The organism is Pseudomonas sp. p106, from assembly GCF_003936645.1.
Taxonomy (GTDB): domain Bacteria; phylum Pseudomonadota; class Gammaproteobacteria; order Pseudomonadales; family Pseudomonadaceae; genus Aquipseudomonas; species Aquipseudomonas putida_E.
Window position 1 is genome coordinate 115,344 of sequence record NZ_RHQR01000006.1, and the last position, 115,343, is coordinate 230,686.

The 115,343-nt window shown below is 61.8% G+C and carries 99 protein-coding genes and 1 pseudogene (1 of these 100 only partly in view); 58 read left to right on the forward strand and 42 right to left on the reverse strand.

Annotation, left to right across the window (positions count from 1 at the left end):
* A protein-coding gene (locus EGJ09_RS09860; RefSeq protein WP_046785973.1) for an ATP-binding protein crosses the window boundary here: on the reverse strand, window positions 1–636 show its start. Its footprint begins 663 nt before the window's first position; the window shows 636 of its 1,299 coding nt (coding positions 1–636); the start codon lies at window positions 634–636; its stop codon lies off the left edge, out of view.
* Window positions 637–642: 6 nt separating this feature from the next.
* Window positions 643–1,344, reverse strand: a complete 702-nt coding sequence (locus tag EGJ09_RS09865; protein WP_039601547.1) for a response regulator transcription factor — start codon at window positions 1,342–1,344, stop codon at window positions 643–645.
* 173 nt (window positions 1,345–1,517) lie between these two features.
* Between EGJ09_RS09865 and EGJ09_RS09870 the strand changes: the two genes are divergently transcribed.
* Both EGJ09_RS09870 and EGJ09_RS09875 read left to right on the forward strand, forming a co-directional pair.
* The gene (locus EGJ09_RS09870; RefSeq protein ID WP_046785972.1) at window positions 1,518–2,693 is read left to right on the forward strand and encodes an efflux RND transporter periplasmic adaptor subunit; all 1,176 of its coding nucleotides are present in this window, start codon (window positions 1,518–1,520) and stop codon (window positions 2,691–2,693) included.
* Window positions 2,694–2,704: 11 nt separating this feature from the next.
* Window positions 2,705–5,833, forward strand: a complete 3,129-nt coding sequence (locus EGJ09_RS09875) for an efflux RND transporter permease subunit (RefSeq protein WP_125923716.1) — start codon at window positions 2,705–2,707, stop codon at window positions 5,831–5,833.
* Between the two features lie 59 nt (window positions 5,834–5,892).
* On the opposite strand, the gene EGJ09_RS09880 is transcribed toward EGJ09_RS09875, so the two are convergent.
* Window positions 5,893–6,243, reverse strand: coding sequence for an HU family DNA-binding protein (locus tag EGJ09_RS09880; protein ID WP_115274596.1), 351 nt, complete (start codon window positions 6,241–6,243; stop codon window positions 5,893–5,895).
* A gap of 122 nt (window positions 6,244–6,365) precedes the next feature.
* On the opposite strand from EGJ09_RS09880, the gene mobA reads away from it, so the two are divergent.
* Window positions 6,366–6,941 (forward strand): molybdenum cofactor guanylyltransferase MobA, encoded by a 576-nt coding sequence (mobA, locus tag EGJ09_RS09885; RefSeq protein WP_125923717.1) that lies wholly within the window; start codon window positions 6,366–6,368, stop codon window positions 6,939–6,941.
* 63 nt (window positions 6,942–7,004) lie between these two features.
* Here the strand turns inward: mobA and EGJ09_RS09890 are convergent, their stop codons facing one another.
* On the reverse strand, window positions 7,005–9,953 hold the full coding sequence (locus tag EGJ09_RS09890; protein WP_125923718.1) for a M66 family metalloprotease: 2,949 nt from the start codon (window positions 9,951–9,953) through the stop codon (window positions 7,005–7,007).
* Window positions 9,954–10,267: 314 nt separating this feature from the next.
* On the opposite strand from EGJ09_RS09890, the gene EGJ09_RS09895 reads away from it, so the two are divergent.
* The 6 genes from EGJ09_RS09895 (at window position 10,268) to EGJ09_RS09920 (ending at window position 19,886) form a co-directional block, all read left to right on the forward strand.
* Window positions 10,268–11,596, forward strand: coding sequence for a hypothetical protein (locus tag EGJ09_RS09895; RefSeq protein ID WP_115274593.1), 1,329 nt, complete (start codon window positions 10,268–10,270; stop codon window positions 11,594–11,596).
* A 32-nt stretch (window positions 11,597–11,628) separates the two neighbouring features.
* Window positions 11,629–13,860, forward strand: a complete 2,232-nt coding sequence (locus tag EGJ09_RS09900; RefSeq protein WP_125923719.1) for an Ig-like domain-containing protein — start codon at window positions 11,629–11,631, stop codon at window positions 13,858–13,860.
* 15 nt (window positions 13,861–13,875) lie between these two features.
* Window positions 13,876–14,346: a curlin gene (locus EGJ09_RS09905; protein ID WP_046785966.1), complete on the forward strand. Its 471-nt coding sequence runs from the start codon at window positions 13,876–13,878 to the stop codon at window positions 14,344–14,346.
* Window positions 14,347–14,362: 16 nt separating this feature from the next.
* Entirely contained in the window at window positions 14,363–15,808 is a 1,446-nt protein-coding gene (locus tag EGJ09_RS09910) for a curlin (RefSeq protein WP_125923720.1), read from the forward strand.
* A 280-nt stretch (window positions 15,809–16,088) separates the two neighbouring features.
* A complete protein-coding gene (locus EGJ09_RS09915; protein WP_125923721.1) occupies window positions 16,089–18,506 on the forward strand; it encodes a glucose/quinate/shikimate family membrane-bound PQQ-dependent dehydrogenase in 2,418 nt (805 codons plus the stop codon).
* A gap of 111 nt (window positions 18,507–18,617) precedes the next feature.
* Entirely contained in the window at window positions 18,618–19,886 is a 1,269-nt protein-coding gene (locus tag EGJ09_RS09920; protein WP_125923722.1) for a carbohydrate porin, read from the forward strand.
* A 28-nt stretch (window positions 19,887–19,914) separates the two neighbouring features.
* Here EGJ09_RS09920 and argE read toward each other — a convergent pair whose 3' ends face one another.
* Window positions 19,915–21,075 (reverse strand): acetylornithine deacetylase, encoded by a 1,161-nt coding sequence (gene argE, locus EGJ09_RS09925; RefSeq protein WP_115274589.1) that lies wholly within the window; start codon window positions 21,073–21,075, stop codon window positions 19,915–19,917.
* Window positions 21,068–21,745, reverse strand: coding sequence for a DUF1028 domain-containing protein (locus EGJ09_RS09930; RefSeq protein ID WP_125923723.1), 678 nt, complete (start codon window positions 21,743–21,745; stop codon window positions 21,068–21,070). The genes argE and EGJ09_RS09930 overlap by 8 nt, the downstream gene beginning before the upstream one ends.
* A 54-nt stretch (window positions 21,746–21,799) precedes the next feature.
* Here EGJ09_RS09930 and EGJ09_RS09935 point away from each other — a divergent pair, with 54 nt between their 5' ends.
* Genes EGJ09_RS09935 through EGJ09_RS09945 form a run of 3 tightly spaced genes read left to right on the forward strand, consistent with a single transcriptional unit; the run spans window position 21,800 to window position 23,783 of the window.
* Window positions 21,800–22,033: a hypothetical protein gene (locus EGJ09_RS09935; protein WP_125923724.1), complete on the forward strand. Its 234-nt coding sequence runs from the start codon at window positions 21,800–21,802 to the stop codon at window positions 22,031–22,033.
* 14 nt (window positions 22,034–22,047) lie between these two features.
* Window positions 22,048–23,367 carry an NAD(P)/FAD-dependent oxidoreductase gene (locus EGJ09_RS09940; protein ID WP_125923725.1) on the forward strand — a complete coding sequence of 440 codons (1,320 nt, stop codon included), beginning with the start codon at window positions 22,048–22,050 and terminating at the stop codon, window positions 23,365–23,367.
* Complete coding sequence (locus tag EGJ09_RS09945; protein WP_012314810.1) at window positions 23,367–23,783, forward strand: RidA family protein; 417 nt, start codon at window positions 23,367–23,369, stop codon at window positions 23,781–23,783. The genes EGJ09_RS09940 and EGJ09_RS09945 overlap by 1 nt, the downstream gene beginning before the upstream one ends.
* A 37-nt stretch (window positions 23,784–23,820) precedes the next feature.
* Here the strand turns inward: EGJ09_RS09945 and EGJ09_RS09950 are convergent, their stop codons facing one another.
* Window positions 23,821–24,726 carry a LysR family transcriptional regulator gene (locus EGJ09_RS09950; RefSeq protein ID WP_039602016.1) on the reverse strand — a complete coding sequence of 302 codons (906 nt, stop codon included), beginning with the start codon at window positions 24,724–24,726 and terminating at the stop codon, window positions 23,821–23,823.
* 187 nt (window positions 24,727–24,913) lie between these two features.
* On the opposite strand from EGJ09_RS09950, the gene EGJ09_RS09955 reads away from it, so the two are divergent.
* Both EGJ09_RS09955 and EGJ09_RS09960 read left to right on the forward strand, forming a co-directional pair.
* Window positions 24,914–25,300: a VOC family protein gene (locus EGJ09_RS09955; RefSeq protein WP_046785960.1), complete on the forward strand. Its 387-nt coding sequence runs from the start codon at window positions 24,914–24,916 to the stop codon at window positions 25,298–25,300.
* A 76-nt stretch (window positions 25,301–25,376) separates the two neighbouring features.
* Window positions 25,377–25,946: a hypothetical protein gene (locus EGJ09_RS09960; RefSeq protein ID WP_115274587.1), complete on the forward strand. Its 570-nt coding sequence runs from the start codon at window positions 25,377–25,379 to the stop codon at window positions 25,944–25,946.
* A gap of 125 nt (window positions 25,947–26,071) precedes the next feature.
* On the opposite strand, the gene EGJ09_RS09965 is transcribed toward EGJ09_RS09960, so the two are convergent.
* Window positions 26,072–26,497 (reverse strand): VOC family protein, encoded by a 426-nt coding sequence (locus EGJ09_RS09965; RefSeq protein WP_046785958.1) that lies wholly within the window; start codon window positions 26,495–26,497, stop codon window positions 26,072–26,074.
* Window positions 26,498–26,563: 66 nt separating this feature from the next.
* Window positions 26,564–27,490, reverse strand: coding sequence for an alpha/beta fold hydrolase (locus EGJ09_RS09970; RefSeq protein ID WP_125923726.1), 927 nt, complete (start codon window positions 27,488–27,490; stop codon window positions 26,564–26,566).
* A 184-nt stretch (window positions 27,491–27,674) separates the two neighbouring features.
* On the opposite strand from EGJ09_RS09970, the gene EGJ09_RS09975 reads away from it, so the two are divergent.
* Window positions 27,675–32,552 (forward strand): NEL-type E3 ubiquitin ligase domain-containing protein, encoded by a 4,878-nt coding sequence (locus tag EGJ09_RS09975; protein WP_125923727.1) that lies wholly within the window; start codon window positions 27,675–27,677, stop codon window positions 32,550–32,552.
* Between the two features lie 7 nt (window positions 32,553–32,559).
* On the opposite strand, the gene EGJ09_RS09980 is transcribed toward EGJ09_RS09975, so the two are convergent.
* A complete protein-coding gene (locus EGJ09_RS09980; protein WP_125923728.1) occupies window positions 32,560–35,064 on the reverse strand; it encodes a UvrD-helicase domain-containing protein in 2,505 nt (834 codons plus the stop codon).
* 186 nt (window positions 35,065–35,250) lie between these two features.
* Here EGJ09_RS09980 and EGJ09_RS09985 point away from each other — a divergent pair, with 186 nt between their 5' ends.
* A complete protein-coding gene (locus EGJ09_RS09985; protein WP_125923729.1) occupies window positions 35,251–35,949 on the forward strand; it encodes a pirin family protein in 699 nt (232 codons plus the stop codon).
* 39 nt (window positions 35,950–35,988) lie between these two features.
* Here the strand turns inward: EGJ09_RS09985 and pgm are convergent, their stop codons facing one another.
* The 7 genes from pgm to EGJ09_RS10020 form a co-directional block, all read right to left on the reverse strand.
* Window positions 35,989–37,626: a phosphoglucomutase (alpha-D-glucose-1,6-bisphosphate-dependent) gene (gene pgm, locus EGJ09_RS09990; protein ID WP_125923730.1), complete on the reverse strand. Its 1,638-nt coding sequence runs from the start codon at window positions 37,624–37,626 to the stop codon at window positions 35,989–35,991.
* 86 nt (window positions 37,627–37,712) lie between these two features.
* Window positions 37,713–39,974 carry an ATP-dependent DNA helicase gene (locus EGJ09_RS09995; RefSeq protein ID WP_125923731.1) on the reverse strand — a complete coding sequence of 754 codons (2,262 nt, stop codon included), beginning with the start codon at window positions 39,972–39,974 and terminating at the stop codon, window positions 37,713–37,715.
* A complete protein-coding gene (locus EGJ09_RS10000; RefSeq protein WP_125923732.1) occupies window positions 39,971–41,620 on the reverse strand; it encodes a VRR-NUC domain-containing protein in 1,650 nt (549 codons plus the stop codon). The genes EGJ09_RS09995 and EGJ09_RS10000 overlap by 4 nt, the downstream gene beginning before the upstream one ends.
* Before the next feature lie 112 nt (window positions 41,621–41,732).
* Complete coding sequence (locus tag EGJ09_RS10005) at window positions 41,733–42,224, reverse strand: GNAT family N-acetyltransferase (RefSeq protein ID WP_115274579.1); 492 nt, start codon at window positions 42,222–42,224, stop codon at window positions 41,733–41,735.
* A 62-nt stretch (window positions 42,225–42,286) separates the two neighbouring features.
* On the reverse strand, window positions 42,287–43,633 hold the full coding sequence (locus EGJ09_RS10010) for an aminotransferase class I/II-fold pyridoxal phosphate-dependent enzyme (RefSeq protein ID WP_125923733.1): 1,347 nt from the start codon (window positions 43,631–43,633) through the stop codon (window positions 42,287–42,289).
* Window positions 43,623–45,008, reverse strand: coding sequence for a hypothetical protein (locus EGJ09_RS10015; RefSeq protein ID WP_125923734.1), 1,386 nt, complete (start codon window positions 45,006–45,008; stop codon window positions 43,623–43,625). The genes EGJ09_RS10010 and EGJ09_RS10015 overlap by 11 nt, the downstream gene beginning before the upstream one ends.
* A 537-nt stretch (window positions 45,009–45,545) precedes the next feature.
* Entirely contained in the window at window positions 45,546–46,568 is a 1,023-nt protein-coding gene (locus tag EGJ09_RS10020; RefSeq protein WP_119687177.1) for a zinc-dependent alcohol dehydrogenase family protein, read from the reverse strand.
* A gap of 205 nt (window positions 46,569–46,773) precedes the next feature.
* Here EGJ09_RS10020 and EGJ09_RS10025 point away from each other — a divergent pair, with 205 nt between their 5' ends.
* The 5 genes from EGJ09_RS10025 to EGJ09_RS10045 all read left to right on the forward strand — a co-directional run bounded on the left by EGJ09_RS10025 (window position 46,774) and on the right by EGJ09_RS10045 (window position 53,862).
* Window positions 46,774–47,688, forward strand: a complete 915-nt coding sequence (locus EGJ09_RS10025) for a LysR family transcriptional regulator (protein ID WP_012314827.1) — start codon at window positions 46,774–46,776, stop codon at window positions 47,686–47,688.
* A 674-nt stretch (window positions 47,689–48,362) separates the two neighbouring features.
* Entirely contained in the window at window positions 48,363–50,957 is a 2,595-nt protein-coding gene (leuS, locus tag EGJ09_RS10030; RefSeq protein WP_125923735.1) for a leucine--tRNA ligase, read from the forward strand.
* 161 nt (window positions 50,958–51,118) lie between these two features.
* Window positions 51,119–52,906: a thiamine pyrophosphate-requiring protein gene (locus tag EGJ09_RS10035; RefSeq protein ID WP_125923736.1), complete on the forward strand. Its 1,788-nt coding sequence runs from the start codon at window positions 51,119–51,121 to the stop codon at window positions 52,904–52,906.
* Window positions 52,907–53,077: 171 nt separating this feature from the next.
* Window positions 53,078–53,395, forward strand: coding sequence for a type II toxin-antitoxin system PrlF family antitoxin (locus EGJ09_RS10040; RefSeq protein WP_125923737.1), 318 nt, complete (start codon window positions 53,078–53,080; stop codon window positions 53,393–53,395).
* A complete protein-coding gene (locus tag EGJ09_RS10045; RefSeq protein ID WP_125923738.1) occupies window positions 53,395–53,862 on the forward strand; it encodes a type II toxin-antitoxin system YhaV family toxin in 468 nt (155 codons plus the stop codon). Before EGJ09_RS10040 ends, EGJ09_RS10045 begins: the two co-directional genes overlap by 1 nt.
* Here the strand turns inward: EGJ09_RS10045 and EGJ09_RS10050 are convergent, their stop codons facing one another.
* Window positions 53,863–54,405 carry a DUF3237 domain-containing protein gene (locus EGJ09_RS10050; RefSeq protein ID WP_125923739.1) on the reverse strand — a complete coding sequence of 181 codons (543 nt, stop codon included), beginning with the start codon at window positions 54,403–54,405 and terminating at the stop codon, window positions 53,863–53,865.
* A gap of 350 nt (window positions 54,406–54,755) precedes the next feature.
* Here EGJ09_RS10050 and EGJ09_RS10055 point away from each other — a divergent pair, with 350 nt between their 5' ends.
* Window positions 54,756–56,168 carry a DUF2252 domain-containing protein gene (locus tag EGJ09_RS10055; protein WP_218567551.1) on the forward strand — a complete coding sequence of 471 codons (1,413 nt, stop codon included), beginning with the start codon at window positions 54,756–54,758 and terminating at the stop codon, window positions 56,166–56,168.
* Here the strand turns inward: EGJ09_RS10055 and EGJ09_RS10060 are convergent.
* Both EGJ09_RS10060 and potE read right to left on the reverse strand, forming a co-directional pair.
* Window positions 56,165–57,103, reverse strand: coding sequence for a transporter substrate-binding domain-containing protein (locus EGJ09_RS10060; protein ID WP_256658424.1), 939 nt, complete (start codon window positions 57,101–57,103; stop codon window positions 56,165–56,167). The two genes, EGJ09_RS10055 and EGJ09_RS10060, sit on opposite strands and share 4 nt — an antisense overlap.
* A complete protein-coding gene (gene potE, locus EGJ09_RS10065; protein WP_125923741.1) occupies window positions 57,103–58,434 on the reverse strand; it encodes a putrescine-ornithine antiporter in 1,332 nt (443 codons plus the stop codon). Before potE ends, EGJ09_RS10060 begins: the two co-directional genes overlap by 1 nt.
* A 685-nt stretch (window positions 58,435–59,119) precedes the next feature.
* Here potE and EGJ09_RS10070 point away from each other — a divergent pair.
* From EGJ09_RS10070 to EGJ09_RS10090, 5 genes are all read left to right on the forward strand, one after another.
* A complete protein-coding gene (locus EGJ09_RS10070) occupies window positions 59,120–60,661 on the forward strand; it encodes an ABC transporter ATP-binding protein (protein ID WP_125923742.1) in 1,542 nt (513 codons plus the stop codon).
* A 12-nt stretch (window positions 60,662–60,673) separates the two neighbouring features.
* The gene (locus EGJ09_RS10075) at window positions 60,674–61,774 is read left to right on the forward strand and encodes an ABC transporter permease (RefSeq protein WP_115274559.1); all 1,101 of its coding nucleotides are present in this window, start codon (window positions 60,674–60,676) and stop codon (window positions 61,772–61,774) included.
* A 58-nt stretch (window positions 61,775–61,832) separates the two neighbouring features.
* The gene (locus tag EGJ09_RS10080; RefSeq protein ID WP_125923743.1) at window positions 61,833–62,759 is read left to right on the forward strand and encodes an ABC transporter permease; all 927 of its coding nucleotides are present in this window, start codon (window positions 61,833–61,835) and stop codon (window positions 62,757–62,759) included.
* Window positions 62,760–62,847: 88 nt separating this feature from the next.
* Window positions 62,848–63,957: a BMP family ABC transporter substrate-binding protein gene (locus tag EGJ09_RS10085; protein ID WP_046785854.1), complete on the forward strand. Its 1,110-nt coding sequence runs from the start codon at window positions 62,848–62,850 to the stop codon at window positions 63,955–63,957.
* A 57-nt stretch (window positions 63,958–64,014) separates the two neighbouring features.
* The gene (locus EGJ09_RS10090) at window positions 64,015–64,980 is read left to right on the forward strand and encodes a 2-oxoglutarate and iron-dependent oxygenase domain-containing protein (protein WP_125923744.1); all 966 of its coding nucleotides are present in this window, start codon (window positions 64,015–64,017) and stop codon (window positions 64,978–64,980) included.
* Between the two features lie 39 nt (window positions 64,981–65,019).
* Here EGJ09_RS10090 and EGJ09_RS10095 read toward each other — a convergent pair whose 3' ends face one another.
* Complete coding sequence (locus EGJ09_RS10095; protein ID WP_125923817.1) at window positions 65,020–66,546, reverse strand: cryptochrome/photolyase family protein; 1,527 nt, start codon at window positions 66,544–66,546, stop codon at window positions 65,020–65,022.
* 8 nt (window positions 66,547–66,554) lie between these two features.
* Window positions 66,555–66,860: a DUF6482 family protein gene (locus tag EGJ09_RS10100; RefSeq protein ID WP_046785849.1), complete on the reverse strand. Its 306-nt coding sequence runs from the start codon at window positions 66,858–66,860 to the stop codon at window positions 66,555–66,557.
* A gap of 296 nt (window positions 66,861–67,156) precedes the next feature.
* Here EGJ09_RS10100 and EGJ09_RS10105 point away from each other — a divergent pair, with 296 nt between their 5' ends.
* The 3 genes from EGJ09_RS10105 to EGJ09_RS10115 all read left to right on the forward strand — a co-directional run bounded on the left by EGJ09_RS10105 (window position 67,157) and on the right by EGJ09_RS10115 (window position 70,334).
* Window positions 67,157–67,507, forward strand: coding sequence for a DUF2946 family protein (locus EGJ09_RS10105; protein ID WP_115275523.1), 351 nt, complete (start codon window positions 67,157–67,159; stop codon window positions 67,505–67,507).
* A gap of 62 nt (window positions 67,508–67,569) precedes the next feature.
* The gene (locus tag EGJ09_RS10110) at window positions 67,570–69,723 is read left to right on the forward strand and encodes a TonB-dependent siderophore receptor (protein WP_125923745.1); all 2,154 of its coding nucleotides are present in this window, start codon (window positions 67,570–67,572) and stop codon (window positions 69,721–69,723) included.
* A gap of 119 nt (window positions 69,724–69,842) precedes the next feature.
* Window positions 69,843–70,334 (forward strand): DUF1543 domain-containing protein, encoded by a 492-nt coding sequence (locus EGJ09_RS10115; RefSeq protein WP_115274552.1) that lies wholly within the window; start codon window positions 69,843–69,845, stop codon window positions 70,332–70,334.
* Between the two features lie 45 nt (window positions 70,335–70,379).
* Here EGJ09_RS10115 and nikR read toward each other — a convergent pair whose 3' ends face one another.
* On the reverse strand, window positions 70,380–70,796 hold the full coding sequence (gene nikR / locus EGJ09_RS10120) for a nickel-responsive transcriptional regulator NikR (RefSeq protein WP_115274551.1): 417 nt from the start codon (window positions 70,794–70,796) through the stop codon (window positions 70,380–70,382).
* An 87-nt stretch (window positions 70,797–70,883) separates the two neighbouring features.
* Between nikR and nikA the strand changes: the two genes are divergently transcribed.
* From nikA to EGJ09_RS10170, 10 genes are all read left to right on the forward strand, one after another.
* Entirely contained in the window at window positions 70,884–72,458 is a 1,575-nt protein-coding gene (nikA, locus tag EGJ09_RS10125; RefSeq protein WP_125923746.1) for a nickel ABC transporter substrate-binding protein, read from the forward strand.
* Between the two features lies 1 nt (window position 72,459).
* Window positions 72,460–73,401, forward strand: a complete 942-nt coding sequence (nikB, locus tag EGJ09_RS10130) for a nickel ABC transporter permease subunit NikB (RefSeq protein ID WP_046785844.1) — start codon at window positions 72,460–72,462, stop codon at window positions 73,399–73,401.
* Window positions 73,398–74,243, forward strand: a complete 846-nt coding sequence (gene nikC / locus EGJ09_RS10135; RefSeq protein WP_046785843.1) for a nickel ABC transporter permease subunit NikC — start codon at window positions 73,398–73,400, stop codon at window positions 74,241–74,243. Before nikB ends, nikC begins: the two co-directional genes overlap by 4 nt.
* Complete coding sequence (gene nikD, locus EGJ09_RS10140) at window positions 74,244–75,014, forward strand: nickel import ATP-binding protein NikD (protein WP_125923747.1); 771 nt, start codon at window positions 74,244–74,246, stop codon at window positions 75,012–75,014. It begins immediately after the preceding gene.
* Window positions 75,011–75,832, forward strand: a complete 822-nt coding sequence (nikE, locus tag EGJ09_RS10145; RefSeq protein ID WP_125923748.1) for a nickel import ATP-binding protein NikE — start codon at window positions 75,011–75,013, stop codon at window positions 75,830–75,832. The genes nikD and nikE overlap by 4 nt, the downstream gene beginning before the upstream one ends.
* 188 nt (window positions 75,833–76,020) lie before the next feature.
* Window positions 76,021–77,067: a diguanylate cyclase gene (locus EGJ09_RS10150; protein ID WP_125923818.1), complete on the forward strand. Its 1,047-nt coding sequence runs from the start codon at window positions 76,021–76,023 to the stop codon at window positions 77,065–77,067.
* Between the two features lie 315 nt (window positions 77,068–77,382).
* A complete protein-coding gene (locus EGJ09_RS10155) occupies window positions 77,383–78,792 on the forward strand; it encodes a circularly permuted type 2 ATP-grasp protein (protein ID WP_012314860.1) in 1,410 nt (469 codons plus the stop codon).
* 3 nt (window positions 78,793–78,795) lie between these two features.
* Window positions 78,796–79,746: an alpha-E domain-containing protein gene (locus EGJ09_RS10160; RefSeq protein WP_046785840.1), complete on the forward strand. Its 951-nt coding sequence runs from the start codon at window positions 78,796–78,798 to the stop codon at window positions 79,744–79,746.
* Window positions 79,743–80,522, forward strand: a complete 780-nt coding sequence (locus EGJ09_RS10165) for a transglutaminase family protein (protein WP_115274545.1) — start codon at window positions 79,743–79,745, stop codon at window positions 80,520–80,522. The genes EGJ09_RS10160 and EGJ09_RS10165 overlap by 4 nt, the downstream gene beginning before the upstream one ends.
* 78 nt (window positions 80,523–80,600) lie before the next feature.
* Window positions 80,601–81,335: a peptidase gene (locus EGJ09_RS10170; protein WP_046785838.1), complete on the forward strand. Its 735-nt coding sequence runs from the start codon at window positions 80,601–80,603 to the stop codon at window positions 81,333–81,335.
* Between the two features lie 18 nt (window positions 81,336–81,353).
* Here the strand turns inward: EGJ09_RS10170 and EGJ09_RS10175 are convergent, their stop codons facing one another.
* Window positions 81,354–81,914 (reverse strand): hypothetical protein, encoded by a 561-nt coding sequence (locus EGJ09_RS10175; RefSeq protein ID WP_125923749.1) that lies wholly within the window; start codon window positions 81,912–81,914, stop codon window positions 81,354–81,356.
* Window positions 81,915–82,028: 114 nt separating this feature from the next.
* On the opposite strand from EGJ09_RS10175, the gene EGJ09_RS10180 reads away from it, so the two are divergent.
* Together EGJ09_RS10180 and chrA are read left to right on the forward strand one after the other, a co-directional pair.
* Entirely contained in the window at window positions 82,029–82,337 is a 309-nt protein-coding gene (locus EGJ09_RS10180) for a hypothetical protein (RefSeq protein ID WP_115274543.1), read from the forward strand.
* 48 nt (window positions 82,338–82,385) lie between these two features.
* Window positions 82,386–83,612 (forward strand): chromate efflux transporter, encoded by a 1,227-nt coding sequence (gene chrA / locus EGJ09_RS10185; protein WP_125923750.1) that lies wholly within the window; start codon window positions 82,386–82,388, stop codon window positions 83,610–83,612.
* On the opposite strand, the gene EGJ09_RS10190 is transcribed toward chrA, so the two are convergent.
* Genes EGJ09_RS10190 through EGJ09_RS10220 form a run of 7 tightly spaced genes read right to left on the reverse strand, consistent with a single transcriptional unit; the run spans window position 83,587 to window position 89,863 of the window.
* Window positions 83,587–84,951: a sensor histidine kinase gene (locus EGJ09_RS10190; protein WP_125923751.1), complete on the reverse strand. Its 1,365-nt coding sequence runs from the start codon at window positions 84,949–84,951 to the stop codon at window positions 83,587–83,589. The two genes, chrA and EGJ09_RS10190, sit on opposite strands and share 26 nt — an antisense overlap.
* On the reverse strand, window positions 84,948–85,610 hold the full coding sequence (locus tag EGJ09_RS10195) for a response regulator (protein ID WP_115274541.1): 663 nt from the start codon (window positions 85,608–85,610) through the stop codon (window positions 84,948–84,950). Before EGJ09_RS10195 ends, EGJ09_RS10190 begins: the two co-directional genes overlap by 4 nt.
* 2 nt (window positions 85,611–85,612) lie before the next feature.
* Window positions 85,613–86,254, reverse strand: coding sequence for a hypothetical protein (locus EGJ09_RS10200; protein ID WP_125923752.1), 642 nt, complete (start codon window positions 86,252–86,254; stop codon window positions 85,613–85,615).
* Window positions 86,251–87,057 carry an SDR family oxidoreductase gene (locus EGJ09_RS10205; RefSeq protein ID WP_125923753.1) on the reverse strand — a complete coding sequence of 269 codons (807 nt, stop codon included), beginning with the start codon at window positions 87,055–87,057 and terminating at the stop codon, window positions 86,251–86,253. The genes EGJ09_RS10200 and EGJ09_RS10205 overlap by 4 nt, the downstream gene beginning before the upstream one ends.
* Window positions 87,044–87,724, reverse strand: a complete 681-nt coding sequence (locus EGJ09_RS10210; RefSeq protein ID WP_125923754.1) for a TenA family transcriptional regulator — start codon at window positions 87,722–87,724, stop codon at window positions 87,044–87,046. Before EGJ09_RS10210 ends, EGJ09_RS10205 begins: the two co-directional genes overlap by 14 nt.
* Before the next feature lie 8 nt (window positions 87,725–87,732).
* Window positions 87,733–89,196 carry an AMP-binding protein gene (locus EGJ09_RS10215; RefSeq protein WP_125923755.1) on the reverse strand — a complete coding sequence of 488 codons (1,464 nt, stop codon included), beginning with the start codon at window positions 89,194–89,196 and terminating at the stop codon, window positions 87,733–87,735.
* A complete protein-coding gene (locus tag EGJ09_RS10220; protein ID WP_125923756.1) occupies window positions 89,186–89,863 on the reverse strand; it encodes a thermostable hemolysin in 678 nt (225 codons plus the stop codon). Before EGJ09_RS10220 ends, EGJ09_RS10215 begins: the two co-directional genes overlap by 11 nt.
* 234 nt (window positions 89,864–90,097) lie before the next feature.
* Between EGJ09_RS10220 and EGJ09_RS10225 the strand changes: the two genes are divergently transcribed.
* On the forward strand, window positions 90,098–90,523 hold the full coding sequence (locus EGJ09_RS10225) for a potassium channel family protein (protein WP_012314874.1): 426 nt from the start codon (window positions 90,098–90,100) through the stop codon (window positions 90,521–90,523).
* A gap of 108 nt (window positions 90,524–90,631) precedes the next feature.
* Entirely contained in the window at window positions 90,632–91,201 is a 570-nt protein-coding gene (locus EGJ09_RS10230) for a GNAT family N-acetyltransferase (protein WP_125923757.1), read from the forward strand.
* On the opposite strand, the gene EGJ09_RS10235 is transcribed toward EGJ09_RS10230, so the two are convergent.
* The 3 genes and pseudogenes from EGJ09_RS10235 to EGJ09_RS10245 all read right to left on the reverse strand — a co-directional run bounded on the left by EGJ09_RS10235 (window position 91,180) and on the right by EGJ09_RS10245 (window position 94,144).
* Window positions 91,180–91,842: a hypothetical protein gene (locus EGJ09_RS10235; RefSeq protein ID WP_125923758.1), complete on the reverse strand. Its 663-nt coding sequence runs from the start codon at window positions 91,840–91,842 to the stop codon at window positions 91,180–91,182. The two genes, EGJ09_RS10230 and EGJ09_RS10235, sit on opposite strands and share 22 nt — an antisense overlap.
* Window positions 91,843–91,861: 19 nt before the next feature.
* Window positions 91,862–93,227 (reverse strand): annotated as a pseudogene (locus EGJ09_RS10240) (MBL fold metallo-hydrolase RNA specificity domain-containing protein).
* Complete coding sequence (locus tag EGJ09_RS10245) at window positions 93,218–94,144, reverse strand: universal stress protein (RefSeq protein WP_125923759.1); 927 nt, start codon at window positions 94,142–94,144, stop codon at window positions 93,218–93,220. Before EGJ09_RS10245 ends, EGJ09_RS10240 begins: the two are co-directional and overlap by 10 nt.
* Before the next feature lie 184 nt (window positions 94,145–94,328).
* Here EGJ09_RS10245 and EGJ09_RS10250 point away from each other — a divergent pair, with 184 nt between their 5' ends.
* Entirely contained in the window at window positions 94,329–94,877 is a 549-nt protein-coding gene (locus EGJ09_RS10250) for a GNAT family N-acetyltransferase (protein ID WP_125923760.1), read from the forward strand.
* 27 nt (window positions 94,878–94,904) lie between these two features.
* On the opposite strand, the gene EGJ09_RS10255 is transcribed toward EGJ09_RS10250, so the two are convergent.
* Window positions 94,905–95,831, reverse strand: coding sequence for a universal stress protein (locus EGJ09_RS10255; protein ID WP_125923761.1), 927 nt, complete (start codon window positions 95,829–95,831; stop codon window positions 94,905–94,907).
* A 243-nt stretch (window positions 95,832–96,074) separates the two neighbouring features.
* On the opposite strand from EGJ09_RS10255, the gene EGJ09_RS10260 reads away from it, so the two are divergent.
* From EGJ09_RS10260 to EGJ09_RS10270, 3 genes are read left to right on the forward strand one after another with little or no spacing between them, the layout of a single operon-like run.
* A complete protein-coding gene (locus EGJ09_RS10260; RefSeq protein WP_046785822.1) occupies window positions 96,075–96,263 on the forward strand; it encodes a hypothetical protein in 189 nt (62 codons plus the stop codon).
* Between the two features lies 1 nt (window position 96,264).
* Complete coding sequence (locus EGJ09_RS10265; RefSeq protein ID WP_125923762.1) at window positions 96,265–97,083, forward strand: helix-turn-helix domain-containing protein; 819 nt, start codon at window positions 96,265–96,267, stop codon at window positions 97,081–97,083.
* Between the two features lie 48 nt (window positions 97,084–97,131).
* Window positions 97,132–97,968 (forward strand): universal stress protein, encoded by an 837-nt coding sequence (locus EGJ09_RS10270; RefSeq protein ID WP_046785820.1) that lies wholly within the window; start codon window positions 97,132–97,134, stop codon window positions 97,966–97,968.
* Between the two features lie 82 nt (window positions 97,969–98,050).
* Here the strand turns inward: EGJ09_RS10270 and EGJ09_RS10275 are convergent, their stop codons facing one another.
* Together EGJ09_RS10275 and EGJ09_RS10280 are read right to left on the reverse strand one after the other, a co-directional pair.
* Window positions 98,051–98,944, reverse strand: coding sequence for a PA4780 family RIO1-like protein kinase (locus tag EGJ09_RS10275; RefSeq protein WP_115274530.1), 894 nt, complete (start codon window positions 98,942–98,944; stop codon window positions 98,051–98,053).
* An 88-nt stretch (window positions 98,945–99,032) separates the two neighbouring features.
* Window positions 99,033–99,464, reverse strand: coding sequence for a multidrug/biocide efflux PACE transporter (locus EGJ09_RS10280; RefSeq protein ID WP_125923763.1), 432 nt, complete (start codon window positions 99,462–99,464; stop codon window positions 99,033–99,035).
* A 93-nt stretch (window positions 99,465–99,557) separates the two neighbouring features.
* Between EGJ09_RS10280 and EGJ09_RS10285 the strand changes: the two genes are divergently transcribed.
* Window positions 99,558–100,427 (forward strand): LysR family transcriptional regulator, encoded by an 870-nt coding sequence (locus EGJ09_RS10285; RefSeq protein WP_125923764.1) that lies wholly within the window; start codon window positions 99,558–99,560, stop codon window positions 100,425–100,427.
* 53 nt (window positions 100,428–100,480) lie between these two features.
* Here EGJ09_RS10285 and EGJ09_RS10290 read toward each other — a convergent pair whose 3' ends face one another.
* Window positions 100,481–100,909, reverse strand: a complete 429-nt coding sequence (locus EGJ09_RS10290; RefSeq protein ID WP_125923765.1) for a cupin domain-containing protein — start codon at window positions 100,907–100,909, stop codon at window positions 100,481–100,483.
* Window positions 100,910–101,040: 131 nt separating this feature from the next.
* Between EGJ09_RS10290 and EGJ09_RS10295 the strand changes: the two genes are divergently transcribed.
* A complete protein-coding gene (locus tag EGJ09_RS10295; RefSeq protein WP_125923766.1) occupies window positions 101,041–101,931 on the forward strand; it encodes a LysR family transcriptional regulator in 891 nt (296 codons plus the stop codon).
* 75 nt (window positions 101,932–102,006) lie between these two features.
* On the opposite strand, the gene EGJ09_RS10300 is transcribed toward EGJ09_RS10295, so the two are convergent.
* Complete coding sequence (locus EGJ09_RS10300) at window positions 102,007–102,375, reverse strand: histone-like nucleoid-structuring protein, MvaT/MvaU family (protein WP_125923767.1); 369 nt, start codon at window positions 102,373–102,375, stop codon at window positions 102,007–102,009.
* A gap of 415 nt (window positions 102,376–102,790) precedes the next feature.
* On the opposite strand from EGJ09_RS10300, the gene paoA reads away from it, so the two are divergent.
* From paoA to paoC, 3 genes are read left to right on the forward strand one after another with little or no spacing between them, the layout of a single operon-like run.
* Window positions 102,791–103,432 carry an aldehyde dehydrogenase iron-sulfur subunit PaoA gene (paoA, locus tag EGJ09_RS10305; RefSeq protein ID WP_125923768.1) on the forward strand — a complete coding sequence of 214 codons (642 nt, stop codon included), beginning with the start codon at window positions 102,791–102,793 and terminating at the stop codon, window positions 103,430–103,432.
* Window positions 103,429–104,385: a xanthine dehydrogenase family protein subunit M gene (locus tag EGJ09_RS10310; protein ID WP_125923769.1), complete on the forward strand. Its 957-nt coding sequence runs from the start codon at window positions 103,429–103,431 to the stop codon at window positions 104,383–104,385. Before paoA ends, EGJ09_RS10310 begins: the two co-directional genes overlap by 4 nt.
* Window positions 104,382–106,580, forward strand: a complete 2,199-nt coding sequence (gene paoC / locus EGJ09_RS10315; protein ID WP_125923770.1) for an aldehyde oxidoreductase molybdenum-binding subunit PaoC — start codon at window positions 104,382–104,384, stop codon at window positions 106,578–106,580. The genes EGJ09_RS10310 and paoC overlap by 4 nt, the downstream gene beginning before the upstream one ends.
* Before the next feature lie 51 nt (window positions 106,581–106,631).
* Here the strand turns inward: paoC and EGJ09_RS10320 are convergent, their stop codons facing one another.
* From EGJ09_RS10320 to EGJ09_RS10330, 3 genes are all read right to left on the reverse strand, one after another.
* Window positions 106,632–108,035 (reverse strand): MFS transporter, encoded by a 1,404-nt coding sequence (locus EGJ09_RS10320; protein WP_125923771.1) that lies wholly within the window; start codon window positions 108,033–108,035, stop codon window positions 106,632–106,634.
* 165 nt (window positions 108,036–108,200) lie between these two features.
* Window positions 108,201–109,535, reverse strand: a complete 1,335-nt coding sequence (locus EGJ09_RS10325) for an NTP/NDP exchange transporter (RefSeq protein ID WP_125923819.1) — start codon at window positions 109,533–109,535, stop codon at window positions 108,201–108,203.
* A gap of 211 nt (window positions 109,536–109,746) precedes the next feature.
* Window positions 109,747–110,616: an SDR family oxidoreductase gene (locus EGJ09_RS10330; RefSeq protein ID WP_256658426.1), complete on the reverse strand. Its 870-nt coding sequence runs from the start codon at window positions 110,614–110,616 to the stop codon at window positions 109,747–109,749.
* 398 nt (window positions 110,617–111,014) lie between these two features.
* Between EGJ09_RS10330 and EGJ09_RS10335 the strand changes: the two genes are divergently transcribed.
* The 5 genes from EGJ09_RS10335 (at window position 111,015) to EGJ09_RS10355 (ending at window position 115,201) form a co-directional block, all read left to right on the forward strand.
* Complete coding sequence (locus EGJ09_RS10335) at window positions 111,015–111,758, forward strand: YkgJ family cysteine cluster protein (RefSeq protein WP_125923772.1); 744 nt, start codon at window positions 111,015–111,017, stop codon at window positions 111,756–111,758.
* A 240-nt stretch (window positions 111,759–111,998) separates the two neighbouring features.
* A complete protein-coding gene (locus EGJ09_RS10340) occupies window positions 111,999–112,985 on the forward strand; it encodes an aldo/keto reductase (RefSeq protein WP_125923773.1) in 987 nt (328 codons plus the stop codon).
* 12 nt (window positions 112,986–112,997) lie between these two features.
* On the forward strand, window positions 112,998–113,588 hold the full coding sequence (locus EGJ09_RS10345) for a flavodoxin (protein ID WP_125923774.1): 591 nt from the start codon (window positions 112,998–113,000) through the stop codon (window positions 113,586–113,588).
* Between the two features lie 59 nt (window positions 113,589–113,647).
* The gene (locus tag EGJ09_RS10350) at window positions 113,648–114,640 is read left to right on the forward strand and encodes an aldo/keto reductase (protein WP_125923775.1); all 993 of its coding nucleotides are present in this window, start codon (window positions 113,648–113,650) and stop codon (window positions 114,638–114,640) included.
* A 66-nt stretch (window positions 114,641–114,706) separates the two neighbouring features.
* On the forward strand, window positions 114,707–115,201 hold the full coding sequence (locus EGJ09_RS10355) for a cupin domain-containing protein (RefSeq protein ID WP_125923776.1): 495 nt from the start codon (window positions 114,707–114,709) through the stop codon (window positions 115,199–115,201).
* Window positions 115,202–115,343 lie beyond the last annotated feature (142 nt).

Genomic DNA, 115,343 nt, shown 5'->3' on the forward strand with positions numbered 1-115,343 from the left:
CTGATTGACGTGGCGCTCCAGGTCGCCGGCCATGGTGTCGAATACACCGGCCAGTTCACCGATGTTCGAATGCGGGGAAATGTGCGTACGCTCGGCCATCTGCCCCTGGCCCAGACGCCTGGCCGTTTCCTTGAGCCGCTCAAGGTCGCGCCAGTGCGGCCACACCCACAACAGCAGGCAGCCAAGCATGGCGGCGCCGATCAGCACAGTCACGCCCCAAGACAGCACGTTGATGTCCAGCGGGTCCGGTGGCGAGTGCAGGCTCACCAGCCAGCCCTCTTCCAGCGGCGCCAGCACCGTTTCGTAATAGCCCCACTCGCCGATGCGCACTGCGTACAGGCCATGCGCCAGACGCGCCTGCTCCGGCGCGCTCAAGCTGGCCTGATCGGTACGCAACAGGGTCACCTGCAGCGGCGCGAACGCCTCGGCCAGCTCCTGTTCCACCGCAGGCCATTGCTCGCGCGGGGCCTGGCGGAACTGGCGCACGATCAGTGACTGCACGCCTTTGGCCTGGTCCAGGTTGTAGGCCACGAAGCGGTCATGGAACAGGCCGACGATGGCGTCAGGAATCAACAGCAGCGCACCGGCGTAGGCGACGATGATCACCAGGTAAAGGCGCACCAGAATCTTCAGCATATCGCTTCAGCACTCCCATTCGACGCGGCTGAACAGGTAACCCTTGCCCCACACGGTCTTGATCTTGCGCGCTTCGCCGGCACTGTCATCGAATTTGCGCCGCAGCTTGGAAATGGCCACATCCACCGAGCGGTCGGTGCCGTTGAACTCGATACCGCGCAGTTGCTGAAGGATGCGGTCACGGCTCAGCACTTCCCCGGCGTTGCGCGCCAGCACCACCAGCAGGTTGTATTCACCGCTGGACAGTTCCACCTCTTCGCCGCGCCAACAGACCAGGCGCTCGGCCAGGTCGATGCGCAAGCCACCGATCAGGATCTGCTCACTGTCCAGCCGCGGCTCATGGACGCTGCTGCGGCGCAGCAAGGTTCGCACCCGCGCCAGCAGCACCCGCGGCTCACACGGCTTGGTGACGTAGTCGTCGGCGCCCATCTCCAGTCCCAGTACCTGGTCGTGGCTGTCGTCGCGGGCCGTCAGCATCAGGATCGGCAGGCTTTGGGATTCCTGGCGCAGCAGGCGGCACACCTGCAGGCCGTCGATACCCGGTAGCATCAGGTCAAGGATGACCAGGTCGGGTTTGTCTTGCCGGAACGCGTCCAGCACATGGTCGCCCCGGGCGATCACCCGCACATGGAAGTCGTTGCGTTGCAGATAGCTGGCAATCAATTCAGACAGGGCGCTGTCGTCTTCTACCAGAAGAATGTTTGGCATAGGGCTTGGTACGAGCTGAGGGAGGCCAATACAGGCATGTAGCGGCAAGAATATAGAATCCCCACCTGTGCAGGATTTTTCTTCACACTTTTTCACACACGTCCTACAGGTATTAACAGGCACCCGTGCCCTGCCTGCCTTAGCATACGGCCGGTCATCATCGGAAGATCCGTATGCCTATCATCCTTATCCATCGCCTGCGCCCCGTGGCGCTCGTGGCGCTTCTGGCCCTGTCCGTTGCCGGGTGCAACGACACCGAAGAGCAGGACGCCAAGCCCCCCGTACCCCAGGTCCGGGTAGAAACCCTGCAGCTCCAGCCCCTGGCCATCAGCACGGAACTCAGCGGGCGCCTTCTCGCCCCGCGTACCGCAGAGGTGCGCGCGCGGGTGGCGGGCGTGGTGCTCAAGCGGGTCTACCGCGAAGGCAGCGACGTCAAGCAAGGCGACGTGCTGTTCCTGATCGACCCGGCACCGTTCAAGGCCGACCACGATAGCGCCCGCGCCACACTGGCCAAGGCCCAGGCCAACCTGTACCAGGCCCGCTTGCAGGAGCAACGCTACCGCGAACTGGTCGACGACAAGGCCGTCAGCCGCCAGGAGTACGACAATGCCCGCGCGGCGTTCCTTCAGGCCGACGCCGAAGTGGCCGCTGCCAAGGCAGCGCTTGAACGGGCGCGCCTGAACCTGGGCTACGCCACGGTTACCGCACCGATCTCCGGGCGCATCGGCCGCGCCCTGGTCACCGAAGGCGCGCTGGTGGGGCAGAACGAGACCACGCCACTGGCGACCATCCAGCAACTGGACCCGATCCACGCCGACGTCACCCAGTCGACCCGCGAGCTCAACACCCTGCGCCGTGCGCTGCGTGCTGGCGAGTTGCAGCAGGCAGGCAATGGGGAGGCAAGCGCCACGTTGATCCAGGATGACGGCAGTGCCTACCCGTTGCCCGGCAAACTGCTGTTCTCGGACATCAGCGTGGACCCAAGCACCAACCAGATCACCCTGCGCAGCGAGTTCCCCAACCCTGACCTGGACCTGCTGCCCGGCAGCTACGTGCGCGTGCGCCTGGAGCAGGCCGTACAGCCCAAAGGCATCAGCGTACCGCAGCGCGCCATCCTGCGTGACAGCGCCGGGGTGCCGAAGGTGCTGGTGGTCGACGCGCAGGCACGCATCAGCGAGCGCCAGGTGGTACTGGGCAACGCCCAAAGCGACCGCTGGATCGTCAGTGAAGGCCTGGCCGCCGGCGAGCGTGTGGTCATCGAGGGCCTGCAACACGTCAAGGCCGGTGACCAGGTCCAGGTCGACACTGCCCAGGGCAGCCAACCCATCGCCCAGCACAACGGCCAGTGAGGGCCTGACCCATGCCGCAATTCTTCATCGACCGCCCGGTATTCGCCTGGGTGGTCGCGCTGTTCATCCTGCTGGCCGGCGCCCTGGCCATCCCGCAACTGCCGGTGGCCCAGTACCCCAACGTAGCCCCGCCGCAGGTGGAAATCTATGCCGTGTACCCGGGGGCGTCCGCAGCCACCATGGACGAGAGCGTGGTCAGCCTGATCGAGCAGGAGCTCAACGGCGCCGACAACCTGCTGTACTTCGAGTCGCAGAGCAGCCTGGGCAGCGCCACCATTACCGCCACCTTCGAGCCGGGGACCCACCCGGACCTGGCCCAGGTCGACGTGCAGAACCGCCTCAAGGTGGTCGAGTCGCGCTTGCCGCGCCCGGTGACCCAACAGGGCCTGCAGGTGGAAAAAGTGTCCACCGGTTTTCTGCTGCTCGGCACCCTGACCTCTGAAGACGGCAGCCTCGATGAAACCGCCCTGTCGGACATCCTTGCCCGCAACGTGATGAACGAAATCCGCCGCCTCAAGGGCGTCGGCAAAGCCCAGCTGTACGGTTCCGAGCGTGCCATGCGGATCTGGATCGACCCGGGCAAGCTGATCGGTTTCAGCCTCACACCCAACGATGTGGCCAACGCCATCGCCGCACAGAACGCCCAGGTGGCGCCCGGCAGCATCGGCGACCTGCCTGCCCGCAGCACCCAGGAAATCACCGCCAATGTGGTGGTCAAGGGCCAGCTGAGCACCCCGGAAGAATTTGCCGCCATTGTGCTGCGGGCCAACCCCGACGGCTCGACGGTGACCATCGGCGATGTGGCGCGGGTCGAGATCGGCGCCCAGGAATACCAGTACGGCACACGCCTGAACGGCAAGCCGGCCAGCGCCTTCAGCGTGCAGCTGGCGCCGGGCGCCAACGCCATGGAAACCGCCACCCTGGTACGGGCGAAGATGCAAGAGCTGTCGGTTTATTTCCCGGAGGGAGTCAAGTACGACATCCCCTATGACACATCACCGTTCGTCAAGGTCTCCATCCAGCAGGTCATCAGCACCCTGTTCGAAGCCATGCTGCTGGTGTTCGCCGTGATGTTCCTGTTCCTGCAGAACCTGCGCTATACGCTGATCCCGACCCTGGTGGTGCCGGTGGCGCTGATGGGTACCTTCGCCGTGATGCTGGCGCTGGGCTTCTCGGTCAACGTGCTGACACTGTTCGGCATGGTCCTGGCCATCGGCATCCTGGTCGACGATGCCATCGTGGTGGTGGAGAACGTCGAGCGGATCATGGCCGAGGAAGGCTTGCCGCCGAAGGAAGCAACGCGCAAGGCGATGGGCCAGATCAGCGGCGCCATCATCGGTATCACCCTGGTGCTGGTGGCGGTGTTCCTGCCCATGGCCTTCATGAAAGGCTCTGTCGGGGTGATCTACCAGCAGTTCTCGCTGTCTATGGCGGTTTCGATCCTGTTCTCGGCGTTTCTGGCCCTGAGCCTGACCCCTGCCCTGTGCGCCACCCTGCTCAAGCCGCTGGCCAAGGGCGAACACCACGAACGCAAGGGTTTCTTCGGCTGGTTCAACCGCAGTTTCGAACGCATGAGCAACGGCTATGAGCGCTGGGTGGTGCAGGCTCTCAAGCGCAGCGGCCGCTACCTGCTGGTGTATGGCGTGCTGCTGGCGGTGCTCGGCTACGGCTTCAGCCAGTTGCCCACGGCGTTCCTGCCCACTGAAGACCAGGGCTACACCATCACCGACATCCAGCTGCCACCAGGTGCCAGCCGCATGCGTACCGAGCAGGTAGCCGCACAGATCGAGGCGCACAATGCCCAGGAGCCCGGGGTGGGCAACACCACGGTGATCCTCGGTTTCAGCTTCTCCGGGAGCGGGCAGAATGCGGCGCTGACCTTCACCACCCTGAAGGACTGGTCCGAGCGTGGCGCCGACGACAGCGCCCAGTCGATTGCCGACCGCGCCAGCGCCGCATTTTCCCGGATCCGCGATGCGGTAGCGTTCTCTGTGCTGCCGCCTCCCATCGACGGGCTGGGGGAGTCCACCGGTTTCGAGTTCCGCCTGCAGGACCGCGGTGGCATGGGCCATGCCGCGCTGATGGCGGCGCGTGACGAACTGCTGGCCGGCGCCGGGAAAAGCAAGGTCTTGGTGAACGTGCGCGAAGCTTCGCTGGCCGAAAGCCCGCAGGTACAGCTGGAAATCGACCGCCGCCAAGCCAATGCATTGGGCATATCGTTCGCCGACATTGGCGCGGTGCTGGACACCGCCGTGGGCTCCAACTACGTCAACGACTTCCCCAACCAGGGCCGCATGCAGCGGGTGGTGGTGCAGGCCGAAGGCGACCAGCGCAGCCAGGTCGAGGACCTGCTGAAGATCCACGTGCGCAACAGCAGCGGCAAGATGGTGCCATTAGGCGCCTTCGTACAGGCCAAATGGGTCAGTGGCCCGGTGCAACTGACCCGCTACAACGGCTACCCGGCCGTGTCGATTTCCGGTGAGCCGGCGGCCGGCTACAGCTCGGGCGAGGCCATGGCCGAAGTCGAGCGTCTGGTCGCGCAATTGCCGGCCGGGGCCGGCCTGGAATGGACCGGCCTGTCGCTGCAGGAGCGCCTGTCCGGCAGCCAGGCACCGCTGTTGATGGCGCTGTCTCTGCTGGTGGTGTTCCTCTGCCTGGCGGCGCTGTACGAAAGCTGGTCGATCCCCACTGCAGTGCTGCTGGTGGTACCGCTCGGCGTGCTTGGCGCAGTGCTGGCGGTGACCCTGCGCGGCATGCCCAACGATGTGTTCTTCAAGGTCGGCCTGATCACCCTGATAGGCTTGTCGGCGAAGAACGCCATCCTCATCATCGAATTCGCCAAAAGCCTGGTGGACCAGGGCGTGGATGCCGTCGACGCCGCCGTGCAGGCCGCCCGCCTGCGCCTGCGGCCGATCGTGATGACCTCGCTGGCATTCATCCTCGGCGTGGTGCCACTGGCCATCGCCACCGGCGCCAGTTCGGCGAGCCAGCAGGCGATTGGCACCGGGGTGATCGGCGGGATGCTCAGCGCCACATTGGCGGTGGTGTTCGTGCCGGTGTTTTTTGTGGTGGTGATGCGTTTAGGCCGAACTCGCCAAGAACCGGCCGAGGGCAAGTTGACAAACGTCGAGAATCTGTGAGGCCAGTGGGGCTGCATTGCCAGCCCCCTTTGCCCCCCTCCACTGGGCGGTGCAGGCGGCTATTGACTGTCCTGATCCTGTCCCATCACGGCGTCTTTCAACCCTTTACCAGGCTTGAATTTGACAACGGTGGCCTGCTTGATCTGGATCTCTTTACCCGTTCTTGGATCACGCCCCTTGCGCACTTGCCGTACATCGGTTGTGAAAGACCCAAATCCAACCAGCCTGACCTCCCTTTTCTTGACCAATGACTCGGTAATGGCTTCGATCAGCGCTTCGACAACATTGCCAGCCTCGACCTTGGTAAGGTCAGCCTTGAGTGCTACGTCCGCTATCAATTCACTTTTGTTCAAGTCTTTGCTCCTTGGCGTACCTGAATGGGCCTGTGCGTTGCCTGCCACTGATACCATTGAATGAAGATCGACCAATCAGCACAACTGGCAAAAATGCCAGGTCGCCGCTTACCGCCCAGCCTGGACAATTGCACTGCACCGTGGGAGGGTTCGCTGCCCTACGTTCAGGAACCGGCCCAATGACCAAACCCCTACCGCCCTTCACCACGTTGATCCTCGCCGGTGGCCGTGGCCAGCGCATGGGTGGCCGTGACAAGGGGCTGGTTCTCTGGCGCGGCGAGCCGCTGGTGGCGCATGTGCAGCGCGTGGTGCGGCCCCTCTGCGACGATGTGGTGATCTCCTGCAATCGCAACCACAACGTTTATCGTCCGTTCTCCGATCAGCTGGTCTGCGATGCAGAAGCGGACTTCCCAGGCCCGTTGGCTGGGGTGATTGCCGGCCTGACAGCGGCGAGGCATGCGTGGGTGGTGGTGCTGGCATGCGATGCACCGCTGATCGACCCCCACTTGATCGAAGATTTGCTGCAGTTGGCAGTGGCCAATGACAGTGCGGTCATGGCGCGTCAGGGTGGGTATTGGCAGCCGATGTTCAGCGTGCTGCCGCGCAGGCTGCTGCCGTTGCTCAGGCAGGCCTGGGCGGATGGAGAGAGGAGCCTGCAAAAGGCCCTGCTGCACGCGCCGATCGAGGGGTTGGAATACCCCGTGGGTGACCCACGCTTGAGCAACTTCAATAGCCCAGATCTGCTGCAGGACTAGGCCAGGTCGCTTGAGCCGGCGATGCGCAAGCGACCTGGTTGCTATCTACACTGCGCACACGCCTCATTCACCATTGATCGTGTAAACCAGTTCCTCCTGGGGGGGCTCCAGAGTACGCGTGAACAGCGTTTCACCCCGATACACAAGCTGCACTTTCTCGGGCCGATCAGAAGTATCGAGATTGACATGGAATTTGTTCATCACATTCGCCTGCAGACGGATGCCGGGCAGATTGTAGCGCCGCACCCCAGCTACCGTGACTACCCAAAGCTGCCAGCCAGGGTTTGCGGATGCACCACTGTCATCCTCGTAGACGAAGCCGTAGGCACCATGCAAAGCGGGATAAATATAGTGTGGTAACTCACGCTGCGGGTCGTAGTAACCCACCAGCGTAGTGATGGGTACACCGAACTTTTGCGGCACGCGCTCAACACTCACATCCTCTGCATGGGTGTACTCACGCCAGGCTCCCCCCTCAGACATATACAGTCTCAGGGAGCCTTGGGAGAGCGGCAAAATCAGGCCATTGATATGAAGCTGCGTCTGGTACGCGGCCCCCTGATCAATGCTGATAACCCGGCGCTCGTTCAACTCAGAGGCAGGAGGCACGTGGATGGCAGGCCCCCAGTCCCCATCGCGCATCACGACATTGAGCACGGCGAAACCGGCCAACAGGCTCTGGAGGTTAGCCTGACTCAAGTCATTGTTTGGCACAGTGATTCGCGCCATGCTCGTGTCTAACAGGATCGTCTCTGTCCAGGTTGCCCCGTTCGAGCGATAGCTCTTGAAAAACCCTCGCCCGATGTTCAACGTCTGACCATTGATGGACAGTTGGCTATTGTAACCGGCGTCATGATTGAAGGTGATCACGCAGTTGGCATTGGAGGATGCAGCACGCGGAACTTCAATACGCGGCGCCCAGTTTCCATCCTCCATTTCGACCCTCACCACGGTATTGAGGTCGAACAAGGCCGACAGGGCAGCGTCGCTCAAGTCGTTGTTGGGAGCTGTTAGTTGGGGGCGTAAGTCAACTCTGTGAGCGTAAGGTTCCATGCCTTGAGCAAGGGCACTCCAGCGGCGGAAGCCTGTCGCTGAATCAGACGCAAAAACTGCCTTTCCCTCAAAGAATTCCTGAGTGATTGCCGCGGTATGAGGCGTGTGCAACGTGAAACGGTTCAAATGGGACATCGGTGCGCCGCCCGCCATCGGGTCGAGACCGAAGGCATGGCCATGAAAAGGCGCCTGGCACTGATCCTCGACGCAGGTGGGTTCTTGCGTAATGTTCGCCCGGAAGTTGGGTATGAACTGACCAAGGCGCATGTCCCAGCCCCACGTCGCGTTCAAAGCCTGCGCGGGGCGATGTACGGAGCCGCCGAACCCGCCAGGGTAATGGCCCAGTCCGTAATTATGCCCAACCTCGTGACTGAACTCATTGCCCAGTGAGTCATCCAGCGTGACGATGCCTCCCCCTCCCGACCCGCCGTGCACCTGAATACCATTCACGTATCTCCCTTGGCTATTGTGTGCGGTGAGCTGTGCTGCAACATAGGGGCTCTGCTCGCCCTCCCCGGGCGTACTGTGGAGCCCATAGTTAGCGTTATTGATGCCTAGAGATATCAGCTCCTTACCGATCCTTTGTCGCATTGTGCCGCTATGCCAACCACCCTCGCTTGGGTCAAAGTCAGTCAATAATTGCCCATCTGGCAACATGACTTCCGGCAAGTGCAGAGATTGATAGTTGCTTACGATCATCCGGGCCACGGGAATGGTTTGGAAATATTCAGTGTGGGCATCCGGTTCGTTTGCAAACGCGTACTCGTCACGTGGCGGCGTGAGCATGCCAATATCGATGGTATGAATCAGCAACTCAGTACGCCCGCCCACCGCTACGCTGCCCAGTGTCCCAAGCAGATCTCCAGCGCTGAAACGCATTGATGTACCGGGGTTCAACCATGCGCCTGGAATTTCGATACTCCAGGTATTTTCCGAATAGACCAGCATTCGATTTGCCCATTCGTGATCACTGATCCATTGCCCAGCAGCGAAGATGAATTGGCATTCTTCCCCTTTGGAGACAACGACTGAGCGACCGCTATAGAACACAGTCGAACTGTAGCCAGCCGCTGAGTTGAAGCTCACCCGCTGCCCGCAAACCACTTCTTGTGTGGGTAAATAAATATCACTCACCCAACTCCCATCGCCCGTCTGAATCACCACCCAATCGTGCGACCTCAACGTTGCCTTCAAATAAGTAGCTGCGGGATCATCAAGGCGATCCAACTCGCTGCTGCTATTGATGACATAGGGGTCCTCTGGCGGGAGGGAAAAGTCAAGATCACCCGCATCGCTTGCGACACTGTACACCGTCTCAGGTAAATCATAGGGGCTGTTCATTTGCAGCACCCCTGATAAACGGCCGTCTCTATCGACAACGCTGACCTCAAGGCTTTCAATCCGGTCTTTCAATGCTCCTAACGGTTTTACCAAGAGCAATGCTGTGCGCCCTGCCACCAGATGGGGCTGCTCGTCCCCGACACTGGGCGTCACAGGAACAATCTGACTCTGAGCAAACTTTACATGGGCTGCCAATGAGCCCTGCAAATGATTGGTGTTGCCGCAGGTATCAAAAACCACGCTGGCTTTATAAATCACCACCCCGCCATCAGGCCTGCTCTCCAGATAAAACCTCTGGGCTCTGTCCTTCTGCGCATGGGCTTTGGCTGCTGCCCCTGCATCCGTCATTTCGAGTACGGCGGGATAGTTCATTGAATGCAGCGTGTACGTACCATCGTCGTATGCTTGCAACTCAAAGCTTTGCCATGCATTCCCACCATAGGGCGACACCCAGACGTCGTCCTCCGACATCGTGAGTGCTGCGTCATACCGCAGAGCACGGATACCTATTGATCCATCGTTCTGCGGCACCACCCGGAAATGTTGAGAAATATCTCCTGTGTAAGGTTCTACATAAAGGCAGTCATCCCGCATTGTCAGAGCCAGTACTGTTTCCATGTAACCCCCTTCAGCGTGTCATTTATTCAACTATGGGCGCCCTTTGCTGTTGGCCGATACTGGCAAAATTGCCAGGCTGTGCTGCGCAATACAGGCCCTCTGCGCAGCTGACTTTCGCCCCACACCCTCTAGCCCCACGTCCCCCAACCCTGGGGAACAGCACCCAAACAACACGTTTCAAACAACGACGCGCGAAGTACCGCACCCCTTGCGCTATAAACCCTGCAGCACCATTTCGCGCACTTGGCACGGCTGTTGCCGATGTCCTCCCAGACGCCCCAAGTCCATGGGCCCGTTTGCAGGAGGAATGACTCATGCACCGACCGATACCCACACCGCTGGCCGTGGCGATTTTCGCCAGCATGCTCCAGCTCCCGGCACAGGCAGCGCTGTATGCCGTCGACACCGGTCCCTATAACCCCGCCAATGGCAACTTCGCCGCCTGGTACCAGGACACGCACGGGCGAACCCTTGACCTGTGCCTGACCAAAACCGTCAGCTCACGTGTTGCTGGCGCCCCGGGGGCACCGGCGTACATGTGTACGCTGCTGCCCACGCCTGGCGTATTCGACGACACACAACCCATCGTTTTCCCCAGCAACTTCCCTGACGAAGCCTTCTGGTTCACCGCCGACGCCGCCATCGTCGATGCCGCCCGCGGCATCGACCTGAGTTACGGCACGGCCATCGAAGCGGCGTTCGCCGCTGAGGAGCCCGTCGAAGGCGATCAGGTCAGCTTCGCCCGGGTTCGTATCCGCGTCGATGTGCCGACCGCCGGCACCTACATCGTCACGCACCCCTACGGCGTCGACGTGTTCGACGTGCCCGCCGCCGGTGATCGGGCGATCAACATGACCCGCGATATCGGCATCGCCGGCGCCGGTGACTTCAGCGGCGCGCTCAAAGGTGACGTGGGGCCGTTCCTGCGCAGCGTCAACGGCCCCTACACCGAGGGCAGCGAGCGCTTCATCGGCGACCCGAACCTGGAAGAGCCTGTCACCGGCAGCCCGTACAACACCAACTACGTGCGTATCGAGGGCCCCGGTGGCATCGACCTGCGCACCGAGCTGTTCTCGATCTCCGGCAAGCTCTCCGACGTTGCCCGGCCAACCCCGTTGATGCCACTGCGCAGTACCTATTCGCGGCACACCGAGGACGGCGACCTGCGTGCCCAGCAGGACGTCTTCGTGATGGCCCCGCCGCCTCCGGCCACCGTCACCCTGACCAGCCAGACGCCAAACCTGAGCCTGACCGAAGCCAACAGTACCGGCGCCTGGTATGCCCAGTCAGTCCTCAACCCGCTGTTGCCGGCCTCGTTGACATTGACCGCTGACAACAGTGTGGCGATCCCCACCAGCAGCCTGGCCACCGTCAACCTGCCGTTGACCGACCTGGTGACCATCACCCGTGCCGAATTCAGCCTGGCCAGCGGCCAGTTGACCCTGGTGGCAAGCACCAGTGACGAGACCAGCCCACCGGTCCTCACCGCCCACACCGGCAACGGTGCGCTGATCGGCGACCTGGCTGGCAGCGGTGCGGTGAAAACGTTGAGCACCTCCCTGTCGCCCATCCCGCCGGCCAAGGTGCAGGTCACCAGTGCCAATGGCGGTAGCGACAGCGAAGACGTGGTGCTGGTGCCATGAACAGACAAAGGCTCCGCCTTCAAGGAGGCAGCATGAACACTTGGCAACGCCGTGCGCTGTTGGCCGCCGGTTTCTCCCTCACTGTGACCAGCGCGGCCTGGGCCGCACTGTCGGAGGTCGATCCGGGCCCCTACACCTTTGCCACCGGTGGATACCCGATGTGGTACAAGGACACCGACAACCTGTCCCTGGAGCTGTGCCAGTCGCGCGCTACCAGCACCCGGTTCCCTGGTGCGCCGGGCGCACCGGCTTACATGTGCACCCTGCTGCCTGAGCCGGGCGTTTACGACGACGCACTGCCACTGGTATTCCCCGACAACTGGCCCCCAGAGATGTTCTGGTTCCTGGCTGAAACCTCGATCCCGCAGGTGGGCAACAGTGGTTATGAACTGGAAGTCTACGTAGCAGGCATAGAAGCCGCTTTCGCCGCAGAAAACCCGGTAGACGGTGACCAGCAAAGCTTTGCCCGCATCCGTATCCGCGCCTCGGTACCGACGACCGGCACCTATGTCATCACCCACCCTTACGGTGTAGAAACGGTCAACGTGACCGCAGCCGGTCGGCGGGCGATCAACGTCACCCGCGACATCGGCATCGGCGCCCCGGGCGACTTCAGCGGAGCGCTCAACGGCAACATCGGGCCGTGGCTGCGCGGGGTCGGTGGCCCCTATACCGAAGTCAACCCGGACACGGGAGCCAGCGAAACCTTCATCGGCGATCCGAACCTCACCGAAGCGGTGACCGGTAGCCCGTTCAATACCAACTTCGTGCGCATCGAAGGGCCAGCCGGGGCCATCCAGACCAATGTGTTCACGGTGTCGGGCAAGGTGCTTGACCAGCGTGCGCAAACGCCGGTAACCCTGGAGCGCGCCACCTACTCGCGCAACGGCGCCGGCACCCGGGTCGAAGTCTTCGCCAAGGCGCCGAACGATGCTGATGTATGCATGCGCAATGGCCTGGCCCTGGTCGGGACTCCACCCTCGCCCTGCCAGTTCAGCCTGCTTGCGGATAACAACGGGCTGTTCTTCACCCAGCAGTTGAGCCAGACCGCGCCGCCGCCGGTAGTGGTGGTCACCGGCAGCACGGCTACCGGCGGCACCCGCCCTACTTCACTGTCGAGCAAGCTGACAGATGTGGTGAAAGTGGACACTGCCCGCTACGACTGGACCAACAAGCGCCTGGTGATCGAAGCACGCTCCAGCGACGAGGTGGTAGTCCCCGACCTGGTTGCCCAAGGCTACGGCCGCCTGTCCAAATCCGGCACCCTGCAGAGCCTGACCGTCAACGACCTCAGCCAGCCGCCAGCCACTGTCACCATCAAGTCCGCCCATGGCGGCAGCGATGAGGAGCCGGTGATCGTGGTCGGCAACGCACCGATCGAAGCTGAAAACCAGGCGCCGCTGGCCCAGGCCGATTCCGGCAGTACCAGCGTCGGTGTGCCGCTGACCCTCAACCTGTTGCAGAACGACAGCGATCCGGACGGTGACGTACCGCTGACCATCAGCGACCTGACCCAACCGGGTACCGGCCTTGGCGGTGTTGTGCTCAACGGCACCACGTCGGTCACCTACACCCCGCCCGCCGGCGCCACACAACCCCTGGTCGCCACCTTCAGCTATCAGGCGGTGGACGCCAAGGGCCTGAAGTCCACACCGGCCACCGTGACCGTGAACGTTGCACCGAACCAGCCGCCAACCGTGGCAGCCCAGACCGTCGCGACACTGGGCGTACCCCTGAGCATCAACGTACTGGCAGGCGCCGCCGACCCGGAAGGCAACGCACCACTGGTGGTCGACAACGTCACGCAACCCGCTGCCGGCCGCGGTACGGTCAGCACCGACGGCAGCACGGTGACCTACACGCCACCGGCGACGGTCACCACAGCGTTCACCACCACCTTCACCTTCCAGGTGCGTGACTCGCTCGGTTCGCTTTCCAACCCCGGCACCATCACCGTCAACGTGTCGCCACGCCCGGCCGCAGAAACCTTTGCGGTCACCGCGGCAACGGTCACGGCGCGCTCCAATAACCGTTTCAACTGGGACATCAGCGGCACCTCGTCGGTCACCACCGGCAACACCGTCACCGTGCGCGTGACCACCACCACGGGTGAGCAGACCCTCGGCACCGTCACGGTACCGATAACCGGACGCTGGCGCCTGGCAGTGGGCAACAGCACCACGATGATCCCGACTGCCGCGCCTACGGCAACCGTAACCAGCAGCCAAGGCACCACACGCACCATCAACGTCGTTGTGCGCTAAGGCCAGGAGAACGTCATGAAACGCCTTCACCCACTGCTGCTGAGCCTGGCCCTGGCGGGTCAGGCTCAGGCCGACGACCTGATGGACAACGCCGACCTTGCCGCCGGCAGCGACCTCGGTGACCCGGTGATCATCCGCCTGTTACCGGCAGGTGCCGGCCAGGTGGCGGTGATCGAGCAACTGGGTTCGGGCAACCGCGCCGCCCTCGACCAGAACGGCCAGGCCCTGCTGGGCCGCATCGTCCAGGCCGGGGGCGCACAGGAAGCGTACATCCTGCAAGAAGGTAGTGACCTGATGGCCAGCATCAGCCAACAGGGAAATGGCAACAGCGCGTCGATCCGCCAGAGCGGCACCAGCAACAACGCCAGCATCGAGCAGATCGGCAACGACAACAGCGCCAGCATTGTGCAAGCCGGCTCGGGCCTGAACAGTTCCGTGACCCAGGCCGGCAATGGCCAGCATGTTCAGATCACTCAATACCGATAGACCTGGAGGCACCACCATGTTCAAGCTCGCTCCCCTAAGTGCCGCTATCCTCCTGGCCGTGGCCGGCCAGGTCATGGCGGACGACAGCACCTCGACCCAGTCGCAGACCGGCAACCAGAACATCGCCGAAGTCAGCCAGACCGTCGCGCCCTTCGCCGCCGCCACCCAGAACCAGACCGGCAAGGGCCACAACCACCTGGCGGTGCAGGACACCAGCACCAGCTACATCGACCAGACCGCCAGTGGCTCGTACAACGCCGGCTACGCCGAGCAGTTGTTCGAAAATGGCAGCCAGATCACCCAGCAAGCCGAAGGCACCTACAACGACGCCTTCGCCAGCCAGTCGTTGGGTGAAAACAACCAGGCGCTGCAGATGCAACAAGGCGCCGAGAACCGCTCGACCGTGTGGCAGGATACCCAGCTGGGCAGCCAGGCCACTACCCAGCAGAGCGGCCAGCGCAACGAAGCCTTCGTCGAACAGCTGTTCGGGGGCAGCAACAACAAGAGCCTGGTGAACCAGGACGGCCAGGACAACTATGCCGCTGCCGAACACCTGACGCACAACGACGGCAATATCGAGATCTACCAGCAAGGCAAGCAGAACTGGGCCTATGGCGACCAGCGCGACGGCACCGGCGGCCTCATAGGCATCGATCAGAACGGCACGGGCAACTCGGTGGAAGTCTGGCAGGACACTCAAGTCGGCAGCCAGGCCACCGTCAACCAGAATGGCCAGCTCAACGAAGGCTACATCGACCAGAGCCTGGGCCAGGACAACACTGCCAGCCTGTATCAACAAGGCAAGTCCAACGCCAGCTGGTCCGATCAGTTCGAGACCACCAACTCGACCACCAGCATCTCCCAGACCGGCACCAGCAACCTGCACTTCACCTACCAGACCGGCGACAATCAGAGCCTGACCGTGACCACTCAAGGTACCGGTAACAAGGTCATGGCCAGCAACTGGAAAGGCGAGAAACTTGGCGGGCAGTTCGGCAGCGACCAAACCGCCGTGATCAACCAGAGAGGCACGGAAAACAGCGTCAACCTGACCCAGAACGGTACCTTGCAACTGGCCACCCTGGGCCAGAAAGGCACCAACAACTCGATGGAAACCAAGCAGGCCGACAGCAACAACGAGCTGTACTTCGAGCAGAACGGCACCGACAACATCCTGATCGCTGACCAGCGCGGCATCGACAACTATGCCACCGGCGACACCACCGGCACCGGCAACACCATCACCCTGGACCAGTCCGGCTACGCCAACCAGAGCTTCACCACCCAGCTGTACGGCAGTGGCAACAGCGCCACCATCAAGCAGGCCGATACCGCCAACGTCGCCTACGTGACCCAGGGCGGCGCCGGCAACATGGCGTTCGTCGACCAGAGCGGCGCCAACCAGGCCGCCACCATCACCCAGATGGGCAACGGCAACACGGCCACCGCCACCCAGCGCTAAGCAGCTCCCCCTTGAACCGCAGCGCTTCTCTCCCTGGCGTTGCGGTTCCTTTTTTTGTGCTTCGCACGTTATCGGGGCGCCAGGTTATCGGGACGCTGATGTTTTTGACTGCCGGCTGCAACAACCTTTTATGCACTTTTCGCTGCCTGATCTAGACTTTTCGCGACAACCCAGCAAGTTCAAGCCTGCGACAATCAGACTCAGAACATTATGTACCAACTTGTTAATTAGCTTGCTAAGGGCTTAAACTGCGCACATTCCACCTGCTGAGATCCCTGGCATGAACGAAACACCGCGCGCCTCTGGCGCCACAAACATCATCCTGGTCGGCTTGGGCGTGATCATCGCCCTGCTCGGCCTCCTCCTGGCTGCCGGCGGCGTCAAGCTCGCGGGCCTTGGCGGCTCCTGGTACTTCCTGATCGGCGGCCTGGCCATGGCCATCGCCGGCGTACTCATTGCCCGACGCAAGAAAGCCGGTGCCTGGCTGTACGCTGCATTCCTGATCGGCACCGCACTGTGGGCACTGATCGATGCTGGCCTGGTGTTCTGGCCGCTGTTCTCGCGCCTGTTCATGTTCGGTGCTATCGGCATGGTGGTGGCGCTCGTCTACCCGCAGCTGGTAAGTGCCAATGGCGGTAGCACTGGCCGTGGTGCCTACGGCATCGCCGGCGTGCTGGCCGTGGTGCTGGTGATCGCTGCGGGCAACATGTTCGTTGCCCATCCAAGCGTCGCGCCTACCGGCAAAGGCCCGGGCATGACCCCGGTCGAAGCCGGCAAGGAGCAGAAGGACTGGGCCCACTATGGCAATACCGAAGGTGGCAGCCGCTTCGCTGCACTGGACCAGATCAACCGCGACAACGTCGACAAGCTCAAGGTCGCCTGGACCTACCGCACCGGTGACGTCGCCGTCAGCGATGGCAACGGTGCCGAAGACCAGCTGACCCCGTTGCAGGTTGGCAACAAGGTGTTCATCTGCACCCCGCACAACAACCTGATCGCCCTCGATGCCGACACCGGCAAAGAGCTGTGGAAAAACGAGATCAACGCCCAGTCCAAAGTGTGGCAGCGTTGCCGTGGCATGGCCTACTTCGACGCTACCGCGCCAGTGGCCCAGCCAACTCAGCCAAACAGCTCGCCGGTAACCGTCGGTAGCGTACCGGCTGGCGCCAACTGCCAGCGTCGCCTGCTGACCAACACCATCGACGGCCGGCTGATCGCAGTCGACGCCGACACTGGTGAGTTCTGCCAAGGCTTCGGCAACAATGGCCAGGTCAACCTGATGGCCGGCCTGGGTGACGTACCGAACTCCTACTACCAGCTGTCGTCCGCACCGCTGATGGCCGGTACCACCGTGGTGGTAGGCGGCCGTGTCGCCGACAATGTCCAGACCGACATGCCAGGCGGCGTGATCCGTGGCTTCGACGTGTTCACCGGTGCCATGCGCTGGGCGTTCGACCCGGGCAACCCGCAAGACCGCAACGCTCCGGCCGACGGCAGCACCTATGTGCGCAGCACCCCGAACAGCTGGGCGCCGATGTCCTACGACCCGGCGATGAACACCGTGTTCCTGCCGATGGGCTCCTCGTCCACCGACATCTACGGTGTCGAGCGCAGCAAGCTGGACCACACCTACGGCGCTTCGGTGCTGGCCCTGGACGCCACCACCGGCAACGAAAAGTGGGTGTTCCAGACCGTGCACAACGACCTGTGGGACTTCGACCTGCCGATGCAGCCAAGCCTGATCGATTTCACCAAGGACGACGGCAAGTCGGTACCTGCGGTGGTGATCGGCACCAAGGCCGGGCAGATCTACGTGCTCGACCGCGCCACCGGCAAGCCGCTTACCCAGGTTGACGAAGTTCCGGTCAAGCCAAGCAACATCCCGAACGAGCCGTATTCCCCGACCCAGCCTAAATCGGTGGGCATGCCGCAGATCGGCGCGCAGACCCTGACCGAGTCGGACATGTGGGGCGCCACGCCATATGACCAGCTGCTGTGCCGTATCGACTTCAAGAAGATGCGCTACGACGGCCTGTACACCGCACCGGGCACCGACCTGTCGCTGAGCTTCCCCGGTTCGCTGGGTGGCATGAACTGGGGCAGCATTTCCACCGACCCGGTCCATGGTTTCATCTTCGTCAACGATATGCGCCTGGGCCTGTGGATCCAGATGATCCCGTCGCAGAACAAAGGCCAGGCCGCTGGCGGTGGTGAAGCGCTGAACACCGGCATGGGCGCCGTACCGCTCAAAGGCACCCCTTATGCGGTGAACAAGAACCGCTTCCTGTCGGTCGCCGGCATCCCTTGCCAGGCACCACCGTTCGGCACCCTGACCGCCATCGACATGAAGACCCGCCAGGTGGCCTGGCAGGTACCGGTCGGCACCGTCGAAGATACCGGCCCGCTGGGTATCCGCATGCACCTGCCGATCAAGATCGGCCTGCCAACCCTGGGCGGCACGCTGTCGACCCAAGGCGGCCTGGTGTTCATCGCCGGCACCCAGGACTTCTACCTGCGCGCTTATGACAGCAGCAACGGTAACGAGATCTGGAAAGCCCGCCTGCCAGTCGGCAGCCAGGGTGGCCCGATGACCTATGTCTCGCCCAAGACTGGCAAGCAGTACGTGGTAGTCACTGCCGGCGGCGCCCGCCAGTCGACTGACCGTGGCGACTACGTGATTTCTTACGCACTGCCGTAAACCGCGTCGCTTTCATCGCCGGCAAGCCGGCCCCCACAGGTTCGTTGAAAGACCTTGTGGGGGCCGGCTTGCTGGCGATGAGGCCCTGAAAGATCAATTCGAGACCCCGCAATGCCATCCGCTATTCGCATCACCTCCCCCCTTCTGCTGGCCCTGGCCAGCACCACCGCCCTGGCCGACGGCGACCTCATGACGCGCAGCACCATGACCGGTGACTGGGGCGGCCTGCGCCACCAGCTTGAAGAAGACGGCATCAAGGTCACTGGCGACTACAGCGGCGAGACCGCGTACAACGCCCACGGTGGCCTGCACCGCTCGGCGCGCTATTCGCAGAACCTCAAGTTCGGCGTGCAGTTCGACCTGTCGAAACTGTATGGCCTGGAAAACGGCGGCAAGGTCCAGCTGACCATCAACGACCGTCGCGGCAACAGCGCCTCGGAAGACCTGGTGGGCAACCGCCTGCCGATCCAGGAAAACTACGGCGGCCTGTACACCCGCCTGACCGAACTGAGCTACGAGCGCACCCTGTTCACCCCGGCGCTCAACGTCAAGCTCGGCTACATGGCCATGGGCAACGACCTCGGCGGCCTGGACAGCGGCATCCTGTGCAACTTCATGAACGCCGGCTTCTGCGGTCACCCGCTGAACATGTCGGGTGGCAGCGGTTGGGCCAACTACCCCAACGCCCACCTGGGGGTGCGCGTGAAGTACGACCTGTCGCCATCTTGGCAGTTGCGCGTGGCGGCGTTCAACGTCGACCCCGAAAGCAACGGCAACTCCAGCCGCGCCTGGCACCTGGGGCCCAAGCACACCACAGGCACCGTGGTGCCGGTCGAGCTGATCTACAAGCTGCAGGGTGAATTGCCGGGTGAATACAAGCTGGGCTACTACTACGACAGCTCCGACGTCAAACGCATTGGCAGTGACGACGAAGTGTCCGGCCGTGGCGGCCATTACCTGCTGATCGACCAGGCGGTGTGGAACGATGCCGGTTTGCCGGGCCGCAGCCTGCATGCTTTCGGCCAGTACTCGGCGTCGAGCAAGGCAGCCTCGCCATTTACCAAGTGGTATGGCGCCGGTGTGGTGCTGTACAAGCCGTTCGAAGGCCGCCCGCGTGACACCGTGGCGCTGGGTTATGGCCGCGCCGTGCCGAACCCGCGCAGCCGTGACGTGCTGGAAGATGCCGCGTTCGATGCCGGGCAGCAGTTCCCGGACATCGACAGCGCCGAGCAATTGATCGAACTGAGCTACGGCTACCAGGCAACGCCATGGCTGAACCTGCGCCCAGATGTGCAGTACATCATCGAGCCTGGTGCCTTCTCCGGCCAGGACATCGACAATGCGCTGGTGGTGGGGCTACAGGTCAAAGCGACCTTCTGATCCCCCGGGGCCGCTGTGCGGCCCCTTTTCAATCCTGCCTGAGGTAATCCACCAGCCTCGACAGCATCGCATCACACCCCTGCAACTGCTCGACACTGACAAACTCATCCGGCTTGTGCCCTTGCTCCATGCTCCCCGGGCCACACACCACGGTGGGGATGCCTGCCTGATCGAACAACCCGCCTTCGGTGCCGAACGCCACAGTACCGAATTCATCCGACCCGCTGAGTAATGCCACCAACCGCGCCGCCTCGCTGTCGGCAGGTGTGGCCAACCCAGGATATGCACTCAAAGGTGCCAGATGAATGGCACTGGCCGCGTTCACGCTGCGCATGCGCGGCAACAATTCGGCCTCGGCATAGGCCTGCAACTGATCGGCCACCGTCTGCGCTTCAAAGCCTGGCAAGGCGCGCACCTCAAAGTCGAATGCACATTCTTCGGGCACGATATTCAGCGCCCTGCCGCCCTTGATGGTGCCTGTCTGCACCGTCGAGAACGGCGGATCAAAACGCTCGTCGTGCTGTTCGGGCAGCGCCAGCGCGTCACCAATCTCGCCCAGTTTGCCGATCAGCCTGGCGGCATATTCGATGGCATTCACACCATACGGCGCATAGGCCGAATGGCACGCCGCGCCGTGCACCTGGCAACGCATGGCCAGCTTGCCTTTGTGGCCGAGCACCGGTTTTAGCTCGGTAGGCTCGCCAATCAGGCAAAGCCGCGGCTTGTCAGGCCGCTGTTCGAGCGCGGCGAGCATCGAGCGCACCCCCAGGCAACCCACTTCCTCGTCATAGGAAAACGCCAAATGCACCGGCATGCGCAGCGGCTGCGCAAGAAATGCGGGTACTGCCGCCAACACCGAGGCAATGAAACCTTTCATGTCCGCCGTACCACGGCCATACAGGCGCCCATCGCGTTCACTCAAGGCAAACGGCTCGACCGTCCAGGCCTGGCCATCCACCGGCACCACATCGGTATGCCCGGACAGCACCACGCCGCCAACATCAGCGGGGCCGATGGTAGCGAACAGGTTGGCCTTGGTGCCTTCAGGGTTATGGAACAGTTCGCTGTCCACGCCCTGTTCGGCCAGATAGTCGCGGATGAAGCCGATCAGCTGCAGGTTGGAGTCGCGGCTGACCGTGGCATAGCCGATCAGCCGGGCCAACAGGGCGCGGCTGGTGAACTCACTCATCACCCGGCACCCCATAGCTCGGTGCAGTCGTCGGGTTAAGCGCGCGGGTAACGTAGTCCTGCATCTGCGGGCGGTACGTCTGCCACAGACCATCGAGCACGCCGATCGGGTTTTCATCGGCCCAGTCCACGCGCAGGTCCACCAGCGGCCAGGTCAGCTCGCCCGCGATCTTCAGCGCCGCCGAGTGCACCGGGCCTGCCTCGCCACCTGCAGCCATTGCCGCATGCATGGCCGCCAGCAGGCGATCAGCCAGGTGCCCGCCAGCCTGTTCGAAGGCTTGCACCATGGCTTCGATGACCTGTACCGAAGACAACAGGTTGCCGGCCGCCGCGCATTGCTCACCGGCCACGGCGTTGTGCACACCCAACGCCTGCTTGCCGGTGAACAGCGCCACCTGGCCGTTACTGTCGATCACCGTGACCTGGCGGTACTCGCTCCAGCCATTGGCGCTGAGCACCCGGTCCAGCGCTGCCGCAGGCGGCAGCTGGCCCTGCTCCAAGGCATCGAGGATCTGTGGGCCAAGCGCCGGCAAGGTGATGTTCTGGGTGGCAACGGCGCCGACGCCTGCACGTACCCAAGGGCAACGCGCCCCTACGGCGATGCTCGACGAACTGATGGCGATACCGACCTGGCCGGTTTCCTGGCAGCGTCCGATGATGGAGAAGGTCATGAAAAGGCTCCTGTTGTTCTGGGCGATTGCAGGCATTCTGGGCAGAACCTTTTATTGAGCGAAACCACCTTTTTCCTGTGCCTTGAGCAGGAAAAAACTAAGGCCGCGCACAGCTACGCAAAACAGCCCGAAACCCCTGCCACCCTTCCTGTAGCCCTTGTGCAGCAAGGCCTTCGCCGTTTTATCGGCAAGTACTCGTTAAATACTAATTTCGCGATTTTCCGTGCATCCCTAGTCTGGCCCCAGGTAACGGCGGTCCTCCAAACCGACCTGACAAAAACCGCCTGAACAAGGGCTCGGACATGACACTGAACACAATCGAAATCGACACCCTCGTCGTCGGCGCCGGCCAGGCCGGCGTGGCCATGAGCGAACATTTGAGCAAGCTCGGCGTGCCGCACCTGGTGCTGGAGCGCAAGCGTATCGCCGAGGCCTGGCGCACTGGCCGCTGGGATTCGCTGGTCGCCAATGGCCCGGCCTGGCATGACCGCTTCCCCGGCCTTGAATTCAACCTCGACGCCGACGCCTTCGCCGGCAAGGACCAGGTTGCTGACTACTTCGAGCAATACGTGCGCAAGTACAACCTGCCGGTGCGCACCGGCATCGAGGTGAGGAAGGTGGTGCGCAATGCCGACCGCCCAGGCTTCACCATCGAGACCAATGAGGGGGTGATTCGGGCCAACCGCGTGGTGGCCGCCACCGGCCCGTTCCAGCGCCCGGTCATCCCGGCCATCGCGCCCAAGGACGAGCACCTGCACCAGATCCACTCCGCCGCCTATTTCAACCCCGGGCAACTGCCTGAGGGCGCAGTGCTGGTGGTAGGTGCCGGCTCCTCCGGCGTGCAGATCGCCGAAGAGCTGATGCGCGCCGGGCGCCAGGTGTACCTGTCGGTCGGCGCCCACGATCGTCCGCCACGGGCTTATCGCAACCGCGACTTCTGCTGGTGGCTGGGCGTGCTGGGCGAATGGGATGCCGAGATCGCCAAACCTGGCCGGGAGCACGTGACCATCGCCGTCAGCGGTGCCCGTGGCGGCCACACCGTAGACTTCCGCGCCCTCGCCCATCAGGGCATGACGCTGGTCGGCCTGACCCAATCGTTCGACAACGGTGTTGCACGCTTCCAGGACAACCTGGCCGACAACATCCGCCGCGGCGACGAAAACTACCTGGCCTTGCTGGACGCTGCCGATGCCTATGTCGAACGCAACGGCCTGGACCTGCCGCAAGAGCCCGAAGCACGCAAGCGCCTGCCGGACCCGGCCTGCGTCAGCAACCCGCTACTGGAATTGGACCTGGCCGAAGCCAATGTCACCAGCATCATCTGGGCCACCGGCTACGGCGTGGACTTCAGTTGGCTGCAGGTCGACACCTTCGATGCCAATGGCAAGCCCCAGCACCAGCGCGGCGTGTCCCGCGAGCCGGGTGTGTACTTCCTCGGCCTGCCCTGGCTGTCGCGCCGCGGCTCCTCGTTCATCTGGGGCGTTTGGCACGACGCCAAGCACGTCGCCGGCCACATCGCCACCCAGCGCACCTACCTGGCCTACCGCGACCGCGAACAGCGTGAAGCGGATGAGCAGCAAACTACCTCGATCAGCAACGTCAGCACCCTCGGAGCCCACTGATGCCTACCCATACCCGCATCCGCATGTTCAACACCAAGGTCACCTACCCTAACCAGACCCTGGACAACGACCTGTGCCAAGCCGTGCGCGCCGGCAACACCATCTATGTGCGCGGCCAGGTCGGCACCGATTTCGAGGGCCGCCTGGTGGGCCTGGGCGACCCTCGGGCGCAGGCTGAGCAAGCGATGAAGAACGTCAAGCAACTGCTTGAAGAAGCAGGCTCCGACCTGTCGCATATCGTCAAGACCACCACCTACATCACCGACCCGCGCTTCCGTGAGCCGGTGTACAAAGAAGTGGGCAAGTGGCTCAAGGGCGTGTTCCCGATTTCCACCGGGCTGGTAGTGGCGGGCCTGGCCCAGCCTGAATGGCTGATGGAAATCGATGTGATTGCGGTGGTGCCGGATCACGCTTGATTGAGTGAGGTGCTGGGGCGCGCTGCGCCCCGGTCATCTACATCCTGCCCAGTTCTTCCCGGCAAAACTCCACGAAAAGCTGCGCCGGCTTGGTCAACTGCACCCGCTTCAAACGCGCCGCAGCCAACCCCGACAACGCCACGGGCTCGGCAATGTCCACCGTCACCAGCTTCTGCCCGTCATACGTGCATTCTGAATGCGGCCGGGTCACCAGCAGTGAAAAGCCGAACCCCTGCCCCACCATCCCGCGCACCATCTCGATCGACGGCGAACTGAAGACAATGTTCGGCGTAAGACCCATCTCGTTGAACAGGCTGACAAAGTAGGTACGGCTCGGCGCCACATCCAGAAGGATCATCGGCTCCGGGCACAAGTCACGCAGTGACACCTGCGACTGGCCGGCAAAGCGGTGCTTTTCAGGAAGCAATACGTAGGGCTTTTGAGGAGGCATCAGCGGCTCAGCCTCGATGGTGCCATCCAGGTCATGATCGTAGAGAAACGCCAGGTCGAACGTACCCGCCGTCAGGCCCTGGATCAGCTCCTGCTGCTCGCCGTCGCGCAAGCGGATGTCTACGCCCGGGTAGCGTTCGCGAAAACCGGCAATCAGGCGTGGCAGGTACAACGGGGCCACGGTTTCGAAGCAGCCAATATCGATCTGGCCGGCCACGGTATCGTTGTCGGCCAGCGCGTTCTGCTCGAACTCGTGGGCCATCTGCAGCAACGATTTGGTCTTGGCGTAGAAGCGTTTGCCGCTGGGGGTGAGCGAAACACCTTGGGCATGGTGGCGGATGAACAACTGCACGCCAAAGCTCTCTTCCAGGCTCTTGATCGCTGTGGAAATGGACGGCTGCGCGATGTACAACTGGCGCGATGCCTCAGCGACGCTGCCGGCCTCGACGGTGGTGACGAAGTATTTGAGTTGTCGCAAGGTATAGGAAGCCACAGGCACCTCTCTGGCGCCGGTTGGGGCGCCCTTTTGAATTATCCTGCCACTTTACCGTGCCGTTGCAGTGGCGGGCGGCGCGGTGATGAAGGATTTGCCTATGGCTTGAACATATTCTTGCTTTGCCACGCCCGGCTGCAAAACGTCTTTACTGGAAGGTAAACAGCCGCAGGAACGGTGTGAGCCTATGAAAATCGTTGTCACCAGCATCCTCGTCGACGACCAGGCCAAGGCCTTGGCTTTCTACCACTACGTACTGGGTTTCGAGCCCAAGGACGACATCCCCATGGGCCAGTACCGCTGGCTGACCCTCACGTCTCCCAACGAGCCCAACGGTGTTCAGCTGGTACTGGAGCCCGATGCCCACCCAGCGGCCAAGACCTACAAGGCAGCGCTTCGCCAGGACGGTATCCCGGCGACGTCGTTCGGCGTGCGCGACATTCAGGCCGAGTACACGCGCTTGTGCAAGGCCGGGGTCAGGTTCACCAAACAACCCACCGACCTGGGCCCGGTCACCGTTGCGGTGTTCGACGATACCTGCGGCAACCTGATACAGATCGCTCAGAAACATTGACCCTGGCCCATGGCAGGCCAGGCTGCCATTGGCTAAAGTTGCCGCTATTCCCGGTGCGCTAAAACAAGGAAAAACAATGCGCCACGAATTCAGCGAAGTGCTCAACGACCTGATCGATTACTTTCTGGTCGGGGACATTCAGTTGCTCGACCGCTTCAAGCACGACAATGACTTGCCCGATGACCTGGCCAGCGAATTCACCCACACCGACAGCGGCGACAGGGCCGTGCGCGAAGGCATCGTCATACCCTTGGCCGGCATCGACAACCTGCCCTACCACATCATTTTCACCCTCGAAGGTGACACTCCCGCCTTGCTCGAGCCCGGCAGCCGCCTGAAACACCGGCGCGACGGTTATGTGCTACGGGTCGAGAACCGTGCGGTGATGGTGTACACCTGGCGCATCCTCCAGCATTTCACCAACAAGACCCTCGGCGACCTGCTCGCCCGCTACCAAGTGCCGGGGCGGCCGATCATCGAGCTGGATAACGGCTGGTATGACGTCGAAGTACTGGGCGGCGCGGTCGTGCGTGAGGGGCTGTACGAGCCAGCGTTCGAATTCGTGTTGACCAAGCGCTCAAGCCGCTGTGAGGCCAAGGACGTGGATATCGGGTATGCCTTTACCCTGCGTGGTTACTTCGACTGATTGCTCTCAAGCTTGCGGCGTAGGTAAGCAAGGCGAAAGTGGCAGCAAAATATTCCAGGCAGAATGGGCGGGTACGGGACAGCCAGGTTGTCAGCATCGGCGGATATCATTTCCTCACAGCCCGGTCATGCGCCCTGCTGCATTGGCACTGGCCCTTTGAGCTCGACCTGGTTGCCATCGGGATCGTAGCAGTATAGCGACAGCCCCTCGCCCTCGGCGCCATAGCGCACTTGGGCAGGCTCCACCGCTACGCCGGCCGCTTGCAGGTAGGCGGTCAGCGCTTGTTCATCGAACGGTTCTATACGCAGACAGAAGTGGTGAAGGTTACGCCCTTGAGCCCCGGGTGCAGCACCACCGGGGCGCCCAAGCGGGCCATCGAGGGTAACCAGGTCGATCATGGCCGTACCGGTTGCCAAATGGACCATCCCCAGGTCCTCGCGTTCCCTGCTGACCGTGCAGCCCAGCAGGTCACGGTAGAAGGCCACACTGCGCTGCAGGTCGCTGACGCGCAGCACCAGGTGGTCGATGTGCTTGATGGCGAAGGGTCTCATGCCGGCGCTCCTTGAGGCGATTGCACAGAGGTCCCGGCCACCATAGCCCAGCAGCGCATCCCCCCGCTACTCGTTCACCAGGCGCTGCAGCAGGCCGGCATCGTGGCGGGCCAGGGTGCGCAGTATCTGCTCGACCACTGTTCGGTCCGGCGCTTCCAAGTGGAAGTGATGCCCACCTGGGTGCCAGGATACCCGGGCATGGCTGGGCAGTGCAGCCTCGCGCTGCGCGAAGGCACCGCCAACAAACGCCCCCTGCCTGCCCAGCATGAGGTAAAGCGGGCAGCGGATTTCCCTGAGAAGGTCACACGCCTCGCGCTCGGTCAGTGGCATCGGCTCGGGCAACACCAGCCGTGGGTCATGGCGCCAACAGTAGCCGTGCGCCAACTGCAGCAGGTCACGCATGGCCAGCAACCGTGCGGCGTCGTCGGCAAGTTCGCCATCGAGACGCTTGCGTCGCTGCTCCAGGGCAGTTTCCAGATCGTCGAAGCGGCTCCCGGCAACGTCGGCAAAGCCGTGCAACTGGCTGCGTTGCACCATACGCTTGAGCCGATAGGCACGGGCCAGGTGCTGCACGCGATCATCCTCGGCAACCGTGAACGGCGCTCCCATGCCGTCGAGGAAGGTCATACTGGCGATGCCGCTGGTCATGGCAGCCAGCAGCGAGGCAATGCCAGTGCCCATGCCATGGGCTAGCACATGAAACCGCGTCAGCCCAAGGCTTTCGACCACCGCCAGCATGTCCTCGGCATGCTCCCACAGGTAGTAGCCGCTGTCGTGGCGCCGGTGATCGGAGCGGCCGTGACCGACCAGGTCAGGGGCGACCACGAAGCAACCATCGAGCAACGGGCCCAGCCGCTCGAACGAGGCGGCATTGTCCAGCCAGCCGTGCAACGCCAGCACCGGTATACCGTCTTCGGCTCCCCACGTGCGTACCGCTATTTCAATACCGTCGAGGTCAAGCAGGTGATCCTTTGGACTGCATAGCGAACGCATCGAACTCTCCTTCGCTGAACACTGGCGCCATGCCTTCACCCCACCATCTCGCAGCGAGGCCTGCCTTGCTGGCCTCTTACCGACCCATGCATGCACGAGACCGACCCTTGCGGGCAACTATCTACCGCACGCCCGCTTCGCCAGCAGTGTCGACTACCGCCTCCACTCATACGAGGCTCATCCCATGCAAAATGCGATTGCCCTGCACCAAGACCTGATCACTCAAGCCCTGCCCGAATGGGCCCGCACCCTGCATCCCACGCATGCCAGAGGCATCGTGCAACGCGCACGCGCGCCCTACGTGGATGAAGATGGCGCGCCTTACAGCTGGTATGCGACCGCGCAGCCAGAGCATCGTGAGCAGTTGCGCATGCTCATCGGGCGACGTGACAGCTGCGTTACCCAACTGAGCAACGCCCTTGTCGGTTTCAAGGACATCACCACGTTCTGCAGCCCTTTGCTGAGCAGCCGGCTGGGTCTGAAAGTGGCCGTGGACAAGGCCCAGTACAACTTCCAGCCTTTCGAGACGGTCATCAACTACGGGCCGGGCACCGGCAGCCTGGAAGTACCGCTGGGTGCGCACCTGCAGGAAGAGACCTTTGTGACCCGCCCCGTAGGCCCTCGTCAGTCGCGCAGCTTGCTTGAAGCCGCCCTGCACAACTTCGAAGGCATCGAACAAGTCGGGCCTTACAGCGGGCTGACCTGCGCGCCCGGCGACGACACGCCCTTGGCCGGCTTGTCCCTGGCGCAATTCGTGCGGCATTGCCGCACACTGGACCTTGGCCAGCAATATCAGGATCACCTGCAGGCCATCTATGAAGGCCCGCACAAGGCGCAAATCAGTCAGCTGTCGATGCGGGCCAGCCAAGAGGAACTGCGCGTTCAGGCGTACATCGCCTCGCTCAAGGGCCTGCTGAGCGCAAAAGGCCTCGCCGCGATCAACGACCTGTGCAATGACGTACCTCAGCCCGCCTACGACGGCCATCGCCTGCATAGCTGGCGTTTGAGCCTGTTCGACATCCCGTTGCACGAGATGCTGTTCATCGGCGCCGATATACCGGATGCAATCACCCCCTGCATCGTCCACCTCCCGGGCGACGAAGAACACCCTGTGCGCGAATACCCCTCCCGTCAGGCTGCTGCCAAGCATTTCCGACAGCGGCTGCTGCACAGCACGTTCCGCGAAACCGTTATCGGGCTTGCCTATAAACGCGACCAGCCCATGCTGGCGGGCAAGCTACGGGACGCACTGTTCGAGATCGATGAGCAAGGCAGGCAACGGCCATGCAAGTCGCCGAGCTTTCACGTCTTGCCATCGCAAACAAGAACCGAGTTGTGGCCAACCCTTTACCGCGCCCACCTTGCCCGCCTCAAGGCCGACGCCAGGGTCCTGGCTGTCCCCACAGCCGATGTCGACGCCGAGGTTCATCAGAGGCACCTGCGGTACTGGCTAGATATGGGCATGAACGTGCTGAACATCGCCGCCTTCTTCGTGCCCGGCCTGAACGCGGTAATGACCGGCGTTTTCGCTTATCAACTGATGGATTCGGTGTTTACCGGCTTTGAGGCCTGGGAAGAAGGTGACACTGCACAAGCACTGGCCCAGGTTGAATCGTTGGTAATCAGCGCTGCCGCGATCGCCGGTTTTGCCGGCGCAGCCAAGGTCATCAAAGCGTCAGGTTTCGTCGATGCCATGCAAGCGGTATGGCATGAAGACCGCCTGCAACTGTGGCATCCGGACATGGGCCCCTATGCCAGTCCGGTCACCCTGCCAACAGAAGGCCAGCCCGATGCACTTGGGCATTACGAGCTCGAGGGCAAACGCTACCTCATGCTGGAAGGCACGCCCTATGAAACGTTCCAGGATCCTGACCAGCAATGGCGCATCCGCCATCCCAGCGCCCCAGCAGCCTACGCGCCCCTGTTACACCATCAGGGTGACGGGCGCTGGCAACTGGCCCATGAGCAGCCTTTGCAGTGGGACGATACGCAGTTGCTGCAGCGGCTTGGCCACTCAAGCCTGGGGCTGGACAGCAGCGAGCTGATCACGGCGATGCGCAGTACGGGTACAGACGCCAGTGTGCTGCGCCGCATGCATGCCAAAGGGCTGCGCCCGCCGGCTCTGCTGGAGGACATGCTGCTGCGCATACGCCTGGACAACGAGGTGCAGAACCTGATCCACCGTGTGCGGCACGGCCTCTCAATGGCTGCCTACAAGAACTATGCGCTGCCGGAACTGGTGCGCCTGCCAGGTTGGCCGCAGGATCACGTGCTCAAGGTATTCATCGGCCCCGAACCGTGGGGCGATGCGGTGCGGTATGGGGCGCTCGACACCCCAGGCGAGATTGAAATCAGCATGACCCGCTCGGATCTGGAGAATGGTCAACTGGGCCATGCAGTCGTAACGCAGCTGGACGAGCGACACGTGCGAGCCATGCTCGGCGACCTGCCTTCCGACCTGTGGGCCTCGGCCCTGAACACCAGGCTGGGTGAACAGCTGCAGAGCCAGCGCGAGGCGATATACCACAGTATGCTGCGCAACCATGCCCAGCCTGCAAGTGACGCGACACAGCCATTGCGCAGGCAGTTCCCCGGTGTACCACCTGGTGCCTTGGAAGAGGTCATCCAGGCGGCCAGCCATACCGAACGCGCACGCCTGGCAACTGGACGTGTGCCGTTACGGATTGCCGAAGAAGCGCGCCAGTTGCAAGCCCGCACGCGGCTGGACCGCGCGATCATTGGTCTTTACCGTCCGCATCTGGCCAATAGCGACAGCCAGCAATTGACCGAAGGCCTGCTGGGCCAGCATCCGCAGGCAAGCGCCGCGCAACTGTTTGAGGTTGCGCTCGCCGACCGCGAAAACTGCGCCGCGCTGATTGGCCAGCAGCCCATCAAACCTGGCTACCGTTCACCTTTGCGCCTTGCCGCCGGCCGTATCGGCTACCCGCTCAGTGGCCGCGGTACCGAGCGCGCGACGCAGCGCCTGCGCGCGCTCTACCCAGAGCTCGACCACAGAGAACTCGGCACGTTGCAATCCGAACTGGCCCAGGCGGGCAACCTGGGTATTCAGATCAGCCGACTGGAAGCCGAGCAACGCACCTTGCGCCAGGACCTGCACAGGTGGGTTGGCGGCGCGAATGAGCTGGACGAGCGGTTCGATCGCTCACACTTTGCCGAGCGGATGCTGGCCGCCTGGAGCCGCGAAGGTGGCGCTGCCCGCGAGACGCTGACGCTGGACCGCATGCAGTTACGCACGCTGCCAACGCTCACGGCGCGCTTGCCGCATATTCGCACCCTTACACTGGAAGGGCTCAGGCTCGAGCGCCTGGAAGGGGATTTTCTGTCATGCTTTCCTGGCCTGCGCACACTCGAGGTGGCCGGCAACCCGGACATGGACGCCGAGGCCTTGTTCCAGGCACTGAAATCGGCACCTGGACTACAAACGCTCAAGCTGAACGGCAATGCTTTGCCGGCCCTCTCGCCCCTGGCTCATGAGGCCCTGGCGGCCATGCCCGGCCTGCGCAACCTCAACCTGCGTAGAAACCGGCTGCAGCTGGACGCTGCCAGCCTCGCCTTGCTGGCTGGCCTACGTCTGGATGTACTGAACCTGGGCAGCAATGCCATTACCCTCGACCAAACCCTGGCCTCGGCCTTCCAGGCCATGATCCATCCCCAGGAACTGCTGCTGGATTTCAACACACTGGGCCATGCTCCCGACGTCAGCTACATGGGCCGCCTGCGCACCCTGAACCTGAACAACTGCGACCTGCGGCAATGGCCAGAAGGGTTGACGCGGCTGATGAGCCAACATCAGTACCAACTGCGTCACCTGGACTTGTCATTCAACCGCATTCGCACCCTGCCCAATCTCGCGGACATCCTGCGCACCCCGTTCGCCCGGGACGTCGCTGCGCGAGCACCCGAGCGGCGCTGGCACCTCAATTACAACACGCTTGAAGCGCAAACCCGTGCGCAACTGCGCGCCAGCGGCGTCCAGGTCTTTGAACACGCACCCGATATGCCTGAATGGCAGACACTGTGGCGCAGTACCGCCTCCACCCACCAGGACCAGCTTTGGACCGATCTGTTCGACCAGGGGGAAAACGGTGAATTGCTGGGGATTCTCGAACGCCTGGTACAGTCAGCCGAGGCGCGGCATGAGCCAGACAGCCTGAGCCGCCGAGTCTGGGCCCTGCTGGAGAAAGCCGGCCGGGACACGGCACTGCGCGAAAGGCTTGCCGACGTGGCGCATGCGTATCCGCCAACCTGCGGTGACGCAGGTGCCGACGCCTTCAGCGCACTGGAGATCGAAGTGCTGGCGCACGAAGCCGCAGGCCATACCGGCGAGCAGGCCAAGACCCTGCTCGCGCTATACCGCAAGCTCTATCGCCGGGACATCGTCAACGAACTGGCCGACCGCATCAGCCTGAGAAGGACATTGCGCAAGCAGGCGCTGCAAGAGGGTATGTTCGATGCGGATCTGCCACAGTACGACTCACTGGATGATCCGGCCGCGTTTCCTGACGTCGAACTGGAAACCGGGCTGGTCGACGATATCGAAGTCCGCCTTGCCTTGCGTCAGTCCCTTGCAACCCGGCTGGACTTCCCTGAACCCAGCCGCGGCATGCTCTACCGGGACACGGCCAGGATCAACAGCACCATCATCGAGAAGGTACACAGCGCAGTGCTTGCCCAGGATGCCAGAACCGATACTCGGCAGGCTTGGATACTTGGGCAGGCCGGCTGGGTGCACTACCTCAAGCGTCACAATGCCGAAGCATTCAGCCTGCTCACCGATTTCTGGCGAGTGGGCCATGACTACCTGTTCCATTGCCTGGACGGCAGCCATGAACCGGTAGCCCGCCTGGACAGCTCGGTACTTGAAGCCCTGTTGCCTGTGCTGCCGCAGAACCCGCTGGACGAAAACGGACTGCTGCGGCGTGTGCCGCTCAATGACGGCCAGTTCGACCACGCCATGCGCGCCTTGAACGAGGAGCAGCAAAAGGTCGAGCACGGCCTGCTGCTCAGCCTCACCCGGCAGGCCGAAACCCTCGCTGGCTAAGCCGCGATCATTGGCCGCGCAAGTCTTCGAAGAAGGCCTGCCGGCCGTCCACCTGGCTCGAAGCCCGTGGCGCAGCGGCCGCTTCGCCGCTGGCTGCCTCGACATGCCAATAGCAGTGTCTGGCGGCGCGCGTGACCGCCACGTAGGCCAGGCGCTGTACCTCTTCCTTCTGCGCTGTATCGAACGGCTGGGCATCACCGGCCCGGCCAAGGCCGGCCTGGCGATACACCTGGTTCTTGTATGGCGAGCTGGTCAGGTACTGGCAGTCGCCGAGCATGAACACTGCATCGGCCTGCAGCCCCTTGGCGCTGTGGTACGTCAGCTGACGCAGACGCCTTTGTTCGGGCGGCAATGCCGCTTCGCCTTGCAGCACGCCGGCCAGATGCTCGCTCATCAAGGCTTTATCGGCGCCCTTGCGGTACAGCATCATCACCGATTCGCCACGCTGGTAATGCTCGATCAGCGTCTGGCCAAGCACCGCTTCGTCACGTTCGCACACCTTGACTGCCGACACCGGCAACTCGGCAGCAGGGCCCGCGGCCCGGGCCTTCTTGCCAGTGATCGATGGCGCTCCCTTGACCAGATGCTCGGCAGCATCGATGACCAGTTGCTGACAACGGTAATTGTCGACCAGCATCACCCGGGTATTGGCCGGCGAAGGGAAGGTCTTGGTGAACTCCATGAAGTACTTGGGCGAACTGCCACGCCAGCCATAGATCGACTGCCAATCGTCACCCACACACAGCAGCGAAGAGTACTGGGCGTTACGGCCGGTGTGCATGGCCGCTCCGCGGCGGCGGATCTCCGCGAGGCTGGCGCGCAGCCAGCTGACGATCTGCGGCGATACATCCTGGAATTCGTCGATCATCAGATGCGCCAACGGCCTGAGCATCGGGTCTGGCAGCAATTGCAGGTTCTCCGGGTTGTTCTCACCGAACAGGGCGAACATGCGGTTGTAGCTCATCACCGGCGGCGACTGGTTGAGCAGGTGCGCCTCGAGGGCTTTCCAGTACAGTGCCAGGGCCTCGAAGAACAAGGCATCGCTGTCGCCGGACGGGAAACTCATCGCCGCCACGGCGCTGTTGACCTCAAGGCCCAGGTTTTCGATGAAGTTGGCGGCACCGACGAAAGCATCGAGCAACGGTGCCGGGGCCAACTCGCCCTTGACCTTGTACTCGAATCCAGGGCCCGCGACCGCGTCGCCTGCCAGCGAGGCGGCCAGGCGCCGGGCCATGGCATAGTTGTCCAGCCAGATCAGCGGCCTGTCGCAGAACGCCTGCAGCAACGTGCGCTTGACCGCCCATTCGGCGCGCACCGTAAGCTTGGCCCCCGGGCGCTGGTACTGTGCGCTTTCCGACGGGTCGAAACCGAGCACAACCCAGGCATCCAGGCCTTCCAGACGGCCATGCACATGGAAGCGGCTGCCCCGGATGTCGACCGTTTCACGGCACGGCTCAATGCCCTTGATCGGCCACACGCCCGCCGCGAACCACAGGTCCTCGATCACGTCGCACAGCTCTTCGTCGCGCTGGGCAGCCAGTTGCGTCACCTGCACGCGCTTCTGCACATCGGGGTGGTCCGGGTCCAGCGGCTTGAGCTGCAAGGCTTCACGTCGCAGAGTCGCGATGATTTCGGCAAAGCGCGGATTTTCGGCTAGCAGGTCGCGATAGCAAAGATTGAGCTGCTGGCGCTGGGCGTCGTTCAGGCGCAGGTCAAACGGGTTGCTCTCGGCCTCCGCCTCACGCCCCTCTGGCATGTCGTTGCCCAGGGTCTCGAATGCTCGCACCTGGCCGAAACCCGGCAGGCTGCGGACCAGCGGCAGAATGCGCGAGTGAAAGGTACGTACCAGCTCGCGCGCACGCGCCGGTGGCAGGTCGAGCTGCCAGAGCGAGAACACCTGCACCAGGCGCTTGATGAAGTCCTTGCGCGATTCACGGGTGAAGGTGACCACCGTCATCGCGTCCAGCTCATAGCCAAGGTAATGGCGCAACAGCAGGATGCGCAGCACCAGCGAAGTGGACTTGCCAGCCCCGGCCCCGGCCACCACGCAAGTGGACGGCGTGTCACTGAATATCAGCTTCCACTGGGCGGCACTGGGCTGCGCCTCGGCGGGCAGGCGCTGGGCTACATCGGCCTTGAAGCGCTTCTTGAGCTCAGTGGTCAGTGGTAGGCGCCAGTCGTCGAACAACCGGTCATCCTGACCGGGTACGGCGGCGGCATCAGGGCGTGAATCGCGAATCACCAGTACCTGGCGCCCCGCCTCGTAGCCTTCCACCCGTCCACGCTCGAAACCTTCGCGCATGCCATCAGCGTGGCCGCTGCGCTGGCCGGTGGCATGGCCCAGGAACCAGGAGTCGCGGTGTTGCGCCTGCAAGCGGCTCAGCCCACGGCCCAAAAGCCGTGCAGCCAGGCGGCGAAGCCAGGGCAATTGTGCGGGCGGGGTCAGTTCGGCAGGGGCCTGGGGTTGCTCGTGGGCCACGGTCACTCCGTTGAAAATCGAATCAGCGTGCATGTTCGCCGCATCGGCAAAAAATCGCCAGCGAATGCTTGCAGATCAGTGGATTAGGCGATGAATCGCACAATTCACATTGCCCAGAACAATTTAATTAAACGATGATAATTAGCCGATATTTACGCTTATTTTCGATCTTTCTTTGAAGCATCATGAGCCCATTCCACCCATTCAAGGAGCACGATCATGCTGCAACTGCGACCTTTCGAAGGCCTTGGCCACGCCAACCACGGCTGGCTCGACGCCCATCACCATTTCTCGTTTGCCGAATACCATGACCCGGCGCGTATGCACTGGGGCAACCTGCGCGTATGGAACGATGACCTGATCGCCGCCGGCAGCGGGTTCCCACCGCATCCACACCGCGACATGGAAATCATCACCTATGTGCGTGAAGGCGCCATCACTCACCAGGACAGCCTGGGCAACAAAGGCCGCACCGAGGCCGGCGATGTACAGGTCATGAGTGCCGGTACCGGCATCGTGCACAGCGAGTACAACCTGGAAGACATCGATACCCGTATTTTCCAGATCTGGATCGTGCCGGAACGCGTTGGCGATGCGCCGTCATGGGGGACCAGGCCGTTCCCCAAAGGCGAGCGTGGTGAAGGCTTCGTGACCCTGGCCAGCGGCCGGGCGGGCGATGAAGAAAGCTTGCAGATCCGCACCGATGCGCGCCTGGTAGCGGCAACCCTGCGGGCAGGCGAAACGGCCGAGTACCGCTTCGATGCAGGGCGTCGAGGGTATCTGGTGCCGGCCAAGGGCCTGGTCGAGGTCAATGGGCTGCGGGCCAAAGGCCGCGATGGCGTGGCGATCGAGCAGGAAGACGTGCTGCGGGTGACCGCAATCGAGGACAGTGAGATCGTGCTGGTCGATGTGGCTTGAACAAGCAGGGCCGCGCTGCGGCCCTGCTTCACAGGTCAATCAGGCAATCGCGGCATCCACCAGTACCTGCGCCTCTGCCACCAGGCGTTGCAGGTGCGCCTCGTCGATAAAGCTCTCGGCGTAGATCTTGTAGATGTCCTCGGTGCCCGAAGGCCGCGCGGCAAACCAGCCGTTGGCGGTCATCACCTTCAGGCCCCCGATGGCCTGGCCATTGCCGGGCGCGTGGCTGAGGATCTGCTCGATGGGCTCTCCAGCCAGCTCGGTCGACTTGACCTGCTCCGGCGCCAACTTGCTCAGCAATGCCTTCTGCCGCGCATCGGCCTTCGCTTCCACACGGGTAGCGAACGGCTTGCCCAGCGCCGCCGTGAGGTCGGCATAGGCCTGGCTTGGATTACGGCCGGTGCGTGCAGTCATCTCGGCGGCCAGCAGCGCCGGAATCAAGCCATCCTTGTCGGTAGCCCAGACCGTACCGTCCTTGCGCAGGAACGAGGCGCCGGCGCTTTCTTCGCCGCCAAAGCCCAACGAGCCGTCGAACAGCCCCTGGGCAAAGTACTTGAAGCCCACCGGCACTTCATACAACTCACGGCCCAGGCGCGCGGTAACACGGTCGATCAGGCCGCTGGACACCACCGTCTTGCCCACGGCAGCGTCACTGCGCCACTGCGGACGGTGGCGGTACAGGTAGTCGATGGCCACGGCCAAGTAGTTGTTTGGCTGCAACAGGCCATCGGCGGTGACGATCCCATGGCGGTCGTGGTCCGGGTCGCAGGCAAACGCCACATCGAAGCGCTCGCGCAGGCCGATCAGGCCTTGCATGGCATATGGCGACGAAGGGTCCATGCGGATCTGGCCGTCCCAGTCGACGGTCATGAAGCGGAAGGTCGGGTCGACCTCGGTGTTGACCACTTCCAGGTTCAGCTTGTAGTGCTCGGCGATCGCCGACCAGTAACGCACCCCTGCCCCACCCAGCGGGTCAACGCCCAGGCGCAGGTTGGCGCTGCGGATGACGTCGAAGTCGATGACGTTTTCCAGGTCGGCAACGTAATGGCTGACATAGTCGTGGCGCTGGGTGGTCGGGGCCTGGAGGGCCTGCGCATGGTCCATGCGCTTGACGCCGGCAAGGCCTGCGGCCAGCAGTTCGTTGGCCTTGGCCTCGACCCACTTGGTCACATCGCTGTCAGCCGGGCCACCGTTGGGCGGGTTGTATTTGAAACCACCGCTCTGCGGCGGGTTGTGCGAGGGGGTGATGACGATGCCATCGGCCAGCCCGCCATCGCGGCCACGGTTGTAGCACAGGATGGCGTGGGACACCGCAGGCGTCGGGGTGTATTCATCGTCCTTGGACAGCATTACCTGCACGCCATTGGCGGCCAGCACTTCCAGGGCACTGGCGGCTGCCGGCGCGGACAGCGCGTGGGTATCGGCACCGATGAACAACGGGCCGTCGATGCCCTTTTCCTGGCGGTACAGGCAGATGGCCTGGGTGATCGCCAGCACGTGGTCTTCGTTGAAACTCAGGTCGAACGAACTGCCCCGGTGGCCCGAGGTGCCGAAGGCCACGCGCTGGGCCGCTACGGCAGCGTCGGGGCGGCCGGTGTAGTAAGCGGTGAGCAGGCGGGGAATATCGACCAGCACGCTGGCCGGAGCCGGCTTGCCTGCCAAAGGACTGAGCGTCATGCAGAAACCTCGAGTTCAACGGATGTTGGAGTTGGAACACGCAGTGTACTGGGAGTTGCAACGAGGTGCGAAGGCCTTGCCGACGATTATTCGCGGGCTATCTGCCACCAGCTGGGGAACATCTGCTGCACATGCGGCTCGGCGAAGCGCTGATCGATCAACACCAGCACGCCGCGGTCCTGATCGCCGCGAATCACCCGGCCTGCAGCCTGGATCACCTTGCGTACGCCGGGGTACAGGTAGACGTAGTCGAAACCAGCGCCGAACTGGCGGCCCAGCCGCTGTTTGAACTGTTCGTTGACCGGGTTGACCTGGGGTAACCCGAGGGTGGCGACGAATGCACCGATCAGCCGGTTGCCCGGCAGGTCGACACCTTCGCCAAAGGCACCGCCCAGCACGGCAAACCCGACGCCCTGGCCGTCTGCGGCAAAGCGCGCAAGAAAATCCTGGCGTGCTGTTTCGTCCATGCCTGGTGCCTGAGCCCAGGCCGAGATCGCCGGGTGCTGCTCGGCCAGCAGCGCATACACCTGCTGCAAGTATTCGAAACTGCTGAAGAACGCCAGGTAGTTGCCGGGTTGGCGCTGGTACTGCTCGGCGATCAGCGCAACGATCGGTGCCAGCGAGGCCCGACGTTCGTGATAACGGGTAGAGACCTGGCTGGCGATGCGCACTTCGAGCTGTTCGGCGCGAAACGGCGCCGCCACCTCAAGCCACGCTGTATCCGGTGGCATGCCGAGCAGGTCGGTGTAGAAATGCCGGGGGCTGAGCGTGGCCGAGAACAACGTCACGCTGCGCGCTGCCTGTATGCGCGGGCCGAGCAGTTTGGCGGGCGTTACGTTGCGCAGGCACAAGGTGGCTAGGCGCCGCTGGCGCGGGCCTTCGCGCAGGCTCACATCGAACAGGAAATGCTCATCGAACAGCTCGGCGACCCGGTTGAACTGCAGCGCCTGAAAATAGAACTGCAGGATGTGTGTATCCACTTCGACGGGCGACTCGTTCAAGCGTTCCTGGATCAGCCCGATGCATTGCTGCAGCGCACGTAGAAAGGCGTCCGGCAACTGCCCGGTGGCCAGATAAGGCGCTCGCTGCGCCTTGTACAGGGCATTCCATTGGCGGTTCAGCCGGTCCAGCGCGCTGGCCAGCCCTGGCGGTTTGCGCTGGCGCAGCGCCAGCAATTGCCCCTGGTCGAGGCTGGCGCTGTACATGCCGCGGCCACGCTCCACCAGGTTATGAGCCTCGTCGACCAGCACCGCAACGCGCCATTGGTTGGCCTGTGTCAGGCCGAACAGCAGGGCATGAGCGTCAAAGTAATAGTTGTAGTCGGCCACCAGTACATCGACCCAGCGCGCCATTTCCTGCCCCAGGTAGTACGGGCAGACCTGGTGTTGCAGGGCCACCTCGCGCAGGTTCGCGCGGTCCAGCAACGGCAACCGGGCAGCAGCCTCACGCGCCGCCGGCAGGCGGTCGTAGAAGCCTTGGGCCAATGGGCAGGCGTCGCCATGGCAGGCTTTGTCGGGGTGCTCGCAGGCCTTGTCGCGGGCAATCAGCTCCAGAGTGCGCAGCGCGGGCTGCGGCGTGGCCCGGGTAATCTGTTGCAGGGCATCCAGCGCCAGTGCTCGGCCTGGGGTCTTGGCGGTCAGGAAAAACACTTTGTCGAGTTGTTGCGGCACCATGGCCTTGAGCAACGGGAACAGCGTGCCGAGGGTCTTGCCGATACCGGTGCTGGCCTGGGCCATCAGGCAGCGCCCGGTGCTGACCGCCTTGTACAGGGTTTCGGCCAGTTGCCGCTGGCCTTGGCGAAACTGCGGGTAAGGAAAGCCCAGGCTCTGCAGCCCGCGGTCACGCTCGGCCAGGCGCTGCGTTTGCCCTTGGGCCCAGGCCAGAAAACACAGGCATTGGGTTTCGAAAAAAGCTTGCAGCTCGACGGCGCTGTAATGCTCGCTGATCAAGGTCTGGCCGTCGTTGTCCACGTTCAGGTAAACCAGCGCCACCTCGATGGCGGGCAACTGCCGCGCCTGGCACAGCAGCCAGGCATAGACCTTGGCCTGCGCCCAGTGCAGTTGGCGATGATTGGCCGGTTGACGGGCCAGGTCACCACGGTAGGTCTTGATCTCTTCAAGACGGTTTGCGGCGGGGTCATAACCGTCGGCGCGGCCGCGCACCTGCAAGCCCTGATAAGCGCCTTCGAGTGCGACCTCCGCCTCGTACCCGGCGGCCCGCCTGGCCACCACCCGGCGATGGCCCTCGATGCCCTCCTGGGCAGTGGGCGACGGCGTGAAGCGCAGGTCGAGGTCACCGGCCTTGGCAGTGAACTCACACAAAGCGCGCACCGCCACGCGGTAGCTCACTCGCCCTCGCTCCAGCGCACATGACAGACAGCCACCGGCAAGCCGTGCTCGGCGCAGAATGCCAGCCACCGCAACTGGTTGTCCTGCAGGCGGTCGCCCGGGCCTTTGACCTCGACCATGCGGTAACGCCCCTGCTCCGGCCAGAACTGAATCAGGTCAGGCATGCCGGTGCGGTTGTTACGTATGTCCTGCAACAGGCGCAGGAAACACTGCTTGAGGTGCGCCGCGGGCAGGCAGGCCAATGCCTGCACGAGCAAGGCATGGTTGAGCATCTGCCAGAACACGAACGGCGATTGCAGCCCTTGCTTGGCGGCATAGCAGTCGAGGATGGCCTGCTGATGCGAGCCGTCGTCGAGCCGGCCCAGACAAGCATCGAACTGTACGGCGCGCCGCTGCTGGAAGTCGCAGTCGTGCAGGTCTTGCGGTGCAGCCTGGAAGGGGTTGAAGAACGCGCCGGGAATCGGGGCGAAGATCGCGTCCCAGCACAACAGCCCGAACAGGCTGGTGAGCAGCGTGTTCTCGACGTAGTGAACCTGCCCGCCTGCTTGCGCCAGGTGCTGCCGAACAGCCTCCTCGACACCCAACGCGGCCTGCTCGCGAGGCAGCTCGAGCTCGATCACCTGCGCGGGTGTGGCACGCCGCCGGCGCTGCGCCGGCCCGCCCAGCTTGCGCACCAGGCGCGGCAACATGCGCTCAAGCGCCTGCACTTCCAGGGCATTGGCAGGCGCTTGGGCCAGGTGCAGGGCCAGGGCATGCGCCTCTTGCCAGCGCTCGCTGCGCTCCAGCACCCGCACCTGGCGGATGCGCGCTTGCGCATGGCTGCTCTGGGCATACACCGTCAATGCCAGGTCCCAGTCGCCAAGGCGCTCGCACTGCTGGCCCAGAGCAAACAGCAAGCGCGCGTGACGGCGGGCCAGCCAGGGGTTGTCGCTGCGCCAGCCCGCCAACGCCTGAAGGATCGACGCAGGCGCCTCAGCCAACTCCAGACGCTCGGCGCACTGGTGCAAAGCCATGGCCAGGTCGACGTCGCTGCGCTGCTGCAAGGCACGCGAGGCGGGGCTGAATGGCACTTGCTCGAAACGCAGCACGCCCAGGTCGGCAAGGACAAAATCGGACCAGTCCTGGTACAGGTTGCCAAAGAACAGCAGACGCATGCGATCGCACAGCGGCTGCAGGCACCACTGCACGATGCCCACCGGGGCACTGGCGAACCAATCGGACAGTGACCTGGGCGCCAGCTCCAAGGCTTGAAGTTGCGCGAGCAGATCGCTTTTGGCCGCACGCGGTCGGCTCAGAAGGCCTGCAAAACCGCTGGCCAGCTCCTCCTTGCGCAGCAGGGCGAACAACTGTTCCAGGCTCAACTGCTCGGGTTCACGCACCCAGCCCAACGCCTGCAGTGGCTGCAAGGCCGCACGCGTATCGCCGATCTCGGCATAAACCAGCCGGTCACTGCGAAACAGCTCGCCCTTGCGCATCACCATGCGCACCAGCAGCGCCTGGGCTGGCTCTTCGAGCCTGGCAAAAGCATGGATGAAAGCCAGCTCCTGGGTATCGAGCAGGTCGGCATAGCGGTGTTCGACCCACAGCAGTACCTTGCGGAAGTTATGCAGGTAGTAGAGCGGGTCGTCGACGGAATGGGCGATCACAGGGCGGGGTCGGGCAGCAGGAACGGACACTGTTTATACATACAGATAACGCCTGCTGGCAAGCCCCGTGGGTCAGGCTGGCAAACAACCGACCAATGGCGCTTGAGCCACGTCAGAGCGCCATGACCATCTCATGCCAGGCCATGCCGCCGTGGTCCGAGGGCGATGGCTTCACGTACTGGTAGCCCATCTTGCGGTACAACTCGACATGCTGCTGCTTGCACATCAGGTGGATGGTGCGCTTCTCGAGCGCAGCCATCCGCTGCACGAACGTATTCATCAGCAGTTTCGCGTAACCCTTGCCCTGACAAGCCGGGTCCACCACGACGGACATGATCACCACGTTCGCTGCCGCCGGGTCATGGCCTACCAGCTCCTTGAAGGCCTCATCGGACATCACCACCTCGTGGGCACAGCCACTGTTGATGAACCCCACGACCTTGCCGTCGACCTCAAGCAGGAGGAAACCCTCTGGGTACTGCGCGATACGGGTGCGGATCTTTTCAAGGGTCGCGGCTTCATCCCCCTCGTACGCGCCAATTTCAATCTCGTAGCAGCGTTCGGCATCCTGGGGAACAGGTTGGCGAAAATGTGGGGTGCCCATGCAGAGGCTCCTGAATATGAATGAACAGGGCACCATGATACGTGACACGCCAGGGCTGGCGATCAGCTTTTGCTGCCAGCCTGCCGTCCTCGACGCGGCGCCAGCACCTGTTTCAACCGGTAGAGCGCCTCGCTCAGCGCTTCTGGCCGGTCGCCTGCCCAGGTGAGCGCCAGGTAGTGCTGATAACGCCCCTGCACGCTGAACCGCGCACCTGCCAGTACTTGCAAGGCCGGACCAGACAAAGCTGGCGAAACGCGATCCAAGGCGATTGGCTCAAGCATGCGCACCCACAGGACATACCCCCCGTCAGGCATGTCAAAGGCCAGCTTCCCGCCCAGGCAAACATTGAGTTGATGGCATAAATGCTCCATACGCTTGCGCAGCTCCAGCCGACGTCGGCTCAATTGCCCGTCGACCTCGCCGTTGCTGAGCATCTGCGCCAAGGCCTGCTGACGCACAGGAGGTAGCTGGAAGCCTCGTCGGGAAAACCCTTCGGCAAGGGTGCCATGCAGGCCCAGCACATACGCATAGGGGGCCTCGGCACCGACCAACGCTTGCAGCGACCCCAGCACCAACAGCCACCGCTGGTCGACCCAGTCACGCAAACGTGCCCCCGGAGGGGTGTCGAAACAGTGCTCGCTGTCCAGATCGTTTTCCAGCAGCCAGACAGGATGCGAGGCCAGCAAATGGGCAATCTGCCGCTGGTCCTGTTGCGACATCAACCGTCCCGTAGGCATGCCAAGGCATGACGGCATGACCATCATGCGCACCGACTCACGCCCCAACAGGCGAGCCAGGCTGCCGAGGTCAGGGCTGCCGTGGTCGTTAACGGGCATCTCCAGCACATGCAAGCCAAAGCGCTGCAAAACCCTCAGCAAACGCCAGCAGCACGGCGATGCGACCAGCACCGTGCTGCCCTGCAACGCCAATGCTTCGAGCAGCGTTTCCAGCAAAGCCTGCATGTCGGGCCCCAGGTGCACATCTTCAGCACGCCAGGATTGCCGGGACGATCGAGTGTAACGTTCGGCCAATACATGCCGCAGGCGAACCTCTCCCGAGCTCTGGGTACCGGGCAATGAACGTGCACGCTGTCGCGCCAGCCGTCTTTCGTGAGCGAACAACGCACGCTCCATCGCTGGATGCGCCAGCATGGCCTGGTCCGACTCTGCAGTGGCCGTCACGCCGGTGATGGCACCGGCCGGCACAAAGTACCCGGATTTAGGCACCGACAGCACCCGCCCTTCATGTTCCAACAACCCGTAGGCTGTTTGTACAGTGGCCAGTGAAACGCGCAGGTGCCGCGACAGGGCACGCAGTGAGGGCAAACGGCGCTCCCCTCCCCGCGCGGCCTCATCGATAAGCGCTTGCAGATATCGATACACCGTCTGGTAAGCGAATTCACGCCCCATCAGGTAAGCCCCCACAGGCAGTCAAACCAGCAGCGGGCCGGCAGGCCAGTAGCGCCAGATGCACATCACGCCGTGCCAGGTTTGCCAGCAAGGGCAAGGCGCTGTGATGCAAACGCCCTTCGTAAATAGCTCGCAATTGAGCAAGGGACAAACCACTGATGTTTACCAACCAATCCTTGACGGGATCGGGACAAGGTTTGCCCTGCATGACGCGATGCAGATAAGGCAGTGCCACCAGCATATCGGCGTGGCAGCATTGCAGAAAGCGCTCCAACCTGCGCCCCTTGTTGGCGAATGGGCTGTGGAACATGCAAACGAGCTGAGTGTGCTCAAGGCCATAGGCCTTGGCAAAACGGCTTTGCTGCGATGCCTGTGCTAGCGCCCTTTCGCAATGCAGACGCGGCGCCGGGCCTGACTCAACAGGAGCATTGCAGCGCGACCGCAGCTCATGCAACTGGGCCAACGCCAGCGGGTCGAGAAAACTGGCCAGTGGCATGGTCTTCTGCACAGGCTCGAAGTGGCACTCCATCATCAAGTCCAGCTCACCTTCACTCAGTAGCTGGGGCAACAGGTCGTCGAGGGTAATCAGCCTGACCGGAAGGTCCGAGTGACGCTCGGTAACCGGTTTTTCCGGCTCGCCAAGTGAAGTGCCGGCCGTGTTGTGCAACTGACTCAACCGCTCGGCAAGCGTCGCCATGCACTGATGCAGGTTCGCCCTCCCCCCGTCACCGGCCTGGCGCAGACCCCTGCGGGCCCACGCCAGGTAACGCAGGCGCTGTCGCGCAGGCATGGCGGTGACCATTGCATCGACTGCCGGCTGGCCGTCAAGCGCCAGACACAGCGCTGCACCCAGTTCCAGGTGCATGCGACTGCCCAAAAGTGCTTCGGGCCGCGCATCGACAAGATGACCGAACACAAGCAAGGCGTCGCGCGCCAGCGCCCAGGGTTCGAGCGCCAGATAGGGCCTTCGGCTGAACGAAACCACCTGCCCGGCTTCGAGCATCTGGAGCTGCACCCGTGGATCGTCATGCAGAAACAAGGTACTGAACACACGCTCATGTTGCTCAAGAAGCGCGTTGCTGGCCGCGGGTAAGCACACCGCCACTACCTGCAACTGAAAGGTGACAGGTGCACGCTGGGCAATACTCAACTGGGCCGCACGCAAGACCGCCAGCAGCCGGGCGCTATGGCAGTCTGCGCCTAGCAGCACGAGCAACCTGAACGTACCGATATATTCCGGGCCACCTGCGGCTACCAGCAAACGCTGGACCAACAGCTGCAAAGAGGCGCGCTGGACCTGGGACATATGGCCCAACACGCGATCCAGCACCTGTTGGTAAATATGGTGCATAGCTTGGTCGTGGATATTGCTCACATGTCACCTCACTACTTCATTCTTTCCACCGCCAACAATGCACTTTTTCATGAATCAATAGGTGGCGAATCAAGCCTGAAGAAATTTCCTACAAAACTTTAAGAGAAATTGAAGTGACGAATTACTGTCGCCATGCCATTGAGAGAAATGAACCCCTGCGTGAGCCCTCCGCCGCGCCAAAACACCAAAAACCAGGGTTGATCTTCTCCATTGCACGCTCCTTGCGTAAAGCATCATTACGCCATTATCAAGCGTTGCTCAACGATTAACAGATACAGACGCCGGTAAAAAAACCATTCAGCCGAATGGCAACTCACTGTGCGCTCGACACGGGGAAGTTTTCAAAGAGAAAGACTTTTCAAGGCATTTGCATGCACGCGAGGTGGCAATATTTTTTTATGTAGGACGGATACTAGTTAATCGTAGGAAAAGTCCTAGCAAGAGACTATTCACGGATTGTCGGGGAGGACCATCAAGCTGTGAACACTCGAAAAAAAACCCGAGCCAAGCCCGGGTTTCCTTTAGATCCAGCGTATATCAGCCCGCCGCCAAGTCCAGCACCACTCTGCCGCCACAAGGACACTCATCCATATACCGGTGCGCTTCAACCACTTGATCAAACGGATACACCTTGATGATCTGCGGTGTCAGCAACTGGTCTGCCGTGAACTGGTTGATATCACGCAGGGCACGCTGCAGCGCAACCTGGTCCTGGCTAATGCCCAGTTCCGGCTTGCCGGTGAAGTTACCGATGCAGTGAACGTAGAACTGGATGTTCTTCTGGAACGCCGCACAGGCCGGGAATGGTGTCTGGTTACCACCCTGCAGGCCATAAAGCACCAGGCTGCCGCGTGGCGCGAGTACATCGCCGAGCAGTGACATCTGCGGGCCGCCCATGCCGTCGAGGACCATGTCCACACCGCGCCCGTCGGTGTACTTGCCCACCTGCAGGAGCAAGTCCTGCTCTTCGGTGACGATCACCTTGTCAGCGCCCAGGCCCAACAGGTATTCGCGCTGCTCCGGCTCCTTGGTGGCAGCGAACACCTTGAGCCCCAAGGCCTTGCCCAGCTGTACGAAGGCGGGCCCTGCGCAATGGCTGGCATCGGTGACCAGCGCGGTCTGCCCCGCCTTGGCCCTCGCCAGGTCGACGTAGGCGAAGTAGGCGATCAGCAGTGGCGTGTAATGCACACTGGCTTCGATCGGTGTGAGGATGTCCGGGTAACGGGTAATCGCCGTGCGCGGCAGAACGATCACATCCCCATACACCGGGTGATCATTGGCGCTGGTCGCCGGGAAGCTGGCCACCCGGTCGCCCACTGCAATGTCATCGACACCCTCACCCACCGCAGTCACCACGCCGGCCATCTCGTGGCCGATACCCGCTGGCAGGCGGGCCTGGGACGGCGCCAGGTTCTGCCGCCAAAGCACGTCGTACCAGCTCACGCCAATGGCCTCGACGCGGATCTGCACCTCGCCGACAGCAGCTGACGGTTCGGCCTGCTCCTCGCAGCGGAGCACTTCGGCAGCGCCGAACTTGTGGAACCGGATCATGCGGGACATCGCATACCTCGCCTTTGTGAATCTCGTATTACCACGGACTTTATCCGGGCTTTTGCCGTTAGACCATCAGTGGCTATTAATAGTCGACATGCCTGTCATCGATTGGGCACCTCACATTTCTGTGCATCGGCCCCACAAATCGGTGCAGGTTAACAGCCTTTGGCCTTAAGATTCACCCCTGCCCCACTTTAGGCGAAGCGCACCGATGAATCGAAACGACCTGCGTCGCGTAGACCTCAACCTGCTGATCGTGTTCGAAACCCTGATGCATGAGCGTAGCGTGACCCGTGCCGCCGAGAAGCTGTTCCTCGGCCAGCCGGCGATCAGCGCGGCGCTGTCGCGCCTGCGTAACCTGTTCGACGACCCGCTGTTCGTGCGCACCGGCCGCAGCATGGAGCCGTCAGCGCGAGCACATGAAATCTTCGCCCTGCTGTCGCCGGCGCTGGATTCCATCTCCACCGCGGTCAGCCGCGCCGCCGAATTCGACCCGGCCACCAGCAACGCGGTGTTCCGCATCGGCCTGTCGGACGACGCCGAATTCGCCCTGCTGCCGCAGCTGCTCAAGCGCATCCGCGCCGAGGCACCCGGCATCGTGCTGGTGGTGCGCCGGGTCAATTATCTGCTGATGCCTACCCTGCTGGCCTCCGGCGAAATCTCGGTGGGGGTGAGCTACACCAGCGAACTGCCCGCCAACGCCAAGCGCAAGGTGCTGCGCCGCAGCATGCCCAAGCTGCTGCGCGCCGACAGCGTGCCGGGCAGCATCACCCTCGATGACTTCTGCGCACGGCCGCATGCACTGGTGTCGTTCGCAGGTGACTTGTCCGGTTTCATCGACGAAGCACTGGAAGAGATCGGCCGCAAGCGCCATGTGGTCCTGGCCGTGCCGCAATTCAACGGCCTGGGCAGCCTGCTGGCGGGGACCGACATCGTTGCCACAGTGCCCGATTACACCGCTGATGCGCTGACTGCGGCGGGCGGGTTGCGGGCTGAAGACCTGCCGATAGCGGTGCGCAGCTTCGAGTTGCACATGGCTTGGCGAGGGGCGCAGGACAATGACCCGGCGGAGCGCTGGTTAAGGTCGCGGATACAGATGTTCTTCGGGGATCCCGATAGCCTGTAAAAAATAGCGAGCTCGGTCGGAAAGGCCATTTACAAACTCATTGCCGCCCGTGATGCCAAATCAGCATATGGATACTTGGCAGAACCCATGGTGAAGATGATAAACGCCATGAATTTGTCACCATCGATAGCGTGCCGGGCAACACATACAACAATTAGACGCGATCTACCCTAATGGCTACTCGGACTAACAACCCTCTATATTTGAAATCATAGAGATATCCAGAATCGCAGCACAACAAACATTGCGTGAATTAATTTTACATATTCCTGCGAATTTTCTGACAGCCAATTCGGCGCCTCTATTCAACCCCACAAACCCTTGAAAGAAACGCTTGACATTAAAGTTAGGCCTTGACCATATTCAATCTCACTAACCAACCAATCACTCACTATCGACACTGACCAGAACTTAAAAGCAGGTCAGGTTCTTCACGCTAGCAGGTCGCTGAAGGCCAAATACAAGCCGCCTCGGGCCTTCAGTGTGTGGCCCCGTGGCTGGTTGGCGGGAGGCCGCCCAGAGTCAGAAGACTGTTCAAATCCGATCTCTGTCAGATTGCCCTAATCCCTCGCACCGGCGGCAGATGAAATTCAGTAGGCCGAGTGATATCCAACAAAAACGCATGAGTCGAGCGGTTTATTGCCACTCGGCGCCAGTAACTTCGAGGAGCGTCTATGCGACAGCAGTATGATCCCGCCTGGGTCGAAAGCACGGTTCAGGCCAAATGGCTTCGCGATGAAGTCTTCAAGGCTGTCGAAGACCAAAGCCGGCCAAAATTCTATGCCTGCTCCATGCTGCCATACCCTTCCGGGAAACTGCACATGGGCCATGTGCGCAATTATACGATCAATGACATGCTGGCCCGCCACTTGCGGATGAAGGGCTACAACGTCCTGATGCCAATGGGGTGGGATGCATTCGGCCTTCCGGCGGAAAACGCCGCCATGCAGTCGGGCGTGCCTCCAGCCGAATGGACTCGAATGAACATCGCCGACATGAAATCCCAGATGCAACCGCTCGGCCTGGCGTTCGACTGGTCGCGGGAAATTGCCACCTGCGATCCGCAATACTACAAGTGGAACCAGTGGTTCTTCCTGAAGCTGCTGGAAAAGGGCGTGGCCTACAAGAAAACCCAGATCGTCAACTGGGACCCCATCGACCAAACCGTGCTGGCCAATGAGCAAGTGGTAGATGGACGGGGCTGGCGATCAGGGGCACTGGTGGAGAAGCGCGAGATTCCCGGCTACTACCTGCGCATCACGCAGTATGGCGAAGAGCTGCAGTCTGCTATCGATACCCTGGAAGGCTGGCCGGACATGGTTCGCAGCATGCAACGCAACTGGATTGGCAAGGCCAGTGGCACGCGCCTGGCCTTCCTCCACGCGATCGAAGATGCCCGCGGGCAGTTGATCGACGCGGGCAAGCTGTGGGTATTCACCACGCGCGTCGAAACGCTGATGGGTGTGACTTTCTGCGCTGTTTCCCCTGATCATCCCCTGGCCCAGCGAGCCATCGCGCTCGAGCCTGGGCTCGAACCACAGGTGCAGGCGTGTCGGCAGTCGGCACAGGCCAGCCCTGCCGCTGGTGCACAAGCGAAGCTCGGCATCCCGAGCGGCTTGCACGTCGAGCACCCATTGACTGGCGAGCCAGTCGCCGTCTGGATCACCAATTATGTGCTCGATGAGTACGGCGAAGGCGCCTTGATGGGAGTGCCGGCCCACGATGAGCGTGATTTCGACTTTGCACGGCAGTACGGCTTGCCCGTGCGCCCCGTCATCACTGTCGAAGGGGCGGCCTATGACCTTGCCGCATGGTCGGATCGCTATGCCAGTCGGGAAGGTCGTCTGATCAATTCAGGCGCCTACGATGGCCTCACTGTGGAGCAGGCGTCCCTGGCGATCTTCGATGCCCTGGCCGAGCGCGGATGCGGGGAGCAAACCACCACCTGGCGTTTGCGTGACTGGGGCATCTCCCGGCAGCGTTACTGGGGAACACCGATTCCAATCATCCATTGCGAATGCTGTGGCGATGTTCCGGTGCCTTACGCAGACCTGCCAGTGGTATTGCCGACTGACTGCATTCCCGACGGCAGTGGCAACCCGCTTCAGCAGCATGATGCGTTCCGCCACGTCGCATGCCCGCGTTGTGCGGCGCCCGCGCTTCGGGAGACGGACACCATGGATACCTTCGTCGACTCCAGCTGGTACTTCATGCGCTACTGCGACCCGGACTGCCATACCGCAATGGTCGGATCTGGCAATCGCTACTGGATGCCCATCGACCAGTACATCGGCGGCATCGAACATGCGGTTCTGCACCTGCTCTACGCCAGGTTCTGGACCAAGGCGATGCGCGACGAGGGATTGGTTGACTTCAGTGAGCCGTTCAAGAACCTGTTCACTCAGGGCATGCTGCTGCGGGAGAGTTACTACCGCAAGGCCGAAGACGGCAGCCGGCGCTGGTTCTACCCGTCCGAGATATCGGTTCACTACGATGAGAAGGGCCGTCCGGTCAGCGCCACAGCGATCGAGGATGGCATGCCCGTATGCCTGGGCGGCGTGGAGAAGATGTCCAAATCGAAGAACAACGTGGTCGAGCCCAAGGAGATCATCAACCGATTCGGCGCGGACACCGCCCGCCTGTTCACCATTTTCGCAGGGCCTCCGGACCAGAGCACGATCTGGAGCGACAGCGGTGTCGAAGGGGCTTATCGCTTCCTGCGCCGTCTCTGGAACTTTGCCGTTGACGAGCAAGCTCGCTGGAACGAAGTTGACGACCTGGCGACGGATGCCGCGCAAGCTAGCCGTGTACGTTTCGAGACCCATGGCTTGCTGCAACAGATCAATTACGATTATGAGCGCCTGCAGTACAACACCGTCGTATCGGGCGCGATGAAGATGCTCAAGGTGCTCGAAGGAGCCCGCGGCGCTGGCCGCCAAGTCTGCCGGGAGACCATGTCCATTCTCCTCCAGGTGCTGCATCCGGTGACGCCGCATATTTCCCAAGTACTATGGGAAGAGCTGGCGTTCCCTGGCGCGATCTATGACAGTGCCTGGCCGACCCCAGACAGCGAAGCGCTGAAACGGGATGAAGTGAGGATGATGGTGCAGGTCAATGGCAAGCTGCGTGGGGAAATCCTCGTCCAGGCAGACGCCGACCATGACACCATCCGTCGCCAGGCGCTCTGCGATGCGGTGTTGAGCAAATATCTGGAAGGCGCTGAGAGAATGATAGTGGTACCTAACAGATTGGTGAACTTCATCGTCTGACCTTGCTGACTGCCCCTGAAGACGCCAGGTCAGTGCGACTCAAGGTCCAGGACCAAAACGCTTGAAACGGCGGCTGACCCGCGCAGGCAAGCATATCAGTTGAAACTTTCGTAAACCGCGCCAAGTCCAGACCCCTATCGACCAGCGAACGGGAGAAGGCAATGACAGGCACGGTAGGCGACTTTCTGGTAGAGCGCTTGTATCAATGGGGGGTGCGGCGCATCTTCGGCTACCCCGGCGACGGTATCAACGGTGTATTCGGCGCGTTGAGCCGGGCCAACGGCAAGATCGAATTCATCCAGGCCCGCCACGAGGAAATGGCAGCATTCATGGCCTGCGCCCATGCCAAGTTCACCGGTGAACTGGGCGTGTGCATTGCCACCTCCGGGCCTGGCGCATCGCACTTGCTCACCGGGCTGTATGACGCCCGGATGGACCACATGCCAGTGCTGGCCATCGTCGGCCAGCAAGCCCGAGCGGCTTTGGGCGGTCACTATCAACAGGAACTGGACTTGCTGTCGATGTTCAAGGATGTGGCCGGTGCATTCGTGCAACAAGCCTCCACACCCTCGCAGGTACGCCATTTACTCGACCGCGCCGTGCGCACTGCCGTCGGCGAACGGCGTGTGACGGCGGTGATCCTGCCCAATGATCTGCAGGACCTGCCCTACCAGGAGCCGGCCCGCGCCCATGGCACCGTGCATTCCGGCGTTGGTTACAGCAAGCCCAAGGTGGTGCCCTACGACAGCGACCTGCAGCGTGCCGCCGAGGTACTCAACGCTGGGCGCAAAGTGGCCATTCTGGTCGGAGCCGGTGCCTTGCAGGCTACCGAAGAGATCATCGAAATCGCCGACACACTCGGCGCAGGTGTGGCAAAGGCGCTACTGGGCAAGGCCGCCTTGCCCGATGACCTGCCGTGGGTGACCGGCGCCATCGGCTTGCTGGGCACCGAACCGAGCTACCAGCTGATGGCCGAATGCGACACCTTGCTGATGATCGGCTCAGGGTTCCCCTATTCCGAGTTCCTGCCCAAAGAAGGCCAGGCCCGAGGGGTGCAGATCGACCTTCAGCCAGACATGCTAAGCCTGCGTTACCCGATGGAGGTCAACCTGGTGGGTGATGCCGGGGAGACCTTGCGCGCATTGCTGCCATTACTCGAGACAAAAACCGACCGCCGCTGGCGCGAGAAGGTCGAAGGCTGGCGTGCACGTTGGGACAAGACCTTGGCCAAACGCGCAATGGTCAAGGCGGACCCGATAAACCCGCAACGCGTGGTGTACGAGCTGTCCCCTCGCCTACCCGACAACACCCTGGTGACCAGCGACTCCGGTTCCTGCGCTAACTGGTATGCCCGTGACCTGCAAATTCGCCAAGGCATGCAGTGCTCGCTGTCAGGCGGCCTGGCCTGCATGGGCGCTGCGGTACCGTACGCCATCGCCGCCAAGTTCGCCCATCCGCAGCGCCCGGTGGTGGCACTGGTCGGCGATGGCGCGATGCAGATGAACAACCTGGCCGAGCTGATTACCGTAGCCAAGTACTGGCAGCAGTGGGAGAACCCGCAATGGATCTGCGCGGTGTTCAATAACGAGGACCTCAACCAGGTCACCTGGGAGCAACGTGTGATGGAGGGCGACCCCAAGTTCGAGGCGTCCCAGACGATCCCTGACGTGCCTTATCACCTGTTTGCCATCTCCATCGGCCTGGAGGGCATTTTCGTCGACCGTGAAGATGACGTCGCAGCGGCCTGGGAGCGAGCGCTAAGCGCCGATCGGCCGGTATTGATCGAGTTCAAGACCGACCCCAACGTGCCGCCCTTGCCGCCTCATATCAAACTCGAACAGGCGAAGAAACTCGCCGGCTCTTTGTTCAAGGGCGACCCGGACCAGGCCAGCGTCATGGTCCAGACAGCCAAGCAGGTACTGAGCTCGGTGCTTCCCGGCAAGAAGTGACGCAATCCTCTGGCCAGCAATCATCGAGACAGACCATTGGTGCCCGTACCTCATGGGCACGGGCATTTGAAATGCGTAGCAGTGTCAGTCTCTCGTTCCTTGACCAGAAACCGAGATTGACCATGTAAGGATTATTCCTTACCATCTGATCAAAGCATCCGGAGAACGCTCATGCCTGCCATCCACGAAGTCGCTACGCTAACCTCAAAGGGCCAGGTCACCCTACCTAAGGCCGTTCGCCAACTATTAGGCCTAAATACCGGTGCCAAGGTCGCGTTCGACGTCCGCGGAAGTGAGGTCGTGGTCAGCCGTGTTCAGGCAGACCACGAAGACCCTGCCATCGGCGCGTTCCTTGACCTGCTAGAGGCCGATATTCGCAGCGGGCGAAACATCACCGCACTTCCAGACGACCTGGCGCAGACTATGCTCGCTAACGTACGCCACCCTGTGAACCTGGACGAAGAGATTGACGGTGAGGTATCGCTTTGATGCAGCGCCATGGCTGGACGCTGCTGTTCCATGAAGGTGTATTTTTACAGCTACGCAAATTACAAGAGGCTGCCGCCCGGATCGAGCAAAACGACCCGCAAGGTTTTGAAAGCAACGCCAACGTCAAGCTATTCCGGGCATTGAGCCATCTGATCATGGAGGCTGTACCAACCGATCCGGCCCGTGACGAGTTTCGCCAGGGCAATACGCTGGGTACCGCCTACCGCCATTGGCGGCGGGCGAAAATCGGCAGGCGCTTTCGCCTGTTCTTTCGCTACGACTCAAGGTCCAAGGTTATCGTCTATGCATGGGTCAACGACGAAAACACACTACGGTCTGCAGGCAGCAAATCCGATCCCTACGCCGTATTCGAGAAGATGCTGGGCCGCGGCAATCCTCCTGATGACTGGGATGCGCTGATTTCAGTTGCGCGTAGCGACTGGCGCGACCCCAAGCCATATAGATAACTATTTCACTTCGAACGCGTCGTAGACCACTGCATTGCCCAAGCGCATTGCGCTACCCACGCCGACCGTACGATTGAGCCATGCGTATTGGGGCGCGGATGTCTCGAAACGCAGGGTGATGCGGAACTGGTACAGGCTGGGATCGACGTCTTCGCCCGCGGCCACCCTCTTCATGACCGCAGCCGGCCCGTAACGGTAGCCTTCGGTACGCAGGTAGATCAGTGCACCATCGTCGGTCTGCAGCAGGTAGCGGGTGTCGATGATCGCCACACCCTCGGGGCTGACAATCTGCCAGTCCGCGCCGTTATTGAGGATGGTGCCCTTGAGCCTGGCCCCCTCGAAACGGCCGCCTGTGATCGGGATGATACGCCGCTTGCCCTGCGCGCTGGTTTCGCCCAGCTCCCACACCGGCGCGACAAGGTCCACCGTAAAGCGCGCCAGGGGGTCGAGCTTGAGCGGGGGCGGAGCGTAACTGGCAGCCTGGGCAAGGCCCGTGCAAACGCCAAGCAGCAGCCCAAGCAATCCTCTGCGAAGGTTCATCATGCTGCCTCCTGCACTGACCGGGCATCGGGATTTGTCGGGTGCGGGCCTGGTGATGCGACCCGGTTTGCTGGGGGGCGTACTATAGGCGCTTTCATGAGTGCAGATATCCTTTGTTATTGTTAATGGATAATATTGTTAATGATTATTTTTGTTAACCAATGATCTGTCAAGGTTCCTCTGGGTGCTTGCCGCAAAATCTTGAGCACCCTGGGATGAGCGCCGAAGGGCGATCTGGTCACCCGGTGCAAGCTTGGACGCAGCACATGCTACGCTTGAATGAGCTGTGAACAGTGTCTTGGCGCTAGAATCAAGGCCCTGCCCTTCTGCCTTTGATCACCAAAGGTGCTCACATGCCCGAGATCAGGAAACAGGCCAGCTCGCACCTGCAAGCAGATGAGCCCGGCCTTCGGGAACACAAGCGCTTCGCGTCACGAACAGAGCGCCTGGACGCAGGAAAGAAACTGCGCGAAACGGTGCCGCGCTCGTCCCATGCATTCTGGAAACCGACGCACAAGCATCGCGACCCTGTCGACATTCTCGAACAGTCCAACCGCAGCCGGCATCCGGCCTTGGTGCCCGTGCGCTATGGGCGCATGTTGCGTAGCCCGTTCACTTTTCTCAGGGGCTCAGCAGGCTTGATGGCACGCGACCTCGCGACACTTCCCCACACAGGTATTCGCGTTCAGGCCTGCGGTGATTGCCACCTGCTGAATTTTGGATTGTTCGCCACACCCGAACGTAACCTGATCTTCGACATCAATGATTTTGACGAGACGTTACCCGCCCCTTGGGAGTGGGATATAAAGCGCCTGGCAACCAGTTTTGCCGTAGCCGCCCGCGATAACCGCCTCATCGATGAAGATGCCAGGCGTCTGGCTATGGAATGCGTTCGCGCCTACCGGGAACGCATGCGCGAATTGACGACGATGAGCCCGCTGGAAATCTGGTACGACCGCCTCGACGCACAAACGCTCATCGATATGGCCCCTAGTCTCAAATACCGTAAAGCACGTGAACAGTTGATGGCCAAGGCCAGGACTCGCATCGGCGACTACCTGTACCCACAAATCAGTGACGAAGTGGGCGGCCGGCGACGCCTGGTCGATCAGCCGCCGATTCTTTTTCATGTGGATGAAGCCGACTTCATCAACCGGGTGCACCTTGCGCTGGAAGATTATCGTACTTCTCTGCTGCCTGAACGCAGGGTCCTGTATGACCGTTATCGCCTGGAAGACTTTGCCATGAAGGCAGTAGGTATCGGCAGCGTCGGCACCTATTGCTTCGTCGGTTTGTTCTTTTCAGCGCAAAACAACCCATTGCTCCTGCAATTCAAGCAGGCTTGTCCTTCTGTGCTTGAACCCTATGCGGGCAAGAGCGAATTTGCCAACCAGGGCCAACGGGTGGTCACGGGCCAACGGCTTATGCAATCTGCCAGTGACATTTTTCTCGGATGGACCGAGAGCACCAAGGGCCGGCAGTTTTTTGTCCGGCAATTGCGCGACATGAAAATGTCACTACCTGTAGAAGGTGCATCACTCGAACAGATGATGATGTACGCCGAGGTATGCGGCATTACCTTGGCGCGCGCACATGCAAAATCAGGTGACGCCGCCTTGATCAGTGGCTACCTGGGTAAATCGAACACCTTCGATCAGGCCATAGGCGATTTTTCACTCGCTTACGCCGAGCAGAATGCGAAGGACTACGCGGCACTGATCAGCGCTGAGAAAAAAGGAAGAATCAAGGCACTGCGCGAAGACTAATGTTGCGGCGCCAGCCGTTCACGGTCATCCGGCAACACGTAAAGGCTCTGCAACAGTTTGTCCTGCGCTGTTTGTACCCCCAGGTAGCGTACGAACAAGGCTTCTCCATCGGGGCCGGACAGCGCCTGACTCAGCGCGGTATCGACCAACAGGCGAAAACCATCATCGCCACGGGCCATGGGCAGTGCGACACGGCTCGTGACAAACAGGTGATCCGGGATCCATAACCTATCGCGCTCAGGCTGCTGGCTCTGCAGGGAAAGCAAAATCATCCTCTCGCCAAAAAACGCATCGACCTTGCGCTCGACCACCCGGCGCACACCCTCCTGGTAGCTGGACACCTCCTCAAGCCTGGACTGCAGGCCAAGCTTGCGAATACGCTCCCGCGCCCACTGACTGCTCAGCGTGCCGCGCAGCACTGCAAAACTGTGCTTGCTCAACCCCGCATTGAGGGTTGCGCGCCACCTGGGGCCGGTATCGACAGGCTTGCCGCGCAGTGGCTCCAGAAGGCTGGCCGGTGCATCACGCCGCACCAGCACCGCAAGGCCGGTGGTGAATACCGGTATGGAAAAATTCAGGGTTTCCCGTCTGGTGATCGTTTCCACCATCGGCGTGCACAGCAAATCAACCGTTCCCTCGCCCAAGGCGCGGACGGCTTGCTCCTGCGGCACCACATGCCAATGCACTTGCAAGTCGGCAAGGCCAGGTGACTGGCGGAGGTGTTGAGCCACTGCCTGACACAATTCGATGCCATACCCTTGAGGTGACTGGGTACTGCCTGAAGAAAACGGGGCAAGGTCTGCGATGAACCCCAGATTGAGGACCGGACTGTCGCGCAGCCGGCTCAGCTTGTCGGTCACTGCTTCAGCGCTGCACACCGCCGCAAACGGCACCGAGAGGGCCAGGCACAGGGCAACCCATTTCGACCTGCGCATCATGGCGCACCTCCAATCAGGTCCAGCACCTTGACGAAACGTTTGGCGATGAAGCCGAACAGCAGGTACCCCAGCGCCATGATCAGCGCAGCGCCAAACACCGCTTCCAGGCCCGAGGCATAGAGCGCATAGAAGCAATAGCACACCGCAACCAGCATGATTGCGCTGTTACGGCGGAAGATCTTTATATCCACCTGGGCCTTGTACATGATCACCAGCAACCCGGTCAGGGAGGTGATGTAGGGAATGATGTTGGTCACTGCCGCCAGGTTGACCAGCTTGCTGAACTGGGCGCTGGCATTAGGCGAAATGGTCGATAACGCAATCAGGCTCTGCAAGACCGCGCAGGTCAGCATGCCCGCCAGTGGCGCGCCCCTGGCGGTGACGCGGGTGAACAACTTGGGAAACAGCCCTTGCTCGGCGGTAACCTTGGCCGTTTCGGCCAGGGTGAACTGCCACCCCAGCAATGAACCGACACAGGCGATGACTGCCAACCCCATGATCACATTACCGACTGTGTCATTGAACATGCGCGCATAGACCAGTGCGAAGGGTGCGCTGGAGTTCGCAAGTTCAGGGTTTGGCACGATCCCCTGGATGACGGTGGTCGACAGGATGTAGATCACCGCCGCGCCCAGTGTGCCGAACAGGCATGCAAGCGGCACATTGCGCTTGGGGTTCTCTACCGCATCCGAATTTTGCGCGGCCGACTCCATGCCCAGAAAGGCCCACAGCGTCAGGGGGATACTGGCGGTGATCGCCTGGCTCACCGGTATGCTGTCGGGGTTCCAGGCATCGGTAAACGTCTGTGGGTTGAACCAGTACCAACCCACGAAACTCAGGCCTGCCACAGGAATGATGACGCCCCAGACACTGATCGCGCCTAGCTTGCCGGTTATGTTGGCACCGCCGACATTGGCCAGGGTGCTGAACCAGATCAGCATCACCGTCCCTGCCACCAGCGGGCCTGGGCCCGTGCCAAGCCAGGGTAGGAAAGGCGTCAGATAACCCACCGCGGAAATACCAATGGCGACGTTGCCGATCATCAGCGAGAGGAAATACAGGTAGGAGCAGAGGAAGAATGCGGACTTGCCATGGGCCTCTTCGCTGTAGGCCGACATTCCGCCCGAGCGCGTGCAGTAGATACCGCATTGCGCGAAACAGTAGGCGATGGCCATCGAACCCACAGCCGTCACGACCCACGAGAGCAGCGACACAGCACCGATCTGCGCCATGCTGGCGGGCAGCATGATGATACCGGAGCCCATCATGTTGACGGTGACCAAAGTGGTCAGCCCGACCAAACCCATTTTCTTTGCTGGATCGCGCACAGGAATGACCTCCGATGAACCAAGCGGCTTCGATAGCGTTTCTGACGGTGCGACTGCCCCCCCCGGCCCAACCCAGGAGGGGCAGAGCCTGATACAGGGTGTTGCCCATCACACAAAGCTTGTGCAACCACACTAGCAATGCGTCGGCTGCAGTGGTTATCAAATGTCAAGAATAGTGCGAAGGAGCGTCGGCGCTGATTTTAGGACAGCAGGTAGCAGGCGGCCCTGAATACTCGCACAGCACCGCCCCTGAGGTTGTAGACGACCCTTAGGCGCCCGGTGAAACCTGTGGGAGCCGGGCTTGCCGGCGATAGGGCCAGCCCAGGCATCCAGAATTTCGGGGAGTTCAAACAATGACTGCCGTAGTGCGCATGCTGAAAACGTGAAACCAACCACGCCTAAGGGACCAGCACGGTACCTGTGGGCTTGCCCGCGAAGGGCCGCACTGCGCTCCAGCAGTGACGCCCGTATCGTAGCCGGCCGAACATGGCGACCACGCTGAACACAGCGCCCCAACTTGGCACCTTGGCGCCCCAAAACCACACACGCCGCTGCCGCAACGTTCACCAAGCGTGCCCCGCTCTCGGCCTGCAGCCCCTCTAACACAAGCCCTTGAACAATAATCTGACCAATTGGCCATGTTTTTGCTGTGCAACTGCTCATCACCCTGACCCCGAGCAGTCCCATGTCCAGATCCCCCTCGCAACTGCGCCTTGAGCTGCGTGCCATTACCAAGCGATACCCGGGCACCTTGGCCAACGACCGCATCGACCTGCGCATCGCTGCCGGTGAAATCCACGCCCTGCTCGGCGAGAACGGCGCAGGCAAGAGCACCCTGATGAAGATCATCTACGGCGTCACCGCGCCGGATGCCGGCCAGGTGCTGTGGGAAGGCCAGCCCGTGCACGTGCGCGACCCCGCCCGGGCCCGCGCGCTGGGCATCGGCATGGTGTTCCAGCACTTTTCCCTGTTCGAAACCCTGAGCGTCGCGCAAAACATTGCCCTGGCCCTTGGCCGCGATGCCGGAACGCCAAAGCAGCTGGCGCCGCGTATCCGCGAAGTGTCCCAACGCTACGGCATGGGCCTGGAGCCGGAGCGCCTGGTGCACAGCCTGTCGATCGGTGAACGCCAGCGGGTGGAAATCGTGCGCTGCCTGATGCAGCCGATCAAGCTGCTGATCCTCGATGAGCCGACCTCGGTGCTTACCCCGCAAGAGGTGGACGAACTGTTCGTCACCTTGCGCGCACTCGCCGCAGAGGGCTGCAGCATCCTGTTCATCAGCCACAAGCTCAACGAAGTGCGTGCCCTGTGCCACGGTGCCACGGTGTTGCGCGGCGGCCGTGTCTCCGGCGCTTGCAGCCCGGCGCAATGCAGCGACCTGCAGCTGGCGCGGATGATGGTCGGCGATGCCGAAGGGCTGGAGGCAAGTTACCCGAAAAGCGCCGGCGGTTTGCCACGTCTGCGGGTGGACGACCTGTCCTGGCGCAACAAGGACCCGTTCGGCACGTCGTTCGAACACCTGCGCCTGGAAGTGCGCAGCGGCGAGATCGTCGGCATCGCGGGGGTTGCCGGCAATGGCCAGGACGAACTGCTGGCCCTGCTCAGTGGTGAAACACGCCTGCCCGCTGGCGAGCGCGAACGCATCACCCTCGACAACCGGCCGATGGCCCACCTGTACCCCGACGCCCGCCGCGCCCTGGGGGTGGCATTCGTACCGGCCGAGCGCCTTGGGCACGGCGCGGTGCCGGACATGAGCCTGGCCGACAACGCCCTGCTCACCGCTTTCCAGCACGGCCTGGTCAACCGCGGCCTGATCCGCTCGGGCAAGGTGCAGGCGCTGGCCGAGCAGATCATCCAGCGCTTCGCGGTCAAGGCCCCGGATGCCCGGGCCACGGCACGCAGCCTGTCCGGGGGCAACCTGCAGAAGTTCATCCTCGGCCGCGAAATCCTCCAGGCCCCCAAGCTGCTGGTCGCTGCCCACCCGACGTGGGGCGTGGATGTCGGCGCCGCCGCCGCGATTCACCGTGCGCTGATTGCCCTGCGCGACGCCGGTGCGGCAATCCTGGTGATCTCCGAAGACCTGGAAGAGCTGTTCCAGATCAGCGACCGCATCTGCGCGCTGTGCAGTGGCCGCCTGTCGCCACTCAAGGCCACCGCACAGACCCATACCGTGGAGGTCGGCGGCTGGATGGCCGGCCAGTTCGATGCCCCGCAAGACGCCGCCTGACGAGAGCCCTTCATGTTGCTATCCCTCGAACCCCGTACCCAGCAGTCCCGTGCCATGCTCGTGCTGTCACCCCTGCTCGCCGCCCTGCTGACCCTGCTCAGCGGGGCGATCCTGTTCAGCGCCCAGGGGCATGCGCCCTTGCAGACGTTTCACACCTTGCTGATCGAACCCATCAGCGACCTCTACGGCCTCTCTGAGCTGCTGCTCAAAGCCCTGCCAATCCTGCTCTGCGCCTTCGGCCTGGCGGTGGCCTACCAGGCGCGGATCTGGAACATCGGCGCAGAAGGCCAGTTGCTGATGGGCGCCCTGGCCGGCAGTGCCGTGGCGATCCACCTCATCGATTGGGAAACCCGCTGGGCACTGGCCTGGGTGTTGCTCGCCGGCACGCTGGCCGGTGCGCTGTGGGGGGCGCTCGCGGCCTGGCTGCGCACGCACTTCAATGCCAACGAAATCCTGACCACCATCATGCTCAACTACATCGCCTTGAACCTGCTGCTGTTCTTCGTCCACGGGCCACTCAAGGACCCCGAAGGGTTCAGCTTCCCGCAATCGGCGATGTTCGGCGATGCCAGCCGCCTGCCGGCGCTGTTCGAGGATGGCCGACTGCATGTCGGGCTGTACTTCGTGCTGATGGCCCTGGTGGCGGTGTGGGTGCTGCTGCACAAGAGCTTCCTCGGTTTTCAGATCAAAGTGCTCGGCCTGGACCGGCGCGCTGCCGGTTTCGTCGGCTTCCGTGAAAAGCGCCTGGTCTGGCTGGCGCTGCTGATCAGCGGCGGCCTGGCAGGCCTGGCCGGGGTCAGCGAAGTCAGTGGGCCGATCGGCCAATTGGTGCCGCAGGTTTCCCCAGGTTATGGCTATGCGGCGATCACCGTAGCGTTTCTCGGGCGCCTCAACCCGTTTGGCATTCTGGTCGCCGGGTTGTTGATGGCCCTGCTCTACCTCGGCGGCGAGAACGCGCAGATGAGCCTGAACCTGCCGCAATCGCTGACCGGGCTGTTCCAGGGAATGATGCTGTTCTACCTGCTGGCCTGCGACGTGCTGATCCTCTACCGGCTGCGCCTGAAGCTGAAAGGGCACCGCCGAGCGCCGTTGGCAAAAACCGCCAGTGCCTGAATTCCCATGACCCTTTCGTTTACCTGCCGCTCAACGCGTGCAGGCTGAGGCTTCGACTATGGATCTTGATCTGCTTGGCAACATTCTTTACGCCATGGTGCGCTGCGGTACCCCACTGCTGCTGGTCGCCCTGGGCGAACTGGTGTGCGAAAAGAGCGGCGTACTCAACCTCGGCCAGGAAGGCATGATGCTGTTCGGCGCGGTGGTAGGTTTCATCGCCGCCTACGCCACCGGCAACCTCTGGCTGGGCGTCCTGATGGCGTGCCTGGCCGGTATGCTGCTGGCTTCACTGTTCGCCCTGGTAGCACTCGGTTGCCAGGCCAACCAGGTGGCGACCGGGCTGGCACTGACCATCTTCGGTGTCGGCCTGTCGTCATTCGTCGGCACCGCCTGGGTCGGCAAGCCCTTGAGCGGCTTCGAGCCGGTGGCCATACCACTGCTGGCGGACATTCCGGTCATCGGCCATATGCTGTTCAACCAGGATGTGCTGGTTTACCTGTCCTTCGGCCTGTTCGTGCTGATTGCCTGGACGCTGCTCAAAAGCCGCACCGGCCTGATCCTCCAGGCCGTCGGTGAAAACCCCGACGCCGCCAGCGCCATGGGCCTGCCCGTGCTGCGCGTGCGCACCTTGGCGGTGCTGTTCGGCGGCGCCATGGCCGGACTGGCCGGGGGTTACCTGTCGCTGGCCTACACACCGATGTGGGCGGAAAACATGACCGCAGGTCGCGGCTGGATCGCCCTGGCGCTGGTGGTGTTTGCCAGTTGGCGAGTACTGCGTGTGCTGCTCGGCGCCTACCTGTTTGGCCTGGCGAGCATCCTGCACCTGGTGGCCCAGGGTGTCGGCGTGAGCTTCCCTGCCAACCTGCTGGCCATGCTGCCGTATGTCGCCACGATCCTGGTGCTGGTGGTGCTGTCGCGCGATGCCATCAAAACCCGCCTGTATGCGCCGGTTTCACTGGGTCAGCCGTGGAAGACCGGGCGCTGAGGCCTCACGCCTGGCCAGCACCGTGCACCGCAATTCATGCCCCTCTGTTCTGTTTTCTTGCATTACCAACGCGCCCTACACAGCCAACATGAAGACCTACAGGAGCCACACCTTGAAGCCTCACAACAAAAGCAAATACCTGCTGCGCGCCCTGGCAGCCGCCATTGGCCTGAGCACCGCCCTGTCCGCCGCCGCCGCCGACCCGCTGAAGGTCGGTTTTGTCTATATCGGCCCGATCGGCGACCATGGCTGGACCTATCAGCATGAGCAGGGCCGCCAGGCCCTGATCAAGCAGTTCGGTGACAAGGTCGACAGCAGCTTCGTCGAGAACGTGCCGGAAGGCGCCGATGCCGAGCGGGTCATCCGCAACATGGCCAAGGGCGGCTACGACCTGGTGTTCGCCACCTCGTTCGGCTACATGAACCCCACCGCCAAAGTCGCCAAGCAGTTCCCGAAGGTCACCTTCGAACATGCCACCGGCTACAAGCAGGACAAGAACCTTGGTACTTACCTGGCCACTTCCTACGAAGGCCGTTACGTTGGCGGCTACCTGGCCGCGAAGATGACCAAGACCAAGAAGATCGGCTATGTGGCCTCCTTCCCGATTCCGGAAGTGCTGCGCGATATCAATGCCATCCAGCTGGCGCTGGACAAATACAACCCCGGCACCGAAATCAAGGTGGTGTGGGTCAACTCATGGTTCGACCCGGGCAAAGAGGCCGATGCCGCCAACGCCCTGATCGACCAGGGCGTTGACGTGCTGTTCCAGCACACCGACAGCCCTGCACCGATCCAGACCGCCGAACGCCGCGGCATCTACGCCGTCGGCTACGCCTCGGACATGGCCCACTTCGGGCCCAAGGCGGTGCTGACCTCCATCGTCAACAATTGGGGGCCGCACTACATCAAGAGCACTCAGGCGGTCATGGACGGCACCTGGAAACCCCAGGACTACTGGGGCGGGCTTGCCGATGGCACCGTACAACTGCCCATCAGCGACCTGGTGCCGGCCGAGGTCAAAAGCGGCGCCGAACAGATCATCGCCAGCATCAAGGACGGCTCTTTCCACCCCTTCACCGGCCCGATTCTGGACCAGGCTGGCGCAGTCAAGATCCCCGCAGGTGCCGTGGCCAGCAATGCCGAACTGGCAGGCATGAACTACTACGTCAAAGGCATTACGGCGCAACTGCCCAAGTAAACGCCGGGTGGGAGCGCCAGCCGCTCCCGCTTGCACCGCCATTTCACGGAGCCATTCATGAACACCCTGCCGGTCATCGATATCAGCCCGCTGTACCAGAACGATCCTGCCGCACGCCTGGCCGTAGCCCGCCAGATCGACGCCGCCTGCCGGCAGTGGGGCTTCTACTACATCAAGGGGCACCCCATCCCGGCCACGCGCATTGGCGCACTGAAAGCGGCCGCCGAACAGTTCTTCGCCTGCCCGGCCGAAGAAAAGCTGCGCATCGACATCACCCAGAGCGAGCACCATCGCGGCTACGGCGCCATCGCCACCGAGCAGCTGGACCCGAGCCGGCCAAGCGACCTGAAGGAAACCTTCGACATGGGCTTTCACATGGCCCCGGATCATCCCGACGTGCTCGCGAAAAAACCGCTGCGTGGCCCCAATCGGCACCCCGCCATTGCCGGGTGGGAGGCGCTGCTGCAAGCGCATTACCAGGACATGCACGCCTTGTCCCTGACCCTGCTGCGGGCGATGGCGCAGGCGTTGGGTATCGAGCACGACTTCTTCGACCAGCGCTTTGCCAACCCCATCAGTGTGTTTCGCATGATCCACTACCCGCCACACCAGTCCGCCACCAGCACCGACCAGCAAGGCGCCGGCGCGCACACCGACTACGGATGCGTGACCTTGTTGTACCAGGACAGCACCGGCGGCCTGCAGGTGCAGAGCGTGGATGGCCAGTGGATCGATGCGCCACCGATCGAGGGCACTTATGTGGTCAACATCGGTGACATGATGGCGCGGTGGAGCAACGACAGGTACACCTCAACGCCCCACCGGGTGGTCAGCCCGCAGGGCACGCACCGCTACTCGATGCCGTTCTTTGCCGAACCGCACCCGGACACGATGATCAGTTGCCTGCCCAACTGCTCCAGCCCCGACAACCCGCCCAAATACCCGCCGGTTTCGTGCAGTACCTACATGCTGTCGCGCTTCGCCGAAACCTATGCCTATCGCCGTGAGCAGGCCAAGGCCTGACGTGGCAGTCCTCGCCCTGCAAGCGTGGCAAGCCCTTGTTCAAATGCTTTCACCGTTATCGAGCTGGGCCAGAAGTATCTGGCCACGCGCCCAAACGCCCTCGCGCCTGGCAACCGACATGCCGTCAAGGCTGCGATAGACCAATGCCAGGCGGGGGTTGCTAGCCAACAGGTGACGATGACGGATGATGAAGTGCCAGTACAGCGCGTTGAACGGGCAGGCATCCTCCTCTACCGCATGCTCGACCTTGTAGCTGCAGGCCTTGCAGTGGTCGGACATGCGCTGGATGTAACGGCCACTGGCGCAATACGGTTTGGACCCCAGGTAGCCGCCGTCAGCGTGCATCACCATGCCGAGCGTGTTGGGCAGTTCCACCCAGTCGAAGGCATCCATGTACACGGCCAGGTACCACTCGCATATCGCGCTGGGCACAATGCCGGCGAGCAGTGCGAAGTTGCCCGTGACCATCAGCCGCTGAATGTGGTGTGCATAGCCCAACTGCAGGGTCTGGCCGATGGCCTGCTCCATGCAGCGCATGCGGGTATGCCCGGTCCAGTAGAATTCCGGCAACGCACGGTCGTTGCCCAGGTAATTGAGCCCGGCATACTCAGGCATGCGTAGCCAATAGATGCCGCGCACATACTCGCGCCAGCCGATCAGCTGGCGGATGAAACCCTCAGCCGCGTTGAGCGGTATCCGCGCCTCACGCCAGGCATTGTCCACGTCTTCGCACAACCGCCGCACATCCAGCAACCCGATGTTCAGGGCCGCACTGATACGCGCATGGAACAGGAACGGCTCGCCTTCGGCCATGGCGTCCTGGTAGTCGCCGAACGCGGCCAGGCCAAACTCGAGAAAATGTTCCCAGAGCTGCTGGGCCTGTTCATGGGTCACGGGATAGTCGAACCCTTCTACCGCCCCGTAATGGTCACTGAAGCATTCGCCGACCAGCGCCACGACCGCCGTGGTGATTTCGTCCTGGGCAAAGCGCGCCGGGAACGGTCCGCGCAGCCCCCGTGGCAAGGGTTTGCGATTGTCACCGTCCAGGTTCCAGGTCCCGCCCACAGGGCTGCCATCGGGCTCCAGCAGAAGGCCGCAACGCTTGCGCATGCCGCGGTAAAAGTGCTCCATACGCAATTGGCGACGGTCTTTTGCCCAGCGTGCGAAAGCATCACGCGAGCAAAGAAACCGTGTATCGCGATGCCATACCAGTGGTAAGCCGGCGTCATTCAAAGCCTGCTCCAGGCGCCACTCACCACACTCGGTCAGGTGGATGTGCGTCGCACCCAGCGCCTGCTGCCACCGTCGCAGTTCACCAGCAATGCTGCCGCTGTTGCCGGGTGCGTTCAGCTCCACATACTCCACCCGCCAGCCGCGTTCACGCAGCGCCTGGGCAAAATGGCGCATGGCGCTGAAAATGAGCACGATCTTTTGCGGATGATGCGGCACGTAGCGCGCCTCGCCCTGCACTTCCGCCATCAGGATCACGTCGTGTGCAGGGTCCAGCGCGGCGAGGCTTGCCAGGTCGAACGACAGTTGATCCCCCAGCACCAGGCCCAAGCGCAATGCACGGTCTACCACTGGCTGGCCAGCGTCACCGGCACGCGCAGAGGCTCGACAGGGCCGTTGCGCTGCCCGCACATCTCGTCATGCACCACCTGCTGCACCAGCATGCACGGCACAGGCGGCAGATCGGCCAGCAGTTGTCGCAGCTCGGTGGTCGAGCGAAAGCGCACCGCCTGGCCGTTTGCATCGCTGAGCGTGAGCGGCCCGGCGTCAGTCAGCGCCCGCAGGATGTAAAAGCCGCCTTCCAGCGACAGCAGCTCAAGTTCTTTAACGTCACCGGCTGCTGCCAGCTCCGTCAGGTTGTGCAGATTCATGGCGTGTACTCCATAAGGCAGGCATCACCTGCGCGGGGGCATTTGCAAACGTTTAGGCTCGCTAAATCCTATACAAGAATAGCTTCTTGTACAGGTTTTGGGCTTTTATATATTTATCCTCCGTGCCCGAGCCGCGTTCAGCAGATGAAACGATGCAGCGTTCATCCAGTGCCCTTTGTGTGCACACACCTCTTTTCAGATACTGCAGAACCGTTAGAATCGCGTTCTCATCCCCTCACCCGTCCCCGAGCTACCCTTTGAACCTGGCCCGCCCCGAAAAAGCACTGGTTGCCTGGATGCTGTACTTCAGCATCCTGTTCGGCTCGTTGCTCTGCGCAATGGGGCATGGGCAGATGGCCGGGCTGCGCCTCAGCGGCCTGGACGACGCCGCTTGGTGCGCCGCCGACAGCAGCGGTGCATTCAAGGGTGACCAGGACATCACCGACCCGATGCCGCCCACCGGCGCCGACTGTGTGATCACCAGCCTGTTCTGCGCCAGCCTGCTTGCCGCCTTCTTCGGCCTGCTGGCCCTGCTCGCTGGCGAGTCGCGCACACCCTTGCCCAAGCAACCGCCGCCGCGCCTGCCCAAACACCGCTGGCCGTTAGTCAACCCCCGCGCCTCACCCGCCCCCCTTCCCGTGCTCTGACATCGCCACGCCGCGGCATCGCCTGCGGCGGGCGTTAATCTATTTCAGCCAGGAAGCCTTGCATGTTCCGCATGACCACTTTGGCGCTGCTCGTTGGCAGCGCAACCTGCGCGTGGGCGCAGGATCAAACCCTGACACTGCCTGCCAGCAACGTGACGGCCAGCGCCGACCAACCGAAACAGGCCACCGGCCTGAACCTTGATACACCCATCGAAAGCGGCTCGCGCCTGAACCTCAGCGCCCGTGAAAACCCTGCTTCGGTCAGTGTTGCCGACCGCGAGACGATGGAGCGTATCGGCGCGCGCAACTTCCAGGACGCCGCCAACGCACTGCCAGGGGTGAATGCGTCGGCGCCGCCCGGCTGGGGCGGTTATGTGGCGTACCGGGGCTTCAACGGTGCCCAGGTCAGCCAGCTGTTCAACGGCATCAACCTGCAGTACGGCGCAGCGGCACGCCCGGTCGGTGCCTGGATCTATGACCGCGTCGAACTGCTGGGTGGCCCGTCGTCGTTCCTCAACGGCAGTGGCGCCGTGGGCGGCAGCCTCAACGTGATCACCAAGCTGGCCAGCCGCGATGAGGACACCTTCGAAGGCCGGGTCAGCTATGGCCGCTACGACACCTGGGAAACCGCGGTAGGCTTCAACAAGGCGCTCAACAGTGGCGACGGCCCACGCCACTATGCGCGGCTCGACTACAGCCGCACCCACACCAACGGCTATATCGACCGCCAAGAGAACGGTGCAGGCAACCTGGCCTTCTCGCTGCTCAGTGACATCAACGACCAGTTGTCGCACACCCTTGCACTTGAATACCTGGAAGAAAAGGAAGACAGCCCCTACTGGGGTACGCCGGTGTTGCAACCGCTGACAGGGACCTTGCACATCGACAAAGGCAACCGCTTCAACAACTACAACGTCGAAGACGGCCGCTACGAGCAGCGCACCCGCTGGCTGCGCTCGATCACCGACTACCGTTTCGACGACACCACCCAGTTGCGCAATACGTTCTACCACTACGACGGCCAGCGCGATTACCGCAACCTCGAGGTGTACCGCTACAACGCCGACAACAGCGCCATTGCCCGCTCCGGGGGCTACCGCCAACGTCACGACCAGGAGGTCAATGGCAACCGCCTGGAGCTGACCCACCAAGGCCAACTGTTCGGCCTGGCCAGCGACTGGGCATTTGGCGTTGACTACAACCACAACCAGCAAACCAACTATCCGCTGTCCAAAGGGGCCTTCGACACCGTCAACCCGAACGGCTTCGAGCCCGGTGACTTCCTCGACATCCCCGGCATGGACGCACCGCGCAGCAAAGGCCGCAGCACGACCACCGACACCTCCTCGGGCTTCGTCGAGAACCGCACGCGCCTGACCGACCAGTTGTCGCTGATCACCGCCTTGCGCTACGACCACATCGACTTCGACGTTGTCGACCATGTCGCACGCTCGAAACTCGACCGGCGCTGGGACGCGGTCACTGGTCGCCTGGGCCTGGTCTACGACCTGACCCCGCACGTCAGCCTCTATACCCAGTACAGCACCTCGGCCGAACCACCAGGAGGCACGCTGACCAGTGCGTCGATCAGCCAGGTCGGTGACTTCGACCTGAGCACCGGCCGCCAGGTCGAGGTGGGCAGCAAGTTCGACTTCCTCGACGGCCGCGGCTCGGCCACCGCAGCGGCCTATCGCATCGTGCGCAAGAACATCTCGGTGCCCTCTTCGACCGTGCCCAACACCACCGAGCAGGCAGGCCAGCAGACCTCCACCGGTATCGAGCTGGCGGCGTCGTTCAAGGTCACGCCCAAGCTACTGGCGGCCGGTAACTTCAGCTGGGTGAATGCCGAGTACGACGAATTCAACGAGACCATTGGCGGTGTGGTGTATTCGCGCAAGGGCAAGAACCCGGTGAACATCCCCGACCGCGTGGCCAACCTCTGGCTGACCTACGACCTGGCGCCGGGCTGGCAAGTGGGTGCCGACGCCCGCTACGTGGCCTCGGTGTACGCCAATACCGCCAACACCGCCTGGGTGCCGTCCTACACCCTATACGGGCTGTCCATGACCCACGACCTGGACAAGCATGTGCAGCTCAGCGCACGGTTGCGCAACCTCACCGACGAGGTTTACGCCCGCTTCATCCACCAGAGCAACACCCAGTACTACCTGGGTGAGCCGCGCAGCCTGGAAGTCGCTGTGCAGTGGCGTTACTGATGGGCCTGGCGTCGCATGCGGCGCCAGAGCCGCCAGGTAAAGGCGCCTAAAGAGACGGTGGTCGACAGACGCCATAACCCGCAGAATACGGCGTCTTGCGCCACCTGAAGGAATTGCTCATGCTGTACGTAGTCATGCTCGGTGGCCGCCACCCACGGGCCAGTATCGAGGTACACGACGTGCTGTTCGCACAGGCGGACTCACTGCAGCAGGCGTACCCGCAACTGCGCGAGGGCTGGTTCGGCAGCCGTGCCGGCCTGCACATCGACTCGTGGCTGGAGGTCGACGGTATCGATCGCTACCGTGTCGCGTTCAGCCAACTGGCGCCAGGGGCGGATGACCCGCGGCTGTTCTTCATCAACCTGGGCGGTTACGAGCCGCAGGTGTTTGGTGAAGCACACCGGTACCTGCTGGTAGTGGCCAGGGACAAGGCCCAGGCCAAGCAACTGGGCAAGCAACGCATGCAGGCAGGCTGGCTCAAGCCGCATACCGATGCAGTGCTTGAGGTAGACGATTGCCTGCCAGTCGACCTGGTGGGCGGGCGTTATGTGCACTTGATCGAAGGTGCGCATGGCGGGCTGCGTCAATACAGCGACTATATCCTGCTCTGAGGCGCCGACTGCCTGTCATTGGCCCTGGGGCAACGATCCGGACCCTCAGCGCACCTTCGCATGCCCCGGCGCCGGCATCACCTGCACCTGGCCATGCTCCACCCCACGCTCGACCATCAATTGGCGAGACAACTCGCCAATACGGCCGCTTTCGCCCTGCAGCACCGAGACCTCCAGGCAGTGGCCGGCGTCCAGGTGCACGTGCAGGGTGGACCGGGTCAGATCGTGGTGGGCATGCAGGGTCTGGTTGAGCCGCCTGGGCAGTTCGCGGGTGCTGTGGTCATACAGGTAGCTGACCACGGCCACGCAGGCGGCATCGTCCGGCAATGCTTCAGACTCGCGCATGCCCGCACGCAACAGGTCGCGAATGGCCTCCGAACGGCCCTGGTAGCCTTGGCTCGCCACCCGCCGATCGATGACGTCGAGCAGCTCTTCATCCAGCGTGATGGTGATTCGTTGCATTCTGTAACTTCCGGTAAGATGATTTCACGTAGACATCATACCCACCGCGCTTTAGCCTACGGCCTCCGTGAAAGTGGGGAACGCAGTGTGAAGCAGCAGCCAGGTAAACGAAAGCCCGCCCTATGGGGCATCCTTTTTCTAGCTGCGTGCACTGTTGCACCGGCCAGCAGCGCCGCCGAGCAAGGGCCAAGGCTGGTGTACTCATGGCCTGTAAATGCCGGGCCGCTCGACCCGCGTGGCTACTCCCCGAACCAGATGTACGCCCAGGCCATGGTCTATGAACCCCTGGTGCGCTATACCGCTGCGGGTACGCTGGAGCCTTGGCTGGCTGAGGCCTGGCAGGTTTCCGATGATGGCAAGACCTACACGTTCACGCTTCGTGACGGCGTGCGCTTCAGTGATGGCACACCGTTCGACGCGCCTGCGGCCAAAGCCAACCTCGATGCAGTGCTGGCCAACGCTCAGCGCCACCGCTGGATGGAGCTGGTGACCACCCTGGACCACGTTGAAGCACCTGAACGCCTGACCCTGCGCCTGGTCCTCAAGCACCCCTACTACCCGACGCTGATGGAACTGGCCCAGGTTCGTCCCTTACGCTTTGCCTCGCCTCAGGCTAAACCCGGCCAACCCGCCGGTACCGGCCCGTGGATGCGCGCCGAATCGCGCCTGGGCGAATACGACCGCTTCGTGCGCAACCCTCATTATTGGGGGCCAAAGCCGGCCTACGGCGAGGTCATGGTCAAGGTCATCCCAGACCCCAACAGCCGCGCGCTGGCCCTGCAGGCTGGTGAGGTCGAGCTTATCCAGGGCGCCGCCGGCGAGATCACGGCCGGCACGTTCGTGCGCCTGCGTGACCAGGGCTTTGCCACCGCACTGTCGGCACCGCTGGCCACCCGAACCCTGGCGATGAACACCGGCCGTGGCGCTACCCGTGATCTGGCGGTACGCCAGGCGATCAACGAGGCGGTGGACAAGCAAGCCATCATCGACAAGATCCTCTACGGCCTTGAGCCCCGCGCAGACACCCTGTTCGCCAGCAACATGCCCTACGCCGATATCGGCCTAAAGCCCTACCCGTATGCCCCTGCGCTCGCCGCCCGCAGCCTCGAAGCTGCCGGGTGGGCGCTGGCGCCAGGCGCTTCAGTGCGCAGCAAAGGCGGCGAACCATTGGCCATCGAGCTGGTGTTCCTCGGCACCAGCGCCTTGCAGAAGAGCCTGGCCGAAGTGCTGCAGGGCGAGCTGGCGAAAATCGGCATCCGCATCGACCTGCGTGCGGTTGAGGAAGGGGCGCTGGTGCGGCGCCAGCGCGACGGCGACTTCGGCATGATCTTCGCTGACACCTGGGGTACGCCCTACGACCCGCATTCGTTCGTCAGTTCCATGCGCTACGCCGGCCATGCCGACTACATGGCCCAGCGTGGGTTGGCAATCAAGGACGAACTGGACAAGCGCATAGGCCAGGTGCTGGCCAGCACGGATGAGCAGCAGCGTGCCGAGCAGTACCGCTTCATCCTCACCACCCTGCACGAACAGGCCGTCTACCTGCCCATCTCGCATCTCACGGCCATCAGCGTGCGCCGAGGCTCGGTGGCCAAGGTCCAGTTCGGCAGCACGTTGTTCGATGTGCCGTTCGAAACCATGACACCCAAACAGGAAGACTGACATGTTGCGCTACATCCTGTTGCGCCTGGCACTGCTTGTACCGGTCATGCTTGGCGTTTCGTTGCTGGTGTTCGTGCTGCTGCACCTGGGCAGCACCGACCCGGCGCTGGACTACCTCCGGCTTTCGCACATCCCACCGACCGACGCAGCCATCGCCGAGGTGCGCCATACCCTGGGGCTGGATCGCCCGCTGTATGCGCAATACCTGAGCTGGCTGTGGAACGCCGTGCATCTGGACTTCGGCATCTCCTATATCACCGGCCGCCCAGTGCTCGATGACCTGCTCTACTACCTGCCCGCCACCCTGCAACTCGGCGGCCTGGCGTTGGCCTGCACGCTGCTGCTGTCGATCCCCCTGGGGCTGTTGGCGGCCCGCTGGCAAGGGCGCTGGCCCGACCACGCCGTGCGGGCAGTGACGTTCCTGGGGGTGTCCATGCCCAATTTCTGGCTGGCGTTTCTGCTGATCGCGCTGTTTTCCCTGTGGCTGGGCTGGCTGCCGCCGCTGGGGCGTGGGGGGGCCGGGCACCTGGTTATGCCGGTGCTGGCCATCGCCCTGATGTCGATGTCGATCAACGCCCGCCTGCTGCGTGCCAGCCTGCTGGAAGCCGGCGGGCAGCGCCACGTCACCTATGCCCGTGCCCGCGGCCTGCCCGAACGGCACGTCTGGCGCGACCATATCCTGCGCAATGCCTGGTTGCCGCTGGTGACGGCCACCGGCATGCACATCGGCGAACTGATCGGTGGCGCACTGGTGATCGAGACCATCTTCGCCTGGCCCGGCGTTGGCCGTTTTGCGGTGTCTGCAGTGCTGAACCGCGACTTCCCGGTGATGCAGTGCTTCACCCTGCTACTGACCGGTCTGCTGATGGTCTGCAACCTGATCGTCGATGTCTGCTACGCCTGGCTTGATCCTCGCAGCCGGCTGGAAGGGGTGAACGCATGAGTGTGCAGTCTGCCCTGCCCCAGCCATTGCTGCTGCGCCGCCCCAGCCTGATGATCGGCCTGGCCCTGGTCGGCCTGCTGGCATCGCTGGCGCTGTTCGGCCATTGGATTGCCCCGCATGACCCCGACCTGGTCGACCTCGGCCAGCGCCTGCAGGCGCCCGACGCCAGCCACTGGCTGGGCACCGACCACCTCGGGCGCGACCTGCTTTCGCGGCTGATCGTCGGCACGCGCCTGTCCTTGGGCAGCGTGATGCTGACCCTGGCGCTGGTGCTGGCGCTTGGGCTCGCGGTCGGCGGCGTGGCTGGGTTCGTCGGCGGGCGCACCGACCTGTTGCTGATGCGCCTGTGCGACATGTTCATGACCTTCCCCACGCTGGTACTGGCATTCTTCTTCGTCACCTTGCTGGGCACCGGCCTTAGCAACGTGATCATCGCCATCGCCCTGTCCCACTGGGCCTGGTATGCGCGCATGGTGCGCGGCCTGGTGATTGCCCAGCGCGGCCGCGAATACGTGCTGGCTTCACGCCTGGCCGGCGCTTCACGCTGGGCGCGGCTGCGCCAGCATGTGCTGCCCAATATCGCCGGCCCATTGCTGGTGCTGGCGACCATGGACATCGGCCACATGATGCTGCACGTCTCCGGCCTGTCGTTCCTTGGACTTGGGGTGGCGCCGCCCACCGCCGAATGGGGCGTGATGATCAACGACGCCAAGGAATTCATCTGGACGCACCCGCAACTGCTGCTGTTGCCAGGGCTGATGATCTTCTTCTCGGTGATGGCCTTCAACCTGCTGGGCGATGCGCTGCGCGACCGCCTCGACCCTACACAGGAGCGCCATTGAATGAACCCCTCGGTACTTGAAATCCGCGGCTTGCGCATCGAGGCTCAGGCCGGCGTGCTGGTGCACGGCGTTGACTTGCAACTGCGCCGCGGCGAAGTCTGCACGTTGGTCGGTGCCAGTGGCTCGGGCAAATCCCTCAGTTGCCTGGGTGTGCTCGACCTGCTGCCGCCAGGCCTTAACCGCACCCAGGGGCAGTTGCTGCTCGACGGCCAGCCGCTGGCTGCAAGCAGTGTTCGTGGCCGCCTGGCCAGCCTGGTACTGCAAAACCCGCGCAGCGCCTTCAACCCGGTGCGCAATATGGCCAGCCACGGCCTGGAGACGCTCAGGCAGCGCGGCCTCACCGGTGCAGCAGCCCGTGCGCGGATGGCCCACTGCCTGGATGCGGTGGGCCTGGCAGACCGTGAGCGGGTGCTGCAAGCGTTCGCCTTTCAGCTCAGCGGGGGCATGCTGCAACGGATGATGATCGCCCTGGCGCTCATGGCCGAAACCCCGTTCCTCTTGGCTGATGAACCCACAAGTGACCTCGATGCCCTGAGCCAGGCGCGTTTTCTCGACCTGCTGATGGAACTGGTGCAGGTGCATGGGCTGGGGGTGTTGCTGGTGACTCACGACATGGGCGTGGTGGCGCGCTGCGCAGACCAGGTCGCGGTGATGGAAGCCGGCCGCATCGTCGAATGCCAGCCGGTCCATGAGCTTTTCCAGAACCCTGCCAGCGCCGCTGCCCGCACCCTCCTCCACGCCCACCAGGTACTTTGCCGGAGCCAACCATGAGCCTGCTGCACGTCCACAACGTTGGCCATCGCTATCGCACCGGGGGGCTGTTGCGCAAACGGGGCTGGCTGCAGGTGCTCGACGGTATCGACCTGCACCTGCACGCAGGTGAGTCCATCGGCCTGCTAGGCAGCAGTGGCAGCGGCAAAAGCACACTGGCGCGGCTGCTGCTCGGGCTGGAAAAACCCACCCAGGGCCAGGTGAGCTTTGCCGGGCAGGATGTCAGCCAGCTAAGAGGTGAGCAGGCGCGCGACTTCCAGCGCACCGTGCAACTGGTGTTCCAGGACGCCCCCGGCGCCTTCAACCCCCAGCGCAGCATCGGCTGGAGCATCGCCGAGCCGTTGCGCCACCTCACCGACCTGGATGAAGCCGGCCGACAAGCTCGCACCCTTGAACTGCTGGAGGCAATGGGCCTGCACGCCGAGCATGCCCAGCGCCTGCCGCAGCAGTTGAGTGGCGGCCAGTTGCAGCGTGCCAACATCGCCCGGGCGCTGGCCGTCTCGCCGCAACTGGTGGTGCTCGACGAAGCGTTGTCGAACCTGGATCGGGTATTGCAGTTGCAGTTGCTGCAGCAGCTGGAGGGGCTACGCCAGCGCAGCGGCACCGCCTTCGTGCTGATCAGCCATGACCTGAGCCTGGTGCAGTACTTCTGCCAGCGGGTCGTGCTGCTGGACAACGGCTGCATCGTCGAGGATCGGCCCGTCACGCACTGCACTGGTTTCGAGCATCCAGTGGGAAAGCAGCTACAGTCTGCCATGTTGCCCATACGGCCCGACAAGAGGCAGGCAAGACAAGCGCTGCCAATGGGTATGCACTGACGCCAACAACAGAGGGCATCCCGCGTGAACGCCAGAACGCTTTTCCAGGGCGCAGGCAAAGTGCCACAATGCGCCACCGATCACGAATTGCGGCGAATGCCATGACAGAGCTCAATCCTGGCGATGAAATAGCGCACTGTGTAAGGACGGACCGCCTGCACCAGCTGTTCGTCCAGTCGGCGCCCGCTGTGCTTGGCAGCTTCCTGGCTGCCGCAATGCTGTGCTGGTTGGGCTGGGAGCGTTTCGACCAGCAAAAAGTGGCCGCCTGGATGACGGTATTGAGCCTGTCGACGGCCCTGCGCACCGCCATGTTCGTCGCCTATCTGCGGGCACCGGCCAACCAGCGCACGGCCGAACGCTGGGAGTGGCGCTACTGGGCCACCCTGGCGCTGTCGGCGGCAGTCTGGGGCTTGGGCGCACTGGCTGTGATGCCTGCCGACGACCTGCTGGGGCAGGCATTGATCATGCTGTTTGCCGTGGGCATGTCTGTCAGCGCAGTCTCGTGTTACTCCTCGTACCGCAACATGACCCTGGTATCGATCGCTTTGGTGCTGCTGCCCAGCACCGGCTGGCTGCTGCTGCAGCCATCCGCGCTGCAGCAGGGGATCGCTCTGGCGGTGCTGGTGTTCGCTTCGTTCGTCGTCAATGCGACGAACAGCCTGTCTTCAGCGCTGGTGACCGCCTGGCGCCTGAAGCACGAAATGGAACGCGCACACCGGCTTGCCATCGTGGCCTCGTGCACGGACGAACTGACCGGTCTGAACAATCGCCGTGCCTTTTTTGACTGTGCCTTGGCGCAGCACACCTTGTGCAAGGAGGGGCACACGTATGTAGCCGTGCTGATGCTGGACGTCGATCATTTCAAACAGATCAACGATACCGCCGGGCATGCGGCGGGCGACCAGGTGCTGCAACGGATCGGTGCAGCCATCAGCGCCAGCCTGCGTGACGACGACATCGCCGGCAGGCTGGGCGGCGAGGAGTTCGCCATCCTGCTGCCCGATACGCCTCTGGTCACTGCCAGCGAGATTGCCGAGCGCCTGCGGGCCCTGATCGCAATGCTGAACGTCGACACGCAATTCGCGGTTACCGCCAGCATAGGCCTGGCCTTCGCCAAAGCACCCGCCAGTGAACTCGATGCGTTGCTCAGCAGCGCCGACAAGGCCATGTACCGTGCCAAGGCATCGGGCCGTAACCGGGTGACGATCGTCGACCATGTGCATGCCGCCGCCTGATGGCACGGCTGGCCAGGGTCCTTACGTACTCATCGCTTGCCCTGATTTGGTTCGACTTTTTCACCAAGCCAAGTCCTGCACCCATTTGATGCAGTGAGCCCCTGCCTTCGCCGCGGCTGATCTACGCAAATCTCCGTCAATTCGCCTGATTCCGTCGTTTTATTGATATCAAAAAGCGCTCTCTCGCTTTTTCAGAGCCATTTTTCTTCCTGCCCCTTGCGCCCTGCCCGTTCCGGCATTGTCATTGCAAAGCTCCAGTGGATCGCTTGGCAAGCGAGAAACGAAACTGCCGACGAGTCGTGGCAAGGAGTGGGTATGTCCCGGGCTTTTTTCAACGAAATGTATGAGGCAAACGGAAGTTGCCGCCCGCACTATCAGGAGTTCGCCCGCTGGCTGGCGAACACACCGCTGGAACTGTTGGAACAACGCCGGCACGAAGCCGACCTGCTGTTCCACCGGGCCGGTATCACCTTCACCCTGTACGGTGACCAGCAGGACACCGAGCGGTTGATCCCCTTCGACATCATCCCGCGCAGCATCCGCGCCAGCGAATGGCGCATCGTCGAACGCGGGTGTATTCAGCGGGTTCAGGCGCTGAACCTGTTCCTCCAGGACATCTACCACGATCAGCGCATTCTCAAGGCAGGCATCATTCCGCCCGAGCAAGTGTTGGCCAACGAGGGTTACCAGGTCGCCATGCAAGGCCTGAACCTGCACCGGGGGCTGTACGCGCATATCGCCGGTGTCGATCTGGTACGCGACAGTGATGGTACGTATTACGTACTGGAAGACAACCTGCGCACGCCCAGCGGCGTCAGCTATATGCTCGAAGACCGCAAGATGATGATGCGCCTGTTCCCCGAACTGTTCGCCGCCCAGCGCATCGCCCCGATCGACCACTACCCCAACCTGCTGCTCGACACACTCAAGAGTGCCAGCCCGCTGGACAACCCGACCGCCGTGGTGCTTACCCCGGGGCGCTTCAACAGCGCCTACTTCGAGCATGCGTTCCTGGCGCGGGAGATGGGCATCGAGCTGGTCGAAGGCGCCGACCTGTTCGTGCGCAACGACCACCTCTACATGCGCACCACCGCAGGCCCGCAGCAAGTGGACGTGATCTACCGCCGCCTGGACGACGAATACCTCGACCCGCTGTCGTTCAACCCTGATTCGATGCTGGGGGTACCTGGGCTGATCTCGGTGTACCGGGCAGGCAACGTGGTGCTGGCCAACGCGGTGGGCACCGGCGTTGCCGACGACAAATCGATCTACCCCTACGTTGACGAGATGATCCGCTTTTACCTGAGCGAGGAGCCGATCCTGAAGAACGTGCCCACCTGGCAATGCCGCAAGCCGCAGGACCTGTCCCACGTCCTGGCGCACCTGCCCGAGTTGGTGGTCAAGGAAACCCAAGGTTCCGGCGGCTACGGCATGCTGGTCGGCCCCGCCGCAACCGCTGCGCAGATCGAGGATTTCCGCGCCCGCATCAAGGCGCGCCCGCACGCCTACATCGCCCAGCCCACGCTGTGCCTGTCCACCTGCCCGACCTTCGTTGAAAGCGGCATCGCGCCGCGCCACATCGACCTGCGCCCGTTTGTACTGTCAGGCAGCGAAACGCGCCTGGTGCCCGGCGGCCTGACCCGCGTTGCCCTGCAGGAAGGCTCGCTGGTGGTCAACTCGTCGCAGGGCGGCGGCACCAAGGACACCTGGGTGGTGGAGGACTGAGCCATGCTTTCGAGAACCGCTTCCGACCTGTACTGGATGTCCCGCTACCTGGAGCGCGCCGAGAACCTCGCGCGCATGCTCGAGGTCAGCTACTCGCTGTCGCTGATGCCGCAAGACGGCCGCTCCGATGGCCACGCGGAGCTTGCCATGTCGCTGCTGGCCTCCGGTACGCTGGACGATTACATCCGCAAGCACTCCGAGCTGGACACCGAGCGCATGCTGCACTTCTTTGCGCTGGACGCGAACAACCCCAGCAGCATCTATTGCTGCCTGCAGGCGGCGCGCACCAACGCGCATGCGGTGCGCGGGCGAATAACCGCCGACATGTGGGAAAACATCAACGCCACCTGGATCGAAATGCGCAACATCGCCAGCAATGGCCTTGGGCGCTATGGCATCAGCCAGTTCTGCGACTGGGTCAAGGAACGCTCCCACCTGTTCCGCGGCGCGACCTCCGGCACCATCATGCGCAACGATGCCTACAGTTTCATTCGCCTTGGTACCTTTCTTGAGCGGGCGGACAACACCCTGCGCCTGCTCGATGCACGCTACGAAATGTTCGGGGAAACCTCCGAGGAAGTCAGCGACGACTCTGCAAGGGGTTACTACCAGTGGAGCGCCTTGTTGCGCGCACTGACCTCCTACGAAGCGTTCAACGAAATCTACCGCAATGCGCCCAGCGCACGCCCGGTGTCGGAGCTGTTGCTGCTGCGCGTTGACGTGCCGCGTTCGCTGCATGCGTGCATCGAAGAGCTCGACCAGATCCTCGCCGGCCTGCCTGGCACTACCGGCCGCCCTGCACAACGGATGGCTGCCGAACTCAACGCGCGACTGCGCTACACCGCCATCGATGAGATTCTCGAAGCCGGGCTGCACCTGTGGCTGACCGACTTCATCGGCCGCATCCACCAACTGGGCCAGACCGTCCACAATTCCTATCTGGAGGTCGTATGAAACTGTCCATCCGCCACGACACCACCTACAGCTATGCCAGTGACGTGTGCAACAGCATCCAGTTCCTGCGCCTGACACCGCGCAGCAGCGAGCGTCAGCGCATCCTCGAATGGCAACTGGACCTGCCCTGCAAGGTGAACAGCCAGATCGACCCGTATGGCAATATCCTGCACGTACTGACCCTGGAAAAACCCCATGGCCACCTCGCCCTTACCGCCAGTGGCCAGGTAGAAATCGACCCGGATTGCGAACACGAGGCCGGCGGCCAGTCGCCCCTGCCTTTCCTGCGCAGCAGCCACCTCACCCAGGCCAGTGACGCACTCAAGGCCTTCGCCGCCCAGCAGTGCGGCGAGCGCCGCGACCGGGGCGCGCTGACCGCACTTATGCAAGGCCTGGCCGACCATATGCCCTACAGCCCAGGTGCTACCTCCGTGGGCACCACCGCGAGTGAGTCATTTGCCGGCGGTGCCGGGGTGTGCCAGGACCATACCCACGCGTTCCTGGCCTGCGCCCGCAGCCTCGGCATCCCGGCACGCTACGTGTCGGGCTACCTGTGTACCGAAGACGAAACCCACCTGGCCAGCCACGCCTGGGCCGAAGCCTGGATCGATGAAGCCTGGTACAGCTTCGACGTCACCAACCGCCTCACCCGGCCCGAACGGCATCTGAAGCTGGCGGTAGGCCTGGATTACCTCGACGCCTGCCCGGTCCGGGGCGTGCGCCGCGGTGGCGGCGTCGAATCCATGCAGGCAAGCGTCCACGTACACCGCCAGTAATCACCTGGCGCAACTCAAGCGGGCCCCGTCGTGCCATGCGCTGCGGGGCCGCTCCATTCCAGGAACAAGGTAGACAGCATGACCTACTGCGTCGCTATGCACTTGGCGGACGGGCTGGTATTCATCTGCGACTCACGCACCAATGCCGGTATCGACCAGATATCCACGTTTCGCAAGCTGTTCGTTTTCAGCGTGCCGGGGGACCGGCTGATCGTCCTGCAGACCGCCGGCAACCTAGCCACCTCGCAATCGGTGGTCAACCTGCTTGAACAACGCAGCCGAGGCACCGGCACCCACCTGCTGAACGTCGGCACGCTCTACGATGCAACGGTGCTGGTGGCCGAAACCCTTCGCGAAGTCATTACCCGTGACCGCAGCAAGCTGACGGCCCAGATCGACCTGAGCGCCTCGTTCACGGTGGGCGGCCAGATCGCGGGCAGCGCCATGGGCATCTACAACGTCTACGCCCAAGGCAACTTCTTCCAGGCAACGCCAGACACACCCTTCCTGCAATTGGGCGAGAGCAAGTACGGCAGGCCGATTCTCGACCGCAACCTCACCTACGACACTCCCTTGGACGAAGCACTGCGCTGCGGTTTGATCTCATTCGACTCCACCATCCGCAGCAACCTGTCGGTCGGCATGCCGCTGGACCTGTTGGTGTATGGCAAGGACAGCCTAAAGGCCAGGGAGCCAGTGCGCATCCATCAAGACGACCCCTACTACAGCCACATCCGCAAACAATGGAGCGACGGTTTGAAAAGCCTGCTGGGCGAGCTGACGCCGCCACCGCCGGGGTTCATGGCCGAATGAGCCGGGGCCTTCCCTCGGTCACGCCAGTAGCGATATCACCAGGTCCGCAATATTGATAGGCACGAATGCCACGGTCAGCAGGGCATAGGCCTTGCGCGAGCGGGCTGCAAACACACACAGCGGGATCACCATCATGATCACGTCAAAGGCACCCCAAAGCGCCATGGGCGAAACGCCGAACAACAGAACGTTGACGATGAAGCCAAGCAGGTAATAGCCCGACAGAAACAGCAGCGCGTATCGGCCATCCTGCTCAAAATACACGCGAAGCCCTTCGAGCTCGTCCTCGCTCCGGCTGGGCAACATCAGCGCCGAGGAAACGAACAGCGAAAGCGCCAGCAGCACCAGCAGCAAAAACTCCTGGAACGAGAAGGTCGCCCTTATTTGCGGCAGCGTATTGACCGCCCACCAGAAATCCATCTGTGTGGTGAAGAGCATGACCGCCCAGACCAGGGCAACCCAATCGGGGGCAGCGCTGCGGCGAATGCGGAAGACGGTCAGCGCGCCCAGAAGCAGGCGGGTGACGGATAAACCCAATATCATCGATAAGACAGTGGCGACAATTGGGAAATTGCTCATGCTACCTCCTGTAAGCCATTGCTCTGGCAAGCGTAGCCGGGCAGCAGCGATTCTCGAAAAATACCTGCCTGACCGGCTATTCTCTTCTCTGCCCTATCGACCGAGGTCACCGTCATGAAGCGCAACTACCTGGCTGGTGCTGTGCTGTTGTTGTTCGCCACAGCAGCCAGCTCAGCAGATCAGGGTGCCAACGCCGCGGCGGTGCCCGGCACTGCCAAGGCCCGCAATGCCTGCCTGGACGAGGTCGCGAAAATAACCGGTATGGCACGCAACACGCTATCGGTGATCGAAGTGCTGACCAGCGAAGCGGGCATCGGCGTGAATATCCAGGTACCCGGCGCGCAAGCGCCATGGTCATGCCTGGCCGATGCCAATGGCAAGGTGCAAGGCGCCAGTTACACCGGGTCGGAAGGCAAGCTCTGATCTGCGTACCCTCTTGCACCTCAGCGGCAATACTTCAAGGAGCCTGCATTGTCAGAACGCAGTAACAGCGCCGTGACCTCTCGCGACTCTGCCTGGTCGGTATTTCTGGTGTTCTTGCGCCTGGGGCTGACCTCTTTCGGTGGCCCTATTGCGCACCTGGGTTACTTTCGCGAAGCGTTGGTAAACCGCCGCCAATGGCTCAGTGAACGCAGTTATGCCGAGCTGGTCGCCCTGTGCCAGCTGCTTCCCGGGCCGGCGAGCAGCCAGGTCGGCATAGGCCTGGGCCTCTCACGCGCTGGTTTAGCGGGCGCTGTGGCAGCGTGGGCAGGCTTCACATTGCCATCGGCCATCATCCTGGTTCTGTTTGCTCAGGGCATCTGGGCATGGGGAGGAGCCGTCTCTGGTGGTTTGCTGCACGGCCTGAAGATCGTCGCAGTCGCTGTTGTCGCGCAGGCAGTGTGGGGCATGGCACGCAGCCTTTGCACCGATGGTCCGCGCGTGACCATCGCCCTGTTCGCCGCCTGCGCTGCGCTTGTGTGGCCCACTGCAATGGGACAGATAGGCGTGATTGTGTGTTCTGCCGTCGCAGGCTTGCTGCTGTTCAAGTCCACCCCGCCTCCAGCAGGGGAGAAACTGCCGTTTTCAGTCAGCCGCAAAACCGGCCTGATCGCGCTGACAGTGTTCTTTGGTCTGTTGCTCGGCCTGCCGCTGATGGCCCACTTCTGGCCGTCGCAGGCCATGGCGATGGTGAACGCCTTCTACAGTGCAGGCTCACTGGTCTTCGGGGGCGGGCATGTGGTTCTGCCGCTGCTGCAGTCGGCGACAGTACCCAATGGCTGGGTCGCCAATGACACCTTCCTGGCGGGTTATGGTTTGGCGCAGGCCGTACCCGGCCCCCTCTTCACGTTTGCAGCATTTTTGGGGGCGTCCATGAGCGTGCAGCCATCCGGCTGGGTGGGCGCGACTGTCTGCATTCTCGCCATTTTCACCCCCTCCTTCCTGCTGGTGATCGGCGTATTGCCCTTTTGGCAAAAACTGCGGCACAGCGCTCGTAGCCAGGCCGCGCTGGGTGGTGTAAACGCAGGCGTAGTGGGGCTGCTGTTAGCCGCCTTGTACCACCCGGTCTGGACGAGCGCCATTGCCAAGCCATCGGACTTCGCTTTTGCGCTGACCGCCCTCGTGGCCCTGATGTTCTGGAAGATGCCTCCCTGGCTGGTTGTGCTGGGTTGCGGCCTCTTCGGCTGGCTGCTTACTGCAACGCAAACGTCAGGGTAGCTGCCAGCCCGCCACTGGCCCTGTTTTCAAGGCGTACCTGCCCGCCCATCCGCTCGACGATGGTAGCCACGATCGAGAGGCCAAGCCCTGCTCCATTGGGGCTGTTGCGGCTATAGAAGCGCTCGAACACCCGCCCAAGATTCGCCTCGTCGATACCCGGCCCTTCATCCTCGACAACCAGTTCGAAGCGATTGGCCAGGCGCCTGAGTGATACGGTGATGCGCCCGCCCGGCGGTGAATGCTCCACTGCATTGGAAACCAGGTTCTGCAAGGCGATGCCCAGCGCACCGGCATCGATCATCAGGCCATGGTCACCCTCACTGATATCCAGCGAAGGCTCCAGGCCGCGATCCAGTATCCAGGGCGTGAGATCCGCCAGCACATCGGTGACCACTTCACCCAAGTCGACAAGGGTGGTGGGACGCTGACCGAGGCGCGGCTCGACGCGGGCGAGAGTCAGCAACTGGTTGACCACCCGGGTCAGCCGGTCCACGCCGCCAATCAGAAAGCCCAGGGCTTTCTGGCGCTCGGCATCGGTACTGGCGGCCTGGGCGTTTTGCGCATGCAGGCGCAGGATCGCCAGCGGGGTGCGCATCTCATGGGCGGCGTCGGCAATGAAGCGATGCTCGCGCCGCAGCAGGTCCTCGATCTGCGCCAGCAGGCGGTTGATGGCCGCCTGCATGGGCTCGAGCTCGGTCGGCAACGGCACCAGCTGCAGCGGTTCGAGGGAGTCGGCATGGCGCGCGCGAATCACATCGGCCATGTTCTGCAACGGGCGCAATCCCCAGCCGATAGCTGCCCAGACCAGCAGCGCCAGGCCCAGGCTGCCAAGCAGAAACGGGAACAGGGTATGGCGTACGATGCGGTCGATCAGGTCGTAACGCACATCGTCGCGCTCACCCACCCAGATCACCCACTGCTTTTCGGGCACCGGTAGAACGAAGCCGCGCCATTGTTCGCCGCCGCTGGCGAAATCATAAAAGCCCGGGGCCGTGGGCGGTGGGTCGAGCATCGGCGCACTGGGCGTGTGCACCAGCAGCCGTGCTCCATCACCCCATACCTGGAACGCCAGCTTGCTTTCATAGGGGTGGCCCACGCGATGGCGCCCGGCCTTGCCCAGCGCCTCGTTGAACGCCCGATAAAGCTTTTCGCGGTTGCCATCCTGCACCGGCAGGTTCATCACCCCCTGCAACAGCCGGGCATTCTGAGCCATGTGGGCATCGTAGACTTCGTTGATCTCGCGCCGGCTGTCGTGATAGTTGTACAGCGCCAACAAGCCGGTGCCGAGCAGCATCAGCGCCATCACCCGCCACAGCGTACGCTGGCGCAGCGAGCTCATAGCTTGCCCTCGACCAGATAACCGATACCGCGCACCGTGCGGATCAAGCCGTTGAACAGCTTCTTGCGCAAGTGATAGATGTTCACCTCCAGCGTGTTGCTCTCAGGTTCCTCGTCCCAGCCATACAGCAGCTGGGTCAGCCGCTCACGGGTGAACACCTTGCCCGGTTGCGCCAGCAACTCGTGCAGCAGCCGATACTCCTTGGGCGTCAGTACCACAGGCACACCGTTGTAGTGCACCTGCTGAGTGGCGGGGTCCAGGCTTACGCCCGCGTGCTCGATGAGCACCTTGGCCCGCCCGGCACTGCGCCTGAGCAAGGCGCGCAGGCGGGCCTTGAGCTCGTTGAGGTCGAAAGGCTTGACCAGGTAATCGTCGGCGCCGGCATCCAGGCCAGTGATGCGGTCTTCGGTTGCATCGCGCGCGGTAAGGATCAGAACCGGCAGGCTGTCGCCCCCCGCCCTCACCCGGCGCAGCAACTCGATGCCACCCAACCGCGGCAGCCCGAGGTCGAGGATCACCAGGTCGAATGCTTCGTGTTGCAGGGCATGCAGCCCGCTCAGGCCATCGCGCAACCAGTCGAGGGTATAGCCCTCCTGGCGCAACCCGTCGCAGATCCCCTCACCCAGAGCGGTATCATCCTCAACCAGCAGCAGCCGCATGTTCAGTCCTGTTTGGCCTTGATGGCCTTGAGTAAAGCATCGATATCGCCACGCCGGCCCTGGTCGGCCAGCTCGCGCCCCGGCCGTGGCGGCGCCTGCCGGGCTTTCTCCAGCGCTGCAGTGGCCTGCGCGTAGCGTTTTTGCCGGAACAGATGATCGGCCCAGAAGTAATTGCTGTCGATACCATTGGGGTTGATTTGCAGCGCCTTGCGCAACAAGGTGTCGGCCTTTTCGCTGTCACCAAAACCGATAGGCCAGCCAGGCACTTGGTCATACAAGGTACCCAGGCTGGTATACGCCGAGCCCTGCAGGGCATTGGGGTCGAGTTTGATCGCCTCTTCCAGGCTGGCCTTGGCCGACTTGACCTTGCCCAGCGCCCCCAGCCCGCCAGTGGCACCCGCCCAACTGCTGTTGATGATGCCCTCCCAGATCAAAGGTTCGGCCGAGCCCGGGTGCTGATGAACGAGTCTGGAGGCGTCGGCTGCCAGTTTCTCGAACGCATCGGCGCGCTTGCCTTCAGGCGTCTGGTACTGAATCTGCGCCCAGCGCTGCTGCAGGTTGGCCAATTGTTGGCTACCCGCCTGGTCCAGCGCCCAGGTGAGCGGTGCGAACACCAGCAGGCCTGCGATGAACAGACATTTCATTTGATCGACTCCTTGGAATGGCTCGCGATATAACGATGGATCACCGGTAGTTGCTTGCGCAGCGCACGGTCGACCACGCCGGGCAACATGCCGTTGATGCGCACGAAGAGCTTTTCCGGCCAGCCCAGGTACAGCTCGCTGCGTTCTGATTGCACGGCCTTGAGCACGGCGCGGGCCACATCCGCCGGGTCGTCCATGCCGACCTTCAGCGCCTGGTTGAGCGCCGTGGCGGCGGTGCTGTTCATCGCGGTGCGGGTTGCCCGGGGTGCGGCGTACATGACATTCACCGAGGTATCGGCCAGCTCGCGGCGCAGCGCCTCAGAAAAACCGCGCAGGGCAAACTTGCTGGCGCAGTAGGTGGCATAACCGGGGTAACCTATCGAGCCGTAGGTGGAGCCGACGTTGACCACCAGCGCCCGGGGTTGTGCGCGCAGCAGCGGCAGGCATACACGCGTCAGTTGCAGAGCGGCTTTGAGGTTGATGTCCAGCAACTCGTCCAGCGCCTGCTCGTCAATCTGGTCAAGCAGGGCAAAGCGGTTCACGCCCGCGGCATTGATCAGGACATTGACCCCACCCATCTCCCGGGCACGGGCAAGCACCTGCTCACGCCCCTCATGGCTGCGCAGGTCGGCCGACTGCCAAAGCAGCCTGCCCTGGTAACGGTGCATCAGGCCGGCGAGTTTGCCCATCTGCCGGCTCACCGCCAGTACCCGGGCACCGGCTGCGCACAACTGTTCGGCCAGCTCCAGGCCGATGCCGCCGCTGGCGCCGGTGAGTATCACCACACACTCAGGCAAGCGCATGACGCACCTCTTGCAGGCCCGCACGCGGCAGCCCCTGGAACATGTCGGTATACAGGCGGTAAACCACTTTGGCCGCATAAATCACAGCCCGCTGGTCATCAGCATCATCAAGGCGGTCCATCAGCCGCTTGTAGGTGACCATGTGGTCCTGGTCCAGCGCGCCATGGGAGCTGAGGTAGCTGAAGGCCCGGTCCGGCAGCGCCAAAGTGCTCTGGATCGTGCCGGCGGCTTGGGTGGCCAGGGCAATGCTGGTGCCTTCGAGCACGTTGACCATGCCAAACAGCCCGACCGGGTTGCCCCGGGCGATCACGTCATAAAGGTAGGCGACCATCAGCTCGATCGGCAGTGCCGGCCGACCGTCACGCACCGCTTGCCAGTCGCCACCGCAGGCCTTGATGTCATCGAGGATCCACTGCTCGTGGCCGTACTCCTCCTCGATGTATTCGCACACGGCGCCGCGCAGCCATTCCAGGCGCGAAGGCAGGCGCGCGCCGCACGCCATCATCAGCGGCACGGTATGGCGCACATGGTGGTAGGCCTGGGTCAGGAAGGCCACATAGCTGTCGAGGCTGACGTGCCCCGCCAACGCATCGCGTATGACCGGCACGGCGAACAGGGCCTGACGCTCCTGGGTGGTTTGCAGTTGCAGCGTGTCAAAAAAGGACATGGCGGACCTCACAACGGGATATCGGATAACTGGGAGTGGTAACGCCGCAGGATGGCCTCGCGTCGCGGGCGGCCATTGGCGGTCAGTGTGTCGTCGGTACTGGACAGTGGGCGCGGCAGGCGACGCCAGGCATGGACCCGGGCGTAGTCCGGCAGCAAGGCATTGCACTGCTGCACGGCCTGGTCGATGAGTGTGTCGGGGGCAGCAGGGTCCAGCGGCCAGAGCAATGCCAGGTTCTTTGGCAGGGCCTCGCCATGCACGAACGCCTGGGCGATCACACCGCTCTGGGTCAGTTCGGCCTCCACCCATTCCGGGTTGACGTTGCGCCCGAAGCTGGTGATGAACTGGTGTTTCTTGCGGCCATCGAGGTACAGGTAGCCCTGCTCGTCGAAATGGCCAAGGTCGCCTGTAGCCCACCAGCTATCGCAGACGGGTGGTTCCTCCAGGTAGCCGAGCAACACCGAGCCCGCCACCAGCACCTCCCCGTCTTCGGCGATACGCACCTGCACATGGGGCAGCGGTTTGCCGACACTGCCCCGGCGGGTTGCGCCTGGCCGGTTCAAGGCCACCACCGATGCGCACTCGGACAAGCCATAGCCTTCGAACACCGGCAGGCCGACCGCTTCGGCGCGGGCCAACAGGCTGGGCGCCACCCGGGCACCGCCGACGGCAACGAACCGCAGCGCCCCCACGCGCATCAGCCCGCGCTCGATGGCAGCGATCAGCCCCATCAACAACTGCGGCACCAGAATCAGGCTCTGCGCGCCGCTCAGGGCGATTACCCCCAGCAAGCGCTTGAAATCGACCTGGCTCGCACCGCCCATGCCCAGAAGCGCCTGGGGGTACAGCAGCACACTCGCCCCGGCCATCAAGGCGGCGTAGACACCGAGGTTTTCCAGCAGCACACCAAGCGGCAACACCGCCAGGTAACGCTGAGGTTCACTGGGCCGGCTGGCCACCTCCAGTTCCCGGGCTACACGCAGCAGGGCTTCGGACGACAGGCACACGCCCTTGGGCTTGCCCGTGCTGCCGGAGGTGTAGGTGATCTTGGCGGTACCGGCAGGCAGCGCCGCAGCGGGTTGTGCCTGGCGAACCCAGAACCCGCCCTGCTGGGCGAACCCCAGCTCGGCGAGCGTACCGCGCCATTGCGGGTCGCACAGCACATGGCTGGCACCGCTCTGCTCGATGCAATGGCTGAATTGAGCGGCACTGAAGAACGAGGGCACGATCACGCAGGGACGCTGGGCAAAAAGCGCCGCCAGATCCCAGAACAGCAACTGCGGGCCATTATCCAGGGCCAGTACCAGCGTGCCTGGCGAGCGGCTACGCAAGTTGTGGGTGCGCAACTGCACCTCTGCCAGTAATTGCCTGTAAGTGAAGCGCTGTGTCTCATCTTGTATGGCGATCGCGTCACCGTGATCACGTGCAAACGTGACCAGCAGTTGATGAAAGCGCTCCAGCTCATGCGGCATGGCCAGTCTCCTCAAGGGCCGTTGGCAACCCCAGGCGCTGGAACACCCCGGCCTTGCTCAAGGCATCGAAGCCATGACCGATATTGCCGGCAAAGACTTGTGGGTGCTGGGCGTAGTAGGTACCCCATTGGTCCACCTGCCCGTTCAGCCGGGCCGGGTCGGCCGACGCCAGCACCGATGGCACCAACCCCAGGCGCTGAAAGCTGTTGATCAATGTCGTCGCGCCGGTGAACGCCACCCACCGCAAGCCGCGCATGGCCAGCAACCAGGTCACCGCTATGATCATGATTCGCGCGCTACCGGCACTGAGCGAAGCTAGGTTGCCGACTTCGACCATGCTCGCGCGCTCAAGGGTGCAGCCCGCCACGCGTGATACTGCAGCTTCCAGCGGCTCGTCCAGATAGTGCTCCAGAAACAGCGGCCCGCTGCTGGCCGGGCGCATGCCTGCGGCAGCCACCAGCCGACCCTGGCTGTCCTGCAGTGCCAGCAGTTCTGGCAGGTAATGGTGCACATCAGCGTGATGCACGCTGGCAAAACACTGATGGATGAAGTGCTCAAGCTCATCGCGCCCTGGGTCCTTGTGCAAATGAAGCGACAAGTGGGCGTGATGGTCGACGTGGCTGCCGATAGGCAATGGGAGCAGGCTGCTCCACTGAGACTGGGTCATGAAACTCCCCCCGTTTGGGCTTGATGGGGTGAGTATCAGTGGTCAATCTGAAGGTAATCTGAAGTGACGGATTCGACCTGCGTTGTTGGGCTGCTACGCAGCCATCGCCGGCAAGCCGGCTCCTACAGGACCCGCGCAGTGATCTTTATCAATCATCAACTGATGTTCAGGTGTAAAACCGACACGATGGCCATTACCGGCCAAACTTCTGTCAGGGCCACAGGGGAGCCGTCGATGCTTACCGTCACGCTGATCAACGCGCTGGTCGTGGTGCTGGTGGTGGTGATTCATTACGAATGCCTGCTGCGCCTGAACGACTGGCTGCCGCGGCTCAAGCTCTGGAGCCGGTTTCGCATCGTCATCGGTGTGCTCGGCGCGCTGGTGGCCCACGCCCTGGAAGTCTGGTGCTTTGCCCTTGTCTATTACCTGATGGCCAGTGCCGAAGGCTGGGGCACGCTGAGCGGCAACTTCGACGGCACGTTCATGGACTGCGTGTACTTCTCATTCACTACCTATACCACCATCGGTTTCGGCGATATTTCGCCCAGCGGCGACCTCAAATACCTCACAGGCCTGCAGGCACTCACGGGCCTGGTGATGATCACCTGGACGGCCTCCTTTCTGTTTCTGGAAATGCAGAAGTACTGGAAGGCCAAGTAGCGAGGCGTGGGCCTGAAGGCGCGGCAATTGACAACTATCAAGCGCGCAGAAGGCGAGGCGCTGAAACTGAACCTCCTTTGTACACCCCCGAATGTAAGGAGGCTTGCCATGGCACCCGCCGAAACACCCCGCCCACAAGCAGCACCGGCATTTCCTGCCACGACCGGCGAACACTGGATCGAAGCGCTCGACAATGGCACCCATGTGCTGATCAGGCCCTTGCAGCCCAAGGACCGTCAGCGCGAGAAGAACTTCATCGAACGCATGTCCCCTCAATCGCGCCACTTCCGTTTTCTGTCCCAGCTCAAGGAGCCTGGCGAAGCCATGCTGGATCAACTGATGGTGGTTGATCAGGACCAGCACATGGCCTACGTGGCCCTCGCGCATGTCGACGGTGAACTGCAGGAAGTCGGTATCTCCCGCTACGCCACCGGTGCGGACAACCAAGAATGCGAATGCGCCGTCACCGTGCTCGATAGCTGGCAGCGCCACGGTCTGGGCACATTGCTGCTCCGGCACCTGATCGACCACGCACGCGCCAAGGGCCTGCGGCAGATGTATTCCATCGACGCTGCGGCCAATGTGGCGATGCGCGATCTGGCGCAGGCGGCAGGGTTCACCACTGCCAGAGACCCGGATGACCCAAGCCAGTTGATTCACCGGCTTTCGCTGGCCTGAGGCGGTGCCCCGGCGGTAGCCTCCGGCAGCAGGTCCAGTTGCTCCAGGCACCGCCGCTCATCGGCTTCGGTCACACCCTTGAAGGCACTGACTTCAAGCAACGGTGTATTGAACAGCGCCAGGCGGATGACGCCATTGCGTTCCAGAAACGTTTGCGCCAGGCACTGGCAGACCGGTTGGGCGACCAACGCGGCGAGCGCCTGGTCCTCTGGCAGATCAACCTGGGCCTGCAGGTTGGTCTCGCATCCGCTGACGATGCCTTGCACGGAGCGGCTGGCGAGTATCAGTGAGCCTAAGCCCAACACTGCCAGCAGTAGCAGCATGCCCAGCAAAATGTTCGACTCCCTGGCTACGTCCCGGACAATGGCGAGCCTCGCCTGCCAACCTCTCCCCTGCCCGAAAAAAATGGTCTTGCCCACCGTACTCTTGAAACTGCGGTGCACGGCCAACCCGACCGCCGCACTGAGCGCCAGCAGCGCCAGCACAATGGCCGGGGCGCGCATGGGCAGTTGCCAGGCCGGGCCCAACACCTGATAGATCGAGGCGGCAACCACCAGTGTGGCGATGGCTGCGATCCATCCAAGGCTGCCCCTGGGTCGTTTTGCCCAGGCGCTGAGCTTTGCCCTTGTTTGCATGTTCATGCAAGCCTCCAGCGCCGTGTCAGCGCACAGGGTCTATGGCAACCGTTTCCAGGTGCTCGGGCACGCACACCTGCCAGCCGAGCTCAAGGCTTATCCGTCGACGCAAGGTGTCCGCAGCATGCGGTTCGCCATGAATGACGTAGGTTTGCCGCGGTGGCCGGGTAAAACCGCGCAACCACTCCATGATTTCGTCCGCATCGGCATGCCGACAGATTGTCCATGGCAAAGACTTGCGCCCGAATCGGCACGTCTTCGCCATGCAGGCGCACGCTGCGCGCCCCGGCAACGATATCGGCGCCCCGGGTACCGCCTGCCTGAAAGCCAGAGAACAGAATGCTGTTGTGCGGATTGGGGGCCAGCGCCTTGAGGTGGTGCAACACCCGCCCTCCCGTGGCCATGCCGCTGGCGGCAATGATCACCGCAGGTTCGCGCAGCTGATCCAGGTGCCTGGATTCGTCGACCGTGCGGATGATTTGCGTGCCTTTGCACATCTGGGCACACTCCAGCGCCGTGAGGCGATGCTCGCTTCTGAACTGCTGGTACAGGGTGGTGGCATCGGTTGCCATGGGGCTGTTGAGATACACCGGAATGTCCGGTATCAGCCCGTCGCGTTTGAGCATGTACAGGTAATACATCAGCAATTGCGCTCGGCCAACCGCGAACGACGGCACCAGGGTGATGCCATGGCGCAGCAGGGTCTGGTTGATCACATCGGCCAGGTAACGCTCCGGGGGCTGTGCTGGGTGCAACCGGTCACCATAGGTCGACTCCACCAGCAGCACATCGGCTGCACCGATCAGTTCGGGCGCACGCATCACGGGATCATTGGGCCGGCCCAGGTCGCCCGAGAAAACCACTGTCTGGCCGTCCAACGTCAGTTGCACGGTCGCCGCGCCCAGAATGTGCCCGGCCGTACGCAGCAACAGTTCGACACCGGGCGCGATCTGGGTGCGATGGTGCAATGCGACGGGCCTGAACAGCTGCAGTGCGCGTTTGGCATCCTGCTCGGTGTACAAGGGGCGGGCCGGCGAATGTTTGGAATAGCCATGCCGATTGGCATGTTCGGCCTGCTCTTCCTGCAATCGGGCGCTGTCGAGCAACAGGATTTCAGCCAAGGCACAGGTCGCCGGGGTGGCATACACGGGCCCGCTGAAGCCCTCGCGCACCAACACCGGCAGGTAGCCGCTGTGGTCCAGGTGGGCATGCGTGAGCACTACCGCATCGACCGTACGCAGTGCCGCCGGCAGTGGCTCCCAGTTGCGCAAGCGCAGTTGCTTGTAACCCTGGAAAAGCCCGCAGTCGATCAGCACCCGTGTCGAGTCATGCGTCAGCAAGAACTTGCTGCCCGTCACCGTACCCGTCCCGCCGAAAAAGGTCAGTTGCATGGCATCGGCTCCCAGGTATCGATCACACAGGGGTGAACGGCCAGCACGCTACACGGTGGATCGCTGACAATACGTTCGGTGGTATCACCCAGCAGCTTGCTCAACCCCCTGGGCTGCACCACCCCCATGACCACCACGTCGATATCCAGGGCCGCCACCTGGTCCCGAATCACCTGCACTGCCCCGCCTTCCATGAAATGCCGGCAATCGGGGGGCACACCTTCGGCATCGGCCAATGCATCGAAGGGCACCTGCAAGGCATCACGCATCTCCTCGACCCAGGTCTGCGCAACCACCATGTCAGGGGCATACACACCCACCAGGTCATAGGCCGAGAGCAGGTGCAGCTGCGCATCGCATTGCAGCGCCAGGGCATCGGCTGCGCGGATGAGGGCGCGGTTGAATAGCATCTGGGCATCGGGGTCATCGCGCAGGGCGGTGTCCACGGCTACCAGTATGCGTTTTGGCAAGGACGCGGCTGCCCGGGGCACGAAATGCATCGAGCCTTGGTACGCGCGCATCAGCGCACAGTCCAGCGGCGTGCCGAAAAACCGGGCCAGTGCCGGTGTCGTTTCGGTGTCCTTGATGACCATATCGGGCTTGAGCTCGCGGATGTAATCGGCGGCCTGGTCGCGCAGGTCTTCTGCCTTGACGGTATCGAGCGTCAGACAGGTATTACTCGAACGATGACGTTCGACCAGCGCCTCAAGCTGCTTGCGATAGAGCCCGTACTGGCGCTGCAGCTCGGCTTCGTTCAGCCGCTCCTGGCGTAACGAATGCGCCTCGTACGGCTCGAACAGCCCAACGATATGTACCGCTGCGCCGCTGACATGCGCCAGGGCAAGCGCCCGGCGCAAAGCCGCCGAGTGCGGGTCGATGTCGGTAAGCAGCACCAGCAGTTGTCGATACTGACCCATGGCAAACCTCCGGCCGCACGCGGCGATGGCAAGTAGCATCGATCTTCGAACCCCCTGCCCTTGCGCGTTTGATGCAGATCAGAAAGTCACCACTGGCGCACCGACTTGATCAATGTCAGAACCAGAACGCCGTCTCACGGTACAACCGGTAAAGCCCACGTTGATCAAGCCCTCAGGAGGCCCTATGAACAAGCAGTTGCTGGAACCCGAAGACACCAGCGAGCACTGGGTAGACACCCTTGCTGACGGCACAGCCGTGCTGATTCGCCCGCTGCGCGATGATGATCACGAACGCGACAGTCGCTTTGTGAGCACGATCAGCCATGAGGCCAGGCGCTTTCGTTTTCTCGCCGGACTCAGCGGTGGCTTGCCCGCCCTGGACGCGCAGTTGATGCCGGTCGACGGTCACCAGCGCATGGCCTACGTCGCGCTGGCCCATGACAATGGCCAGCTGCATCAGCTTGGCGTAAGCCGCTATGCCGCAATCCCGGGTAGCCACAATTGCGAATGTGCCGTCGCTGTCGGCGAGCAATGGCAGCGCAAGGGGCTGGGCAAGCTGTTGCTGCAGCACCTGATCGAAGCGGCACGGCGCAATGGTTACCAGTGCATGGTGTCCAGGGACCTCTCGAACAACTACGCCATGCACCGGCTGACCAAGGCGCTGGGCTTCACCTCGCGCTACCTGGGCGGCGATGTCAGCGAAATCCTCCACGAGCTTGATCTGCGCGCCTGAAACAAGGCCCTTGCGGGCCTTGCACGTCTAACCTTGCGAATGCTCGGGTGATAACACCAGCACACTGGTGCTGAGCCGATGCAGGATCCGCTCGGCCGTACTGCCGATGAACCAGCCGATGCCGTGATGGTGGTAGCTCCCCATCACCAGCACGTCGATGTCGTTGTTGTCCATGAAAAGCGCCAGCACCTTGGTCGGGTCCCCCACCCTCATGTGCCGGTGCTCGAGGGGAATGCCGTTGCGTTCGGCCAGTTCCTGGAAGGCATCGGCCTGAGCCTCATGAAGTGTCCGTGACAGGTTCGAATCGAACAGGAACGAATGTTCCCGGCTACCTTCGGCGTCCAGGTACATCGAGCCCATATCGTAGGCATACAGCAGTTCGATCTGGGCATTGCATTGCAACGCCAGCTTGAGCGCTTCGCTGATGATATGGTCGTTGAAGCCTTCGAACTGATCCTCCGGGCGCGACAGGTCAACTGCTGCAAGTATCCGGCGCGGCAGGGCATTGCTGGCGTTGTGTACCAGGTGCAGCGGAATTCTGGTGTCACGCAGCAACTGCACGTCGAGCGAGGTGAACATGGCTCGCATCCACCACGGTTCATGCTCGAGCCCCTTGATCAGCATGGCGAACGGCTGCTCACGCAGATGCACCTCAATCTCGTCCAGCGGGTGCTGAACCCACAACACCTCGGTGGTCACCGTCACGCCATTGCGGCGCATCGACAATGCCTGGGTTTCCAGCCATTCACGGTGTTGCTGCACATAGCCCTCGCGCATGACCGCCAAGGCCTGCTCGTTGACCAGGCCGGCGGTGGCCAGGCCCTCAAGGTAGTCAAAGGCGACGATGTGCAATGGCATGCCCTTGGCTTTGGCCAGCGCCGCTGCACGGTCATAGACCGGTGTGCGGCGCATCAGGGGCGATGCGATGAGAAGAAGTCTTTGCGGGTTGGTCATGGCACACCTCTGCGGGGTCGATGAGTACCTCGATGATCTGCCGCCGGGGGCTGCCCGGTTTGATGTTTGTCAACAGTGCAAGCGAGCCGACCAGCGGCTGTTAGCGCTTACCGGGTAATTGACACGGATCAAGACTTATCGGTTTTTTGGGCGCACGCTGTACCTAGCCTCGCTGCCGACATGGACGCCATTGCACCTCGAATCAATAGCTATTGCTTGCGCATGCAGGCACTGGAGGTTCCGATGAACGTTTACGTCGAGAAAAGCGCGAATGACAGCCGCTGGTGGGTCCACATGGACGAGTGGCGGGTGAGTTTCAAAACACCCAAAGAAGCCGAACAGTTTTTGGGCGTGCTGACTGCCCGCCTCAATGCGCCTCATTCACTGAACAAGATCGCCACCGTCGCTCTCAGACCTGCGAAGGAGGCCTGAAATGTCGGGCCTGATCGACGCTCAGCTGCTCAGCCAGCCTGTGCAGGTGCGCACGCCGCCGCCCATTCATTTGAAACCACTGGCATCCCGTTGCAACGAGTGCCGGGTCAACGGCTTGTGCTTGCCCACGGGTTTGCCCCTACGCGACAGCACTAGCCTGGATACATTGATAGGCCCGCGCATCCGCATCAGGAAGGGAGCTGCGCTGTTCAATGCCAATGTACCCTTGAGTGCCTTGTATGCGGTGCATTCAGGCAGTTTCAAGACCAACCTGAACAATGCCGAAGGCCAGGGTGTGATCATCAACTTCTGGATGCCGGGCGACGTACTGGGGCTCGATGCCATTGCCACCGAGCACCATGTCTGTGATGCCATTGCCCTGGAAGACAGCGAAGTCTGCCCCGTCCCTTACCATCGGCTGCAGGCTCTGGCGCGTGATTTCCCTACGCTGCAGCAGAGCCTGAACCGCCTGATGAGCAGGGAAATCATCCGCGAGCATGAGCGCGTGCTGATGCTGTGCAACCTTTCTGCCGAGCAGCGGCTGGCCAGTTTTCTGCTGAGTTTGTCCCGACGGTTTGTCAGCCGTGGCTATTCCTCCCATGGCTTCATGCTGCGCATGTCGCGCGAGGACATGGCGTCCTACCTGGGGCTGCGCCTGGAAACCATCTGCCGCTCGGTCGCCCACTTGCGCGCCCTGGGTATCGTCAACCTGCATGGCCGGCTGGTGGAGATTCTGGACATGCCTGCGCTGATGGCCCTGGAACTGGGTTACCCGGGCAGCCCTCACCTCACTGAACTGCCAGTCGCCGGCGTGCCTTAGACGCCTGGCTTACCGCGCATCGCCTCGCAACAGCTGAAGGTGTCGGACATGTCGAATTTTCATCTGGCTTACATGCCATTGATCACCTATCCGGATGTGCTCCCCGAGGACGCTGTGGCAGCCGGTGTACAGCTGGCCATCGCGCTGGGGTACGACCTGCATGTCATGACCTTTTCGGTAAGGATCCCCTACCTTTCGCCATCAGTTGGCAGCACACTCCTGAATATCCCCGAGATGATTCGAACAACCGAAAGCAACAGTAGAAGCCAGTGCAAAGCGCTGCAGGCCATGGTGAGCGGCCTTGAACACGGCCAGAGCAGTGTGGAATTCTCCACCAGAGAAGTGGTGCCGGGCCTGACGGGTACCGCGGCTGCAGAAGCGTCAAGGTATTTCGACCTGGCCATCCTGCCATGGGCAGTCGACAAGCCAGTCATTCAGGAGCTGGCAGAGTCGGTGATTTTCGGCGCTGGCAGACCATGCGTACTCGTTCCCTCTTTGCCCATCCAGCCTGTTAGGCACATGGCGTTGGCCTGGGACGGCAGCCGCGTCGCGGCGCGAGCGCTGGCTGACGCGTCGAATCTGATTAGCTCAGACATGCTGATCACGGTTCTGACCGTGCAGGGGGAAAAACCACTCGAGCACGGCGCCATTGCGCAGGACATGGCACACGCTTTACAGCACAGAGGCCTGAACGCTCGGCCGCTGAGCGTGAAGCTGGCCGGGCGCGCGATCGCTGAGTGCCTGCAGCAAGAAGCACTCACCGCCGGCGCCGATCTGTTGGTCATGGGCGGCTTTGGTCATTCGCGCTTGAAAGAATTCATCCTGGGTGGCGCTACCCATGGGGTTCTGCAAGCGCTTCAAATGCCCGTACTGCTGTCACACTGAGCCGCTGCGATCAGCATCTTCATCACCACTTGGCTGGCCCTATCGCCGGCAAGCCGGCGATAGGGCCAGCACACATGCCAGATTACTGCAGCCAGGGCGGCGGCGGTTCTTCGCCCTTGACCGGCCCATGCTCGGCTTCTGTCCGCGCAGCTCGGCGGCGGACATCATCCAGGCGGGCCGCGTCGATTTCGCGCATCACTCCGCCCACGTCCGCGACATGCTCATCATCCTCGAATTCGCCTGTCAACGGGCTGTCCGCACGCAGTTCACCTGCCTCGTACAGCGCCCACATTTCCTGGGCGAAGCGTGTGTCCTTCAACTCCGGTGCAAAGCGCCCGAAATAGTGGGCCATGTTCGCCACGTCACGCTGCAGCATGCTGAAGGCATGGTTGTTGCCGGCGGCATCCACCGCCTGCGGCAGGTCGATGATAACCGGGCCATCGGGGCCCAGCAGCACATTGAATTCGGACAGGTCGCCATGCACCAGGCCGGCACACAGCATCAGCACGATCTGGCGAATGACGAAGGCGTGGTACTCACGCGCCTCATCAGCCTCCAGGTGAACGTCGTTAAGGCGCGGGGCCGCATCGCCATCGGCGTCGGTCACCAGCTCCATCAGCAGTACGCCATCCTGGAAATCATAGGGTTTGGGCACCCGCACACCGGCATTGGCCAGGCGGAACAACGCCGCCACTTCAGCGTTCTGCCAGGCATCCTCGGCTTCCTTGCGGCCGTACTTGCTGCCCTTGGCCATCGCCCGGGCCTGGCGGCTGTTGCGTACCTTGCGCCCTTCCTGGTACTCGGCGGCCTGGCGGAAACTGCGTTTGTTGGCCTCTTTATAGACCTTGGCGCACCGTACCTGGGCGCCGCAACGCACCACGTAGACGGCTGCTTCCTTGCCGCTCATCAAGGGTCGCAGTACTTCGTCGACCAGTCCGTCTTCAATCAGCGGTTCGATTCGTTTTGGCGTCTTCATCAGGCTTGTGTTCGGGGTCCTGTCTGGCCTTATGGCTGGGTTGGCGAACATCCTCTCACAGGCTGATGCGTCTTGCTCGTTTGTCTGCTCAGGCGGCGGCCCAGCGCTGCGTTATCAAGTGCCGAAGCCGGTCGAATGCCCAGTTGTACAGCACGGTGTAGGGCAAAATGATCACGAAGAAGCCCAGCTCAACCATGAGCGCCTGCCAAAGCGAGATATCCAGCATCCAGGCCGCCACCGGCAGGCACCACACCACCAGCCCCAACTCGAAACCCAGGCCGTGGGCAAAGCGTGCCGCGGCCTTCCAGTGAATGCGTGCGGTACACACCCAACGGTCGACCAGCGCGTTGTAGAGCATGTTCCACACCATCGCGATCAGCGACAGGGTGACCGCAAGGCCACCGGCCGTTGCCAACGACTTGTCCATCACCCAGGACAAAAGCGGCGCGCACAGCAGCACGGCAAACACTTCATAGCCGATGGCATGGACCAGGCGCTCGGTAAAAGAGACTTTTTTCACGGCATTTTCCATCCAGTAGTGAACTTGTGCTTCACATTTTCTTTGATGGAACTGATACTCGCGACATATCTCCTATCGGTTTTATCAATACCTGTGCGCTACTCACCTGAAGCCCTCGTTGCCTTTGTCGAAGCCGCAGCCCTTGGCTCGTTTTCCGCCGCAGCGCGCAAACTGCGCAAGAGCCAGTCGACCATCAGCATCGCAATCGCCAACTTCGAGGCTGACATAGGTTGCGAACTGTTCGACCGTGCAGGCCGCCACCCCACCCTGAATGAGGCCGGCCGCCAGGTCTTGACCCACGTCGAGGCGATCCTCGATGCCAGCGCCCGGCTCGATGCGCTGGCGGTGAGGCTGGCCGAACAGGTAGAGCCGCTGGTGTCGGTGGTGATGTCCGACAGTTACAGCGTGACCTTTCAAGGCGCGGTGATAGGTGGCTTCGCTGCCAGCTATCCGCACACCGAACTGCGCTGCGGGCCTTCGGAAGACGCCGACGTTATCGACCTGATCCAGCAGGGCATGGCGCAGATCGGCATTCTTGCAGCGCAGCAGCGCTACCCGGCCGACATCGCCGTGGCACGCCTGCCGGAACATGCGCAATTCGCCGTTTACGTCAGCACAGGCCACGCCTTGGCAAAACAGCCTGGCGTGCAGCCACAGCACCTGGAAAACGAGCGTCAGCTATACATCAGGACCTACGCGCCGAGCCTGCACCACGGGCGCGGCCAGGCCTGGTCGGCGCCGGACTACCTGACCCTGCTGGAGTTCGCGGTGCGCGGCTATGGCTGGGCGGAACTGCCCAGGGCGCTGGTGGCGCGCTTCGGCAGTGGCCTGGTGGAATTGCCCGTGGCCGGCTACCCACGCAGAGTCGCGATGGATGTTGCCTGGTCGCGCCGACGAGCCTTGGGCCCCGCCGGGCAATGGTTGGTGCAGCAATTGCTGGTGGGCGGTTCCACGCCCCAGTGACGGTGTAATGAAAACCTGCCGGGCGTACTCCAGGGAGCCATCACCCCGACGATTCACTCGGTAACGAGCGGGCCGTTCAGGTACTGGTCGTCAGTCACTGGCTCCATCCAGTCGGTGTTCTTGCCATCGAGTGTTTCGGTCACTGCGAAATGTGACATCGCGGTGGTTGCAGCGGCGCCATGCCAGTGCCGCTTGCCGCATGCGCAGGAAACCACATCGCCAGCGCGGATCTCTGTCCGCGGCCCACCTTCGCACTGAGTCCAACCCACCCCCGTCAGGACGATCAGCGTCTGGCCCAATGGGTGTGCATGCCAGTGAGTGCGTGCAGAGGGTTCGAAGGTAACGATGGCGCCGGTCGCCCTGCCCGGCTCAGCCGCCTGGAAAAGGTTGTCGATACGCACTGACCCGGTAAACCAGTTTTCAGGGCCTTTGATCGAAGGCTTGGTCCCGCTGCGGATAATTGTTTGGTCTGAACTGCTCATAGCACACTCGCTGATTCGTGAAGGCTTGGCCACAGATCGGACCAATTTAACGCCGTGCGAATCAATCTAGTGCTTCCCTCAACTTAGTACTAGGCGGCAAAATGTACTTACACTTATGCAGCGGAGAATAAATGACCACTCCCGACCTGAACAATCTTGTCGCGCTCCTGACGGTGGCGCGCGAACGAAGCTTCACCAAAGCGGCTACTCAATTAGGGGTTTCGCAGTCCTCGCTGAGCAGGACCGTGACTGCGCTCGAAAGCAAACTCGGAATGCTGCTGCTCACACGCACCACCCGAAGCGTGTCCACCACTGAGGCTGGGCAGCGATTACTGGATTCGGTGGCGCCCAAGCTGCAGGAGATAGAGGCAGAACTGTTGGCCGTGGCCGAGTTGCGTGACAAGCCGGTAGGCACCGTACGCATTTCCGCTACCGACTACGCGGCCAACCAATACGTCTGGCCAAAGATTCAAAGCCTTCTGGGTGAGCACCCTGAACTGCACATAGAACTCATCAATGACTATGGCCTGGTTAACATCGTGGCGGAACGTTACGACATTGGCGTGCGTTTGGGGGATCAGCTAGAGAAAGACATGATTGCGGTACGCATTGCGCCCGATGAAACACTGGCCGTGGTGGGCGCACCCGCGTACCTGAAAGGAAGGCCTGCAGCAACGAAGCCATCCGACCTGACCGCGCACAACTGCATAAACCTGCGATTGCCCACCAAAGAAGTGCTCATGCCTTGGGAGTTGAGCAAGGGCAACGAGAACATCGAGGTGAAAGTGAGCGGCCAGTTGGTGTTCAACAATGCCTATCAAATGCGGGATGCGGCGTTGAAAGGCTTCGGCTTGGCGTATCTGCCCAAAGCGCTTGTAGAAGCCGATGTGCAGGCCGGTCGACTGAGCTGGGTGCTTGCAGATTGGTTCCCGACTTTTACTGGCCACCATGCCTACTACGCAAGCCGACGCCAGTCTTCATTAGCAGTACGTCTGGTCATCGCAGCGCTGCGCGCCGATTAGCCACTGTGCAAGCCATGTCTTAAGCTCGCCTGAATGCAAGAGCCTCCGGGCGGGAGGCATGTTCGACCTACCCCGTCAGTTGGCCAACCAGGACTCGACCTCCTGCGCACCGTATTTAGCCTTCCACTCTTTAAGTAGCTTGTGGTTGCCACCCTTGGTTTCAATGATCTCATCGTTGTGTGGGTTTTTGTAAACCTTCACCTGACGCTCACGGCGAGGCGACTTAGCTGGAGCTGAGGGAGACAACGGCCTCACATTGGCTTGAGGGTCCAGGATGTTGATCACGTCACGTAGGCTGAAGCCATATTCTGCCAACAGCGCACGAAGCTTTTCCTCAAACGCGATCTCAGCTTTTAGTTCAGAGCTGCCTTTCAGGGCTTCCAATTCAGCGAGCTGCGCTGCCAGCTTCTGCTCGAGCTGACGGAATTCGACCAAACGTGACATAGGTTATATCCCTGTTCCAAAAGTAGGTAAAAGTGGCACTAGAATAAACGATAAGAAGCGTTGAAGTCGCTAGAAATTTTGCACTTCTGCACTTTAGGGTGAAAGGGTAAACATCCCGCGAATCGCAACCTCACCACCAGAAGTTATTGAGAAGTCGCAAATTCTTAGGCAAATCGTTACTCAATGTATCCATGCCTGCAGCTCCTCATCGAAAATGCCGTCGGATTCAAGGGGCAATGACGATTGATGAGTAGCACTCATATTCCTATGCGCTCTAGCGGCATAGTCACAAGGTAGACCCGACGCTAAGTTCATCTGTCTCAGGCGCCCATGAATGAGCGCATCATATTCAGATAAGCGTTCTGAGCGAGCCAAACAGCCGCTGATCATACCGCTTTCGATAGGGACACTCACTATGGACGAAGCCAGTACATTATTACTCAGCAGGCGTACATTACTTATCGTCGGTATCGTGACATCCGCAGCAATTGCCCTGCCCCCTTTCCTCTGTGTGGAGGCCAGCGCTGCCAATTACACCAAGCCAAACAAGGCTCAAGTCGCGCTCAAGATCAATGGTAACTCCCACTCCATGGAAGTCGACACGCGGACAACGCTCCTTGATGCGCTACGCGATCATCTGCACCTGACGGGGACGAAAAAGGGCTGTGATCACGGGCAGTGCGGCGCTTGTACGGTCCTGGCCAACGGCAAGCGCATCAATTCGTGCCTGACGCTCGCCATCATGCATCAGGGCGCCAGCATCACAACCATTGAGGGTCTCGGCACCGTCGAGAATCTGCACCCCATGCAAGCCGCCTTCATCAAGCATGACGGCTATCAGTGCGGTTACTGCACCCCCGGGCAAATCTGTTCTGCGGTAGCCGTACTTGAAGAGATACGTGCCGGCATCCCCAGCCATGTCAGCGTAGATCTAACCGCAGGGCCTAGGCTGATTGCCCGTGAAATTCAGGAGCGTATGAGCGGCAATATCTGCCGCTGCGGTGCCTATTCGAACATCGTTGAGGCAATCATGGACGTTGCGCAGGAGGCGATATGAGGCCGTTCAATTACTTGAAAGCCAACACCCCTGCAGAAGCCACCGCCTTAGCCGCACAGCTCGACGGTGCACGCTTCATCGCCGGTGGTACCAACCTGCTAGACCTGATGAAGCTTGAAATCGAAACACCCGTTCATCTAATTGATGTGAACGGACTGGGCCTCGATTCTATTGAGGACACCCCAGACGGTGGGCTGAGGATCGGTGCACTGGTGCGTAATACAGCGCTGGCGGCGGACGCACGAGTGAGGAAGAACTACGCAGTCCTCGCCAAGGCGCTACTTGCAGGTGCGTCTGGACAACTGCGCAATATGGCTACAACGGCCGGCAATTTGCTGCAACGCACGCGTTGCCCTTATTTCTACGATACAAACATGCCCTGCAACAAACGTCAGCCCGGAGCCGGTTGTGCGGCAATCGGCGGTTTCGACCGCCAATTGGCGATCATCGGTACCAGCAAGAGCTGCATTGCCACCCACCCGAGCGATATGGCCGTGGCCATGCGTCTGTTGGATGCCACAGTCGAAACGGTTCGCGCCAACGGTGAAGCAAGGACCATTCCGATCGCCGACTTCCATCGCTCCCCCGTCAACACGCCAAACATCGAAACGCCTTTGTATGCTGACGAGTTGGTGACAGCAGTAAGGCTGCCCCGGCCCCTCGGTGGCGAGCACGTCTACTACAAAGTCCGCGACCGCGCTTCCTATGCCTTTGCACTGATCTCAGTGGCGGCAGTAATGAAAAGCGATGGCACGGGGCGAGTTGCGCTGGGGGGTGTAGCGCATAAGCCTTGGCGGGTTGAAGCAGCGGAAGCCCTGATGCCAGAGGGCTACAAGCGAGTCACCGAAACACTGCTGGAAGGTGCCACACCCTCCCCTCACAACGCATTCAAGGTCCTGCTCGTTGAGCGTACATTGGCTTCGGCCCTGTCACAGGTGAAGGTGCACTCATGAAGTTTGATCAACCTGCCGGTCTCAATCCGATAGATCAGCTGAAAGTCATCGGTAAGCCACTGGACCGAATCGATGGTCCGTTGAAAGTTACCGGAAGCGCTCGTTACGCCTACGAAAATCATGAGCAAGTACCTGACGCCGTCCATGGTTACGTTCTAGGTGCAGGCATCGGCAAAGGTCGCATCACTGGCATTGAAGTTGGCGAAGCGCTAGAAGCGCCGGGCGTCATAACGGTTATTACCGCAGCCAACGCCGGCTCCCTTGGAACCAGCGAGTTCAACGCCGCCAGGGCGCTTGGAGGCCCTGAGATCGACCATTACCACCAAGCTATCGCGCTGGTGGTAGCCGAAACATTCGAGCAAGCTCGATCAGCCGCGCAGCTCATCCAGGTTGATTACGTAAGATCCGATGGGCGCTTCGACCTCGCCGCAGCACGCACAAGCGCGGTGGTGCCTGAAGGTGGCCAAGACACGGATCTCGGTCAGTTCGAGCAAGCCTTCGCCCAGGCGCCGGCCCAGATCGACGTCACCTACACCACTCCCGACCAAGCGCACGCAATGATGGAGCCTCATGCAGCCATCGCACGCTGGAACGGCGATCACCTCACACTTTGGTGCTCGATACAGTTACTTTCCTGGAGCAAGCGCGACCTTTCGAAGATTCTCGGCGTAGCCCCGGATAGGATTCGGCTGTTATCACCCTACATTGGCGGCGGGTTCGGCGGTAAGGCATCGGTGCTGGCAGACGCCGTACTTGCGTCGGTGGCGTCCCGTCAAATTGGCAGGCCAGTGAAAGTGGCTCTCACCCGCCCGTTGATGTTCAACAACACCACCCATCGCCCCGCCACCATCCAGCGCGTGCGCCTGGGCGCAGATGCTCAGGGAGTTATCACCGCCATCGGGCACGAAACGTTGTCCGGTAACTTACCGGGAGGGCCGTTCGAAAAAGCCGTTACGCAAACCCAAGTGCTGTATGCCGGCGCCAATCGAATGACCCGAGCGCGTCTGGCCATCCTGGATTTACCGGAAGGTAACGCAATGCGTGCACCTGGTGAGGCTTCTGGAATGATGGCGCTTGAGGCAGCCATGGACGAACTGGCCGTGGCCTTGAACATGGATCCGGTGCAGTTGCGCAAGCTCAATGATACCCAAACCGTCCCAGGCGACCCATCACGGCGCTTCACCACACGTGAGCTGGTCAAGTGCCTGGACGTCGGTGCACAGCACTTTGGCTGGAGCAAGCGCTCCCCTGTTCCAGCGAGTCGGCGCGAAGGTCGCTGGTTGATCGGGATGGGCATGGCCTCCGCCATTCGTGGTAATCCGATCAGAAATTCCGCAGCGAGGGTGCGCCTGAACGAAAATGGCATTGTGATCGTCGAGACAGACATGACGGACATAGGCACTGGCAGCTACACCATCCTGGGCCAGACAGCGGCTGAGACGATGGGGGTCAGCATCGATAAAGTGGTCGTGCGCCTGGGCGACTCTGAATTCCCATTGTCAGCGGGTTCTGCAGGCCAACGTGGCGCCAACTCCTCTGCTTCAGGTGTGTACGCCGCGTGCATGAAGTTGAGGGCACTTGTCGCTCGGCAACTTGGTGTGGATCCGAACACGGCTGAGTTTTCAGACGGGCAAGTAAGCGATAGCGACAAGGTTATGAGCCTTGCCGACGCCGCTCGGCAAGGCGAGTTGGTGAGCGAAGATACCCTTGAGTTTGGTGAGGCTCGTGAGCAACGCGAGCACCAAACATTCGGTGCGCACTTTGTTGAGCTCAGGGTCGATGCTGCAACCGGTGAAGTCCGTATCGACCGTATGCTGGCGGTGTGCGCCGCAGGCCGCATCCTCAACCCCAAGACGGCAAGAAGCCAGGTCATCGGGGCGATGACCATGGGGGCAGGCGCCGCGCTGATGGAAGAACTGGTTGTCGACAAACGCTACGGCTTCTTTGTCAATCATGACCTTGCAGGATATGAAGTTCCGGTACACGCCGACATCCCGCATCAAGAGGTGATTTTCATCGACGAAGTGGATGCTTACTCATCGCCAATGAAAGCCAAAGGGGTGGGTGAGCTTGGCATTTCCGGTGTGGCAGCAGCAATCGCCAATGCCGTCTACAACGCCACAGGAGTGCGGGTACGGGAGTACCCTATCACCTTGGACAAGTTTCTCGATCGCCTGCCACCGTCGGACGGATAAACCTGAACTGGAGGCCGTTGTCAGCTGAACTCATTGTGGATGACGAGCACATCAGGGTTGTTCCTCCAAGGCAGGTGATGGCGCAGGGCCTTGGCGCACAATAAGGGCGAGTACCATCATCAAGGCCATGACCAGCATCACTGCGCTCCAGCTGTAGGCAGCAGAAATCCCGTTTGAGATCCTCATCAGGGCGTCCGATGACTGGGCACCATAACTGTACGCTACGGTCAAAACGCTCAGCCCTAAAGTCCCACCGAGCTGATGGCTCACGTTGACCAAACCCGATGCAGCGCCCGCATCCCGACCTTCCACGTCCGTCATTGCCGCTGCGGTCAGGGGGCTCAGGCTCGCCCCCTGGCTCAAGCCGATCAACACCAATGGCAGCAACAGTGCAGCATACTGGGTATCAGCAGAGATGCCCGACAGCCAGATCATACCGACAACACCCAGTGCGACGGCGCTGGCCAATAACGCGGCGTTACCGAACAGACGGGTGAGTCGAGGTATCGCCAATGCGGCTGCAAGGTTTGCCAAGGTGGTCGGCAGGAAAGCCAATCCCGCCTCGCTCGCGGTGAAGCCGAGTACTTCCTGCAGGTACTGAGTAGTGAAAAAATAGAAGCTCATCATTGCGCCCAGGAACAATAACCGAGCGCCATACGCTCCGGCCCGTACCCGATGTTGAAAGAGCCGCAGCGGCAGAATCGGATCGCCGATCCGCGCCTCGTGGAAGCCGAACAGTAACAGCATGGCACCACCCGCCAAGAGCGCGATGACCGTCGCTTGGTCGCCCCACCCGGTTGATGCTGCCCGGACTATGCCGAATACCAGGCAGGTCATACCGGCTGTCGACAACAGCGCTCCGGCCACGTCCAGTGTGCTGGTGTTCACTGATGTCTCCCGCACGGCGCGCAGCGTCCCTAGCACCAACACCAGCCCTATTGGAACATTGATCAGGAAGCCGATACGCCACGATGCCCATTCAGTAAGCAGGCCCCCAATCAGCAAACCTATGCTTGACCCCACACCTGCCGTCGCGCCGTACCAAGCGATGGCGCGCGTGCGCTGATTGCCTTCGAAGTTGACCAGCAGCAGTGCCAATGAGGAAGGCGCGAGAATGGCAGCCCCCACGCCTTGAAGCGCCCTTGCAGTGATAAGCAACAGTTGCTCTTGCGCCAGAGCGACCAACAACGAAGCGACCATGAAAATGCCCAAGCCGCTGATGAACATACGCCGCCGCCCCAGCATGTCGCCTGCTCGAGCGCCCAGCAAAAGGAAGCCACCAAACGCCAAGGTGTAGGCATTCTGAACCCAGGACAGGCTGGCGGTACTCATGGCAAATGTCTGCCGGATATTCGGAAGTGCAGTAATGACGACGGAGGTATCCAACACAATCATCAGGTAGCTGCACAGGATGACGAGGAGAATCCCCCATTGATTACGGGAAAGCGGGTTCATGGTGCCCGGCCTCTTTTCAGGTATGACAGATAACAGCGCATGGCCTGTAGCAATGTGGCCAACAGGTAGGCATGAGGTTCGAAGAGTTCAGGAAAGGTTTGTAATATATCAGCCAGGTGATGCTTCGATTAGGCACTGGAATCCGCAAAGATCAATGAGCACAACTCATGAAACCGGCGCTTGCTGTTGTTGTTCCCACTTGCGCTGCGTGCGCCCCAGCAGGAAAGCAAGGGCGAGCCACAATGCGGACAAGGGGACCGCGAGCATGGCGATGGCCGTGAAGCTCAGGCCGATGGCCAGTAATCCAGCATACCCCCAAGCTGCTATCTGGTCTCCGCTGCGGTACACCACCGTGTCGATGAAATTTTTGGTCTTGTAGCGATCCTCTCGCGTGACGGCTGTAAAGAGCACCTCGCGCGCTGGTCTGGTCAACGCGTAATTGCTTACGTTCCGTGCCACTTGCAGTACTAGAAAGACGGCTAGAGTGGGAAAGGCAGCCATGCTGGCGAAGCCAAACATGCTAATCAGCGGGAGCGCGCACAGTGTGAATGTGACGCCTATCCAGCCCATGATCCGACCCGTCATAAAGAGCTGAATGACGAGCGTCAAACCATTCACCCAAAGGTTGATGTTGGCGAAAAACGCAATTCGAGCAGCGCGATCTGTGAAGTTGCTCTCAACAATTGACGCCTGCTGGAAATACAAAATGGTAGAGGTAGCGGAGTAGCAGAGGATGAACAGTGAAATGCCTATCAGATAGGGTGAGCGGAAAGTGCGCAAAATGCCCGCAAGCACACTGCCGCCAAGTGGCTGCCCCTCATCCCTTTGCTCCAAGGGACGCTTGAATGCATCACTGATCATCGACAATCGGCGCGTCGCCAGGACAGCCACTTCCAGCAGCGCTATGGAAATCACCGCCAGCCAATTGTGGCCCAAGACGTCTACCAGTCCCGATGTCAGAGCAGATCCCGCAAGGCCACCCAGCGTTGCACCGGTTGCGAGCAGACCAAACAACCGCTTCGCTTGTTCGCCATTAAATACATCTACCACGAATGACCAGAAGACCGAGATGACGAAAAGGTTGAAAACAGATACCCAGATGAAAAACGCTCGACCTATCCAAACCTGTTGTTCCACGCCGGCATTACTCAGCAGCACGACGAACAGCGCGAGGTTCAGCATGAAGAACCGATAAGCGACGGCGATAAACCTCTCCCGCGGCCAACACTTCACGAGCCAGGAAAACAATGGACTGACGACGATCATGGCGAGCAGCGTTCCGGTAAACAACCAAGGCAGGTTGTTTACGCCGCCGGAAACTCCCAGCTCATCGCGGATCGGACGAAGAACGTAATACGCAAGAAAAATCGAAAATATATAAAGCCAAGACCACGCAACCGCAGCGATTTCGTTGGGATTAACTTGAACCAAGTGAGCCAGCCAATTGAATAACCGGGAGCGCGATCTAATCGCCCCAGCGATGGAAACTATTTCTGTCATTACGAGGCATTTCCCTGCACGTTTAGGTGCATTGAACATCTGTAGCTTTCCGAGCCAGCAGCCTAGCTACAAACCTGATATTTGCTGAATGATTTATTAATTCACGACGCGGTAAAAAAGCCAAATCCAAGCCGCCGCATCCCCAACGCGCCTGGTTGACATACCTGAACGAGCAGAGGAAATGTCGGCGACACAGTTCATTTATCTGCCCTCAATCAGCAAAGCGTCCACGCATGGTTTCCAACTCCTTGGCAACTGACGCTGGCTCTTGCGAAAGCGGCAAGTTGTTCCTATCGCCAATAGCATCGTAACTGTCAGCAGGATCCGCCGGAAGCGCAGCAAAGAGCGGAGCAAGATCTGCTTGGGCTGCGCCCTGCTCGGCCACCAATTCGAAGGTTTTGCGATTCGCCTCAGCGGACGTCAAAGACGCGACCAGAACCTGAGCGATTTGCGAGCGCGCAATCACACCATCAGACGGAGAACCGGACCAGTGCTCGTCACCCTGGCGTAACACGAGACGGTGCTCATTGGCCCCGTTATAGTCAAACCAGCCGGGACGTATAATGGTGTACGGCAGGCCACTCGCGCGAACAAGCCGTTCTCCGCGGCGCTTCCAGTCATGCCCGACAGTGGGCTTGGTAACGCCGACAGTAGTCATCAGGGCAATCCGAGCGGGCTTTGTCAAAACGCTCAAAACATTGCGCACTGCACCGTAGTTGACCGCTTCGGCACCCTCAGGGTCATTGCCGCGGATACCATGCGTGAAGATGATGCCAGTAACCCCGGCTACCGCTTCATGGAGTGTCTCTGGGCGAGTCAAATCGCCAACGACGACTTTGACTCCTTTGGGAAAAAGACGCGCTTGATCGGGGTCGCGCACCAGCGCCCTGGTCTCATACCCATTTCGGTATGACTCCTCTACAGCGGGTTGACCGATGGTGCCACTGGCGCCCACAACCAGCACAACGGGTTTGCTGCCCCGCTCCTGGGCCTGCTCTTGCGTGGCAGCAATCACCGACCCCGAGAATGAGGCGCCTACCACCAAGGCCATTGAAATAAAATTAGTTCTTAACCCTGCCATTTCGCTTACTCCACTTTTTATCACACGCATGGGACACAAGAAACAAAATGCAACAAAATTTAATTACACCTCAGCACTATGCTCTTCACTGACAAAAACACTCACCATGTTAGCTGAATGATTGGAATTGATTAGACGGTTAATTCAGCATGCCGTGATGAGCAGCCCTCACCAGTAACATGCCGCCCCTTATAAAGTCTCGTAAAGTGTTAGATGATTGCCCAACCAATACATGAGCAATGCTCATGACCGTATGCTAGATTTCACTTAATCCACTGCAACAGCAACCGGTAAGATCTCATAATTTTCCAATAAACTTTTCAGCTTGAGACTGAACCATGTCTGCTGCTACTGACCGCGCCACAGCCCCCGACAGTGCACTTACCAACGGAATTAACATGCCCTTGCATTTCTCCTGCAACGGCTGCGGACGATGCTGTCACGGTCATCATGTCCCCCTTACGCTTGAGGAATCCATACGATGGGTCAACGAAGGCGGTCAGATCATCATCCTGACCGAAGGATTTCTTCGCAGCGGTTACGGTGTAGCCCCCGTCCAGTTCCAACATTCGTCCAAACGCTCTCATCTGGTGAATGCTGGCCACACACAAGCCTATGTCACTGCCACTTTCGCTGCCTTTAATCCTGATCGCTGTCAGTTCTTGCGAAATGACAATTCCTGCGGGATTTACGAGAGCAGACCTTTGGTCTGCCGTATCTATCCAGCCGAGATCAACCCACATGTTGTACTGGACAGCAGGCTGAAGGATTGCCCCTCAGAAGTGTGGGAGCGCGGTCCGGAGCTGATCTGCAAGGACGGACGACTCGACGCTGAAACAGCGCGGCTGGTGGAAGCATCTCGAGCTGCCGACCGTGCAGATGCCGCTCGAAAAGTCTGGCTCTGCACCGAGCTGGGCATCGCCCATACCGCGCTGAAAGGCGATGGGTTCATGGCGTGGCTACCGGACACTGTCAGACTGAAGACATTGCTGGCAGCAGATCCTTGTTCCAGCACCGAAGCAACAAACTGGTCGTTCACTGTTTCTTCAGATGCTCTGGTTCAGGAGTTGCAAGCCTTGGGTGCGAATGCAGACAAAGACCTCGGAGACCCCAGCGGGGTGTTCATTCCTTTGAGTCAGTGACGCAGCGAAGAGCGCTAATAATCAATTTTTACCAGCACAGCTGTTCTCAATGCATTAACGCATTCCAGTGCACCTCTGATGAATGCCCTTCATGACTCTTTGCCGATTTACCTGTCTAGTCTTGCCTTGCTCAGTGGCCTACTGTTTTCACAACGCATGCAGCCTGCTCAACCGGCAGTGCCGCAACTCTGTGAGACTCAAATCGCTCAAGGCTGCCAGCCAAAGCGGGAGACCTGAAAAATGCAAAAGCGCACACTGGGCAGCGGGCTCGAGGTATCGACCTTGGGCTTGGGCTGCATGGGCCTTAGCCACGGATATGGCCCAGCCACCGACACGCAACAGGCGGTAGCGCTGATCCGCGCTGCTGTCGAACAGGGCGTCACCTTTTTCGATACCGCAGAGGTATACGGCCCTTACGTCAATGAGCAGGTCCTGGGCGAAGCGCTCGCGCCGGTTCGTGACCAAGTGGTGATCGCCACCAAGTTCGGATTTACCTTCGGCTCAGACAACAAACAGCAGATTCTCAACAGTCGCCCTGAACACATCCGCGTCGCTGTAGAAGGCTCGCTGCGTCGGCTCAAAACAGATGTCATCGACTTGCTCTACCAGCACCGCGTCGACCCCAACGTCCCCATCGAAGAGGTCGCCGGAGTGGTCAAAGAGCTGATCTGGGAGGGTAAGATCAAGCACTTCGGCCTGTCCGAAGCCGGTGCTCAGACTATCAGGCGGGCCCACGCGGTTCAGCCTGTCACCGCCTTGCAAAGTGAATACTCGCTGTGGTGGCGCGCGCCGGAACAGGAAATTCTGCCGACCCTGGCAGAACTGGGCATCGGCCTGGTGCCCTTCAGCCCGTTGGGCAAAGGCTTCCTCACTGGGACCGTGTCGGCCGATCGGTCATTTGCCAGCGATGATTTCCGCAGCATCGTGCCGCGCTTCAGCCAGGAGGCGCTGCACGCCAATCAGGCACTGGTCACGCTGATCTGCGAGATCGCAGTGCAGAAAGCTGCAACGCCTGCACAAATTGCGCTGGCCTGGCTGCTTGCCCAGGCACCCTGGATCGTCCCCATTCCCGGGACCACCAAGCTGCAACGCCTGAAAGAAAATCTGAACAGCGTGAGCATTGCCCTCACCCAGGCCGACCTACGCGCCATTGATTCTGCGCTGGCACAGATTCACATCGTCGGCGAGCGTTATCCCGAATCCCTCAAGGCCCGGGTCGGGCGCTAACGGAGCATGGCGATGAGTGATGAACACGACCCACTTCGCCGAACGGTGGTAGCGGCGCTGGCAAGCGCACCGCTCATGGCCCTGGCAAGTGGTCCAGATGGCAACGAACCACAGCGCGCGCGATCTCGAACACTGGTGGCGTACTTTTCTCGCTCGGGTAACACGCGGGTGGTTGCGGGCCTTATCCAGCGAGGTTTACAGGCAGATATCTTCGAGATTCTTCCAGCCTACCCGTACCCCGCAGACTATCTGCAAACGGTGGAGAAGGCGCGACAGGAGCGCGACAGCGGTTTTGAGCCTGCCCTGGAAAGCAAGGTCCGGGACATATCGCATTACGAGACCGTTCTGCTCGGTTTTCCCATCTGGGGCGAAACGCTACCGCCTATCGTGCGCTCATTCCTGTCTGCCCACGACCTGAGCGGTAAAACCATCATTCCCTTCAGTACCCACGGGGGCTATGGGCTTGGCAACAGCCGCCGAGTGCTTGAACGCCATGCGCCCAATGCCCGCGTGGTTGATGGTTTCGTGATGGAGGACACGCAGGAGCGCAAGACCATGGAGCGCGTCAATGCGTGGGTGAGCCAGAGCGGTATTGCGAAATGAATGCACAGCGCCTTTCGCGCTGACTCGACGAATTTGAAAAATTTCAGAAGGAGTAGACCATGAAGACTCGAAAATTAGGCAAGAACCTGGAAGTGTCCGCACTGGGCCTTGGCTGCATGAGCATGACCTCCGTGTATGGCCCGGCTGCCGACAAGCAAAGCATGATCACGTTGATCCGCAAGGCGCATGAGAGCGGTATCACACTGTTCGATACCGCGGAAGCATATGGCCCCTTCAGTAACGAATCCCTGCTCGGTGAAGCGCTGCAACCGATTCGCGATCAGGTGGTGATAGCCACTAAATTCGGCTTCGACATTGACTTGGTCACTGGTCAACGTGGTGGCGGAACCAATAGCCGGCCTGAACATATTCGTGCAGTTGCAGAAGCCGCGTTGAAGCGGCTGCGTACCGACCGCATCGACCTGTTCTACCAGCACCGCGTCGACCCGCAAGTACCGATCGAAGACGTTGCTGGCACCGTCAAGCAGCTGATAGCTGAAGGCAAGATCAAGCATTTCGGGCTGTCAGAAGCCGGCGTCCAGACCATTCGCCGTGCCCATGCGATCCAACCCCTGACCGCAGTACAAAGTGAGTACTCACTGTTCTGGCGTGAACCCGAGCATGAGTTGCTTGCTGTGTTGCAGGAACTGGAGATTGGCTTCGTACCCTTCAGCCCTCTGGGCGCGGGCTTCCTCACTGGCAAGATAGACGAGCACACCCAGTTTGATGCGTCGGACTTTCGCAATGTTGTCCCTCGTTTCTCCCACGAGGCGCGCAAGGCCAACCTGGCTCTAGTCGAAGTCGTCAAAGGGGTTGCTCAGCAAAAAGGCGCCACGCCCGCGCAGGTGGCATTGGCCTGGCTGCTCGCGCAAAAGCCCTGGATCGTGCCGATTCCCGGGACTACCAAGCAGCATCGCCTGGACGAGAACCTCGGGGCTATCGGGCTGGAACTCACGGCTGGGGATCTGCATTTGATCGATGAGCAGATAGCTCAAATTCAAGTCCGCGGTGAGCGCCTTCCAGAGGCGGCACTGAAGATGACCGGTCTTTGACCAATGAAGCAGCGCTGCGTCTGCATGGCGCCAGCGCTGACGACCTTGATTTCAGGAGCCAGCCACATGAAAAAAATGATCACCGCCCCACTGTTGGCGCTGTCGCTACTGGCCGGAGAAAGCTTAGCCGAGTCGTCCCAAGAAATTCGGATCAGCAGTGCAGGCTCTCAGTCATCGGTTAAGGGTGCTGCGGAAAATTTCACGGGCGCCGTGCGCGTGGATGGTCTGTTCAAAGGTGACCCTCCGGCTCGTATCGGTGGCGGGACAGTGACATTCGAGCCCGGAGCACGTACAGCCTGGCACAGCCACCCCCTTGGCCAGACGCTGATCGTGACTGCCGGTGTAGGTTATGTGCAGCAAGCGGGGGGACCACGTCAGGAAATCCGCCCAGGGGACATAGTCTGGATTCCGCCGCACGTTCGTCACTGGCATGGTGCAAGTGGAAAAACTGGCATGACCCACATCGCAATTTCTGAAGCCGAAAACGGTAAAACGGTCACTTGGGGCGAACACGTTTCAGAAATCGAATACTCGGGGAGTCCGCCAGCAAAGGACCTTTAAAGAGTAACGGGATATGTCACATGTACTCAGAGTTCATCGTTAAGTTTTCGCCGCCGCTGAACCGAAGTTTGCCGAGTAAGGCGCTATAACGCTTCGTTTAGCGCGTTTTACCCACCTTTCGGGAGGAAATTTCCGCTGTTCA

Bases quoted from the DNA above. Each gene is read 5' to 3' on its own strand.
- EGJ09_RS10050 (WP_125923739.1), bottom strand. From the start codon at position 54,405: ATGATGAACCTTCGCAGAGGATTGCTTGGGCTGCTGCTTGGCGTTTGC.
- EGJ09_RS10320 (WP_125923771.1), bottom strand. From the start codon at position 108,035: ATGAACCCGCTTTCCCGTAATCAATGGGGGATTCTCCTCGTCATCCTG.
- EGJ09_RS10170 (WP_046785838.1), top strand. From the start codon at position 80,601: ATGACCTACTGCGTCGCTATGCACTTGGCGGACGGGCTGGTATTCATC.
- EGJ09_RS09880 (WP_115274596.1), bottom strand. From the start codon at position 6,243: ATGGTATCAGTGGCAGGCAACGCACAGGCCCATTCAGGTACGCCAAGG.
- pgm (WP_125923730.1), bottom strand. From the start codon at position 37,626: ATGACGCTCAGTCCTTTGGCAGGCAAGCCGGCTCCGGCCAGCGTGCTG.
- leuS (WP_125923735.1), top strand. From the start codon at position 48,363: ATGCGACAGCAGTATGATCCCGCCTGGGTCGAAAGCACGGTTCAGGCC.
- EGJ09_RS09900 (WP_125923719.1), top strand. From the start codon at position 11,629: ATGAACACTTGGCAACGCCGTGCGCTGTTGGCCGCCGGTTTCTCCCTC.
- EGJ09_RS09975 (WP_125923727.1), top strand. From the start codon at position 27,675: ATGCAAAATGCGATTGCCCTGCACCAAGACCTGATCACTCAAGCCCTG.
- EGJ09_RS10035 (WP_125923736.1), top strand. From the start codon at position 51,119: ATGACAGGCACGGTAGGCGACTTTCTGGTAGAGCGCTTGTATCAATGG.
- EGJ09_RS10190 (WP_125923751.1), bottom strand. From the start codon at position 84,951: ATGAGCTCGCTGCGCCAGCGTACGCTGTGGCGGGTGATGGCGCTGATG.
- EGJ09_RS09905 (WP_046785966.1), top strand. From the start codon at position 13,876: ATGAAACGCCTTCACCCACTGCTGCTGAGCCTGGCCCTGGCGGGTCAG.
- EGJ09_RS09940 (WP_125923725.1), top strand. From the start codon at position 22,048: ATGACACTGAACACAATCGAAATCGACACCCTCGTCGTCGGCGCCGGC.
- EGJ09_RS10105 (WP_115275523.1), top strand. From the start codon at position 67,157: ATGCTGTACTTCAGCATCCTGTTCGGCTCGTTGCTCTGCGCAATGGGG.
- nikD (WP_125923747.1), top strand. From the start codon at position 74,244: ATGAACCCCTCGGTACTTGAAATCCGCGGCTTGCGCATCGAGGCTCAG.
- EGJ09_RS10230 (WP_125923757.1), top strand. From the start codon at position 90,632: ATGGCACCCGCCGAAACACCCCGCCCACAAGCAGCACCGGCATTTCCT.
- EGJ09_RS10010 (WP_125923733.1), bottom strand. From the start codon at position 43,633: ATGGGGCGTGAATTCGCTTACCAGACGGTGTATCGATATCTGCAAGCG.
- EGJ09_RS10060 (WP_256658424.1), bottom strand. From the start codon at position 57,103: ATGCGCAGGTCGAAATGGGTTGCCCTGTGCCTGGCCCTCTCGGTGCCG.
- EGJ09_RS10110 (WP_125923745.1), top strand. From the start codon at position 67,570: ATGTTCCGCATGACCACTTTGGCGCTGCTCGTTGGCAGCGCAACCTGC.
- EGJ09_RS09890 (WP_125923718.1), bottom strand. From the start codon at position 9,953: ATGGAAACAGTACTGGCTCTGACAATGCGGGATGACTGCCTTTATGTA.
- nikC (WP_046785843.1), top strand. From the start codon at position 73,398: ATGAGTGTGCAGTCTGCCCTGCCCCAGCCATTGCTGCTGCGCCGCCCC.
- mobA (WP_125923717.1), top strand. From the start codon at position 6,366: ATGACCAAACCCCTACCGCCCTTCACCACGTTGATCCTCGCCGGTGGC.
- EGJ09_RS10025 (WP_012314827.1), top strand. From the start codon at position 46,774: ATGAATCGAAACGACCTGCGTCGCGTAGACCTCAACCTGCTGATCGTG.
- EGJ09_RS09895 (WP_115274593.1), top strand. From the start codon at position 10,268: ATGCACCGACCGATACCCACACCGCTGGCCGTGGCGATTTTCGCCAGC.
- EGJ09_RS10225 (WP_012314874.1), top strand. From the start codon at position 90,098: ATGCTTACCGTCACGCTGATCAACGCGCTGGTCGTGGTGCTGGTGGTG.
- EGJ09_RS10075 (WP_115274559.1), top strand. From the start codon at position 60,674: ATGTTGCTATCCCTCGAACCCCGTACCCAGCAGTCCCGTGCCATGCTC.
- EGJ09_RS09915 (WP_125923721.1), top strand. From the start codon at position 16,089: ATGAACGAAACACCGCGCGCCTCTGGCGCCACAAACATCATCCTGGTC.
- EGJ09_RS10115 (WP_115274552.1), top strand. From the start codon at position 69,843: ATGCTGTACGTAGTCATGCTCGGTGGCCGCCACCCACGGGCCAGTATC.
- EGJ09_RS10070 (WP_125923742.1), top strand. From the start codon at position 59,120: ATGTCCAGATCCCCCTCGCAACTGCGCCTTGAGCTGCGTGCCATTACC.
- EGJ09_RS10325 (WP_125923819.1), bottom strand. From the start codon at position 109,535: ATGACAGAAATAGTTTCCATCGCTGGGGCGATTAGATCGCGCTCCCGG.
- EGJ09_RS10355 (WP_125923776.1), top strand. From the start codon at position 114,707: ATGAAAAAAATGATCACCGCCCCACTGTTGGCGCTGTCGCTACTGGCC.
- EGJ09_RS10220 (WP_125923756.1), bottom strand. From the start codon at position 89,863: ATGACCCAGTCTCAGTGGAGCAGCCTGCTCCCATTGCCTATCGGCAGC.
- EGJ09_RS10175 (WP_125923749.1), bottom strand. From the start codon at position 81,914: ATGAGCAATTTCCCAATTGTCGCCACTGTCTTATCGATGATATTGGGT.
- EGJ09_RS10205 (WP_125923753.1), bottom strand. From the start codon at position 87,057: ATGCGCTTGCCTGAGTGTGTGGTGATACTCACCGGCGCCAGCGGCGGC.
- EGJ09_RS09965 (WP_046785958.1), bottom strand. From the start codon at position 26,497: ATGAGACCCTTCGCCATCAAGCACATCGACCACCTGGTGCTGCGCGTC.
- nikR (WP_115274551.1), bottom strand. From the start codon at position 70,796: ATGCAACGAATCACCATCACGCTGGATGAAGAGCTGCTCGACGTCATC.
- EGJ09_RS09960 (WP_115274587.1), top strand. From the start codon at position 25,377: ATGCGCCACGAATTCAGCGAAGTGCTCAACGACCTGATCGATTACTTT.
- EGJ09_RS10330 (WP_256658426.1), bottom strand. From the start codon at position 110,616: ATGGCAGGGTTAAGAACTAATTTTATTTCAATGGCCTTGGTGGTAGGC.
- EGJ09_RS09955 (WP_046785960.1), top strand. From the start codon at position 24,914: ATGAAAATCGTTGTCACCAGCATCCTCGTCGACGACCAGGCCAAGGCC.
- EGJ09_RS09985 (WP_125923729.1), top strand. From the start codon at position 35,251: ATGCTGCAACTGCGACCTTTCGAAGGCCTTGGCCACGCCAACCACGGC.
- EGJ09_RS10310 (WP_125923769.1), top strand. From the start codon at position 103,429: ATGAGGCCGTTCAATTACTTGAAAGCCAACACCCCTGCAGAAGCCACC.
- nikE (WP_125923748.1), top strand. From the start codon at position 75,011: ATGAGCCTGCTGCACGTCCACAACGTTGGCCATCGCTATCGCACCGGG.
- EGJ09_RS09865 (WP_039601547.1), bottom strand. From the start codon at position 1,344: ATGCCAAACATTCTTCTGGTAGAAGACGACAGCGCCCTGTCTGAATTG.
- EGJ09_RS10290 (WP_125923765.1), bottom strand. From the start codon at position 100,909: ATGAGCAGTTCAGACCAAACAATTATCCGCAGCGGGACCAAGCCTTCG.
- EGJ09_RS10345 (WP_125923774.1), top strand. From the start codon at position 112,998: ATGAGTGATGAACACGACCCACTTCGCCGAACGGTGGTAGCGGCGCTG.
- EGJ09_RS10045 (WP_125923738.1), top strand. From the start codon at position 53,395: ATGCAGCGCCATGGCTGGACGCTGCTGTTCCATGAAGGTGTATTTTTA.
- EGJ09_RS10215 (WP_125923755.1), bottom strand. From the start codon at position 89,196: ATGCCGCATGAGCTGGAGCGCTTTCATCAACTGCTGGTCACGTTTGCA.
- argE (WP_115274589.1), bottom strand. From the start codon at position 21,075: ATGAGTGAGTTCACCAGCCGCGCCCTGTTGGCCCGGCTGATCGGCTAT.
- EGJ09_RS10275 (WP_115274530.1), bottom strand. From the start codon at position 98,944: ATGAAGACGCCAAAACGAATCGAACCGCTGATTGAAGACGGACTGGTC.
- EGJ09_RS10155 (WP_012314860.1), top strand. From the start codon at position 77,383: ATGTCCCGGGCTTTTTTCAACGAAATGTATGAGGCAAACGGAAGTTGC.
- EGJ09_RS09980 (WP_125923728.1), bottom strand. From the start codon at position 35,064: ATGCACGCTGATTCGATTTTCAACGGAGTGACCGTGGCCCACGAGCAA.
- EGJ09_RS10295 (WP_125923766.1), top strand. From the start codon at position 101,041: ATGACCACTCCCGACCTGAACAATCTTGTCGCGCTCCTGACGGTGGCG.
- EGJ09_RS10005 (WP_115274579.1), bottom strand. From the start codon at position 42,224: ATGGGCACCCCACATTTTCGCCAACCTGTTCCCCAGGATGCCGAACGC.
- EGJ09_RS10250 (WP_125923760.1), top strand. From the start codon at position 94,329: ATGAACAAGCAGTTGCTGGAACCCGAAGACACCAGCGAGCACTGGGTA.
- EGJ09_RS10055 (WP_218567551.1), top strand. From the start codon at position 54,756: ATGCCCGAGATCAGGAAACAGGCCAGCTCGCACCTGCAAGCAGATGAG.
- EGJ09_RS10210 (WP_125923754.1), bottom strand. From the start codon at position 87,724: ATGTCCTTTTTTGACACGCTGCAACTGCAAACCACCCAGGAGCGTCAG.
- EGJ09_RS10090 (WP_125923744.1), top strand. From the start codon at position 64,015: ATGAACACCCTGCCGGTCATCGATATCAGCCCGCTGTACCAGAACGAT.
- paoA (WP_125923768.1), top strand. From the start codon at position 102,791: ATGGACGAAGCCAGTACATTATTACTCAGCAGGCGTACATTACTTATC.
- EGJ09_RS10195 (WP_115274541.1), bottom strand. From the start codon at position 85,610: ATGCGGCTGCTGCTGGTTGAGGATGATACCGCTCTGGGTGAGGGGATC.
- EGJ09_RS09920 (WP_125923722.1), top strand. From the start codon at position 18,618: ATGCCATCCGCTATTCGCATCACCTCCCCCCTTCTGCTGGCCCTGGCC.
- EGJ09_RS10100 (WP_046785849.1), bottom strand. From the start codon at position 66,860: ATGAATCTGCACAACCTGACGGAGCTGGCAGCAGCCGGTGACGTTAAA.
- EGJ09_RS10165 (WP_115274545.1), top strand. From the start codon at position 79,743: ATGAAACTGTCCATCCGCCACGACACCACCTACAGCTATGCCAGTGAC.
- EGJ09_RS10245 (WP_125923759.1), bottom strand. From the start codon at position 94,144: ATGGGTCAGTATCGACAACTGCTGGTGCTGCTTACCGACATCGACCCG.
- EGJ09_RS10160 (WP_046785840.1), top strand. From the start codon at position 78,796: ATGCTTTCGAGAACCGCTTCCGACCTGTACTGGATGTCCCGCTACCTG.
- EGJ09_RS09875 (WP_125923716.1), top strand. From the start codon at position 2,705: ATGCCGCAATTCTTCATCGACCGCCCGGTATTCGCCTGGGTGGTCGCG.
- EGJ09_RS10180 (WP_115274543.1), top strand. From the start codon at position 82,029: ATGAAGCGCAACTACCTGGCTGGTGCTGTGCTGTTGTTGTTCGCCACA.
- EGJ09_RS10255 (WP_125923761.1), bottom strand. From the start codon at position 95,831: ATGACCAACCCGCAAAGACTTCTTCTCATCGCATCGCCCCTGATGCGC.
- EGJ09_RS10260 (WP_046785822.1), top strand. From the start codon at position 96,075: ATGAACGTTTACGTCGAGAAAAGCGCGAATGACAGCCGCTGGTGGGTC.
- EGJ09_RS10200 (WP_125923752.1), bottom strand. From the start codon at position 86,254: ATGAAATGTCTGTTCATCGCAGGCCTGCTGGTGTTCGCACCGCTCACC.
- EGJ09_RS09910 (WP_125923720.1), top strand. From the start codon at position 14,363: ATGTTCAAGCTCGCTCCCCTAAGTGCCGCTATCCTCCTGGCCGTGGCC.
- paoC (WP_125923770.1), top strand. From the start codon at position 104,382: ATGAAGTTTGATCAACCTGCCGGTCTCAATCCGATAGATCAGCTGAAA.
- EGJ09_RS10340 (WP_125923773.1), top strand. From the start codon at position 111,999: ATGCAAAAGCGCACACTGGGCAGCGGGCTCGAGGTATCGACCTTGGGC.
- EGJ09_RS10235 (WP_125923758.1), bottom strand. From the start codon at position 91,842: ATGAACATGCAAACAAGGGCAAAGCTCAGCGCCTGGGCAAAACGACCC.
- EGJ09_RS10040 (WP_125923737.1), top strand. From the start codon at position 53,078: ATGCCTGCCATCCACGAAGTCGCTACGCTAACCTCAAAGGGCCAGGTC.
- EGJ09_RS10350 (WP_125923775.1), top strand. From the start codon at position 113,648: ATGAAGACTCGAAAATTAGGCAAGAACCTGGAAGTGTCCGCACTGGGC.
- nikB (WP_046785844.1), top strand. From the start codon at position 72,460: ATGTTGCGCTACATCCTGTTGCGCCTGGCACTGCTTGTACCGGTCATG.
- EGJ09_RS09870 (WP_046785972.1), top strand. From the start codon at position 1,518: ATGCCTATCATCCTTATCCATCGCCTGCGCCCCGTGGCGCTCGTGGCG.
- EGJ09_RS10300 (WP_125923767.1), bottom strand. From the start codon at position 102,375: ATGTCACGTTTGGTCGAATTCCGTCAGCTCGAGCAGAAGCTGGCAGCG.
- EGJ09_RS10020 (WP_119687177.1), bottom strand. From the start codon at position 46,568: ATGTCCCGCATGATCCGGTTCCACAAGTTCGGCGCTGCCGAAGTGCTC.
- EGJ09_RS10335 (WP_125923772.1), top strand. From the start codon at position 111,015: ATGCCCTTGCATTTCTCCTGCAACGGCTGCGGACGATGCTGTCACGGT.
- EGJ09_RS10265 (WP_125923762.1), top strand. From the start codon at position 96,265: ATGTCGGGCCTGATCGACGCTCAGCTGCTCAGCCAGCCTGTGCAGGTG.
- EGJ09_RS09930 (WP_125923723.1), bottom strand. From the start codon at position 21,745: ATGACCTTCTCCATCATCGGACGCTGCCAGGAAACCGGCCAGGTCGGT.
- EGJ09_RS09945 (WP_012314810.1), top strand. From the start codon at position 23,367: ATGCCTACCCATACCCGCATCCGCATGTTCAACACCAAGGTCACCTAC.
- EGJ09_RS10270 (WP_046785820.1), top strand. From the start codon at position 97,132: ATGTCGAATTTTCATCTGGCTTACATGCCATTGATCACCTATCCGGAT.
- EGJ09_RS10085 (WP_046785854.1), top strand. From the start codon at position 62,848: ATGAAGACCTACAGGAGCCACACCTTGAAGCCTCACAACAAAAGCAAA.
- EGJ09_RS09970 (WP_125923726.1), bottom strand. From the start codon at position 27,490: ATGCGTTCGCTATGCAGTCCAAAGGATCACCTGCTTGACCTCGACGGT.
- EGJ09_RS10080 (WP_125923743.1), top strand. From the start codon at position 61,833: ATGGATCTTGATCTGCTTGGCAACATTCTTTACGCCATGGTGCGCTGC.